General features: G+C 30.0%; 111 protein-coding genes, 1 tRNA gene and 1 pseudogene (2 of these 113 cut by a window edge). 76 read left to right on the forward strand and 37 right to left on the reverse strand.

All coding sequences use genetic code 11. The annotated features are described in order from the left end of the window. Positions 1-795, reverse strand: the 5' portion of a protein-coding gene (locus L8U98_RS00940) for an SGNH/GDSL hydrolase family protein (protein ID WP_263724634.1). Its footprint begins 714 nt before the window's first position; the window shows 795 of its 1,509 coding nt (coding positions 1-795); it begins with the start codon at positions 793-795; its stop codon lies beyond the left edge, outside the window. A gap of 164 nt (positions 796-959) precedes the next feature. Here L8U98_RS00940 and L8U98_RS00945 point away from each other — a divergent pair, with 164 nt between their 5' ends. From L8U98_RS00945 to L8U98_RS00955, 3 genes are read left to right on the forward strand one after another with little or no spacing between them, the layout of a single operon-like run. Continuing rightward, positions 960-2,090: a DUF829 domain-containing protein gene (locus tag L8U98_RS00945; protein ID WP_263724633.1), complete on the forward strand. Its 1,131-nt coding sequence runs from the start codon at positions 960-962 to the stop codon at positions 2,088-2,090. A 9-nt stretch (positions 2,091-2,099) separates the two neighbouring features. Further along, positions 2,100-3,473, forward strand: a complete 1,374-nt coding sequence (locus tag L8U98_RS00950) for a cytochrome P450 (RefSeq protein WP_263724632.1) — start codon at positions 2,100-2,102, stop codon at positions 3,471-3,473. Then, on the forward strand, positions 3,470-3,823 hold the full coding sequence (locus L8U98_RS00955; RefSeq protein ID WP_039625388.1) for a membrane protein: 354 nt from the start codon (positions 3,470-3,472) through the stop codon (positions 3,821-3,823). Before L8U98_RS00950 ends, L8U98_RS00955 begins: the two co-directional genes overlap by 4 nt. On the opposite strand, the gene nusA is transcribed toward L8U98_RS00955, so the two are convergent. Beyond that, positions 3,820-4,911 carry a transcription termination factor NusA gene (gene nusA / locus L8U98_RS00960; protein ID WP_039617565.1) on the reverse strand — a complete coding sequence of 364 codons (1,092 nt, stop codon included), beginning with the start codon at positions 4,909-4,911 and terminating at the stop codon, positions 3,820-3,822. The genes L8U98_RS00955 and nusA overlap by 4 nt on opposite strands. A gap of 123 nt (positions 4,912-5,034) precedes the next feature. Between nusA and L8U98_RS00965 the strand changes: the two genes are divergently transcribed. Genes L8U98_RS00965 through L8U98_RS00990 form a run of 6 tightly spaced genes read left to right on the forward strand, consistent with a single transcriptional unit; the run spans position 5,035 to position 9,224 of the window. Further along, entirely contained in the window at positions 5,035-5,277 is a 243-nt protein-coding gene (locus tag L8U98_RS00965; protein ID WP_039617566.1) for an HP0268 family nuclease, read from the forward strand. Beyond that, positions 5,274-6,572, forward strand: a complete 1,299-nt coding sequence (gene miaB / locus L8U98_RS00970; RefSeq protein ID WP_263724631.1) for a tRNA (N6-isopentenyl adenosine(37)-C2)-methylthiotransferase MiaB — start codon at positions 5,274-5,276, stop codon at positions 6,570-6,572. Before L8U98_RS00965 ends, miaB begins: the two co-directional genes overlap by 4 nt. Next, positions 6,556-7,179 (forward strand): lysophospholipid acyltransferase family protein, encoded by a 624-nt coding sequence (locus tag L8U98_RS00975; RefSeq protein WP_257928654.1) that lies wholly within the window; start codon positions 6,556-6,558, stop codon positions 7,177-7,179. The genes miaB and L8U98_RS00975 overlap by 17 nt, the downstream gene beginning before the upstream one ends. Positions 7,180-7,184: 5 nt before the next feature. Then, positions 7,185-8,150, forward strand: a complete 966-nt coding sequence (locus L8U98_RS00980; RefSeq protein ID WP_263724630.1) for a hypothetical protein — start codon at positions 7,185-7,187, stop codon at positions 8,148-8,150. Beyond that, complete coding sequence (locus tag L8U98_RS00985) at positions 8,147-8,701, forward strand: hypothetical protein (RefSeq protein ID WP_039627963.1); 555 nt, start codon at positions 8,147-8,149, stop codon at positions 8,699-8,701. The genes L8U98_RS00980 and L8U98_RS00985 overlap by 4 nt, the downstream gene beginning before the upstream one ends. Next, entirely contained in the window at positions 8,685-9,224 is a 540-nt protein-coding gene (locus L8U98_RS00990; RefSeq protein ID WP_263724629.1) for a hypothetical protein, read from the forward strand. Before L8U98_RS00985 ends, L8U98_RS00990 begins: the two co-directional genes overlap by 17 nt. Here L8U98_RS00990 and L8U98_RS00995 read toward each other — a convergent pair. Beyond that, positions 9,211-10,008: a membrane lipoprotein lipid attachment site-containing protein gene (locus L8U98_RS00995; RefSeq protein ID WP_263724628.1), complete on the reverse strand. Its 798-nt coding sequence runs from the start codon at positions 10,006-10,008 to the stop codon at positions 9,211-9,213. The genes L8U98_RS00990 and L8U98_RS00995 overlap by 14 nt on opposite strands. A 72-nt stretch (positions 10,009-10,080) precedes the next feature. On the opposite strand from L8U98_RS00995, the gene lgt reads away from it, so the two are divergent. The 6 genes from lgt to L8U98_RS01025 all read left to right on the forward strand — a co-directional run bounded on the left by lgt (position 10,081) and on the right by L8U98_RS01025 (position 18,456). Continuing rightward, positions 10,081-10,896 (forward strand): prolipoprotein diacylglyceryl transferase, encoded by an 816-nt coding sequence (lgt, locus tag L8U98_RS01000; protein WP_257928651.1) that lies wholly within the window; start codon positions 10,081-10,083, stop codon positions 10,894-10,896. A gap of 77 nt (positions 10,897-10,973) precedes the next feature. Next, positions 10,974-11,753 (forward strand): fumarate reductase cytochrome b subunit, encoded by a 780-nt coding sequence (locus L8U98_RS01005; RefSeq protein WP_263724627.1) that lies wholly within the window; start codon positions 10,974-10,976, stop codon positions 11,751-11,753. Beyond that, positions 11,737-13,728, forward strand: a complete 1,992-nt coding sequence (locus tag L8U98_RS01010; protein WP_066007209.1) for a fumarate reductase flavoprotein subunit — start codon at positions 11,737-11,739, stop codon at positions 13,726-13,728. Before L8U98_RS01005 ends, L8U98_RS01010 begins: the two co-directional genes overlap by 17 nt. Then, positions 13,721-14,446, forward strand: a complete 726-nt coding sequence (locus L8U98_RS01015) for a fumarate reductase iron-sulfur subunit (RefSeq protein ID WP_012661078.1) — start codon at positions 13,721-13,723, stop codon at positions 14,444-14,446. Before L8U98_RS01010 ends, L8U98_RS01015 begins: the two co-directional genes overlap by 8 nt. Beyond that, the gene (locus L8U98_RS01020) at positions 14,424-16,649 is read left to right on the forward strand and encodes a dynamin family protein (protein ID WP_263724626.1); all 2,226 of its coding nucleotides are present in this window, start codon (positions 14,424-14,426) and stop codon (positions 16,647-16,649) included. The genes L8U98_RS01015 and L8U98_RS01020 overlap by 23 nt, the downstream gene beginning before the upstream one ends. Next, complete coding sequence (locus L8U98_RS01025; protein ID WP_263724625.1) at positions 16,639-18,456, forward strand: dynamin family protein; 1,818 nt, start codon at positions 16,639-16,641, stop codon at positions 18,454-18,456. The genes L8U98_RS01020 and L8U98_RS01025 overlap by 11 nt, the downstream gene beginning before the upstream one ends. Here L8U98_RS01025 and L8U98_RS01030 read toward each other — a convergent pair. Next, complete coding sequence (locus L8U98_RS01030) at positions 18,446-19,030, reverse strand: NAD(P)H-dependent oxidoreductase (RefSeq protein ID WP_263724624.1); 585 nt, start codon at positions 19,028-19,030, stop codon at positions 18,446-18,448. The genes L8U98_RS01025 and L8U98_RS01030 overlap by 11 nt on opposite strands. A gap of 235 nt (positions 19,031-19,265) precedes the next feature. On the opposite strand from L8U98_RS01030, the gene L8U98_RS01035 reads away from it, so the two are divergent. From L8U98_RS01035 to L8U98_RS01050, 4 genes are all read left to right on the forward strand, one after another. Next, positions 19,266-19,994, forward strand: a complete 729-nt coding sequence (locus L8U98_RS01035) for a gluconate 2-dehydrogenase subunit 3 family protein (RefSeq protein WP_263724623.1) — start codon at positions 19,266-19,268, stop codon at positions 19,992-19,994. 3 nt (positions 19,995-19,997) lie between these two features. Next, positions 19,998-21,719, forward strand: a complete 1,722-nt coding sequence (locus L8U98_RS01040) for a GMC family oxidoreductase (RefSeq protein ID WP_263724622.1) — start codon at positions 19,998-20,000, stop codon at positions 21,717-21,719. Between the two features lie 226 nt (positions 21,720-21,945). Next, positions 21,946-22,275, forward strand: coding sequence for a MarR family transcription factor RrpA (gene rrpA / locus L8U98_RS01045; protein WP_039617585.1), 330 nt, complete (start codon positions 21,946-21,948; stop codon positions 22,273-22,275). After that, a complete protein-coding gene (locus tag L8U98_RS01050) occupies positions 22,272-22,724 on the forward strand; it encodes a lipocalin family protein (RefSeq protein WP_263724621.1) in 453 nt (150 codons plus the stop codon). The genes rrpA and L8U98_RS01050 overlap by 4 nt, the downstream gene beginning before the upstream one ends. On the opposite strand, the gene L8U98_RS01055 is transcribed toward L8U98_RS01050, so the two are convergent. Further along, a complete protein-coding gene (locus L8U98_RS01055) occupies positions 22,721-23,803 on the reverse strand; it encodes an NAD(P)-dependent alcohol dehydrogenase (RefSeq protein WP_263724620.1) in 1,083 nt (360 codons plus the stop codon). The two genes, L8U98_RS01050 and L8U98_RS01055, sit on opposite strands and share 4 nt — an antisense overlap. A 153-nt stretch (positions 23,804-23,956) precedes the next feature. On the opposite strand from L8U98_RS01055, the gene hsdR reads away from it, so the two are divergent. The 7 genes from hsdR to L8U98_RS01090 all read left to right on the forward strand — a co-directional run bounded on the left by hsdR (position 23,957) and on the right by L8U98_RS01090 (position 33,050). Next, a complete protein-coding gene (gene hsdR, locus L8U98_RS01060) occupies positions 23,957-26,269 on the forward strand; it encodes an EcoAI/FtnUII family type I restriction enzme subunit R (protein WP_263724619.1) in 2,313 nt (770 codons plus the stop codon). Further along, complete coding sequence (locus L8U98_RS01065) at positions 26,259-27,983, forward strand: ATP-binding protein (protein ID WP_263724618.1); 1,725 nt, start codon at positions 26,259-26,261, stop codon at positions 27,981-27,983. The genes hsdR and L8U98_RS01065 overlap by 11 nt, the downstream gene beginning before the upstream one ends. Beyond that, entirely contained in the window at positions 27,983-29,212 is a 1,230-nt protein-coding gene (locus L8U98_RS01070; RefSeq protein WP_263724617.1) for a restriction endonuclease subunit S, read from the forward strand. Before L8U98_RS01065 ends, L8U98_RS01070 begins: the two co-directional genes overlap by 1 nt. Positions 29,213-29,332: 120 nt before the next feature. Further along, complete coding sequence (locus L8U98_RS01075; protein WP_263724616.1) at positions 29,333-30,403, forward strand: Fic family protein; 1,071 nt, start codon at positions 29,333-29,335, stop codon at positions 30,401-30,403. Then, positions 30,404-31,906 carry a type I restriction-modification system subunit M gene (locus tag L8U98_RS01080; RefSeq protein WP_263724615.1) on the forward strand — a complete coding sequence of 501 codons (1,503 nt, stop codon included), beginning with the start codon at positions 30,404-30,406 and terminating at the stop codon, positions 31,904-31,906. Next, positions 31,903-32,451, forward strand: a complete 549-nt coding sequence (locus L8U98_RS01085) for a hypothetical protein (RefSeq protein WP_263706594.1) — start codon at positions 31,903-31,905, stop codon at positions 32,449-32,451. Before L8U98_RS01080 ends, L8U98_RS01085 begins: the two co-directional genes overlap by 4 nt. Before the next feature lie 398 nt (positions 32,452-32,849). Beyond that, positions 32,850-33,050, forward strand: coding sequence for a hypothetical protein (locus L8U98_RS01090; RefSeq protein ID WP_263706597.1), 201 nt, complete (start codon positions 32,850-32,852; stop codon positions 33,048-33,050). Between the two features lies 1 nt (position 33,051). Here L8U98_RS01090 and L8U98_RS01095 read toward each other — a convergent pair whose 3' ends face one another. Genes L8U98_RS01095 through L8U98_RS01110 form a run of 4 tightly spaced genes read right to left on the reverse strand, consistent with a single transcriptional unit; the run spans position 33,052 to position 36,460 of the window. After that, positions 33,052-34,233, reverse strand: coding sequence for a molybdopterin molybdotransferase MoeA (locus L8U98_RS01095; protein ID WP_263724614.1), 1,182 nt, complete (start codon positions 34,231-34,233; stop codon positions 33,052-33,054). A 1-nt stretch (position 34,234) separates the two neighbouring features. Beyond that, a complete protein-coding gene (locus L8U98_RS01100; RefSeq protein ID WP_263724613.1) occupies positions 34,235-34,681 on the reverse strand; it encodes a molybdopterin synthase catalytic subunit in 447 nt (148 codons plus the stop codon). A 3-nt stretch (positions 34,682-34,684) separates the two neighbouring features. Next, positions 34,685-34,906: a MoaD/ThiS family protein gene (locus L8U98_RS01105; protein WP_263672196.1), complete on the reverse strand. Its 222-nt coding sequence runs from the start codon at positions 34,904-34,906 to the stop codon at positions 34,685-34,687. Positions 34,907-34,915: 9 nt separating this feature from the next. Continuing rightward, entirely contained in the window at positions 34,916-36,460 is a 1,545-nt protein-coding gene (locus tag L8U98_RS01110; protein ID WP_263724612.1) for a multicopper oxidase family protein, read from the reverse strand. Positions 36,461-36,592: 132 nt separating this feature from the next. Here L8U98_RS01110 and nspC point away from each other — a divergent pair, with 132 nt between their 5' ends. From nspC to putP, 11 genes are all read left to right on the forward strand, one after another. Further along, positions 36,593-37,756 (forward strand): carboxynorspermidine decarboxylase, encoded by a 1,164-nt coding sequence (gene nspC / locus L8U98_RS01115; RefSeq protein WP_263724611.1) that lies wholly within the window; start codon positions 36,593-36,595, stop codon positions 37,754-37,756. A gap of 136 nt (positions 37,757-37,892) precedes the next feature. Next, entirely contained in the window at positions 37,893-38,822 is a 930-nt protein-coding gene (locus L8U98_RS01120) for a formate dehydrogenase subunit gamma (RefSeq protein WP_263663798.1), read from the forward strand. Between the two features lie 63 nt (positions 38,823-38,885). Beyond that, the gene (locus tag L8U98_RS01125; RefSeq protein WP_263724610.1) at positions 38,886-39,566 is read left to right on the forward strand and encodes a molecular chaperone; all 681 of its coding nucleotides are present in this window, start codon (positions 38,886-38,888) and stop codon (positions 39,564-39,566) included. Between the two features lie 176 nt (positions 39,567-39,742). Next, a complete protein-coding gene (locus tag L8U98_RS01130) occupies positions 39,743-39,946 on the forward strand; it encodes a twin-arginine translocation signal domain-containing protein (protein WP_012661099.1) in 204 nt (67 codons plus the stop codon). 16 nt (positions 39,947-39,962) lie between these two features. After that, positions 39,963-42,785: a formate dehydrogenase subunit alpha gene (locus tag L8U98_RS01135; RefSeq protein WP_263724609.1), complete on the forward strand. Its 2,823-nt coding sequence runs from the start codon at positions 39,963-39,965 to the stop codon at positions 42,783-42,785. 10 nt (positions 42,786-42,795) lie between these two features. Further along, positions 42,796-43,365, forward strand: coding sequence for a formate dehydrogenase FDH3 subunit beta (gene fdh3B / locus L8U98_RS01140; protein ID WP_039662920.1), 570 nt, complete (start codon positions 42,796-42,798; stop codon positions 43,363-43,365). A gap of 55 nt (positions 43,366-43,420) precedes the next feature. Further along, a complete protein-coding gene (locus L8U98_RS01145; RefSeq protein ID WP_263724608.1) occupies positions 43,421-44,155 on the forward strand; it encodes a winged helix-turn-helix domain-containing protein in 735 nt (244 codons plus the stop codon). Between the two features lie 43 nt (positions 44,156-44,198). After that, positions 44,199-44,777 carry a sulfurtransferase-like selenium metabolism protein YedF gene (gene yedF / locus L8U98_RS01150; RefSeq protein WP_263724607.1) on the forward strand — a complete coding sequence of 193 codons (579 nt, stop codon included), beginning with the start codon at positions 44,199-44,201 and terminating at the stop codon, positions 44,775-44,777. Further along, a complete protein-coding gene (gene selD / locus L8U98_RS01155; RefSeq protein ID WP_263724606.1) occupies positions 44,774-45,805 on the forward strand; it encodes a selenide, water dikinase SelD in 1,032 nt (343 codons plus the stop codon). Before yedF (L8U98_RS01150) ends, selD begins: the two co-directional genes overlap by 4 nt. A 140-nt stretch (positions 45,806-45,945) precedes the next feature. Then, on the forward strand, positions 45,946-49,443 hold the full coding sequence (locus L8U98_RS01160; protein WP_263724605.1) for a bifunctional proline dehydrogenase/L-glutamate gamma-semialdehyde dehydrogenase: 3,498 nt from the start codon (positions 45,946-45,948) through the stop codon (positions 49,441-49,443). A gap of 17 nt (positions 49,444-49,460) precedes the next feature. Continuing rightward, positions 49,461-50,942, forward strand: coding sequence for a sodium/proline symporter PutP (gene putP / locus L8U98_RS01165; RefSeq protein ID WP_263737836.1), 1,482 nt, complete (start codon positions 49,461-49,463; stop codon positions 50,940-50,942). A 17-nt stretch (positions 50,943-50,959) separates the two neighbouring features. On the opposite strand, the gene yedF (L8U98_RS01170) is transcribed toward putP, so the two are convergent. Then, a complete protein-coding gene (gene yedF, locus L8U98_RS01170; RefSeq protein ID WP_012661107.1) occupies positions 50,960-51,187 on the reverse strand; it encodes a sulfurtransferase-like selenium metabolism protein YedF in 228 nt (75 codons plus the stop codon). Then, entirely contained in the window at positions 51,171-52,397 is a 1,227-nt protein-coding gene (gene yedE / locus L8U98_RS01175; RefSeq protein ID WP_263724603.1) for a selenium metabolism membrane protein YedE/FdhT, read from the reverse strand. Before yedE ends, yedF (L8U98_RS01170) begins: the two co-directional genes overlap by 17 nt. A 158-nt stretch (positions 52,398-52,555) precedes the next feature. Here yedE and L8U98_RS01180 point away from each other — a divergent pair. The 27 genes from L8U98_RS01180 (at position 52,556) to L8U98_RS01310 (ending at position 78,351) form a co-directional block, all read left to right on the forward strand. After that, positions 52,556-52,653, forward strand: a tRNA-Sec gene (locus L8U98_RS01180). A gap of 24 nt (positions 52,654-52,677) precedes the next feature. Beyond that, positions 52,678-53,928, forward strand: coding sequence for an adenylosuccinate synthase (locus L8U98_RS01185; protein ID WP_263702511.1), 1,251 nt, complete (start codon positions 52,678-52,680; stop codon positions 53,926-53,928). Next, positions 53,925-54,344, forward strand: a complete 420-nt coding sequence (locus tag L8U98_RS01190; protein ID WP_263678553.1) for a flagellar FliJ family protein — start codon at positions 53,925-53,927, stop codon at positions 54,342-54,344. The genes L8U98_RS01185 and L8U98_RS01190 overlap by 4 nt, the downstream gene beginning before the upstream one ends. Further along, a complete protein-coding gene (locus tag L8U98_RS01195; RefSeq protein ID WP_412175037.1) occupies positions 54,344-54,859 on the forward strand; it encodes a MotE family protein in 516 nt (171 codons plus the stop codon). The genes L8U98_RS01190 and L8U98_RS01195 overlap by 1 nt, the downstream gene beginning before the upstream one ends. Positions 54,860-54,920: 61 nt before the next feature. After that, positions 54,921-55,472: a DUF507 family protein gene (locus L8U98_RS01200; protein ID WP_039617626.1), complete on the forward strand. Its 552-nt coding sequence runs from the start codon at positions 54,921-54,923 to the stop codon at positions 55,470-55,472. After that, positions 55,469-56,587, forward strand: coding sequence for a glutamine-hydrolyzing carbamoyl-phosphate synthase small subunit (carA, locus tag L8U98_RS01205; RefSeq protein ID WP_263708606.1), 1,119 nt, complete (start codon positions 55,469-55,471; stop codon positions 56,585-56,587). Before L8U98_RS01200 ends, carA begins: the two co-directional genes overlap by 4 nt. Next, complete coding sequence (locus tag L8U98_RS01210) at positions 56,584-57,246, forward strand: sulfite exporter TauE/SafE family protein (protein WP_263724602.1); 663 nt, start codon at positions 56,584-56,586, stop codon at positions 57,244-57,246. Before carA ends, L8U98_RS01210 begins: the two co-directional genes overlap by 4 nt. A 123-nt stretch (positions 57,247-57,369) precedes the next feature. After that, the gene (gene ccoN / locus L8U98_RS01215) at positions 57,370-58,836 is read left to right on the forward strand and encodes a cytochrome-c oxidase, cbb3-type subunit I (RefSeq protein ID WP_263663810.1); all 1,467 of its coding nucleotides are present in this window, start codon (positions 57,370-57,372) and stop codon (positions 58,834-58,836) included. Between the two features lie 11 nt (positions 58,837-58,847). Further along, the gene (ccoO, locus tag L8U98_RS01220; RefSeq protein ID WP_149062087.1) at positions 58,848-59,513 is read left to right on the forward strand and encodes a cytochrome-c oxidase, cbb3-type subunit II; all 666 of its coding nucleotides are present in this window, start codon (positions 58,848-58,850) and stop codon (positions 59,511-59,513) included. An 8-nt stretch (positions 59,514-59,521) separates the two neighbouring features. Continuing rightward, a complete protein-coding gene (locus L8U98_RS01225) occupies positions 59,522-59,725 on the forward strand; it encodes a cytochrome c oxidase, cbb3-type, CcoQ subunit (RefSeq protein ID WP_039617636.1) in 204 nt (67 codons plus the stop codon). Beyond that, entirely contained in the window at positions 59,725-60,603 is an 879-nt protein-coding gene (ccoP, locus tag L8U98_RS01230) for a cytochrome-c oxidase, cbb3-type subunit III (protein WP_263724601.1), read from the forward strand. Before L8U98_RS01225 ends, ccoP begins: the two co-directional genes overlap by 1 nt. Beyond that, positions 60,603-60,815 carry a DUF4006 family protein gene (locus L8U98_RS01235; protein WP_039617641.1) on the forward strand — a complete coding sequence of 71 codons (213 nt, stop codon included), beginning with the start codon at positions 60,603-60,605 and terminating at the stop codon, positions 60,813-60,815. Before ccoP ends, L8U98_RS01235 begins: the two co-directional genes overlap by 1 nt. A gap of 2 nt (positions 60,816-60,817) precedes the next feature. Beyond that, on the forward strand, positions 60,818-60,919 hold the full coding sequence (locus L8U98_RS01240; protein ID WP_149062088.1) for a hypothetical protein: 102 nt from the start codon (positions 60,818-60,820) through the stop codon (positions 60,917-60,919). Beyond that, entirely contained in the window at positions 60,916-61,491 is a 576-nt protein-coding gene (locus tag L8U98_RS01245; RefSeq protein WP_149062089.1) for a hypothetical protein, read from the forward strand. Before L8U98_RS01240 ends, L8U98_RS01245 begins: the two co-directional genes overlap by 4 nt. Continuing rightward, positions 61,492-62,004: a FixH family protein gene (locus L8U98_RS01250; protein WP_263724600.1), complete on the forward strand. Its 513-nt coding sequence runs from the start codon at positions 61,492-61,494 to the stop codon at positions 62,002-62,004. It abuts the gene before it with no gap. Further along, positions 62,004-64,394: a PD-(D/E)XK nuclease family protein gene (locus L8U98_RS01255; RefSeq protein WP_263724599.1), complete on the forward strand. Its 2,391-nt coding sequence runs from the start codon at positions 62,004-62,006 to the stop codon at positions 64,392-64,394. The genes L8U98_RS01250 and L8U98_RS01255 overlap by 1 nt, the downstream gene beginning before the upstream one ends. After that, positions 64,391-67,138 (forward strand): RecB-like helicase, encoded by a 2,748-nt coding sequence (locus L8U98_RS01260; RefSeq protein ID WP_263724598.1) that lies wholly within the window; start codon positions 64,391-64,393, stop codon positions 67,136-67,138. Before L8U98_RS01255 ends, L8U98_RS01260 begins: the two co-directional genes overlap by 4 nt. Before the next feature lie 174 nt (positions 67,139-67,312). After that, the gene (rplM, locus tag L8U98_RS01265; protein WP_039617653.1) at positions 67,313-67,738 is read left to right on the forward strand and encodes a 50S ribosomal protein L13; all 426 of its coding nucleotides are present in this window, start codon (positions 67,313-67,315) and stop codon (positions 67,736-67,738) included. Positions 67,739-67,740: 2 nt separating this feature from the next. Continuing rightward, positions 67,741-68,130 carry a 30S ribosomal protein S9 gene (rpsI, locus tag L8U98_RS01270; RefSeq protein WP_039617655.1) on the forward strand — a complete coding sequence of 130 codons (390 nt, stop codon included), beginning with the start codon at positions 67,741-67,743 and terminating at the stop codon, positions 68,128-68,130. A 250-nt stretch (positions 68,131-68,380) separates the two neighbouring features. Next, positions 68,381-69,367, forward strand: coding sequence for an OmpA family protein (locus L8U98_RS01275; RefSeq protein WP_263724597.1), 987 nt, complete (start codon positions 68,381-68,383; stop codon positions 69,365-69,367). Positions 69,368-69,370: 3 nt separating this feature from the next. Next, positions 69,371-70,015, forward strand: a complete 645-nt coding sequence (locus L8U98_RS01280) for an HAD family hydrolase (protein WP_263724596.1) — start codon at positions 69,371-69,373, stop codon at positions 70,013-70,015. Positions 70,016-70,132: 117 nt separating this feature from the next. Continuing rightward, positions 70,133-73,687, forward strand: coding sequence for a pyruvate:ferredoxin (flavodoxin) oxidoreductase (nifJ, locus tag L8U98_RS01285; RefSeq protein ID WP_263724595.1), 3,555 nt, complete (start codon positions 70,133-70,135; stop codon positions 73,685-73,687). A gap of 66 nt (positions 73,688-73,753) precedes the next feature. Then, complete coding sequence (locus L8U98_RS01290) at positions 73,754-74,014, forward strand: hypothetical protein (protein ID WP_263663819.1); 261 nt, start codon at positions 73,754-73,756, stop codon at positions 74,012-74,014. After that, on the forward strand, positions 73,986-75,377 hold the full coding sequence (gene mshL / locus L8U98_RS01295; RefSeq protein WP_263702492.1) for a pilus (MSHA type) biogenesis protein MshL: 1,392 nt from the start codon (positions 73,986-73,988) through the stop codon (positions 75,375-75,377). The genes L8U98_RS01290 and mshL overlap by 29 nt, the downstream gene beginning before the upstream one ends. Next, on the forward strand, positions 75,358-75,687 hold the full coding sequence (locus L8U98_RS01300; RefSeq protein WP_263678566.1) for a hypothetical protein: 330 nt from the start codon (positions 75,358-75,360) through the stop codon (positions 75,685-75,687). The genes mshL and L8U98_RS01300 overlap by 20 nt, the downstream gene beginning before the upstream one ends. Continuing rightward, entirely contained in the window at positions 75,680-77,194 is a 1,515-nt protein-coding gene (locus L8U98_RS01305; RefSeq protein WP_263724593.1) for a GspE/PulE family protein, read from the forward strand. The genes L8U98_RS01300 and L8U98_RS01305 overlap by 8 nt, the downstream gene beginning before the upstream one ends. Then, positions 77,191-78,351 carry a type II secretion system F family protein gene (locus tag L8U98_RS01310; protein WP_263724592.1) on the forward strand — a complete coding sequence of 387 codons (1,161 nt, stop codon included), beginning with the start codon at positions 77,191-77,193 and terminating at the stop codon, positions 78,349-78,351. Before L8U98_RS01305 ends, L8U98_RS01310 begins: the two co-directional genes overlap by 4 nt. Here L8U98_RS01310 and L8U98_RS01315 read toward each other — a convergent pair. From L8U98_RS01315 to L8U98_RS01365, 11 genes are read right to left on the reverse strand one after another with little or no spacing between them, the layout of a single operon-like run. Beyond that, on the reverse strand, positions 78,348-79,100 hold the full coding sequence (locus L8U98_RS01315) for a TSUP family transporter (RefSeq protein WP_263724591.1): 753 nt from the start codon (positions 79,098-79,100) through the stop codon (positions 78,348-78,350). The two genes, L8U98_RS01310 and L8U98_RS01315, sit on opposite strands and share 4 nt — an antisense overlap. Further along, the gene (locus L8U98_RS01320; protein WP_257403646.1) at positions 79,085-79,834 is read right to left on the reverse strand and encodes a TIGR02757 family protein; all 750 of its coding nucleotides are present in this window, start codon (positions 79,832-79,834) and stop codon (positions 79,085-79,087) included. The genes L8U98_RS01315 and L8U98_RS01320 overlap by 16 nt, the downstream gene beginning before the upstream one ends. Then, positions 79,834-81,663 carry a flagellar hook-associated protein FlgK gene (gene flgK, locus L8U98_RS01325; RefSeq protein ID WP_263724590.1) on the reverse strand — a complete coding sequence of 610 codons (1,830 nt, stop codon included), beginning with the start codon at positions 81,661-81,663 and terminating at the stop codon, positions 79,834-79,836. Before flgK ends, L8U98_RS01320 begins: the two co-directional genes overlap by 1 nt. 10 nt (positions 81,664-81,673) lie before the next feature. After that, the gene (locus L8U98_RS01330; protein ID WP_263663826.1) at positions 81,674-82,108 is read right to left on the reverse strand and encodes a flagellar protein FlgN; all 435 of its coding nucleotides are present in this window, start codon (positions 82,106-82,108) and stop codon (positions 81,674-81,676) included. 42 nt (positions 82,109-82,150) lie between these two features. Beyond that, complete coding sequence (locus L8U98_RS01335; protein WP_012661139.1) at positions 82,151-82,357, reverse strand: hypothetical protein; 207 nt, start codon at positions 82,355-82,357, stop codon at positions 82,151-82,153. A 60-nt stretch (positions 82,358-82,417) separates the two neighbouring features. Continuing rightward, a complete protein-coding gene (locus tag L8U98_RS01340) occupies positions 82,418-82,783 on the reverse strand; it encodes a rod-binding protein (RefSeq protein WP_039617679.1) in 366 nt (121 codons plus the stop codon). Further along, the gene (locus L8U98_RS01345; protein WP_039617681.1) at positions 82,783-83,829 is read right to left on the reverse strand and encodes a flagellar basal body P-ring protein FlgI; all 1,047 of its coding nucleotides are present in this window, start codon (positions 83,827-83,829) and stop codon (positions 82,783-82,785) included. Before L8U98_RS01345 ends, L8U98_RS01340 begins: the two co-directional genes overlap by 1 nt. Positions 83,830-83,886: 57 nt before the next feature. After that, a complete protein-coding gene (locus L8U98_RS01350; protein ID WP_263724589.1) occupies positions 83,887-84,543 on the reverse strand; it encodes an RsmD family RNA methyltransferase in 657 nt (218 codons plus the stop codon). Beyond that, positions 84,536-84,931, reverse strand: coding sequence for a hypothetical protein (locus tag L8U98_RS01355; protein WP_263724588.1), 396 nt, complete (start codon positions 84,929-84,931; stop codon positions 84,536-84,538). Before L8U98_RS01355 ends, L8U98_RS01350 begins: the two co-directional genes overlap by 8 nt. Then, positions 84,915-85,619: a hypothetical protein gene (locus L8U98_RS01360; protein WP_263724587.1), complete on the reverse strand. Its 705-nt coding sequence runs from the start codon at positions 85,617-85,619 to the stop codon at positions 84,915-84,917. Before L8U98_RS01360 ends, L8U98_RS01355 begins: the two co-directional genes overlap by 17 nt. A 10-nt stretch (positions 85,620-85,629) precedes the next feature. Continuing rightward, a complete protein-coding gene (locus tag L8U98_RS01365; RefSeq protein WP_263724586.1) occupies positions 85,630-86,268 on the reverse strand; it encodes a DUF5644 domain-containing protein in 639 nt (212 codons plus the stop codon). A 97-nt stretch (positions 86,269-86,365) separates the two neighbouring features. On the opposite strand from L8U98_RS01365, the gene L8U98_RS01370 reads away from it, so the two are divergent. From L8U98_RS01370 to fldA, 5 genes are all read left to right on the forward strand, one after another. Continuing rightward, on the forward strand, positions 86,366-87,187 hold the full coding sequence (locus L8U98_RS01370; RefSeq protein ID WP_263724585.1) for a thiamine-phosphate kinase: 822 nt from the start codon (positions 86,366-86,368) through the stop codon (positions 87,185-87,187). After that, positions 87,156-88,289 (forward strand): tRNA pseudouridine(13) synthase TruD, encoded by a 1,134-nt coding sequence (truD, locus tag L8U98_RS01375; RefSeq protein WP_263724740.1) that lies wholly within the window; start codon positions 87,156-87,158, stop codon positions 88,287-88,289. Before L8U98_RS01370 ends, truD begins: the two co-directional genes overlap by 32 nt. 87 nt (positions 88,290-88,376) lie before the next feature. Beyond that, the gene (locus tag L8U98_RS01380; protein ID WP_012661148.1) at positions 88,377-88,694 is read left to right on the forward strand and encodes a DUF2325 domain-containing protein; all 318 of its coding nucleotides are present in this window, start codon (positions 88,377-88,379) and stop codon (positions 88,692-88,694) included. Positions 88,695-88,697: 3 nt separating this feature from the next. Next, positions 88,698-89,390, forward strand: coding sequence for a hypothetical protein (locus L8U98_RS01385; RefSeq protein ID WP_263724584.1), 693 nt, complete (start codon positions 88,698-88,700; stop codon positions 89,388-89,390). Then, the gene (fldA, locus tag L8U98_RS01390; RefSeq protein WP_240388293.1) at positions 89,391-89,882 is read left to right on the forward strand and encodes a flavodoxin FldA; all 492 of its coding nucleotides are present in this window, start codon (positions 89,391-89,393) and stop codon (positions 89,880-89,882) included. Positions 89,883-89,912: 30 nt separating this feature from the next. On the opposite strand, the gene L8U98_RS08250 is transcribed toward fldA, so the two are convergent. The 10 genes and pseudogenes from L8U98_RS08250 to gap all read right to left on the reverse strand — a co-directional run bounded on the left by L8U98_RS08250 (position 89,913) and on the right by gap (position 99,046). After that, positions 89,913-91,028 (reverse strand): methyl-accepting chemotaxis protein, encoded by a 1,116-nt coding sequence (locus L8U98_RS08250; protein WP_412174993.1) that lies wholly within the window; start codon positions 91,026-91,028, stop codon positions 89,913-89,915. Between the two features lie 231 nt (positions 91,029-91,259). Continuing rightward, positions 91,260-91,910 (reverse strand): annotated as a pseudogene (locus tag L8U98_RS08255) (cache domain-containing protein); the annotation flags it as partial. 134 nt (positions 91,911-92,044) lie between these two features. After that, positions 92,045-92,452: a pyridoxamine 5'-phosphate oxidase family protein gene (locus L8U98_RS01400; RefSeq protein WP_263682774.1), complete on the reverse strand. Its 408-nt coding sequence runs from the start codon at positions 92,450-92,452 to the stop codon at positions 92,045-92,047. Further along, on the reverse strand, positions 92,445-93,155 hold the full coding sequence (locus L8U98_RS01405; protein WP_220524011.1) for an EI24 domain-containing protein: 711 nt from the start codon (positions 93,153-93,155) through the stop codon (positions 92,445-92,447). Before L8U98_RS01405 ends, L8U98_RS01400 begins: the two co-directional genes overlap by 8 nt. Then, positions 93,152-93,844 (reverse strand): dUTP diphosphatase, encoded by a 693-nt coding sequence (locus tag L8U98_RS01410; protein ID WP_263724582.1) that lies wholly within the window; start codon positions 93,842-93,844, stop codon positions 93,152-93,154. Before L8U98_RS01410 ends, L8U98_RS01405 begins: the two co-directional genes overlap by 4 nt. Before the next feature lie 14 nt (positions 93,845-93,858). Beyond that, positions 93,859-94,404: an ATP-binding protein gene (locus L8U98_RS01415; RefSeq protein WP_220517270.1), complete on the reverse strand. Its 546-nt coding sequence runs from the start codon at positions 94,402-94,404 to the stop codon at positions 93,859-93,861. 127 nt (positions 94,405-94,531) lie between these two features. Then, complete coding sequence (locus L8U98_RS01420) at positions 94,532-96,166, reverse strand: hydrogenase small subunit (protein WP_263724581.1); 1,635 nt, start codon at positions 96,164-96,166, stop codon at positions 94,532-94,534. Positions 96,167-96,169: 3 nt separating this feature from the next. Next, complete coding sequence (locus tag L8U98_RS01425) at positions 96,170-96,850, reverse strand: triose-phosphate isomerase (RefSeq protein WP_263724580.1); 681 nt, start codon at positions 96,848-96,850, stop codon at positions 96,170-96,172. Continuing rightward, complete coding sequence (locus L8U98_RS01430; RefSeq protein ID WP_263674809.1) at positions 96,847-98,049, reverse strand: phosphoglycerate kinase; 1,203 nt, start codon at positions 98,047-98,049, stop codon at positions 96,847-96,849. Before L8U98_RS01430 ends, L8U98_RS01425 begins: the two co-directional genes overlap by 4 nt. A gap of 1 nt (position 98,050) precedes the next feature. Then, positions 98,051-99,046 (reverse strand): type I glyceraldehyde-3-phosphate dehydrogenase, encoded by a 996-nt coding sequence (gene gap, locus L8U98_RS01435; RefSeq protein ID WP_039628046.1) that lies wholly within the window; start codon positions 99,044-99,046, stop codon positions 98,051-98,053. Between the two features lie 59 nt (positions 99,047-99,105). On the opposite strand from gap, the gene nadD reads away from it, so the two are divergent. Genes nadD through L8U98_RS01450 form a run of 3 tightly spaced genes read left to right on the forward strand, consistent with a single transcriptional unit; the run spans position 99,106 to position 102,379 of the window. Then, complete coding sequence (nadD, locus tag L8U98_RS01440) at positions 99,106-99,651, forward strand: nicotinate (nicotinamide) nucleotide adenylyltransferase (protein WP_263674810.1); 546 nt, start codon at positions 99,106-99,108, stop codon at positions 99,649-99,651. 13 nt (positions 99,652-99,664) lie between these two features. Beyond that, complete coding sequence (gene rsfS, locus L8U98_RS01445) at positions 99,665-99,994, forward strand: ribosome silencing factor (protein WP_012661160.1); 330 nt, start codon at positions 99,665-99,667, stop codon at positions 99,992-99,994. 9 nt (positions 99,995-100,003) lie between these two features. After that, the gene (locus L8U98_RS01450; RefSeq protein ID WP_263724579.1) at positions 100,004-102,379 is read left to right on the forward strand and encodes a tetratricopeptide repeat protein; all 2,376 of its coding nucleotides are present in this window, start codon (positions 100,004-100,006) and stop codon (positions 102,377-102,379) included. 52 nt (positions 102,380-102,431) lie between these two features. Here L8U98_RS01450 and L8U98_RS01455 read toward each other — a convergent pair whose 3' ends face one another. From L8U98_RS01455 to L8U98_RS01475, 5 genes are all read right to left on the reverse strand, one after another. Continuing rightward, the gene (locus tag L8U98_RS01455; protein WP_263737837.1) at positions 102,432-103,988 is read right to left on the reverse strand and encodes a hypothetical protein; all 1,557 of its coding nucleotides are present in this window, start codon (positions 103,986-103,988) and stop codon (positions 102,432-102,434) included. Then, positions 103,981-104,355: an HIT family protein gene (locus tag L8U98_RS01460; protein WP_263724577.1), complete on the reverse strand. Its 375-nt coding sequence runs from the start codon at positions 104,353-104,355 to the stop codon at positions 103,981-103,983. Before L8U98_RS01460 ends, L8U98_RS01455 begins: the two co-directional genes overlap by 8 nt. Before the next feature lie 43 nt (positions 104,356-104,398). Beyond that, the gene (gene fumC, locus L8U98_RS01465; RefSeq protein WP_263663843.1) at positions 104,399-105,790 is read right to left on the reverse strand and encodes a class II fumarate hydratase; all 1,392 of its coding nucleotides are present in this window, start codon (positions 105,788-105,790) and stop codon (positions 104,399-104,401) included. 128 nt (positions 105,791-105,918) lie between these two features. Beyond that, positions 105,919-107,718: a glutamine--fructose-6-phosphate transaminase (isomerizing) gene (gene glmS, locus L8U98_RS01470; protein ID WP_263724576.1), complete on the reverse strand. Its 1,800-nt coding sequence runs from the start codon at positions 107,716-107,718 to the stop codon at positions 105,919-105,921. 3 nt (positions 107,719-107,721) lie between these two features. Continuing rightward, positions 107,722-110,076 carry a nucleotidyltransferase gene (locus L8U98_RS01475; RefSeq protein WP_263724739.1) on the reverse strand — a complete coding sequence of 785 codons (2,355 nt, stop codon included), beginning with the start codon at positions 110,074-110,076 and terminating at the stop codon, positions 107,722-107,724. A 115-nt stretch (positions 110,077-110,191) separates the two neighbouring features. Here L8U98_RS01475 and mqnE point away from each other — a divergent pair, with 115 nt between their 5' ends. From mqnE to L8U98_RS01495, 4 genes are all read left to right on the forward strand, one after another. Beyond that, a complete protein-coding gene (mqnE, locus tag L8U98_RS01480) occupies positions 110,192-111,256 on the forward strand; it encodes an aminofutalosine synthase MqnE (protein ID WP_263724575.1) in 1,065 nt (354 codons plus the stop codon). Between the two features lie 8 nt (positions 111,257-111,264). Beyond that, entirely contained in the window at positions 111,265-112,581 is a 1,317-nt protein-coding gene (locus tag L8U98_RS01485) for an NCS2 family permease (RefSeq protein ID WP_263724574.1), read from the forward strand. Between the two features lie 9 nt (positions 112,582-112,590). Beyond that, a complete protein-coding gene (locus tag L8U98_RS01490; protein ID WP_263658582.1) occupies positions 112,591-113,031 on the forward strand; it encodes a phosphoribosyltransferase in 441 nt (146 codons plus the stop codon). A gap of 63 nt (positions 113,032-113,094) precedes the next feature. Beyond that, positions 113,095-115,343, forward strand: the 5' portion of a protein-coding gene (locus L8U98_RS01495; RefSeq protein ID WP_263724573.1) for a molybdopterin guanine dinucleotide-containing S/N-oxide reductase. The gene runs 151 nt beyond the window's last position; the window shows 2,249 of its 2,400 coding nt (coding positions 1-2,249); its start codon is at positions 113,095-113,097; its stop codon lies off the right edge, out of view.

Consider the following 115,343-nt stretch of genomic DNA (forward strand, 5'->3'; position numbering starts at 1 on the left):
TATATCTTGAAAAGTATTGATAAGTCCAAAATTTTTTATTAATTTAAAAGATGAGTTTTCAATACTTATAGATGATATAGCATGGGTTGATGAGCTAGTGTGATTCCAAGTATGTATGCCTAAGATTTGATAGTTTTTGAACTCTTTTGGAAAAATGATTTTTTCATTAGCTTTAATTTTTATAGTTTTTTCACAAAAAAATGAGTTTTTATGCTCTATTTTAGTTAAATTTGATGGCGCAAAGATGTGAAATTTTCTTTTTGAGTAAATGATATTTTCTTTGGATTTTTTAAAGCTATGTAAATTTTTAATGATGTTTTTACCAAGCTCTTGCATAGCTAGTGGCATAGGGTGGAATTTATAGTTTCGATCAAAATCATAAAGATTATTTTTTTGGTAGTAAAAGTCTACATCGACTAGATTAAAACCATAATAAGCACAATTTTTCCTATGAGCTTCATTGACAGCTTTTGATTTATCATTACAAGCTGGTATGGGGAGTATAAGCACTACGGTAATTTTGTTTGCTTTGTAAAGTTCTTCGTAAAAATAGTCAATATTTCTAAGTATAATATTTAAACTCATAGGACTTAGATAATCGTTGATATTTGATTCGCTGATGAGAAAATCACTTTTATTTATAGTATCTTTATGGCGTATTAACTCATAAAGATTTTGTAAAGAAGTGCTAAGTCCCAAAGCGTAATTATGTAGTGTAATGTCTTTATTTTCAAGACCTATTCTAAGACCATTTTTAACTACACTATTGCTACCACCTAGTAAGATTACATCCATAAGTTCTTTCTTGATTTTATAATTTTTTATTTATTTTATAAAATATTTTTTAATGAATAATTTCAGAGCAAAAACACCTCATTTTGCCTTTAAATAAGCATTTGACAAAGATAACAACTTTAGCTATATTTTTAAATTTATTTTTGAGTTTATTTGGGATTTTAATGGATAAATTGTGTCAAAAAAGAGATGTTTTTTATATAGCTGGTTATGATCCTAGAGGATATAGGCATTATTATGCTATGTTTAAAAAAAATTTAGCCGAGCAGAATACGCTTTTAAATTATGATTATACTTTATCAAAAGCTCAAGTTAATACATATGCTTTTTGGCAAATTCAAACCCCGTATACAAGCACTACTTACACCTTTTTAAGCTGGAATGATATAGTTAAAAAAAACTGGTCAGAGGGTATAAAAGATGCTCTGAGTGATTGCTATAGTTTTTTTAGAATTTATACCATCACAGGGCTTTTTTTAAAATTTGGTAAAGAATCCCCACACCAACTCATCACAGGTTATTATCCATTTTTTTATGTACTTTTGAGTTTGATTTTTACTTTATTTTGTGCTTTTGGAAGTTTGTTATATTTGCAAAATTTTCATATTGTTTTGGAAATTTTAGCCTTTGTTTTATCATTAGTGTTTTTGCCAAAAATGCTTTATAAATTAGGCAAGAAATTGGCTGTTTTTTGGATAGCTAGAATTTGTTCTTTTTGTGCAAACTGGGAGAAAAATTCTCAAGGTGAGCTTGAGTTAAGAATGGATGATTTTGCTAGAGTTATTTTTGAAAAACTAAAAGAAAATGTAAATGATAAAAACTATGAACTCATCTTAAGCGCACATAGTGTAGGAACAGTACTTTGTATAAATGTTTTATCAAAAGTGCTTAGAAAATGTGAAAAAGAAAATGTTTCTTTTAAAAATTTAAAGGTTTTAACTCTAGGTGAGTGTATACCTTTGGTAAGCTATCAAAAAAGATCTTTTGAGTTTAGAAAAGATTTAGAGTATTTAGGAAGTAAAAATTTAATATGGTATGATTTTACTTCTATTATTGATGGGGCTTGTTTTGCACAAGTTGATTTCATACGCACAAGCGGAGTAAAAGCACAATTTAGCCCAAAATACCTTTCGGCTAAATTTCATACCTTATATAAAAGCAAAGATTATAAAAAAATCAAAAAAGACAAATATAAAGCACATTTTTTATATTTATTTGCCACACAAATTCAAGGGGTATATAACTTTTTTGAATTTATCATAGGTAAAAATAAACTAGAAGAAAAAATCAAATAGGAGAAAAACATGGGTCAGTGTCCTTTTCATCCAAAGCCTTATAAAAATAAAGCTTCTACATTAACCACTTTTTTACTAAAAAGAAGATCGTGGCTTGATGGACTTTATGAGCGAAGTTATAAGATGATGATGGGCAGAGTAAAAATGCCTGGATTTGATCTATATGTAGTAAATGATCCAAAAGAAGTTAGACGCATTATGGTGGATGAGGTTAGAGAATACCCAAAAAGCCAACTTTTGCATGAGCTTTTAGAGCCACTTTTGGGTATAAGCATTTTTACAACTAATGATAGAGTATGGGAAAAGCAAAGAGAACTTTTAAGACCTTCTTTTGAAATGACGAGAATTTCTAAAGTTTTTAATTTGATGAGTGAAGCAGCTTCTGATATGATGGCAAGATTTGCAAAGTATGAAGATAAAGCGATTATAGAAGTAGATGAAGCTATGACTTTTGTGACCGCAGATGTGATTTTTAGAACTATCATGTCATCAAAACTTGATGAGCAAAAAGGCAAACTTGTTTTAGATGCTTTTGTAACTGTGCAAGAAGAAACAGTTAAAACAGCTATGCGAAGAATGTTTCGTTTCCCAACTTGGCTTTCAAATCTTTTAGGTGAGAGAAAAAGACTTAAAGCAGGTGGAATTATACGCAAGGTTTTATCAGATATTATAAAACCAAGATATGATAATGCTCTAAATGATCAAGGAAAATATGAAGATATTTTATCATCATTGCTTATGGTAGTAGATGCAGATACTAATGAGAGATTTTCTTTTAATGAAATTTTAGACCAAGTTGCCATGCTTTTCTTAGCAGGCCATGAAACTACTGCAAGTTCGCTAACTTGGACACTATATATTTTAAGTATTTCTCCAAATGAGCAACAAAAAGCCTATGAAGAAATCATGCAAGTTGCAGGTGATGAGGAGTTTAAAATAGAACATGTTAGAGCGATGAAATATCTTACAAATGTGTTTAAAGAAAGTTTAAGACTTTATCCACCAGTTGGCTTTTTTGCTAGAGAAGCAAGAAATGATAACAAAATGAGAGATAAGCTTATCAAAAAAGGTTCAGGTGTAGTGGTAGCTCCATGGCTTATCCATAGACATGATAGTTTTTGGGAAAATCCGCATGAGTTTGATCCAAGTCGCCATGAAGATAAAAGCAAGATTAAAAAAGACACTTATATGCCTTTTGGTATGGGAGAGCGTGTGTGTATAGGGCAGGGTTTTGCTATGCAAGAGGCTGTTTTGATTTTAGCTAATATTTTAAGGACTTATAAGTTAGAATTAGAAGAAAATTTCGTGCCTGATATAGTAGGAAGACTGACTATAAGATCAGCAAATGGTATGAATATAAGATTTATAAAAAGGCAAAAATGAAAGAAAAATTAGCAGGAACCATACTACTTTGTGCTATCGTTCCTTTAGCGGTGATTAGTTATCTTTTTATTGTTATAGTGGGTACTTTTGGCAATCCTGCTAGGGTTAGACAAGGTGTGAGAGCACTTGATCATTTTGTCAATGCTACTTTGTTTAATGGTTATGCTTGGGAGTCTTTATCATCTCATGCTTGGAGAGAACGTGATAAAAGATGGGCTAAAATAGTTATTAAAATTACAGATTTTTTTGACAAAAATCACTGCCAAAAGGCAAATAAAAGAGAGCAAGAGGTTGTGGATTTGGTTTTAAAGAAAAAACTTACCGAACAAACAGTCGGTAAGCAACTTTAATTTTCTCCAAATAAAGCTTTAAGATTTTTAAATGCTTCTTCTTGATTATTAGTTTTATCTTCATTATTTACTTCATTAAGCTCTATCTCATATCCAAGAAGCATACTAGCTAGGCGTATGTTTATACCACTTTTTCCTATGGCCTTGCTTTTTTGCTCGCTATTTAGCGTTACAATAGCCTTTTTATCTTCGATACTAACTGAGTTTATAATGGCTGGAGCTAGGCTTCTAGTGATTAAAATTGCCATTTCATTAGAATACTCAATGCAGTCAATATTTTCATTTTTTAATTCTTTGCTTACAGCATTGATTCTAACTCCTTTTATACCCACAGTTGCTCCTACTGCATCAACACTTGGGCTATTAGCTTGTAAGATGATTTTTGCTCTTTCACCTGGAATTCTTGCACTTGCATAAATATTTATAAGACCATCTTTGATTTCAGGAACTTCAGCTTTTAATAAAGCTTCTAAAAATTTAGGGCTAGTTCTACTAAGCTCCATTCTCATACCTGATTTATCAATATACACATGTCTAATAACAGCTTTAATCACATCGCCTACTTTAAATTTTTCACCTTTGATACGATTTTTTCTAGGTAAATATGCACGAAACTCATCAATTTCTACATAAGTATTTTCTTCGCTATCCACTCTTACTACACTACCAAAAACCATATGTCCTACCATTTTTTGGTATTTTTCATAGATTTTTTCTTCTAAGAGTTTTTGAATGTTATATTCTAATTCTTTATGTAAGATATTTACAGCAGTACGACCTAAATTTTCTAAAGAACATTCATAAGTTAGCTCATCGCCAATTTCTACGTCTTTAGCTTCAGCCCTTGCTTTACTTAAAGCGATAAAATGCTCATTTTCATTTTCTAATCTTTCATCATTATCAGCTACTACGATGATTTTTTGATAAAGTTGTAAATTTTTACCTGAATCAACAAAAAATTCATACTTATCACCATAAATTTTCTTAGCAGTATTAATAAGTGCTTTTTTAACTCTTTCTCTTACATCTTCTATTTGTAAATTTTTCTCATTAGCAATGGATTCAATTATATCTGTGATTTTTTCCATAATGACAATACAACCTTAATTTTGGATTTTAAAAGTTTGAAGAATAAAATTATATCTTTAATAAGTTTAATTAAAAGTAAAATTTGCTATAATTTCAGATTAAAAAAACTTGAGGATGATGATATGGATTTAAAAATAGCAAGAACCTCTGTTGATGAAAAGCCAAAAAGTATAAGTTTAGAAAGTATTGAAAAGGCTGTAGATAAAGAAGGTCAAAAATTTTTCTATTTTGATAAAGACAATGCACATAAGCAATTAATCGCTTTAGTAGAGCATTTTGAAAAAAAAGGAAAATGTGTTTATCATAGAACAATCAAATATGGTTTAGATGATACAGATTTTATGTATGAGGTACACATTCTTTGAGTAAAAAACTTTTTATACAAACTTTAGGTTGTGCTATGAATGTGCGTGATTCAGAGCATATGATAGCTGAACTTAAAGAAAAAGAAAATTACGAATTAACTCAAGATGCAAAAGAAGCAGATTTGATTTTAATCAATACTTGCTCAGTACGTGAAAAACCTGTGCATAAGCTTTTTTCAGAAGTTGGAAGTTTTGAAAAAATCAAAAAAAATGGTGCTAAAATAGGAGTTTGTGGTTGCACTGCTTCGCATTTGGGAGATGAGATTTTTAAGCGTGCTCCAAATGTGGATTTTGTTTTGGGTGCTAGAAATGTTTCTAAAATTACAAAGGCTGTAAATACGCCAAAATTTTTAGGTAATGATATAGATTTTGATGAGAGTAATTATGCTTTTGCAGATTTTAGAAATAGTCTTTATAAAACTTATATTAATATCTCTATAGGTTGTGATAAGCATTGTACTTATTGTATAGTGCCTCACACAAGAGGAGATGAGATTTCCATACCTTTTGAGATTATTAAAAATGAAGCATTAAAAGCTGTTTCTAAAGGTGCTAAAGAGATTTTTTTACTAGGACAAAATGTTAACAATTACGGCAAAAGATTTTCTAATGCACATGAAAAGATTAATTTTTCAGATCTTTTAGAAAGGCTAAGTGAAATTGAAGGTTTAGAGCGTATCCGTTTTACAAGCCCACACCCATTACATATGGATGATAGATTTTTAGAGGTTTTTTCTAAAAACCCTAAAGTATGTAAGTCTATGCATATGCCTTTACAGAGTGGTTCGAGTGAAATTTTAAAAGCTATGAAACGCGGTTATACTAAAGAGTGGTATTTAGATAGAGCCTTGAAACTTCGTTCTATGTGCAAAGATGTGAGTATTTCTACTGATGTGATTGTAGCTTTTCCAGGCGAGAGTGATAAAGATTTTGAAGATACTATGGATGTACTTGAAAAAGTGCGTTTTGAGCAAATGTTTTCTTTTAAATACTCTAAAAGACCACTAACTAAAGCTGCGACTATGCAAAATCAAATTTCTGATGATATAGCTTCAAAACGCTTGAGTATTTTACAAGCAAGACATACAGAAATTTTAGATGAAATTGTTGCAAAGCAAAAAGATAAAGAATTTGAAGTTTTATTTGAAGAATTAAGAAGTGAAGGCTTTGTGGCAGGTAGAAGTGATAATAACTTTTTGATTCAAGTTAAAGGCAGTGAAGAGTTATTAGGACAAATGAAAAAAGTAAAAATCACCAATCCTAGGCGTATGGTGTTAAATGGCGAAATCCTTTAAGATTAATCTTTTAGCTTTTGGAATTTTTTTATTACAATGGCTGATTTTTTTAACTTGTAGAAAGGTTTATTTAGGGCAAAAGCTTCCAAAAAGATCATGTGTGATACTTTTTTGGCATGGGCGTCTTGCTCTAATGCCTTTTGCCTATCGTAAAATGGGTATTAAAGGAAAAAAGGCTTATGTGATGATTTCACACCATAAAGATGGAGAAATCATTGCTAGAAATATTGCCTTTTTTGGTTTGGATACTTTAAGAGGTAGTACAAGTAAAGGTGCTTTGGCTTTATTAAAACAATCTTTTAAAATTTTAGATCAAGGCGATGATGTGATTATCACTCCAGATGGGCCAAGAGGACCTTATCATAGTGTTTCAGATGGTTCTGTGATGATAGCTTTGAAAAAAAATACTCCACTTTTTTTGCTAAATTATGAAGCAAGTTCTTTTTGGGAATTTAAAAGCTGGGATAAAATGATCTTACCTAAACCTTTTTCTAAGATTACCTATAGACTAAGTGAAGAAATCAAAATACAAAATTTAAATTTAGAAGAAGCTAAAGTATTGATAAAAGAAAAATTTGATATGATAAGTCAAATAGACAAAGGATAAACACTATGTTATCTTTTTTTAGAAAGTACATTTTACAACTTTTAGTTTGTATTTGCTATGATGAAAAACAATACATTATAAGATGTCATACTTGGAAAAAATCCAAAGCTGTGGATACTTTTGAAAAAAGCTTTGAAGATAAAGAAAAAGCTATAGAATATGTAAAAAATTTAACTAAAGATTTTCAAATTTATTATATATGTACTTTTTTTACTCCTATTGCCCAAGGCGTTGTGCCAAGCTCAAATTTTAAAGATCTTTCTAATTTTGGTGTCGATGCAAGTAGTGTTAAGTGCATTTCTTTTAACAATGGCTTATTGTATGCATCTAATCATTCTTTAAGCTTATATGAGCAAGATTATGAGGCTTTTGGCGGTTTAGATCTACTTTATTCGCCTTTTTCTTTGCTTTATCATTGTATGACAAATAGAGGTTTTGAAGAAAAAATAGGCCTTTATGTGTATAGATACCATGATTTTGTTGCGATGTTAATTTGTAAAAATGAAGCTATATTGTTTGGAAGTTATTTTAATATAGCTAGTCAAAATTATGATGAAGATGATTTTTTTGATGATATTAAAGAAGAATTTGATTTACAAATTGATGATGAAAATCAAGAAGAAGAAAATGAGCAAAATTATGATTTAAAAAGTTTAGAAGAAATGAGTCAAGAGCTTGATAAACTTGAGGAATTAGATGAAGAAAAAGAAGAACTTCCTATTGAGTCTTTAGAAAATTTTAGCTCAGATATGAAAATGATAGAATACATCATTTCAAGTGTAAAAGAATTTTATCAAAATCCTTTGTATGATAATAGCTTTTTGGAAGAAATTGTGATTTTTGATGAGGAAAGTTTTAGTCCGACCTCGCTTGATTATTTAGAAAATGAGCTTTTTATAAAACCTAAAGTAGAACTTGTAGATACTTTAAATTTGATGAATGAACTTATGGTGAAGGACTTAAAATTATGAGATATAGTCTAATCAAACCTAAGATAAAACCTGTTTTTAATCTTTTTACTAGAATTTGGATTTATTTTACTAGTATTAGTGTTGCTTTGATTTTTGTAGTATTTATTGTGGTTGTTTTTAAAAGTTATTATGCGTCTGTGCAACTTGATAATAAAAAAGAAGAATTAGCTCAAATTATCGCACAAATTAATGCTAATAAGCTTAAATATCAAGAATTAGTAAGACAAAATGATAAAGCAGAGTTGATTTTGGGAGATTTAGAGCAAGAACAAGAAAATGGTAAAAATAAAGTTTTATTAAAAAGTATTCAAAATCTTTTTACTCTAGTGCCTAAAAACATATCTTTAGATGAGGTTTTAATGGAAGATAGATCACTTATTTTAAGAGGTATTACACCTACTAAAGAAATGTTTGCGTTATTATTAGAGGCTCCATTAAGAAGTATTTTTTCCAATTCTCAAACAAGTTATTATCAATTAGAAAATGGGTGGTATCGCTTTGTAAGTGTAAATATCACTATACCAGAGGAAATGTATGAGCAAAAACGATAAGAGCTTAGAAGAAGCTGATGTATTAAAAATCTTGATTTATTCTTTTTCATTTGTAGCGCTTTGTGCGATTTTGATTTTATTTTTAATCGTGCCTTTTTTGAAAGATTATAAAATCGAGCATTCAAGATTAGCAACCCAGCAAATTCAAAACACTAAAGCAATAAATGAGTTGCAAGCTTTAGAAAAAGTTATTGATGAGTTTCAAAAGGTAAATGCACAAAATTTAGCTCAAATCAATGCAGAATTTTCACAAAAAGAATTATTAGAATTTATGAAAAATTACTTTGATGATGTAAAAATCAATCTCATTCCCATTAAAAAAGAGCAAGAGTATTTAAAATACCAATTTGGAGCTAACGTAAAGATGAAAAATCCTCAAGCTTTTTACTCTTTTTTAAATGATTTGCAAAGATATAAAAATTTAATAGAAGTTAGCACTCCTGTGGAGTTTAAATCCGAAGAAAAACACATCAATCTTAAATTTAAGATCAAAGTGTTTTATGCACAAGCTATTCAAAAATAATTACTTCATTATTTTGATAAGGAGTAGCTTTTTCTTCTTTTTTATCATCTTGTTTTGTATCTTGAACTTCTGAGCTTTCTTGTGTTTTTGGCTCTTCTTTGATTTCTTTTATACTCGTTTTTAAACTAGATGTGATTTCTTTATAAAAAGCAACAAAAACTTTATCAATTTCTAAAGCACTTGCTGCAAGACTTTCATTAACTTGAGTTGGAACAGCACTGTATACCTCTCTAAAACTTTCTATGCTTGCTTGTCCTTTTATAGGATAATTTAAAATAATAGGATCATTTAATTTTGCTGAGCTTGTTGTACTTTGGAAAGTATCTTCTTGGTGTAAATTATTTAAATGACTTTGAGCTTCTAAAATGATCATAAAAGAAGATTCCACACTATCACCTCCAAGACTTGAATTTCTTGTAACCTTATCTTCATATAGACTAGCATTGATAACTATATTAAAAGCATAATCAGGATTTTCATTATCTATAATATATCCCTTACTTTGAAGCAATGCTTTGCTATCTTCTAAAAGTTGTTTTTTGAGTAATTCTAAGCTTTTATTAATTCTTTGATTTAGGGTAGATTGCTCAAAATATGAACTATAAAAAGTATTTTTTATAATTTCTATATCATTGATTTTGACTTTAGGACTATTAGCATTTGTGTTGTTGTGTCCTTCAAAAGTACTTTTAAAATTTGGCATAGAAATATAATAAGTTTTTTGATTACCAGTGCAAGCACTTAAAAATAAAACTATACTAAAAAATAATAATATTTTTTTCATTTTCTCTCCTTTTGATTTTTATAATTATAACAATTTTTTGCTATATTATATGTTTTATAATAAGGGCTTTTTATGGAATTTTGGCAAAATATTTATGCAAATTTTGATGTGGTAGCTTTTGAAATTTTTGGTTTAAAAGTGCATTGGTATGGCATTATGTATGTGCTAGCTTTGCTTGTTGCTTTAATGGTTGCAAAATACTATGCGATTAAAGATAATATGGGAATTTCAAAAGCTATGCTTGATAGCTATTTTATATGGGTAGAAATTGGTGTAATTTTAGGTGCAAGATTGGGTTATATTTTAATTTATGATGCGCATACTTTATGGTATCTTACTCATCCTTGGCAAATTTTCAATCCCTTTTATAATGGAGAATTTGTAGGGATTAGGGGTATGAGTTATCATGGAGCTGTTGTTGGATTTTTAATAGCAACTTATGCTTTTTGTAAAAAAAATAAGCAAAATTTATGGAAATATTTAGATTTAGTTGCTATTAGTGTACCATGTGGATATATTTTTGGTCGTATTGGAAATTTTTTAAACCAAGAGCTATTTGGTAGAGCTACAGAAGTGCCTTGGGGTATTTATGTAGATGGGATATTGCGTCATCCTTCACAACTTTATGAAGCATTTTTAGAAGGTTTTGTAGTTTTTGCTATTTTATTACTAATAAAAAAATATAAAAAATACAATGGAGAATTGATTGCTTATTATACGATTTTGTATGCTCTAGCGCGCTTTGTATGTGAGTTTTTTAGAGAGCCTGATTTTGGCATAGGCTTTGTTGCTTTTGGTATGAGCATGGGTCAGATATTGAGCTTATTAATGTTTTTATTAGGACTATTTTTATCTTTTTATTTAAGAAATATTAAAAAAAATTTATAAATTTTTATTTATTTTAAGAATAAAAGTTCTATAATTGCTCCGATATTAAAACTTATCAACTTTTAAAAGGAGTAAATATGAGCCAACTCATTGAAGGTTTTTTAGGCAAGAGTATTGATGGCAAAAAAAGCAAAATGCCAGCAAAACTTGACTATATTCAAAGTGCGACAGGCTTAATTTTAGGCTTGTTTATGTGGGCACATATGTTGTTCGTTTCTACCATTTTGGTTAGTGATGATTTTTTTGATTCAGTGGTTCACTTTTTAGAACTAAAATTTATCATTAATAGCCCTATGATGAGCTACATCACTTCTTTCTTGGCTGCCTGTGTTTTGGTTATTTTCTTTGTGCATGCGGGTCTTGCAATGAGAAAATTTCCTATTAATTTCAGACAATACCAACTTTGTAGAACACACTTAAAATATATGAATCATGGTGATTCTTCTTTATGGTGGATTCAAGCTGCAACTGGTTTTGTAATGTTTTTCTTGGGTTCTGCGCACTTAATTTTTATCATTACTAATGCAGATAAAATCAGTGCTGATATGTCAGGTGATAGAGTAGTGAGCCATTTTATGTGGTTATTTTACATTGCCTTATTAATCTGTGTTGAGTTGCATGGTAGTATTGGTCTTTATAGATTATGTGTAAAATGGGGTTGGTTTGAAGGTAAAGATGCAAAAGAAAGTCGTAAAAAACTTAAAAAAGCAAAATGGTTTATTAGTATTTTCTTCTTAGTTTTAGGTGTATTAAGCTTAGCTGCTTTTGCAAAAATAGGCTTTAATAATTACCAAAACAACTCTGTAGCGCAAATAGTAAAAACTTATGATGGAGCTAAATATGAACATACAATATAGTGATGCTTTAGTTATCGGTGGTGGTCTTGCAGGTTTAAGAGCTGCTATTGAAGTTGCAAAAAGTGGTCAAAGTGTAACTTTATTAAGTATTTGTCCAGTTAAAAGATCTCACTCAGCTGCTGTACAAGGTGGTATGCAAGCGAGTTTAGGAAATAGCGTTAAAGGTGAGGGAGATAATGAAGATGTGCATTTTGCTGATACAGTAAAAGGATCTGACTGGGGCTGTGATCAAGAAGTTGCAAGAATGTTTGCGCAAACTGCTCCAAAAGCTGTGCGTGAGCTTGCTGCTTGGGGTGTGCCTTGGACTAGGGTTACAAAAGGACCTAGAACTGTAGTTATCAATGCTCAAAAAACTACTATTGAAGAAAAAGAAGAAGCACATGGTCTTATAAATGCAAGGGACTTTGGTGGTACTAAAAAATGGAGAACATGTTATATCGCTGATGCAACAGGACACTGTATGCTATATGGTGTGGCAAATGAAGCGATTAAACATCAAGTTAAAATCATCGATAGAATGGAAGCAGTAAGAATTATCCATGATGGTAAAAAATGTCTAGGGGCTATTGCTAGAGATTTAACTAATGGGGAATTAATCGCTTATGTTGCTAGGGGAACTATGATTGCAACAGGTGGTTATGGTAGAATTTATAAACAAACTACAAATGCTGTTATTTGTGAAGGTACAGGAGCTGCTATTGCTTTAGAAACTGGACTTTGCAGACTTTCAAATATGGAAGCAGTACAATTTCACCCAACTCCAATCGTACCAAGTGGTATCTTACTAACTGAAGGTTGTAGAGGTGATGGTGGTATCTTAAGAGATGTTGATGGTTACCGCTTTATGCCTGATTATGAGCCTGAGAAAAAAGAACTTGCAAGTAGGGATGTTGTAAGTCGTAGAATGATGGAGCACATTAGAAAAGGTAAAGGTGTAAAAAGCCCTTATGGAGATCATTTATGGCTTGATATTTCTATCCTCGGTCGTGCTCATGTTGAAAAAAATCTTCGCGATGTTCAAGATATTTGTAAAACATTTAATGGTATTGATCCTGCTGATGAGGGTCCAAAAGGCTGGGCGCCAGTTTTACCTATGCAACATTACTCAATGGGTGGTATTAGAACTAAACCAACCGGCGAAAGTCAATGGCTAAATGGTCTTTTTGCGTGTGGTGAAGCAGCTTGTTGGGATATGCACGGATTTAACCGCTTGGGTGGAAATTCATGTTCAGAAACTGTTGTTGCAGGTATGATCGTGGGAGATTATTTTGCACAATATTGTAAAGAAAATGGTAATGATATTGATACAAATATCGTTAAATCTTTCCTTTCTAAAGAGTATGATTACTTAAAATCTCTTGTTAGTAAAGAAGGAAAACATGATGTATTTGAAATCAAAAACAGAATGAAAGACATTATGTGGGAAAAAGTAGCTATTTTTAGAACAGGCCAAGGTCTTGAAGAAGCGGTTAAAGAGCTTGAAGAGTTATATCAAAAATCACTTGATTTAAAAGTGCATGATAAAGAATTAAAATGTGCAAATCCAGAGCTTGAAGAAGCTTATAGAGTTCCAAGAATGCTAAAAATTGCTTTATGTGTTGCTTATGGTGCGCTTTTAAGAACAGAAAGCCGTGGGGCTCATTATAGAGAAGATTATCCAAAAAGAGATGACTTAAATTGGATGAAAAGAACAAATACCTACTGGGTAGAAGGTGAAAGTATGCCTAGAGTTGAGTATGAAGATCTTGACATTATGAAAATGGAAATCCCACCTGCATTTAGAGGTTATGGTGCTAAAGGAAATATTATTGAAAACCCATTAAGTGAAAAACGCCAAGCTGAAGTTGATGCGATCCGTGAAAAAATGGAAGCAGAAGGCAAAGGTAGATATGAAATTCAACATGCTTTAATGCCTTATGAATTACAAGCTAAATTTAAAGCACCAAATCAAAGAATAGGAGTTGATTATGAGTAGAAAATTAACAATAAGAGCATTTAAATATAATCCATTAAGTAAAATTTCTAAGCCTCATTTTGTTACTTATGAGCTTGAAGAAACTCCATTTATGACGATTTTTGTGTGCTTAACTCAAATCAGAGAAAAAATGGATGCGGATTTGAGTTTTGACTTTGTATGTAGAGCAGGGATTTGCGGAAGCTGTGCTATGATGATTAATGGTAAGCCAAAACTTGCTTGTAAAACATTAACAAAAGACTATCCAGATGGCGTTATAGAGCTTATGCCTTTACCTGCATTTAGACACATAAAAGACTTAAGTGTTAATACAGGTGAGTGGTTTGATGGTATGTGCAAACGCGTTGAGAGCTGGGTGCATAATGAAAAAGAAACAGATATTTCTAAACTTGAAGAGCGTATTGAGCCAGAAGTTGCTGATGAGACTTTTGAACTTGATCGTTGTATAGAGTGTGGAATTTGTGTTGCTTCTTGTGCGACTAAGCTAATGAGACCTGACTTTATCGCAGCTACTGGACTTTTAAGAACAGCTAGATATTTACAAGATCCACATGATCACAGAACTATAGAAGATTTTTATGAATTAGTGGGTGATGATGATGGTGTGTTTGGATGTATGTCTTTGCTTGCATGTGAAGATAATTGTCCAAAAGAACTACCTTTACAAAGTAAAATCGCTTATATGAGAAGACAGCTTGTCGCTCAAAGAAACAAATAATCCTAGCCCCCAAGAAAAGGGGGCTCTTAAAACCTTACTAAAACAAATTTGGCAAAATCATAGCGTTTATCTTGACACAAATACACTTTTTGATGAAAGTTTAATTGACGCTCAAAAAGCAGCAATTCTTTTAAGTACTAATCTTGATAATTATGAAAGATTTAGCGCTTTAAATGAATTTAAAAGTTTAATGAAAAGTTTAAATTTACGCTTAGATCTTTATGGTATTCAGTATGCACAGGTTTGTTTTATTAATGCTTTAAATTTGGGAATTTTAGACAAAAATGAGCTTTTAAAAGCCTTGGAAAAACTTCAAAAAATCACTGATAATACTTTAATATATGCTTTTGTATCTAGACAAAAAGTTATCCAAAAAGATTACAAGCAAGAAGTTAAAAACTCACATCAAACACTAGATCTCATTAACCAAAACTTACAAGAGCTTTGCGAAGATGAAAAAGCTCAAAAGCTCTTACAAGAAGCTTTGGTTAAATTTAGCAATATTGATTTTTCTATCGCGGTAACAGGTGTGGTAAATGCAGGTAAATCAAGTATGCTAAATGCACTTTTAAAAAAAGATTTTTTAGGTGTATCTAACGTGCCTGAAACTGCAAATTTGAGCGTTTTAAAATACGGCAAAGAGCAAAAAGCTAAGATATATTTTTGGAGTGAAGAAGAATGGCAAGATATTTTAAAAAGCTCCAAAGATAATCAAGATATGCAAGAACTTATAAAACAATTAGAACAAAATTTTAATCTAAATGAATATATCGAAAAAGAAAATAAAAATATAGAAATAAAAATTGAAGAATTAAAAAATTACACTAGTGCAAAAAACAAAATTTCAGCACTTATTAAAAAAATAGAGCTTTTTTCATCGCTTGATTTTTTAAAAGATAATGTTTGTATAGTTGATACTCCAGGACTTGATGATGTGATCATCCAAAGGGAGCTTTTAACAAAAGCTTATATAAGTAAAGCTGACTTTTTAATCCATCTTATGAATGCTTCTCAAAGTCTTAGTCAAAAAGATTGTGATTTTATTATAGAATGTTTGCTAACTTCAAGGGTAAGTAAGCTTTTGATTGTGCTTACTAAGGCTGACTTACTTAGTCAAAAAGACTTGCAAGAAGTAATTAACTATACTAAAAATAAGCTCAAAGAAAATTTAGCACAAAAGCAACTTAGCCAAGAATTATTAGATAATGTAGATTTTGTGTGTATTTCTTCAAAACTAGCTAATGATTTTTATCAAAAAAAAGGTGGAAATTTAGAACAAAGTAATATTTTAACACTAGAAGAACTTATAGCTAAAAGCTTATATGATAAAAACAAAATCGCTCTAAGTGCTTATAAAAAAGAATTATTATTGCATTTAGAAAAAATAGAAGAAAAAATTAAATTTTCTAATAAAATGCTAAATTATGAAAGCTTTGAGTTTGATAAGCAAAATCAAACTATTATCAATGATTTTAAAGCAAAAAAAGAAAAATTAATGCAAGTAAAAGTAGAGCTAAGTGCTATTTTTAGCACAAAAGATGAAAATACTCAAGAAATTTTAACGCTTTTGCATTTGCTAGCTAAGAAATTAAAAGAAAAACTTATAGATGAGCTAAAATATAATCAAAATAATAAAATCAAAAACAACACTCAAAGATTAAACACTATCATTGATACGACTTTAAAAGATGGAATTTTTGATCTTTTAAGAGAGTTAAAACAGCAAAGTGAGTATAAGGTCAATGAGCTTAAAAACACTCTAAGTGTGAAATATGATTTTTTAAAAGCTATTTTAGAGCAAAATTGTGATGATTTTAAAAGTAAGGTTGAAACAAAAATAGAAGGCATTTTCACTAATGATCTTTTTATGACATTGAAAGCGGAACTTTTAAAAAATTTAGAGTCTACTCAAGATATTTATAAACTAGAAAGCTCTTTAGAAAATCAAATTTTAGAAAAATTACAAACATTTAATATAGAAAAAATTGCCTTAGATTTAAAAAATAATCAAGAATTTTTTACTAATTTAGAGCTTAGTTTAAATTTATACGAAAAAGAACAAGAAGAACAAATCAAAGACTTAAAAGACTTGATTTTACAAATAGAGCAAAATGAACAAAACTCCAAAGAGCTTTTAGAAAAAAACAATACAAAATTACAAAGTTTAAAGACTTTAAAAACGGAGCTTTTAAATGCAAAATGATTTGATTAATGATTTTTTAAAAGCCTATGAAAATACTTATTGTAAAAGTTTTGATGATAGTTTTGAGGGAAAAATTTTAGCAATAAAAAATGCATTTTTAGAGCCGAGTTTGCATTTAAATGATGTGTTTTTAAAAGATCTTGAGATGATTATAGCTAGCTATAAAAGAGCCATTAATGTGGCTATCATAGGGCAATTTTCTAGTGGCAAATCCACGCTTTTAAATTTAATTTTACAAAAAGAATGCCTGCCAACAGGCGTGGTGCCGGTGACTTTTAAGCCTACCTTTTTACGCTATGCTAAGGAGTATTTTTTAAGAGTTGAATATGAAGATGGTAGTGATGAGATTGTTGATATAGATGAGCTTTCTAAATTTAGCGATCAAAGAAATGAGCTAAAAGAAACTAAAAGTTTGCACCTTTTTGCGCCTATTGAACTTTTAAAAGATATCACACTTATAGACACCCCAGGTTTAAATGCAAACACTACCGACACGCTAACTACTTTTAAAGAACTTTCTTTTATGCATAGTGTTATTTGGCTTAGTTTGATTGATAATGCAGGCAAAAAAAGTGAAGAAGATGCTATAAAAGCAAATGCCAAGCTTTTAGAGCGTGGCGGGATTTGCGTGCTAAATCAAAAAGATAAGCTAAGTCAAGATGAGCTAGAAAATGTTTTAAATTACGCTCATTTAGTTTTTGATAAGTATTTTGAAAAAATCATCGCAATTTCATGTAAAGAAGCAAAATTTGATTTGCAAAAGTCAAATTTGCCTTTGCTTTATGAGTATTTAAAAGAACTTGATTATGAGCATATTAAAAAAGATTTTATCAAAGAAAAACTTAGTGATCTATGCGAACTTTTGTCAAATCAATATGATTTGTTTCAAAATGCACTAGAGCAATTAGAACTTAAATTTAATACTATTTTACAGACTTTCAAAGTAAGCAAGTTAGAGCAAAAAATCAAAATTTTAAATCATAATTGTTTGGATAAATTAAAACTTGTTGGAGAAAAAATTGCTCAAGAAATCTTAAAATTTATTAAAGAAAAAGATAGTAGTTATTATAAAGAAGCTAAGGGCTTATTTAAGAAAAATCTTTATGAAAAAGTTGCTTATAAAGCGCCATATCTTTCAAGTGATGATGCATTTTTGGCTATGTTTTATAACTCTGAAGCAATGAATAAGGAATTTAAAAGATTAAAAAATGAAATCACTTTAGAATTTAGTCAAATCAAAGATGATTTTTCCTTATTTTTTACTCATTTAGAAGAGCAAATTTTGCTTTTTAAGGCTCAATTTTCAAATTTACAAAAAGAAAATGCCTTAGAAAGTGAAAAAGAATTTGCTAGTTTTAGAAGCTTTGCTAGTGCTAGCGAGGAGCTTTTTTTAAAAGATTTTAAGCAATTATTATTTAAAAGCCAACTTGAACTTGATCTATTTTTAGAAAAGCTTAATCTAAAAGCTTTAGCAAATTATGAAAGTGCTACTAAGCTTACTTTGGGATTTTTTAGCGCTAAAATGAATGCGAGTAAAGAATTTTATGAGCTTGATAGTACCGAGTTTAGCTTATATCATCCAAAAGCAAGTGAAGTGCATCAAAGGGTATTAACTGAGCTTAATGTATATGAATTTGAAGATTTGCTTTTAAATAAGCCTGTAGTTTTAAAAATTTATAAAAACTATATGCAAAGTTTTGTTGATTTTATTGAAGCTAAAAGACAGATTATTTTGAATTTAAAAAGTGAATTTGAGGCTAAAAAATCAATGATTTCTAGCATCAAATCCCAAATTTCTAAGCTTTAAAAATTGTTTCTAAGTGCGCCTTGTAGTTTGTAAAATATTCTTGTACTTGAGGATTTTTGATTACATCATTTGCTATGAAAGTAGGTAAAGCACTCATTCCTAAAAACTCATGTGCTTTGTGAAAGTGTAAATACACTCCATCAACCCCAGCTCCATTAAAGAATTCATTCTCATCATCAAAAGCTTGTATTGGAGCATTCCAAGTGAGTGAAAGCATATATTTTTTATTTTTTAAAAGCCCACCACTTCCGTATTTTTTACTTGCATCATCTCTACTTCTACCATCGTTTTTATAAAATACTCCATGTCCTGCTGTGAAAACATCGTCAATGTATTTTTTTACTATCCAAGGCTCACCCATCCACCAACCAGGCATTTGCCAAATCAAAACATCCGCATTTAGAATTTTTTCCATCTCATCGTTTATATCATAGCCTTGATCTATGTGTGTTTGTTGGGTTTGTAAACCAAGTTCTTGTAAAGTCTTAAGTGCAAGCTCATGCAAGCTTGTGTTTAGTCTTCCTTTAGAGTGTCCAAAGTCTTTTGCACCGTTTAATAATAATACTTTTTGCATATTTTATCCTTTTGCGTTTTTTTGAAATTATAATTTAACTATAATTTCATTTCAATACTGAAATTTATGTAAGATACTATACTATAAGAAAGTGCAAAACAAATATGTTACTTTTTATGATTGATTTTTTAAAAATAATACAAAAATTGTATTATTTTTTTTATTTAAGACTATATTAAAAAAGCAAGGAATAGAATGAATATAAGTTGATATTGTCAACAAAAAGGAGGAAAATATGCAAGATAATGTCATCGATCGTAGAAATTTTTTTAAATTAAGTCTTTTGGGTGGCGGTGTGGTTGCTGCTAGCACTATGAGTGGTGGAGCTATATTGCATGCTGCAGAATTAACTCATGCACACAAGAAAACACAAGGAGGTTCAAATAAAATAAGAGGAAAAATGTTTTTTCAAGTGCAGACTGATTTTGATAATCTAAGTGCAGCATGTGAGAGAATTTATCCAAAAGATGAGCAAGGTGATGGTGCTATAGGCTTAGGCGTGCCTTATTTTATTGATAATCAATTAGCTTCAGCTTATGGTTATAACGATAGAGAATACTTACAAGGGCCATTTATAGAAGGAATTGCTGAGCAAGGTTATCAAACTCCAATGAAACGCAATGAGATTTTCTTAGAGGGTGTTAAAGCTTTGGAAATAATATCTCAAAAGCGTTATAAAAAAACTTTTTCATCTTTAAAAGGAGTTGAGCAAGATAAAATTTTAGTTGATTTAGAAAAAAATAAAATCGATTTCATAGGATTTAAATCTTCTGAATTTTTTACTCTTTTAAGGGATATGACAATAGCTGGAGTTTTATCTGATCCAATTTATGGTGGTAATGATAATAAAAATGGTTGGAGAATGATGCAATATCCTGGTGCTCAAATGAGTTATATTGACAAGATCACAAGTGATGAGTTTTTTGACATAGAGCCTATGAGCTTAGCTGACATGGAAGGATAAATTATGGCAGAAGTATTAAAAAAAGTAGATGTGGTAACAGTAGGGGCTGGTTGGACAGGTGGTATAGTTGCAGCAGAACTTACCAAGGCTGGATTGACTGTCTTGAGCTTAGAGCGTGGTATGATGCAAACTACGGAAAATTTTGCAATGATTCATGATGAGTGGAGATATGGTATTAACTATGGTTTAATGCAAGATTGCTCAAAAGATACAGTAACTTTTCGCCATAATGTTAATGGTTTAGCCTTACCATATAGAAAAATGGGATCTTTTTTACTTGGAAGTAATGTTGGTGGTGCAGGGGTGCATTGGAATGGTTGGACCTTTAGATTTTTACCTTATGATTTTGAGATTAAAACAAAAAGTTTTGAAAGATATGGCAATAAATTAGGTGATGATTATACTTTGCAAGATTGGGGTTTAACCTATAAAGATATGGAACCTTATTATGATAAGTTTGAAAAAACCTGTGGAATTTGTGGAGAAGAAAACCCACTTGCTGAAAAAATGGGTTTGTTTAGATCAAGTCCTTATCCGCAAGAACCTTTAGAAAACACTAAAATGCTTAAACGCTTCGAAAAAGCTGCAAAAGAAATGAAATTACATCCATTTAGATTACCTGCGGCTAATTCAAAAGGCGGTTATACTAATCCAGATGGTCAAGATCTAGCCCCATGTCAATATTGTGCTTATTGTGAGCGTTTTGGTTGTGAGTATGGTGCTAAGGCTAGTCCTATTAATACTGTCATACCTAAAGCTATGAGCACAGGAAAATATACTATAAGAACTCATAGTAATGTTATAGAAATACTAAAAAAAGATGGTAAAGCTACAGGAGTTAGGTTTGTAGATACAAGAACTATGAAAGAGTATATTCAGCCAGCAGATATTGTAGTACTTACAAGTTATATGTTTAACAATGCTAAGCTTTTAATGGTAAGTGATATAGGTGAGCAATACGATCCAAACACAGGCAAAGGAACTTTAGGTAAAAACTATTGTTATCAAATCAATATGGGAACAACAGCGTTTTTTGATGAGCAATTTAATACATATATGGGTTCAGGTGCTTTAGGTACAACTTGCGATGACTATAATGGGGATAATTTTGACCACTCGAAAGAGAAGTTTTTGCACGGAGCCATGATTTATAGTGTGCAACTTGGAAATCGCCCTATCCAATCAGCTCCGCTGCCAAAAGGAACTCCAAGTTGGGGAGCTGAATTTAAAAAAGCTTTAAATTATAATTTTACAAGAGCTATTACAGTAGGAGGACAAGGCGCATCTTTACCACACAAAAGCAATTATTTGAGTTTGGATCCAACTTATAAAGATGCTTTTGGAATGCCACTGGTAAGACTTACTTATAATTTTACAGATCAAGATCGTGCTTTGCATAAATTTATAACAGATAAAACAGCTGAAGTAGCTAAAAAAATGCAAGGAGTGAGATCGATTAAAAAAGGAGCATACTTAAAAGATTATAGTATAGTGCCTTATCAATCTACACATAATACGGGTGGAACTACTATGGGTGCTAATCCTCAAACAAGTGTTGTTAATACTTACTTGCAACATTGGGATATGGATAATCTTTTTGTTGTTGGTGCGGGAAATTTTCAGCACAATAGTGGTTATAATCCTACTGATACAGTTGGAGCTTTGGCTTATCGTTGTGCAGAGGGTATTTTAAAATATCATAAAAATGATAGACAATTAGTATAGATATACGTGAAGCATTTTGCTTCACGTATTATTTTTCGCTACTATTTTTTTCTTTTTTCTTTTTCCATAAATGAAGCGCAGCTCCGCATGCACCACCAACAATAGCAGCAATGATAAGATTTGTGATGAAATCCATCGAAACCCTTTTTAATGTGTATTCATTTTGATAAAAAATGATTTTGGATTATAATATAAAAAAGCATAATACTATATTAAAGGAAAGTATATGGAAGAAAAGTGCGATTTTACAGAATGCGGGTTTAACTATACCTTATCTTTGATTTCAGGCAAATATAAGATGAGTGTTTTGTATTGTTTGTTTCGTTATGAAGTTGTAAGATATAATGAACTTAAAAGATATCTTGGTAATATTTCTTTTAAGACCTTAACACATACTTTAAGAGAGCTTGAAAATGATGATTTAATTACGCGTAAAGAATACCCACAAATCCCTCCAAAAGTAGAATACCGCCTTGCTAAAAAAGGTCAAAGTTTAATTCCTATTTTACAAGCAATGTGTGATTGGGGCGAGGTAAACCAAAAGGAAGAAAAATGATAGAATTATTAGATGGTATAAATTTAGAAAAATACATGGGTACATGGTTAGAAATGGCTAGAAAACCTGCCTTTTTTCAAAAAACTTGCAAAAGTGCTAAGGCAGAATATGAGCTAGAGTATGAAGGCTCTACGCCTATAATTAAAGTTAAAAATATATGCACAAAAGAAAATGGAGAAATCTCTCAAGCAAATGGCAAAGCTAGGGTAAAATCTCCAAGGGCTTTAGCAGTTAAGTTTAGTATTTTTATGAATATTTTTAACAAGCCAAATTATGAGATTATTTACATTGATACAAATTATCAAGTTTCTATTGTAGGTAGTCCTGATAAAAAATATCTTTGGATTTTATCAAGAGAGATTTTAGTAAAAGAGCAAATAACCTCTTTACTTGAAATAGCCAAGCAAAGAGGTTTTGATACTAGCGATGTGATTTTTGATGAGTATTAATTTTCTGCACTCATATCGATTACATAGCGGAATTTGGCTTTTCCTGAAGTGAGATTTTCATAAGCTTTGTCAATCTCACTTGGTTTGATGAGTTCAATTTCAGGATAAATTCCATGTTCTAAAGAAAAATCAAGCATTTCTTGAGTTTCTTTAATGCCCCCAATAAGCGAGCCATATACTTTTTTACCTGCTTTATGTACAAAGTGAATGATGTTAATGCTAGGGCTTACTTCATGTGGAGGTAATCCTACTATAGCCATTTCACCACCAAATTTTAGCAAATCCATATAAGCTAGCGGATCATAAGGGGTCGGTATGGTAGAGATGATGAGGTCAAATCTTTCTTTTACCACGCTTTTGTCTGTACTAGTATAAAGATTACTCACACCCATAGCTAAAGCTTGTGCTTTTTTGTTTTCATTTCTTGCAAAAACACTTACTTTTGCACCCATTTTCACAGCATATTTTACTGCCATCATACCAAGCCCACCAAATCCTGCTACAGCTACGCTTGAGCCTTCTTTGATATTTGAAAATTTAAGCGGTGAATAGGTAGTAATACCCGCACAAAGTAAAGGTGCTACTTTGTCAAGTGGTGCATTTTGTGGCACATTGATAGCAAATTTTTCACTTACTACGATGTTGTTTGAGTAGCCTCCATAGGTGTTTTCATTATCATGAAATACATCTTTGCAGTTATAAGTGTAGATGGTTTTACCATTTTCGCAAAATTGCTCTTGAGATTTTTTGCATGCTTCGCACTCTCCGCATGAGTTTACCATGCACCCAACCCCAGCATAATCACCTACTTTAAATTTACTCACATTTTCACCCACCGCGATAACTTCTCCTGCTATTTCATGGCCAGGTACGCAAGGGTAAGTTGCCTCGCCCCATTCGCTTCTTGCGGTGTGTATGTCACTATGGCAAATTCCTGCGTATTTGATAGCGATTAAGATGTCGTTTTTACCTACTTTATGGCGTGTGAATTCAAAAGGTGTGAATTTAGAATCCTTGCTAAGTATGGCATAACCTTTACTTTTAACACGACCATTTTCTAAAAAGATTTTTGAGTCCATTTTCTCTCCTTTGTGGTTTTTGAAATTATAATAAAGCTAGGTTTTTATTGCAATAGGGAAAATAAAGTAAGATACTATACTCAAGGTGCGTTTGTGGGTTTTGGTTTGATTTTTATGGTATAATTATTTAAATTTTTTACCCATAAGGAAGCCATGGAACTTAAGCATTTTTCAGAAGATGATACTAGAGTTAAACTCATAGATGTAAAACTTCACACTAGCTCTTGGAGTGAAGAAAATATCATAAGAAATTATTATTTTACCGATGGGCGTAAGCTTATAGGAAATAAAAGAGGCGAAAGAAAATTTGCAGATTATTTGCTGAAATTTCAAAACAATAATCTTGCTATCATAGAAGCTAAAAAACAAAGCAAAGATCCTTTAGATGGCTTATCTCAAGGCATAGAATATGCCAAAATTTTAAACGTAGCATTTGTATATAGCACTAATGGCGATAAAATTTATGAATATAACCTAAAAACTTCAAGTGGTGAGTATATAGAAAAATTTCCAACCCCAAATGAGCTTTTTGCTAGGATTTATGGAAATTTAAAAGAATGGCAATACAAGCTTTTATCACAGCGAGAATTATACATACCCCAAAAAGGATTAAGGTATTATCAAAAGATCGCAGTTGATAAAGTCATAGAAGCTTTGATCAATGGTAAAAATAGAATTTTACTCACTCTTGCTACAGGTACAGGTAAAACCACTATAGCCTTTGCTTTGTGTTATCGTTTGCTTGAAGCTAGGTGGAATAAAACAAATCAAGACAAAAAACCTAAGATATTATTTTTATGTGATAGGGTGAGTTTAAGAGATCAAGCTTTAGGAGAGTTTAATCCTATAGAGGGAGATTGCGTGGCAGTGAGTGCGCAAGAGTTGAGAAAAAATAATGGCAGAGTGCCTACAAGTGCAAATGTGTTTTTTGGAATTTATCAAAGTCTAGCTTCAAATTCAAAAGAACAAGAAAATGTTAATGAAGAACAAGAAAGCAAATTCTACTTACAATACCCCAAAGACTTTTTTGATCTTATCATCATCGATGAATGCCACAGAGGTGGAGCGAATGAAGAAGGTAGTTGGGCAGGGGTGCTAGAGTACTTTTCATCGGCTACGCATTTAGGACTTACTGCTACGCCTAAAAAAAGTGATAATGTAGATACTTATAGGTATTTTGGTGAGAGTATATATGAGTATAGTCTTAAAGATGGTATAGAAGATGGCTTTTTAACTCCCTATAAAGTTAAGCGTGTTACGACTACGCTTAGTGAAGGCTATGTGTATAACCCTGATGATATCATAGAAGGTGAGTTAGAAAAAGGCTTTTATAAGATCAATGAATTTGAAAGAAATATTCACTTACCTCAATACAACGATTTTCTAGCTAAAGAAATTTTAAAGCTCATCAACCCTATGGACAAAACCATCATCTTTTGTGCTAACCAAGCCCATGCAAGTGAAGTAAAAAGAGCCATTGATAAATTTAAAAGTGTAAAAAGAGATGACTACTGCGTGAGGGTTACAAGTGATGAGGGTAAAATAGGGCTTGAGTACTTAAAGCAGTTTCAAGATAATGACAAAAGCTACCCTGTGATACTCACTAGTTCTAAAATGCTAACCACAGGAGTAGATGCTAGAAATGTCCGCAACATAGTGCTTTTGGCAAATATAGGTTCTATCATAGAATTTAAGCAAATCATCGGAAGAGGCACTAGGGTATATGAGGGAAAAGACTTTTTTACTATACTAGATTTTACCGGAGTAACAAGACTTTTTTATGATCCTAAATGGGATGGCGAGCAGATCAAAGATGAAGAAAAAACCGAGGTAAAAACTATACAAAACAAAAGAGAGCAAAGCAAGCCTAAAGAAGCAACTAAGCAAAAAGAAGTCACCGTGCATTTAAAAGGCACAAAGCTAAAAGTGCTTGATATAACGACAAGCTACATAGGAGATAGCGACAAGCCACTTAGCACAAAAGAATTTTTGGAATTTTTAGTAGGAAAGCTAGCAGAATTTTATGATGATGAGACAAGGTTACGCGAGATTTGGAGTAGCCAAGCAAGTAGAAAAGAATTTTTACAAAAACTTGAAAAAGACCGCATAAGCGAGCAGGTTTTGGAAGAATTGACAGTGATTTTTGAGCAAAAAGACTGCGATGTGTATGATGTGCTAGCACACTTAAGCTTTAACAGCGAGATAAAAACACGCCATGAACGCGTGCTAAATGTAAAAAATAGTACATTTTTAAAACGCTTCCAAAAAGAAAAAGCCTTAAAGCTTGTGGAATTTTTACTAGATAGGTATCAAGAGTATGGTATAAAAGACTTTGATAGTGGGTTAAAAACACTTATAGATCTTAGCTCTTTAGGTAGCGTAAAAGAGTTAGTGAGTGAATTTGAAGGTATGGAAAATTTAAAACAATGCATTGATGATTTACAAAGGGAGATTTATGCGAGGTGAAAATAATATGGAACTAGAAATAAATAAATATAAAGGTATTGATAAGCAAAGTATAATTTTAAAAGATAATAAAAGTATTTTGTTGGTTGGTGAGAATGGATGCGGTAAATCAAGAATTCTGGAGTCTATTTTTGAAAAATATATTGCTAAGATGAATATAATTTGTTTTTCTTCAGGGCAAAATGAAAAATTTACTAAAATTTTTAAAAAACATAAAAAAGAAAGCATGAAAAATGATTATGAAAATGATTATGCGGTAGTTCATTCTTTTTATTTTGATAAAAATTGGATAATTTTATTAGTATTTTTTTCCATCTCTACAAAGCAAAACTCTTTGGTAAAAAACTTTTTAACGGAAAAAAATATAAATATTGACAATATAAATTTATCTTTTAAATTTAGAATTTTATCTGATTATATTCAAAGGGTTAAAAATGAGTTAGAACAAGAAGAAAAAGGTATTGTAAAAAGAATTATAAGAGATACTATAGATTATAAAATACTAGAGAAGATGGCTGAAAAAATTTTTGATCAATATTATCATAAGGATTTTAATAGCAATCCATATCCAATAATAAAACAAAGTACAAATTTTTCTATAAATAAAGCCAATGATATTTTTGGTAAAGACAGTTCTGAGATTTTTACATTTTTAAGCAATGCAACGAATAATGATAAACATATTGATATCAATACAGTAGAGCTGAGTTTTGGTAATTTTAAATTTGATGATTTAAGTGATGGTGAATATCAACTTCTTGCTATTTATGCTATTTTAGATATTTTCGATAAAGAAAATACTCTTTTTTTGTTTGATGAGGTTGATTCGCATATACATTATAAAAATATTGAAAAATTATGGAGTCGATTGGAAGACATTAAAGGTTATTGTATATCTACATCGCATATTACAGAAAGTATTGTGAGAAAAAATATAGAAGATATTTATTTGGTTGACAATGGAAAATTACAAAGTAAAGATATTTTTAATGAATTATGTAAAAGGCTAGATAATTTCACATCAAATAAAATGTATCAATATCAAATAGCATCAAAATGTGAAAATATTGTTTTGGTAGAACATGTGAATGATTGGGAGATTTTTAAAATGTTATGTGAAATTAAAATTGATAATAAAGAAGATTTGAAAATATTAGACCAAATACAACCTTTTAATTGCAGTTCTGATTATAAAGACGTGAATTATGCTTTAGGAAATTCAAAAACAGCATGGTATGAAAAGTATACAAAAATCATGCATAAACAACCATCTAAAACAAAAAATATTTTTATGATATGTGATAAAGATAATTATCCTATGCAAAATATTAAAGATAATCTCGAACCAAAGGATAACAATTTACCACAATTAAAAAGGAGTGGCAGCACGGAGGCTTTGTTAAAAGTCTGGAAAAGAAGAGAAATAGAAAATTATTTACTCTCATATACTATGCTAGAAAAATACAATGTTTTAAATTTGATAAATAATGATAATCTAGCTAAAAACGATCATATAAAAAAAGATGATAATTTGGATAATATTAATTCTTTAAAAGAATTAGATTGCAAGAATATTATTCAAGGATTGTATAGTGATGATAATGGAGATGACATAAACAAAATGAGACAAGTTATTTTTAGCATTCCAAAAGAAGAAATTTCAGAAGATATAGTAACGATGTTTAATTTTTTGAAAAGCAAGGTAAAAAAATAATGATAAAATTACCGCAGGGTTGGGAAGTTAAAAAGCTTGGTGAGATAGGTTTTTTTATAAGGGGCGTTTCTTACAAAAAAGAGCAACTATTATCCACAAAGAATGAAAACTCTGTTTATTTGTTAAGAGCAAATAATATTCAAAATGAATTGAATTTAGATGAACTACAAATCATTCCCAAAGAATTAGTAGTTGATAAAATTATTCAAAACAATGATATATTATTTGCAATGAGTAGCGGTAGTAAACATATTGTAGGCAAAAATATACTTTTAAACAATTTAAATGATTTTACTTTTGGGGCTTTTTGTGGATTATTTAGAATTATCAATCTAAACATTTGCCATAAATTTATAGCTTATTATTTAAGAAGCGATTCTTATAAAAATTATATTTTCAATATTTCTAAAGGTTCTAACATAAATAATTTAAGGTTTGTAGATTTAGAGAAATTTCAAATTCCGTTGCCGCCGCTCAAAGAGCAAGAAAGGATAGTGGGGATTTTAGATGAGAGTTTTGCAAAGATAGATGAGAGTATAAAAATTTTAGAGCAAGATTTGCTCAATTTAGATGAGTTAATGCAAAGTGCCTTGCAAAAAGCTTTTAACCCTTTAAAGGATAATACTAAGGAAAACTACAAACTCCCACAAGGTTGGGAATGGAAAAGCTTATATGAAATTAGCAACTATGGAAAAACATCACAAATAAAACCTAGTCAATTAAAAAGTAATGATTGGATTTTAGAGCTTGAAGATATAGAAAAAGAAAGCGGTGTTTTGTTGCGAAAAGTTTTGTTTCAAGATAGGCAAAGCAAAAGTAATAAAATTAAATTTAGCAAGGGTGATATTTTATTTGGAACATTACGTCCATATCTTAAAAAAGTAATTATAGCTAACAATGATGGTGTTTGTTCTTCCGAAATAATGCCATTTTCTACAGACAACTTTATAACAAATCATTTTATTTATTATTATTTATTTACTAATTTTTTACATGATAAAATCTCAAATTTAACTTATGGTTCAAGAATGCCTAGACTTGGAACAAAAGATGGTAAATCATTGCAAATCCCACTACCACCTTTACAAGAACAAGAGCAAATCGCTTCGCATTTAGATGAGCTTTCTTCTCATGTAAAAAATTTAAAGCAAAACTATCAAGCACAGATAAAAGACTTACAAGAACTTAAAAAGTCCTTGCTAGATAAAGCTTTTCAAGGAAGGTTATAAATGTTAAAATTTTTATCAAATTTTAACATAAGGACTAGATATGTTAAAAATTTTTGATTTTTTTAACATATTTTTTTATAATGTTAAAAATTTTAAAAAATTTTAACATATGGAAAAATTATGAAAGAATTCATACCACCAAAACTTCCTTTAGATATAGAATTAAATGCAAATATTTATGGTCTTATCATTAGGGCTTCGAGAAAATTAGCGGAGTTAAATGGACTTAGCAAAAGCATGCCTAATCCAAATATATTAATCAATGCTTTGATCTTGCAAGAAGCTAAAGATTCTAGCGAGATAGAAAATATTATTACCACTCACGATGAACTTTTTTTATCTCAAATCGATGAAAGTAAACTTACAAGAGCGGCAAAAGAAGTGAAAGACTATGAAAATGCTTTAAAAAAAGGATATGAGCTTTTAAAAAAAGAGCAATTGTTAAGAAATGCACATATTTTAGAAATTCAAAAAAGACTAGAAAGAAATAATGCAGGTTTTAGAAAACAAAGCGGAATTACACTTATAAATCCTACCACAGGAGAAATCAAACACACACACCCGCAAAATCCTAGTGATATACAAGAACTTATGGGAAATTTGGAGCGATACATCAACGATGATACTTTAGATGAACTTGATTTTTTGGTAAAAATGGCAATCATTCATTATCAGTTTGAAAGCATACATCCATTTTACGATGGTAATGGTAGAACAGGCAGGATTATCAATATACTTTATTTAGTTTATAAAGGCTTGCTTGATTTGCCTATCTTGTATTTAAGCGCTTATATAGTAAATAACAAAGAAGAGTATTACAATCTTTTACAAAAAGTACGTGATGAAGGTGCAATTTTAGAATGGATAGAATACATACTCAAAGGTGTAGAGCAAACTGCTATAAAAACGATAAAAACCATTACTATAATAGAAAAAATGATGTCTGATGTAGGTGAAATTTTGCAAAATAAAACGAATTTTTACAGCAAAGACTTTGTGGAGCTTTTGTTTTCTCATCCTTATACAAAGATAGACTTTTTGATAAATAAATTAGATATTTCTAGGCAAAGTGCCTCAAAATACCTTAAAATTTGTGAAAATTTAGGGGTGCTAGAGTGCATTAAAATGGGTAGAAATAATTATTATATTAATATAGAACTTTTAAGACTTTTTAGAAAGGGAATTTTTTAAATGCAAGGTAAAATCGATAAAATCACAGATATTCTAAGAAGAGATGATGGCATAAGCGGTGCTATGCATTATAGTGAGCAGATTAGTTGGGTGCTTTTTTTGAAATTTTTAGATGATTATGAAGAAGAGTTAAAGCTAGAAGCTGAGTTAGATGAAAAGCCTTATAAGGCTATTTTGCAAGAAAAATTTAGTTGGAGGGCTTGGGCAGCACCTAAAACAAGCGAAGGAAAGCTTGATGTAAAAAATGCTTTAAGTGGAAGTGATTTGCTAAGCTTTGTAAATGATGAGCTTTTTCCATACCTAAAAAGTTTTAAAGATAATGAAAATTTCAAAAGCATAGAGTATAAGATAGGCGGAATTTTTGAATTTATAGACAACCGCATAGCTAATGGCCATACTTTAAGAGAAGTTATAAATTTAGTCGATGAGCTAAGTTTTAGCAAAGAAAGTGATGTATTTGCTTTAGGTGAGGTTTATGAAAAGCTTTTAAAAGACATGGGAAGCGATGGGGGAAATAGCGGGGAGTTTTATACCCCAAGACCTTTGGTTAGAGCTATGGTGGAGGTGCTAGACCCTAAAGCAAAAGAGAGAATTTATGATCCTGCGTGTGGGAGTTGTGGGTTTTTAGTAGAGAGTTTTTTACATATTCTCTATGAAGATAGGGCAAAAAAGAAAAAAGCAAATTTGAGTGTGGAGGAACTTGAATTTTTACAAAATGATGCCTTGTTCGGTAAAGAAAAAACTCCACTAAGTTATGCAATGGGCGTGATGAATATGATTTTACATGAGGTTAAGTCCCCAAATATCATCAAAACCAATACTCTAAATAAAAAAATCACAGACATAACTGAAAATGAAAAATACGAAGTGATTTTGGCAAATCCTCCTTTTGGTGGTAAAGAAAAAGATCAAATTCAAAATAACTTTCCTGTAAAATCAAACGCTACTGAGCTTTTGTTCTTGCAGCATATTTTAAAGTCTTTGAAAAACAACGGAAGGTGTGCCATAGTAGTGCCTGAAGGAGTGCTTTTTCAAAATTCAAATGCCTTTGTGAGTGTAAAAAAAGACTTGCTAGAAAATTTTAATCTTGAATGTGTTTTAAGCTTGCCAAGTGGGGTGTTTTTGCCTTATAGTGCGGTAAAAACTAATGTGCTTTTTTTCTCTAAAGGACAAAGAAGCATTTGTGGTGAAAACGATGAAAGTGTATATTACTATGAGCTTGTACCACCTTTTAAATTGACTAAAAACAAACCTTTAGAATACACGCATTTGCAAGAATTTTTAAAATGTTATAAAGAAAGAAAAATCACGGCTAATTCTTATTTGGTAAGTAAAAAAGAACTTGAAGAAAGAAATTATGATTTAAGTGCTAAAAACCCAAACGTAAAAGAAGAAAAAACTTTGCGTGAAGTAGAGGAAATTTTAAGCGAGTTAGAGCAAAATCAAAAACAAGCAAAAGTGCTTTTTGAAAAAATTCAAGCTAGTTTAAGAGGTAATAAATGATAGATATAAAAAAGAAATCTAAAAATGTGAGGGTTATAGCCCTTTTTTCTTTAACTTTTTATTTATGTTCTTTTATGCCTTATATGGGTTTTTTAAGTGTAATTAGCGCGACATTATATATGATAGTTTTATATCAATTAAAAACTTATACTAGTGCTAAGAATTTGTTCAAGAATTATTTTATAACACTTTTTATTTTATTTTTTTATTTTATTTTACTTTATTTTATGATTTTATTTTTTTATTATGTTTTTTTAAATGAAGAATATTTTTTATTAATGTTTTTTACTCCGTTTTTGTTGGCTATACATATTTTATTTTGTTTGCTATATTTTAAATTCTTAAAAAGAATTTTTTATGAGATAGCTAGAGTAGCTAATCAGTCTTATTTTATAAAAGTTTGTAAAATGTATTTTTATGGTTTTTTAACATTGCCTATTTTAATAGGATTTGTATTTTTTGTTATAGGATTTGTTTATAATGTCTTAGCTTGGTATAATTTTAAAGAATTTAATAAAAGCGAATTTATTAAAAATCAAGATTAAAAAATCTTTTTTAAAATTTAATAAAAGTTAAAAATTTATACTTTGTCATTAGAAATCTTTTTTATATCTTTGTTATAGCTAATATCAAAAGCTCTATAAATACCAAGCGAGCATTTTCTTATAGCATAGTCGAATTTATAAAATGATTATAAACTTCCTTTGCACCCCATGGTTTTTGCTTTAGAAAAATCAAAAATATCAACTTTTTCCATTTTTGGTATATGTTCATCAAAGAAAGTATAAAATTCTTTTCTTAATTTAAAAAAATCATTTAAATTTTTTATCTATTTTATATCCTTGTTAAATTTTGCTTTAAATCATCAATTTTTAAAATAACTAATTGGCTCTTGCGTTTTTTTTGATATTATCGTCCTTCGATTTTAATTAAAGGAGAAAAAATGGCTATTACTTTGGCTAAAGTTAGTGGTTCATGGGTGGAAGTTTATGATGGAAATAGGAGGCTTTATAGTAAGCCAGTAAATACAAACAAAGGTGATGCTTTGATAGGATTTACAGGTTTTAGTGTTAGTATAAAAGAAGGTAGTTGGATTGTAACTTTTGATAAAAAAGGACAACGCATAAGCTCTCATCTAGCATAAATCAAGGCATAAAAATTATATCCACCAAATCATTTTCTTTTATATTATCATGTGCTATCATTAATGCGGCTTTGTGGTTAAGGTTGTTGATGATGGCACTTGAGCCTTGTTTTTTGCCTTTTAAATTTGCATAAATTTTTCCATCTTTAAATTCTACATTACAAGCTACAAATTCTAAATGCGAACTTTTTTTCTTATAGTCAGTATTTGCAAATGCCTTAAATACATAGTCTTTTTCTTGTAAAAGCCAAGCATTTAAAAGCTCTCTTACATATAAATTAAACATCACCATAGCCGAGTATGGAAAACCCGGTAGCGCAAAGATGAATTTATCTTCAAATTTGGCTATTTTGATGTGTTTGCCAGGCTTTACATCGACTTTATCTATGATGATTTCATACTCTTTAACAGCTTGCTTTAAAAAGTCAAAATCCCCCATGGAAACTCCACCAGTGGTAACTAAAATATCACACGCATTAAGTGCTTGTTTTAAAACACTTGGAGTTTTTTGCATATCATCCTTTAAAAGTGGGAAAATTCTAGCTTCAGCACCAAGTTTTTTTGCCATATTAGCTATGGCTACATGGTTTGATGAGCGAATTTGTGCAGGGTGCTCTAAGCTTTCGCCTAAGTCTTTGATCTCACTTCCACTACTTAGCACGCCTATGATAGGTTTAGTAAAAACGCTAATATGAAAGTGTCCAAGCTCGGCTAAAAGTGCTATCTCGCTATAGCCTAGCTTTGTGCCTTTGGTGAGTAAAATTTCACCTTCGGTGTAGCTCTCGCCCACCTTTCTTACAGCAAAGCCTTGTGGAACTTTTTCTTTTATATAAACCATGTTATTTTTAACTTCTACTTTTTCAACAGGTACTAAGGTATCACAACCCTCACTCATTAAAGAGCCTGTAAAGGTTTTAACACATTCTTTGCTTTGTATTTTAAAGCTTGGGAAAATTCCAGCAGGTACTTCGCCTATAAGAGACAAAGGCTCATCTTGCTCGCTAAATTTGATCGCATAGCCATCCATAGAGGCTGTGGGAAATTGAGGGTTGTTAGTAGAAGCTTTGATGTCTATAGCTAAAATTCTATCTAAGCACTGTGTTAAAGCGATGTTTTCTATCTTTTCATATGTTTGTATGTGTGAATGAAGTATATTTAAACTTTGGTTATAAGAAGTTGGCATTTTAGTCCTTGGTGCTTAAAATTCCTGCTCCTTGAAGTTTCAAAGAGCGTTCTTTGGCATAAATTTTTTCACCATTAATGATATCATATTTCCATATAGGCGCACTTGCTTTAAAATCTTCTACAAAATCATTAATCAGCTTAAGTCCTAATTTTCTTTGCTTACTTAAAACCCCAGTAAAATAAGAACTCTCATGCACTTTAACCTCGCCGATAGAGTGAGCAAACATCAAGCTTACATTTTCATTTGCAAGTTTTTGGCACCACTTTTCAAACCAAGTTTTTAATAAAGGCTCATATATATCAAAACTCAAAGCCTCAATCTCATCTTCAGCTCTGACTATACCGCAAAATGTGATCAAAGCTCCGCAGTTTTTGTCTTTAGCATATTCATACCATCTAGCATAAATGCTAGGAATTTCTAAGGCTCCTTGGTGTAATTCAAACATAACTTATCCTCCACAAACCGGTGGTAATAAGCATATTTTATCCCCATCTTTTAAGGTAGTTTCATCATTAAAAACCATTTCATCATTTAAAGCAACCGCACAAAGCTCAAGCCATTCTTTTAAGCTTTCATCTTGTCCTAAAATCGCTTTTAATTCTTTAAGATTACTTACATTTAGTTCTAAGCTTTCTTTGTTAATTGGCCCTAGAAATTCAACTTTTACCATTTTTTACCTTTATTCTTTGATTTCTAAAATTCCCATCATTCCAAGATCTTCATGCTCTAAAATATGGCAGTGAAACATTCTAATACCGGTAAATTTTTGACTCATTCTAAGTCTTAATTCTTCCCTAGGTCTTACATTAATCGTATCTTGCAATGCTCTGAATTTTGCTTTTGTTATTTTACCCTTAAATTTAGAAGATATGAATTCAAATTGTGTTCCGTGTATATGGAAAGGATGATCCATATGTGATTTGTTTTTTATTATCCATTCTTCTACCTCATTTAATTTTGAGGTTAAATCCGTTCTATTCATATCAAATGTTTTACCATTGATTAAAAACATAGAGGCAAGGCTTTTTTTGATTTCTTCTTTACTTTTTTTACTAATACCATGCATTTGCATGTGATCTTCACTCATAATCACTTCTTTAAAGCTTGTAGCTTCTTTTAAAGGTGGAAATTCGCGTAATTTTTCAGGTATGTTTTCTATAGTTTTTTCTACTTTAAGATCAGCTAACATAAGAGTGTAAGGTTCTTCTTTAACAAGCATTTTATCGCGGTCATAATAAGTACTTTCAAGTTTAAAATCACCCTTACTTGCTTTGATTAATACTTCTACTCTTGAAGCAGGACTTAAAAATAACTCATCTAATTCAACACCTTTTTCTATAAGCCCTCCATCAGTTCCTACTAAAATAAATTTAGCACCTTTAATGCGTAAATTTAAATATCTTGCCGCACAAAAATTATAAATACGAATTCTTTGAGCTTTGTCAAGTGTTATTTTTGGCTTTAATTGTCCATTGATAAGAACTAAATTTCCTTCTCTACCATTTAGCCAATCAAATAAATTGTTATCAGGAATTTGTGCATTTTCATCTAAACGCAAATCACTAATCACCCAATCTTGCTCTTGTAAATGCGACAACGCATCTTTTTTAGCTTTAACTACAAATACCCCTGCTAAGCCTTTATAAACTTGCTTTGCTGTGGTGTAGTGAGGGTGTGGATGATACCAGTAAGTTCCCGCTGAATTTTCTCCAAGTTTAAAGCGATAAATTCTTTCTCTACCAGGCATGATAGGATCATGTGGATTACCATCTTGCTCAGGTGGTATGTCAAGTCCATGCCAGTGGATTGTAGTTGGCTCTTTTAAACTATTTTTTACCAAAATTTCTACAGTGTCACCTTCATAAACTTCTATTTTAGGTCCAGGTATAGAGCCATTGTAAGTAAAGCATTTTGTTTTTTTACCTTTAACAAGTTCTATTTGACTTTCTTTGATTTCTATACTTGATCTAAAGAAATTTTTCTTTGTATTTGTATTTTTTAGAAGTTTTAAATTTGCTAATGTTTGTCCGCTAGGAAAGTCTTTTTCATCTAGTAATTTAATGTTTGGATTTTCTAGTTTGATAAAAGAAGTATCGATTTCTTTTACTTCTTTTTGTGTATGTTTTGAGTGCATATTATGATGAGAATGATCTCCCATTGCATAAGCACTGCTAATACTTGCTAAACCTAAAGCATTAAATTTTAAAAATAACCTTCTGTTCATCAAATTTTTACTCCTAAATTAATTTTGATTATAACTATTATTTGATTAATGATTGTAAATTATAAAAACAAGATATAATTTTAATATGATTTGTTATACAAGTGGTTTTAAATCAAAAATTAAGGATAAATAATGCTAATTAAAAATCATTTAGATAAAGACTTTCAAACCCCTGCTTATATTTTAGAAGAAGATAAACTTAGAAAAAATTGTGAACTTTTGGCTAAAGTGAGCGAGCAAAGTGGAGCAAAAGTTTTACTTGCTCTAAAGGGTTTTGCTTTTTCAGGTGCTATGGATATAGTGGGTGAGTATTTATCAGGTTGTACTTGCAGTGGGCTTTGGGAAGCTAAATTTGCAAAAGAATATATGGATAAAGAAATTCATACTTTTTCACCTGCTTTTAAAGAGGATGAAATAGATGAAATCATCGATCTTTCACATCATATAGTATTTAATTCTTTTAATCAGTTTAAAAAATTTAAAGACAAAGTAAGTAAAAAGTCTCTTGGTTTGCGCTGTAATCCAGAGCTTTCAGTGGCTCCAAAAGAACTTTATAATCCTTGTGGTAGATTTTCAAGATTAGGAATTCGTGCGATTGATTTTGAAAATGAAGATTTAAATGCTTTAAGTGGGCTTCATTTTCATGCTTTATGTGAAGAAAGTGCGCATTCTTTAGAGCTTGTGTTAAATGCTTTTGAAGCTAAATTTTCAAAATTTATTAAAAATATGAAATGGATTAATTTTGGCGGGGGCCATCACATTACAAAAGAAGGCTATGACACGCAAAAACTAATTGATCTTTGTAAAAAATTTAGCGATAAATACGGGGTGCAAGTGTATCTTGAGCCAGGTGAGGCTGTGGGTTGGCAGTGTGGAACTTTAGTTGCAAGTGTGATAGACATAGTAGAAAATGAGAAAAAAATAGCTATTTTAGATACTTCAAGCGAAGCTCATATGCCAGATACTATCATCATGCCTTATACAAGCGAGGTTTTAAATGCTAGAATTTTATCAAGTCGTGATGGGGAAAAATATAGCGAGTTAAAAGAAAATGAATTTGCTTATTTACTTGGTGGCAATACTTGCCTAGCAGGGGATATCATGGGAGAGTATGCTTTTAATCAAGAGTTAAAAATAGGACAAAAAATAGTATTTTTAGATCAAATTCATTATTCCATAGTTAAAAACACCACTTTTAATGGAGTAAGACTTCCAAATTTAATGTTCTTAGATAAGAATGAAAATTTATCTATGGTAAGAGAATTTGGCTATGAAAATTATTCAAAAAGAAACTAAAAATTGAGTTTTTTTGTAGTTTTTTGCAAATTTATGTTTTTTAAATAAAACTTTTTTTAAAATAAAAATGGAAACTGAAAATTAACAAAACTACAACGCTAAGCTTTGGCTAGTGTGTAATGTTTAGGAGTAATTTATGCATAGGGTTATACTAGCTCTTTTAGCCTGTTTTAACTTTCTATTTGCTCAAGAAAATTTTGAAGTTAAAAATACTCAAATTTGGGATGTGCAAAGAGTGATGAATATAGAAAGTTATCAAAATTTTGGTGCTTTGTGGACTAAACTACAAGGTGAGTATATTGCAAGTGCTGTTTTGATTATACTTATAGTGGTAATTTCAGCTTTTGCATTGCATTATATGGTCATAGGTCCAAAGAAATTTTCTCATGATGGTAAGAAAATTTATGCCTTTTCGGTATTTGAAAGATTGTTTCATTTTGTAGCGGCAATTTCTTGGATTATCCTTGTGCCAACCGGTCTTATTATGATTTTTGGATCATATTTTGGTGGTGGATTTTTTGTAAGAATGTGTAAAAACTTACATGGTATTGCTACTATTTTATTTATCATTTCTATCATTCCTATGCTTTTATGTTGGATTAAAAGAATGCTTCCTGCAAGTTATGATTTAAGATGGATGATGATGGTTGGTGGATATTTAAGTAAAGAGAAAAAACCTGTGCCTGCTGGCAAGTTTAATTTTGGTCAAAAATCTTGGTATTATATAGCTGTTTTTGGTGGCTTTTTGATGATAATCACCGGTGCGTTTATGTTTTTCCTTGATTTTAATTCTACTTCTTTACAATCTATTTTTGGAATTTCTCATATAGATATTTTAAGAGCTTCAGCTATCATCCATAATATTTTGGGTATTTTATGTGCGGTATTTTTTGCTATTCATATTTATATGGCTGTATTTGCTATTAAAGGAAGTATCCATTCTATGATTAGTGGTTATAAAGAAGAAGAGGAAGTTTATATTTTACATTCTTATTGGTATAAAGAATTAAGCGATAAAAAACAAATCAATCCATCATTTACTTACGATTCTAAAACAAAATTTTAAAATCTCACTTGATTTTTTTAAATTTTCCTTGTTATAATCAAATAAAAATAACAAGGAAAATTAATGATACAAGATATTGATCTTTCGCGCAAATATTTTTATGAATTTTTTTCAAAAGCTTTTAATTTTATCGATGAAAAAGAGTTTAAAATTTGGCATGAACAAGTTTTAGTTTTAGCTCAAAGTCCTTTAGATGATAGTTTAAAGTCTGATTTTGAAAAACTTAGCGCATGCGATTTTGCAAGTTTTAAAGAAGAACAAAATGCGGTGTTTTTTGATTTTTCTTACGTGAATGTGCCTATTAGCGCTTCTTTTTATGATGAGGGCAGAGATGATGGCAAAATGAAGCTTCAAGCCTGTGAAATCATTAGAAAAACCAAATTTAGAAAAAAAGAAGATTGCAGACAAAGTGAAGATGAATTTGGCTTTTTGTTTGCTTTTATGGCAAGCATTATTGAGCATGATTTGAAAGTTGCACAGCAATTATTTCGCTTTGTGATAAATCCTGTAATAGATGAGTTTATAGAAAAATTACAAATCCATAAAAACTCAAATTTTTACATTGCTATTGCCAATATTATGAAAGTCTTTTTTACAAACGAAAGAGCTTATTTAGAAGTACAAGCACCTGTAAAAAAAGAAGGTAAAAGTATAGCAGATGAGGCTTTACAAAGACTTCCTTACGAACCAAGACTTCCTACTAAATTTAGTAAAACAAATATAGAAGAACTTAGCAAATTATAAAAATAAATATGTATTTTGTTACCAAAATACATATTATCAAAATCATCTTTTTATGAAAATAGAAATTAAATAAAATCTTAAGTGAAAATATGCAAAAGTTATAATGTTTAAGTGTGTAAATACTTTAAAATTAAGTATTTATAGTTATTCTTTACTTTTATTTCAAAGGAGAGAACATGGAGGCCAATCAAAGAAGGGATTTTTTAAAAAAATCTTTGAAAATTGGTGCTTTAGGGGTAGTAGCTGGAGCGAGCGTTAATGCTTTAGCTAAAGATGATTACCAAGAGCAAAATACCGTAGTTTTAGGAAAAAGTACTAAAAAAGAAGTGCTTTATAAAAAAACTATGCATTGGGAAAAATACTACAAAATAGCTTACTAATTAAGAAAGGAAGAATATGGCATTAGCAAGAAGAAATTTTCTTAAGCTTGCTGGTATTGCTGGTCTTGGAAGTGCGGCTTTTGGTAGTGAAAACAAAGCTATTAGAGCTGCAAGTGAACAAGAAGTAGCAAATCCTTATCCAGATTCTAAGATTGTTAGAACAATCTGTAGTATCTGTAGTGCAGGCTGTGGAATTAAAGCAGAAGTACAAGATGGAGTTTGGGTGCGTCAAGAAAACGCTATAGAACATCCTATTTCTCAAGGATCACACTGCTGTAAAGGGATAGATCAAATTGATCTTACTAAATCAAAACAGCGTATTAAATATCCTATGAAAAAAGAAAACGGTAAATGGGTGCGTTTAACTTGGGAGCAAGCTATCAATGAAATTGGTGATAAAATGCTTGAAATCCGTAAAGAAAATGGACCTGATAGCGTTATGTTTTTAGGTTCGGCTAAATTTAATAACCAACAAGCTTATTATTTTAGAAAATTTGCAGCATTTTGGGGTACTAACAATATAGACCACGTTGCTAGAATTTGACACAGCGCAACAGTCGCCGGTGTGGCGAATACATGGGGTTATGGCGCTATGACAAATCATTTTGGTGATGTAACTAAACACTCAAAAATGATGATTATTTTTGGTGCAAATACTGCTGTGGCTAATCCTATTGGATTTAAACACTTATTGCAAGCAAAAGATCGTAATAATGCTAAATTAGTAGTTGTAGATCCTGTATTTACAAAAACTGCAGTACATGCTGATGAATACGTAAGAATTCGTCCAGGTACAGATATAGCTTTAGTTTATGGTATGCTTCATTTGATCTTCAAAAACGGTTGGGAAGATAAAGAATTAATAAAAACCAGAACTTATGGGGTTGAAGAAATAAAAGCAGAAGCTGCTAAATGGACTCCTGAAGTTGTAGAAGATGTAACAGGTGTTCCGGCTGCTCAACTTGAAAAAATCACAAGAATGCTAGCTACAATCAAACCTGCTACGCTATTTTGGGCTTTAGGTATTACTCAACACTCAGTAGGTAGCTCTAACACAAGAATTCTAGCTATCTTGCAACTTGTTCTTGGTAATATAGGTAAACCAGGCGCAGGAACAAATATCATCAGAGGTCATGATAATGTTCAAGGTGCTACTGATATGGGTTGTTTGGCAGATACTTTACCAGCTTATTATGGACTTGATGATAATGCTTGGAATCACTTCTCTAATGTATGGAATGTCGAAAGAGAGTATTTAAATTCAAGATTTTATTCTAAAGAATGGATGCATGAAAAAGGCTTTTCGCTAGCAAAATGGTGGCAAGGCGTTTTACATGAAGAGAAAACTTATTCTAACTCACCTATCCGTGTACTTTGGGTGCAAGGAACAGGTATTACTTCTATGGCACATACGGTAAAAATTCAAGAAGCACTTAAAAAACTTGATATGATCGTAATTGCTGAGCCTTTTGTAAATGAAGTAGCAGTTTTAGCAGATCGTCCAGATGGTATTTATATCATCCCAGCTTGTACTCAATTTGAAACAGAAGGTTATGTAACAGCGACTAACCGTGCTATGCAATGGCGTTCTCAAGTAGTAAAACCAATTTATGAAAGTAAAGAAGACCAAGAGATTATGTTTGCTTTTGCTAAAAAATTTGGTTTTTATAAAGAATACACTCGTGGTATGAAAATGGAATTAAAAGATCATAAACTTGTACAAACAAGAGATGATAGTGATGATAATTTCATATGGCCTGATGATGCTACAAGAGAAATGAGTAATGGTCTTTTAAGTATAGGCTTAAGAGGTATTTCAGCTGAACGTCTAAGAAAACACCAACAAAATTGGGAACATTTTGATCCTGATACTCAAAGAGGTATTGGCGGTGAAGTTAAAGGTGAATATTATGGCTTACCTTGGCCTTGTTGGGATAAACAACACCCAGGTACTTCTATCATGTGGAACACGGATATTCCTTATGAAGAAGGTGGTATGGGCTTTAGAAATCGCTTTGGTTTAGAGCATGATGGGCATTCTCAATTAGCAGATGAAGCCTTTACTCCAAAAGGATGTAAAGTTAAAGGTGGCTACCCGCAAATCACTAAAGAAAATATCGAAAAAGTGTTTAATATCAAACTAAGTGATAAAGAAAAAGAATTAATGGGTGCTAGCTGGAGTACTGATATTTCAGGTATAATCTTAGAAAAATGTAGAGAAAAAAGTGCTTGTTGTTTAGGCAATGCAAGAGCGAGAATGAAAGTTTGGGAATTTGCTGATCCTATTCCACTACATAGAGAGCCTATTCACTCACCTCGTTGGGATTTGGTTAAAAAATATCCTACTTGGGGCGATCAAGAGAAAAACTTTAGGGTTGAGAGTAAATTTATTGGCGAGCAACAAAAAACAGATTGGAGTAAAGAGTTTCCAACTATTATTTCAAGTATGCGCTTAGTAAATTTAAGTGGTGCAGGTATGCTTGAGAGAACTAGTAAATATCTTGCTGCAATCACACCTGAGATGTTTGCTAATGTACACCCTGAACTTGCTTTAAAATATGGTATAAATGATGGTGATATGATGTGGATTCACTCGCCACAAGGTACTAAGATTAAAGTAAAATGTGTACATAATCATTCAGTTACACCAGATAGAATTTGCTTGCCTTATAATTTTGCAGGTATTATGCAAGGAGTGGATTTAAGTTACAATTATCCTGAAGGTACTAAACCTTATACTATAGGGGAAAGTTCTAACACGGTTACTAACTATGGTTTTGATATAAATACGCAAATTTCTGAGTTTAACGCAGGACTTTGCAGACTTGAAAAGGCTTAAGGGGTAAGTTATGGCTAGAATGAAATTTTATGTAGATAATAATCGCTGTATTTCTTGCTTTGCTTGTCAAGTAGCTTGTTCAAGTGCGCATGAAGTACCAGTGGGAATTAATAGAAGAAAAGTAATCACTCTAAATGAAGGTATAGAAGGCAAAGAGTTTTCAACAACTCTTGCTTGCCAACACTGTACAGATGCTCCGTGTGAGCAAGTTTGTCCTGTAAAATGCTTTTATATTAGAGCTGATGGTATTGTTTTACATGATAAAAAAACTTGTATAGGTTGTGGATATTGTCTTTATGCATGTCCTTTTGGTGCTCCACAATTTCCAAGAGATGGTGCTTTTGGTATTAAGGGTGAAATGGATAAATGTACTATGTGTGCAGGTGGTCCTGAGCCTACTAACTCTCATGAAGAAAGAGAGCTTTATGGACAAAATCGTATTGCAGAAGGTAAAGTACCTATGTGCGCTGCGGTTTGTTCTACAAATGCACTTTTGGTTGGTGATGCAGCTGAAGTTAGTGCAATGTATAGAAAAAGAGTTTTACTCAAGGGTCAAAACTTAGGACTTGATGCAAAATAACTCAAAGGGTGTTTACAAACACCCTTTTTTACTACTTATAATCCAAGGTTAATTCATGGAAGAGCTAATTTTACAAATTCAAAAAAATCTTGATGAAAATAATAAACTTACTTGTAAAAAAGCACTAGAACTTTTAAAACAATACTCTAAAGAAGATTTTCAAGCCATTATAAAAGAATTAGGCGTAAAAATTTCAGATTGTGAGCTAGGTCAATTTGGCAAGTTAAATAAAAATATAGCAAAAAGTGAAATTTTGGAAAAATTAGAAACAAAATTAGATTCTAAGCGTCGCATATCATGCAAAGATGCTTTAGAATGTGCTAAAGACTTTAACATGGCTGATATGAGAGCTACGCTTAAAACTTATAAGATTGATGTTAAATACTGTGAACTTGGTTGTTTTGAAGAAAAAAAGGGTAAAAAATTTCATGTAAAAAGTAAAATTTGGGTAGAAAATTCTGATGGAGAATTGCTTTTTGGTAAAGGTAAAACAGATATTTTAGAATTAGTAGGAGAATGTGGAAGTATTTCTCAAGCAGCTAAACAACTAGGGATTAATTATAAAAAAGCATGGCTTTATATACAAGATCTAGAAAAAAATATGAAAGAAGAATTACTTATTGCTAAAAAAGGAAGAGGAAGTGAGTCAGGTAGCAAACTTACTCCAAGAGCTTATGAGTTAATTCAAAATTTTAAAATTTTACAACAAGATGTAGAAGAATACACCAATAAACGCTTTAAAGAATTATTTTTTAAGAAAAATCAAGAAAAAGATAAAAACTTAATTTGAATACAAGTTATAACAATATATCATTAAATAAAAAAGGTAAAAGATGAAAATTGATTGTAGAGATTTAGCTTGTCCACGTCCTGTGATAGAAACAAAAAAAGCTTTAGAAGAGTTAAAAGAAAATGAAAATTTAGAAATTCTTTTAAATTCTCAAGCTTCTAAAGAAAATGTAATGAGATTTTTAAAATCTTTAAATTTGGAATTTAATGTTAAAGATTTAGATGATGAGAGTATTATTAGCATTGTAAAAGATAGCAATATAGCTCAAACTCAAGAAAAAAATTTACAAGAATACAATGTGTTATTTTTAAAAAGCGATAGGGTAGGCGAGGGAAAACTTGGAAAAAATTTAATGCTAGGCTTTTTAAAAACTTTAAAAGATTTACCTAATAAACCTGCAAAAATCCTTTGTGTTAATGATAGTGTTTTGATGAATACTGATTGCTCTCATATGGCATTTGAAGCCATGAAAGAACTTGAAAATTTAGGAGTTGAAATTTATAGTTGCGGGGCGTGTTTGGAATTTTTTGGCAAAAGCAAAGAGCTTAAAATAGGTAAAATAGGTAATGCTTATGAAATTTTAAATGAACTTTTTGGAAAGGCAAAGATTATCTCTTTATGATATATAAAGATCAAAAACTAACCCAATATGTAAAAGCTGCGGGTTGAGCTGCCAAATTAGACTCGGTGGGTCTTGACAAAATTCTTGGCATTTTAAAACCGCATGAAAACATTTTAAGTGGTATTGATAATAATGAAGATGCAAGTGTTTATAAGCTAAATGAAGATTTAGCTTTAGTGCAAACTCTTGATTTTATCACACCTGTGGTTGATAGCGCGTATCATTTTGGCGCTATAGCTGCTGCAAATGCCTTAAGTGATGTATTTGCTATGGGTGCTGAGGTGATTAATGCTTTAAATATTGTAGGCTTTGATACTTGTCATTTTAATAATGAAATTTTACTTGAAGTGTTAGAAGGTGCTAGAGTTAAGGTTGAAGAAGCTGGTGCTGTGCTAGTAGGTGGGCATACTATAGAAAATGATGAATTTATTTTTGGTCTTAGTGTAACAGGTGTAGTTCATCCTAAAAAATTTATAGCTAATAATAGCGCAAAAGATGGTGATGTGATTTTACTTACCAAGCCTATAGGTAGTGGTATTATTAGTACTGCTATCAAGGCTGGTTTGTTAGAAAAAGCAAAGATTTTAAAAGCAGTAGAACAAATGAGTTTTTTAAATCTTTATGCAAGTCGTATTTTGAGGGAATTTAAAAGTCTTAGTGCTTTAAGCGATGTTACCGGTTTTGGCCTTTTGGGACATTTAAAAGAAATGTTAAATAAAGAGCTTATGATAGAAGTATATAAAAATGAAATTCCTTTAATGGATGGAGTTTTGTCAATGGCTAATATAGGGATTATCCCAGCCGGAGCTTATAAAAATAAAGATAGTCTAAAAATTTGGGTTGAAAATTTAAATGAAAAAGATGAGGATATAGTGTATTTTGATCCTCAAACTTCAGGTGGACTTTTAGCTAGTGTGAGTGAAAATGAAGCAATTGAAGCTTTAAAAATCTTAAAGGATCATAATATTGAAGCAAAGATTATTGCTAGATGTGTAAGAAATACTCATAATTATTTATTATTGTGCTAATATTTTATTTACAATCAAAAATATATGTTTATATTTGTTACTTTTTTACATAAAAAAATAAATTACAAATAAATATATGTTGATTTTCGTTGCAATTTTTGTATCATAAATACATATTAACTATTAAAGTGGAGGAAAAAATGATACAAAAAGCTTTGCAATTAGCTGAAGAATTACAAAGAAAGATAGAAAGTAATATCTCTCAAAGCGAAAAAGAATTTCATGCCAAAATGCAAAAACTTTTAAACAATCCTAAAAATAAAGTAATGTTAATTGAGCTTTTAGATCGCTCTTTTAGATGTAAAGATAAAAGCGCGAGTTTTGAGCTTATAGAACATACTTTAAACAAATATGGTATAGCTGATTTTTTTAGTGCTTTTGAAAAATTTTTACTTTTTTCATTTTTAAATTTTGGAAAATTTGCACCAACTCTTAGTGTGCCATTTTTCATTAAGCATTTAAGAGAAGATACTAAAGCTATGGTTTTAGATGCAAATCCTAGTGTTTTAGAGCCTCATATGCGTAAAAGAAAAGATGAAGATAAAATTACTTTAAATGTAAATTTAATTGGTGAAGAGGTTTTGGGCGAAGCTGAGAGTGCTTATAGGATGAAAAAATACGAAGAAGCATTAAAAACAAGCTATATTACTTATATTTCTATTAAAATTACTACCATTTTTTCCCAAATCAATATCATTGATTTTGAATACTCTAAAGATGAGGTGGTAAAAAGATTGGATAAATTATATGCTCTTGCTTTAGAGGAAGAAAAAAAGCAAGGTGTGTCTAAATTTATCAATCTTGACATGGAAGAATTTAGAGATTTAGAATTAACCGTTGAAGCTTTTATGGAGAGTGTTGCAAAATACGATATTAAAGCAGGTATTGTTTTGCAAGCTTATTTGCCTGATTCTTATGAGTATTTGAAAAAACTTTTTGCTTTTTCTAAAGAAAGAGTTTTAAAAGGTATGAAGCCTATAAAAATTCGCTTTGTTAAAGGAGCGAATATGGAAAGTGAAGAAACTATAGCTTCACAAAGAGGTTGGGCTCTACCTACTTTTTATAAAAAAATTGACACCGATAGCAATTATAAAAAAATGCTTGATTTTGTCTTAGAGGGAGATAATCATAAATATATTAATATAGGTATTGCAAGTCATAATTTATTTGAAATTGCTTATGCTTATACTAGAATTTCACAAGCTGGAGCTTTATCATCTTTTACTTTTGAAATGCTTGAGGGTATGAGTTTACAATGCTCTTATGAGCTTTCTAAAATGCATGATCTTATACTTTATGCACCAGTTTGTGATGAAGCACATTTTAACAATGCTATTGCATACTTAGTAAGAAGACTTGATGAAAATACTAGTGAAGATAATTTCATGAGATATTTTTTCAATCTTAAAATTAATGATAAAAATTGGCAAATACAAAAAGAATTATTTCTAAAATCTTTAGAAGGTGTTGCTAGTTTGGATAATTCTACTCATAGAACTCAAGATAGAAATAATGAAACAAAGGCTATTAGTTCTTATGAGAGTAAAGAATTTAAAAACGAACCTGACACAGATTTTATCTTAAAAGCAAATAGAGAATGGGCTAAGGGTATAAGAGCTAAGTATGAAAATTTAGAAAATTATGATGTCTATCCAGTTGCAAAAGAAGAAATTAAAAACGAAAATTTACAAGTAGTAGAAGTTAAAGATAAAATCAAAAATCGCACTATAGGTAAAGCACACTTAGCAGGCCAAGCAGAGATCAAATACGCTTTAGATGTAGCTAAGAGCTCAAATTTTAGTGATTTAAGTCATGATGAAATTTATAAAATTTTAGCAAAAACTGCTCAACTTGTTAGAGAGCGTAGAGGAGATTTAATAGGTATAGCAGCCTTAGAAGTAGGAAAAACTTTCTTAGAAATTGATCCTGAAGTTAGTGAGGCTATAGACTTTTTAGAATTTTACCCACATTCTTTAGAAAAATTAAAAGAGCAAAATCCAAATACTACTTTTAAAGCAAAAGGCATAGGCGTGGTGATTGCACCATGGAATTTCCCAGTAGGTATTTCAGTAGGAACCATAGCAGCACCTTTGGCCGCAGGAAATAAAGTGATATATAAACCATCATCTTTATCGATGTTAACAGGTTATATGCTTTGTAAATGCTTTTGGGATGCAGGAATTCCTAAGGATGCTTTGATTTTCTTACCTGCTAAAGGTAGTGATATATCAAAATACTTACTTGTTGATCAAAGTGTGAAATTTTCAGTATTAACTGGTGGAGAAGAAACTGCTTATGCAATGCTCAAAGCTAATCCAACCTTGCTTTTAAGTGCCGAAACAGGCGGTAAAAATGCAACCATTGTTTCTAAATTTGCTGATCGTGATAGTGCGATTAAAAATATCATTCATTCAGCTTTTTCAAATTCAGGTCAAAAATGCTCTGCTACTTCTTTACTAGTTTTAGAAGAAGAAGTTTATAATGATGAAGAGTTCAAAAAGACTTTGGTAGATGCTGCTAGTTCTATGGCGGTTGGAAATCCATTTGTGTTTAAAAATAAACTTGGAGCTTTAGCAGATAAACCAGATGTGAAATTACAAAAAGCTTTAGATGAATTAGCTCCGTATGAAAGTTGGGCTTTAAAACCTAAATTTATAGATGATAATCCTTATCTTTTAACTCCAGGGATTAAATATGGTACTAAAAAAGGTGATTTTACGCATATGAATGAGCTTTTTGCGCCAATCTTAACTGTAATGAAAGCAAAAGATTTAAAAGAAGCTATTGATATAGTAAATTCTACAGGTTATGGACTTACAGCAGGATTTGAAAGTTTAGATGAGAGAGAATGGGAGTATTTTCATACTCACATAGAGGCAGGAAATATTTATATTAATAAACCAACAACGGGAGCTATAGTTCTAAGACAACCTTTTGGTGGTATTAAAAAATCAGCCATTGGTTTTGGTAGAAAAGTTGGAATTTATAATTACATTACCCAATTTTTAGATATAGAGCAAAGTCAAGCTGATCAAAATGTTTTAGACAATGAATTAGTATCAAATTTAAATGCTTTAAGCTTGGATTTAAATGAAAAAGATAAAGCCGATTTTGAAGTCATTAAAGCTATGGCAAGAAGCTATGCTTATCATGCAAAACATGAATTCGCAAGCGCGAAAGATTATGTCAATATAAGAGGTGAGGATAATTTTTTCTCTTATACAAAGGTTAAAAATATCGCATATAGAGTGCATAAAGATGATAGCTTAAAAGATATTTTAGGAGTTATTTTAGCAGCTAGTGTGCTAAATATTGATCTTATTTTAAGTTATGATGAGCATGAAAAAATAGATCTTGTGCAAAAGATTAATCAAAAAATTAGTTCAAAAACTTTATTCCTTAAAGAAAGTAAAGAAAATTTCATTAGCAAAATAGCTGATTATGAAAGAATTCGTTATTTTGCTCCATTAGATGTTAATGATGAAATTTTCATAAAGGCAGCAAGTTGCGCAAAAATCATCGCTAATGCTAAGCCTTTAATGAATGGACGTTTTGAGTTGCTTTTATATCACAATGAAAAAGCTTTAAGTATATCTTTCCATCGTTATGGAAATCTAGGCATTCGTGCTTTAAAATAATATAAAAAGGAGATAAAATGGAGGTTGTTCAAATTAATACTCAAATTGCGATAATGTTTGTCGCATATTCAGCATTAATGCTTTTTATCGGATTTTATTTTTATAAACAAAATAAAAATTCAGAGGACTATTTTTTAGGTGGTCGTTCTATGGGGCCGGTAGTTTCAGCACTTAGTGCTGGAGCTTCTGATATGAGTGGATGGCTTTTAATGGGTTTGCCAGGAGCTTTATATGTAAGTGGCTTAGCTGAAAGTTATATTGCAATAGGTCTTAGTATAGGAGCGTTTTTAAACTGGGCTTTTATAGCAAAAAGACTTAGAATTTATACTAGCGTGATTGCAAATTCTATTACCATTCCAGATTATTTTGAAACAAGATTTGATGATGATAAGCATATATTAAGAGTGGTTTGTGCTATTGTTATTTTAATTTTCTTTACTTTTTATGTTTCTTCAGGACTTGTAGGTGGAGCAAAACTTTTTGAAGCAACTTTTGGAATTCAATATGATTATGCTTTAACTACAGGAACTGTTATTATAGTTGCTTATACATTTTTAGGTGGATATAAGGCAGTTTGTTGGACGGATTTGATTCAGGGTTTATTAATGATGAGTGCTTTGATTGTTGTGCCTATAGTGATGATTTATCATTTGGGTGGCTTTAGTGAAGCTGTTAATATAGTCAAAGAAATTAAGCCAAATACTTTTTCTATGGGAGAAGGATTAAGCTTTTTAGGTATAGTTTCAGCACTTTCTTGGGGGCTTGGGTATTTTGGTCAGCCACATATTCTGGTGCGTTTTATGTCTATACGCTCAACTAAAGACATCCCAACTGCTACTTTTGTAGGAATTTCTTGGATGGTTATATCTTTAATTGGTGCTTGTTTGATAGGTGTTTTAGGTATAGCTTATGTGAGTAAATTTGAACTTAGTTTACAAGATCCTGAAAAGATTTTTATCGTAATGTCACAATTACTTTTCAATCCTTGGATAGCAGGTATTTTATTAAGCGCTATTTTGGCAGCTATTATGAGTACAGCAAGTTCACAATTGCTTGTTTCAAGTTCGACTATAGCAGAAGATTTTTATAAAAGAATTTTCAATAAAGAAGCGTCTAATAAAATGGTAATGACTTTAGGTAGATTTGGTGTTTTAGCAGTGGCTGTGATAGCTTTTGTTATTTCTACTGATAAAAACTCAAGCGTATTAAGCATAGTAGCTTATGCTTGGGCAGGGTTTGGAGCAAGTTTTGGTTCTGTAATGCTCTTTTCATTATTTTGGTCAAAAATGACTAGATATGCTGCTATTGCAGGTATGATTACAGGTGTAGTTGTGGTTGTAGCATATAAAAATTTCTTGGCTGAGTGGCTTAATTTTCCTATTTATGAAATCATTCCAGGATTTTTAGCTGCATCTATTGTGATTGTTTTAGTGAGCTTGGTTACAAAAGTGCGTCCAGGAACTAAAGCAGCTTATGAAACAATGTTAAAACATCTTTAATATATATTCAAAAGCCTTTAAGGCTTTTGAATTAAAAATCTAAGCGTTGGACCATCTTGATTTATTTCTAGAATTTCAAAACCACGATTTTTAGCATCTTGAGGTATAGAATTGATACTTTGCGGACAATCACATAAAATTTCTAAAACTTCACCTGATTTTAGTTCTTTTAAGGCATCAATAGTAGCTATAGCAGGGTATGGACAAGCCTCACCTTCTAAATTTAAACTATAATGAATAATCATATTTTTCCTTTTTATTTTGTTTGAAAAAGAATGATTTTTTAAACTTTAATATAAATAAAAATAAAATTGTAAATAAAATTAAATTGATTACTAAACCATTAAAATAACCAAATTCATTTAAAAGATGAATCTTTACTCCATCTGTTAAGAAATTTGGAAAATGATCGTAGCTTAAAGCTAATATCATAGTGCCAATAATATTTGCAATACCCACTATAATAAAATGACTTTGTCCTTCACAAGCTCGATACATCCAGCCACACTCGCATCCTCCGGCAAAAACTATCCCAAAGCCAAATAAAAAAGCACCTAAAGCAATATTTGGTGATATTTCTATTATTTTGCTAGTGTGCCCTTGTAAGATAAAAGCAAAAGCTATTAAACAAGCTATAATCATACCTATTAAAGCACCCTTTATGGCATTATCCCTACCAAATAAAAATAAATCTCTAAAGCAAGAAGTAAAGCAAATTTGAGCTCTAGATATGATAAAACCAAAAACAAAGCCAAATATTAACGCTAAAGGAAGAATACTTTCTTTATTTTTAATATTTAAAGGTTGTCTTTGTAGTATAAATATAACATAAGTTATAAAAATTATAAATACACCAAGTCCTATATAAAAATATATCTTTGCAGTTTTATCTTGTGTTTTTAATGATTGGTTTTCTTTGCATACACGTTGTAATTTAGCTTTTGGTTTAAAAGGTGCTAGATTGCAAACTTTAACAGCTAAATAAATCCCTAAAATCATAAATAAGGTAAAAACCCAAGTATGCAAAGAAAAATAAGGTAAACCTGTAAAAAAATTTGCCAAATTGCAACCAAAGGCAAGTCTTGCACCAAAACCGGATAAAATTCCACCTATAATAGCTTGAAAAATTCGAATTTTGCTAGCAGGTAAGCGCCATTTGAATTTATTTGCTAAAAATGCAGCACTTAAACACCCTATAAACATACCTATAAGCATAATACCATCAATTCTTGTTAAGGGACTGCCACTTAAATTTTGCTTTTGATAATAAGAATAAGAGCTTAAGTCCATACCAAAAAATTCTAAAAACTCTCCGCCCCAGCGCGTCATTTCGCCAGTGACTGCCCAAACGCTACCAAAAATTCCAAAATAAATAGCACTTAAAATTCCAAGTATAATCATGCCTTTGGAATTATCCCAAAAATTTATAAAAAAAGATTGTTTGAAAGAATGCATTGTCGTATCCAAAAATTGTGATTGTCAAAACTTGACACTAATAAAGTTAGTATTATAGCTAATAAATTTATACAAAATAAAATATTATTAAAAATAGTTTCAATTTTACGTATTTGGTTTTTGTTTTAATTAAAAATATTAAGATATAATATCTTTTTGGAAGGTTAGCTTATCTGGTGATGGCCACTGACTTCAAATCAGATGAAAGGGTAGTTGACTACTTTTTGGGGAGTTCGATTCTCTCACCTTCTCGCCAAATTTAAGTCAAAATGGAGTTTTCATGAGTAAAGCAGATATTGTCGTTGGTATCCAATGGGGTGATGAGGGTAAAGGTAAGATAGTTGATAAACTATGTGAAAATTATGATTATGTTTGCAGGAGTGCAGGCGGACATAATGCAGGTCACACTATATGGGTTGATGGTATAAGATATGCTTTACATTTAATGCCATCAGGTGTTTTGAATAAGCAATGTGTTAATGTTATAGGAAATGGAGTTGTAGTTAATCCCGATGTATTAATTAGCGAAATGGCTCAATTTGAAAATTTAGAAGGAAGATTATTTATAAGTGATAGAGCTCATTTAAATTTAAACCACCATGCTTTGATTGATCAAGCAAGAGAAAGACTTAAAGGCGATAAAGCTATAGGAACAACAGGCAAAGGCATAGGGCCAAGCTATGAAGATAAAATAAGTCGTAATGGACATAGAGTAGGGGAATTGCTAGAGCCTGAAAAACTTTGTGAAAATTTAATGAAAGATTTTGAACTTAAAAAAACTTATTTTGATGTTTTAGGTATTGCAATGCCTAGTTATGATGAAATTTTAAAAGATTTAAAACGCTTTAAAGAAGTGCTAGCGCCATATATTACAGATACCACGAGAATGCTTTGGAAAGCTTTGGATGAGGATAAAAAAGTATTGTTAGAAGGTGCACAAGGATCAATGCTTGATATTGATCATGGAACTTATCCTTATGTTACTAGTTCAACGACTATTTCAGCTGGGGCTTTAAGTGGTTTGGGATTAAATCCAAAAGAAATTGGAAAAGTTATAGGTATAGTAAAAGCTTATACAACAAGAGTGGGAAATGGAGCTTTTCCAAGTGAAGATTTAGGTGAAGATGGTGAAAAAATAGGACTTATTGGTAAAGAAATCGGTGTAAGTACAGGTAGAAAAAGAAGATGTGGTTGGTTTGATGCGGTTGCGGTAAGATATACTGCAAGATTAAATGGCTTAGATACTTTATCATTGATGAAGCTTGATGTGTTGGATGGTTTTGAAAGTGTTAAAATTTGTAAAGCTTATGAGTATAAGGGGCAAGAAATAGACTATGTGCCTTGTGATTTAGAAAATGCTAAACCTATTTATGAAGTAATGGAAGGTTGGGATAAAGTTGCAGGGATTAGGGATTATGATTTGTTACCTGAAAATGCTAAAAAATACATTAAACGTTTAGAAGAATTAAGTGGTGTTAAAGTAGGTTATATCTCTACAAGCCCTGAAAGAGAAGATACTATCATTTTATGAAAAGCAAATATTCTTCTGTGATTAAGCTTAGAAAACAACAGCTTGATAAAGCAGAAGCAAATTTAACCAAAACAAGACAAAAGCTTTTGCAGTGTGAAGAAGAGCTTAAAGAAGCTTCAAAAACTTGCGAAAGCTTAACTTTAGCCGATAAGGGTTCAATAGCTTTGTTAAGATCGTCTTTAAAATTGCAAGAAATTGCAAGAGAAGGCAAGCAAAGGGTTAAACAAAAATTGGATTTAACCAAAAAAGAATTAGCGCATCATCAGCATTTATATAAAAAAGCTCATTTGGAATTTGAAAAAATCAAAGTTTTAGAAAATGAAGAATTAAAAAAGATTCAAAAAGCCTTACAAAAAGAAGAAGAAAAATTTATAGACGAACTTGCTATAACAAGGCATTTTAATAAGGATAAATAATGAAAAAAATAATATTTTTATTAATTTTTTTAAATTTTGTAAATGCGCAACAAAATTGTGAGCAATATTTTGAAGCAAGAAAAGAACAAATGCAAGAACAAATTAGAGAATATGATGAGGCAAGACAAAGTTTAGAAGCATATAGGGCATCTTTTGAAGCTTTACAAAAAGAAAAAATGCAAGCTTTGGTACAAAAAGAAGCTGATATTAATGCAAGTTTAGAACAAATCAAAAGCTTAAAAGAACAAAATGAACGTATATTGAAAGCAACTAGAGAAAATCTCCAAGCGATTAATGATAAAACTATGGGGCGTATTACAGAAATCTATGCAAAAATGAAAGATGTGGCTGTTGCAGGTATATTAAGTGAAATGGAACCTGATGAAGCTTCAAAAATTCTACTTTCGCTTGATCCTAGAAAAATTTCATCCATTATGGTAAAAATGGAACCTAAGAAAGCTTCAGATTTAACATTACTTTTAAAAAATTTAGATCAAAATGCAAGTTCGCAGTAAGTTTTAAGCAGTTTTTACCTTTTTTTTAGTATTATTTCAATAAAAATAAAAAGGTGAATAAATGCGTATCAAACCAGCTCACATACCTTATATAGCAAATAAAATAATACTTGATTTAATGCATTCTTCTTTTGTTAAAATTAAAGATGATAGTCAAAAACTTTTAAAAATAGCAAAAGAGATTATAGAAATAGATGTTTTAAACGAGCGTAAGCTTGATGAAAAAGCAAAAGAGCTTTTAGAAAGCCAGGAAGATGAAATCGAGTTTATGCAAATAGATAGAAAAAGTATGTTTTGGATGATTAAGAAAAAATTAGCAAATGAGTTTAAATTTATGCTTGATAGTGAAGATAGATACAATAACCTTTCTCATAAAATTTTAGAAAATTTAGTAGAAGAGGATTTGATAAATTATAATGTATCAGAAAATCGTGTGAAAAATCTCATTTTCTCAAGTATTATGTCTTATTTAAAAGAGTATGAAAATTTAGAAGATTTGGTTTATGAAAAAATTTCAAATTATAAAAGAAAGCTTATCCCAGGTTCTGAAGAATATGAATTGGTGTTTGAAAAGCTTTACCAAGAAGAGCTTAGAAAAAAGGGACTTTTATGAAAGCATATATTTATATAGAAAATGATGTTTTTTTAAGTGCAAAGGCTTTTGGAGAAAGTGGAACTTTTTTTGGTGAGCTTGTTTTTAATACTTCTTTAACGGGCTATCAAGAGATTATTTCTGATCCTTCATATGCGGGCCAATTTGTGGTTTTCTCAATGCCAGAAATTGGTATAGTTGGCGTTAATGATGAAGATAATGAAAGCAAAGAAGTTTTTGCTAGCGGTATGATCATAAGGGAATTAAATGAAGATTATTCTAATTTTAGAGCCAATGATTCTTTGAGTGCTTATTTGAAAAACCATGGCAAAATAGGACTTTGTGAAATTGATACAAGATTTTTGGTTAAAATGATTAGAGATCAAGGAAATTTAAGAGCTATAATATCTACTGAAATTAAAGACAAAGAAGAGCTTAAGAAAATGCTTCTTTCTAGTGCTAAAATCGATGAGGTAAATTATGTAGCACAAGTTAGCACTAAAAGCTCTTATAAGCATAATAAAGGTGCTTGGAATCATAGCAACAAAACTTATGAGAATGTAAAAGCAAATGGTAAAAAAGTAGCTGTGATTGATTATGGTGTAAAAGAAAATATTTTAAATGAACTTGTGAGTGTAGGACTTGAAGTAGAGGTTTTTCCTTATAATACCAAGGCAAAAGATTTGATTGATTTATACCAAAAAGGTGCAATTCATGGGGTATTTTTATCCAATGGACCAGGTGAGCCAAAAATTTTAAAAGATGAAATTACAGAGATTAAAAAATTAGCAGAAGCAAAAATTCCTATGCTAGGTATTTGTTTAGGGCACCAGCTTTTAAGTAATGCATTTGGTTATGAAACTTATAAGATGAAATTTGGTCAACATGGAGCAAATCATCCAGTAATTAATCTTACAAATAATACAGTAGAAATCACAGCGCAAAATCACAACTATAATGTTCCTGAAGAAATAGCAGAGGTTGCAACAATTACTCATAGAAATTTATTTGGTGATAATGTAGAGGGTGTAAAATACAAAAATTATCCTATCATTTCAGTACAACATCACCCAGAAAGCTCCTCAGGACCACATGAGAGCAAATACATCTTTAAAGAATTTTTAGAGCTTTTGTGAATTTAGATTTTATTGCTTTAGCGAGTATAGCTTTTCTTTCTAGCTTTGGACATTGTTATGGAATGTGCGGAGGTTTTGTTTTAGCTTATACTCAGCTTTCAAAGCAGATCAAACTCCCTTTTTCTCTTTTGATTTTCTCTTATCATTTATCTAGAATTTTTGCCTATGTTTGTTTGGGCGTATTTTTTGGATTTTTTGGAAATTTATTTTCTTTTAGCGAATTTGCAAAAGGTATAATGCTTTTTACTATCGGGATTTTTATGGTGGTTTTAGCTTTTGCTTTAATTTTTAAAGGAAAATTGTTAGCTTTTTTTGAAAGCTCTTTAATTTTTGACTGTGTCATTAAAAAAAACATTTCAAGATTAATTCAAAATAAGTCTTTAAAAAGTACTATTTTTTTAGGCTTTTTAAATGGTTTTGTACCTTGTGGCTTGGTGTATTTTTATATAGCTTTTGGAATGAGTGTACAAAATGTATACTTATCAGCGTTAATTATGCTTGTTTTTGGACTTTCAACACTGCCTGCTTTGGTATTTTTTGCTTATTTTTCTAAAACACTGAGTGAAAAATTTCAAAAAACAGCTAGTTTGATTTCTTATATTTTAATATTTTTTTATGGCTTGTATTTTTCTTATATAGGTTTTTCTTTAACTCGATAAAATTTATTATTTACTTATAATTCTTAATAGATGATTAATCATTGTGATTTTAAGCTAAAAAAGATGATAATTATCATATAATATAGTGATTGCATATTGCAGAAAAAAACTTAAGGAGAGGAAATGCACCCAGGAAATGCATTAAACTATGACTATACGGTTGCTAAATATTTTATGTTTGCTACCTTATTGTTTGGTGTTATTGGTATGGCTATTGGAACGCTTATCGCCTTTCAAATGGCTTATCCGGATTTAAACTATTTAGCTGGTGAATATGGCACTTTTTCAAGACTTAGACCATTGCACACTTCAGGTGTAATTTTTGGTTTTATGCTCTCAGGAATTTGGGCTACTTGGTATTATATTGGTCAGCGTGTACTAAAAGTTAGTATGGCAGAATCAAGCTTTTTAATGTTTGTTGGCAAACTACATTTTTGGCTTTATATGATCACTATGATTATAGCTGTTATTACTTTGTTTGCAGGTATTAGTACTTCAAAAGAATACGCAGAGCTTGAATGGCCACTTGATATATTGGTAGTTTTAGTTTGGGTTTTATGGGGTGTAAGTATTTTTGGGCTTATTGGAATTCGCCGTGAAAAAACTTTATACGTTTCACTTTGGTATTATATAGCTACCTTCTTAGGTATAGCAATGCTTTATTTGTTTAATAATATGGCAGTTCCAACTTATTTTGTAAGTGGAATGGGCGATTGGTGGCATAGTGTTTCTATGTATGCAGGAACTAATGATGCGTTAGTTCAATGGTGGTATGGACACAATGCTGTTGCATTTGTATTTACTGTTGGTATTATTGCTCAAATTTATTATTTCTTACCAAAAGAAAGTGGTCAGCCAATTTTCTCATATAAGTTATCTTTATTTGCGTTTTGGGGCTTAATGTTTGTTTATCTATGGGCAGGTGGACACCACTTGATTTATTCTACTGTGCCTGATTGGATGCAAACTATGGGTTCAGTTTTTTCAATTGTACTTATTTTACCTTCTTGGGGTTCAGCAATTAATATCTTGCTTACTATGAAAGGTGAGTGGAGTCAATTAAGAGAAAGTCCGTTGATTAAATTTATGATTTTAGCTTCAACTTTCTATATGTTCTCAACTTTAGAAGGCCCTATTCTTTCTATTAAATCAGTTAATGCATTAGCACACTTTACAGATTGGATTCCAGGACATGTTCATGATGGTACTTTAGGTTGGGTTGGCTTTATGACTATGGCTGCACTTTATCACATGGTGCCTAGAATGTTTAAAAGAGAACTATATAGCAAATCATTAATGGAAGCTCAATTTTGGATTCAAACTACAGGTATAGTATTGTACTTTAGTTCTATGTGGATAGCAGGTATTACTCAAGGTATGATGTGGAGAGCTACTGATGAGTATGGTAACTTACTTTATACTTTCATTGATACTGTTGAAGCTATTGTTCCTTATTATTGGATTAGAGCTGTGGGTGGCTTGTTATACTTAGTAGGATTTTTCATGTTTGTTTATAATATTTATAAATCAATTTCAGTGGGTAGAGTGCTTGATAAAGAGCCAAAAAGTGCTTCACCTATGGCAGCATAAGGAGGAAAAATATGTTTAGTTGGTTAGAAAAAAATCCATTCTTTTTTGCTGTGGCAGTATTTATAGTGATTGCATATGCAGGTATTGTAGAAGTTTTACCTGATTTTGCTCAGAATGCAAGACCAATTGAAGGTAAAAAACCTTATACAGTTTTACAACTTGCAGGACGTCATGCTTATATTAAAGAAAGTTGTAATGCATGTCATTCGCAACTTATTCGTCCTTTTAAATCAGAAACAGATCGTTATGGTATGTACTCAGTTAGTGGTGAATATGCTTATGATAGACCATTTTTATGGGGTTCAAAAAGAACAGGGCCTGATTTATTGCGTATAGGTAATTTTAGAACAACAGATTGGCATGAAAATCACATGTGGGATCCAGTTTCAGTTGTCCCTGGTTCTATTATGCCAGCTTATAAACATATGTTTAGCAATAATGCAAATATAGAAACAGCTTATGCAGAAGCACTAACTGTAAAAAAAGTTTTCAATGTGCCTTATGATACTGAAAATGGTACAAAACTAGGTACTTGGGAAGAGGCTCAAGCAGAAGTTAAAGCAGAAGCTCAAGCTATAGTAGATCAAATGAAAAATCAAGATGTTAAAGATGCGTTTGCTAGAGGTGAAATTAGAGAGATTGTAGCTTTGATTGCGTATCTTAACAGCTTAAAATAGGAAAAACTATGGATTTAGAACTAATAAGAGAGCTACAAGCTTATGGTTTTTTTGCTCTTGTAGTATTTTTAGTGGTAGTTTTATATTCTTATTGGTTTCATTTGTATAGATCTGAAAAAACAGGTAGAAGAAACTATGAAAAATACGCTGATTTGGCATTGCATGATGAAATCAGCGATCGTGTTTTAGAGCAAAATAAAAGGAGTGCTTAATGCAATGGTTGAATTTACAAGATAATGTTAATTTATTATCTTTTATCGGAGCAATTCTTATCATACTAATTACGCTTGTTGTGGTAGGAAAATTGTTTAAAAGTATGAAAGAAGAAAAGAGCCAAGGTGAACTAAGCGAGCATAGTTGGGATGGTATAGGTGAGTTTAAAAATCCTATACCACTTGGTTGGGCTGTAGTGTTTTTCTTAGCTATAGTATGGTGTATATGGTATTTTCTTTGGGGATATCCTTTAAATAGTTATTCTCAAATTGGTGAGTATAATAAAGAAGTGCAAGCACATAATGAAAAATTTGCACAAAAATTTGCAAATTTAAGTGCACAAGATAAACAAGAAATGGGTAAGAATATTTTCTTGGTTCAATGTTCTTCTTGTCATGGTATTACAGGTGATGGTATTAATGGAAAAGCACAAAATCTTAACATTTGGGGTTCAGAAGAAGGGCTTATAGAGGTAATTACTAAAGGTTCTAAGGGTATGAATTATCCTATGGGTGAAATGTTAAGTGCAGCTGATAATGGCATAGATGAGACTGATATCCCTGCAATTGCTGCCTATGTTGCTTCTGAAATTTCAGCAATTAAAAAAACTGAAAATCCTCAACTTGTAGCAAAAGGAAAAGAACTTTTTGCAACTTGTACAGTGTGTCATGGTGAAGATGGAAAAGGAACGATTGATGGACAATTGGTTGCTCCAGATCTTACAAAATATGGTAGTGCTGAGTTTGTAGTAGATGTTTTAAATCGTGGTAAAGCAGGTAGCATAGGTGTGATGCCTCATTTTAATAATGGTTTATTAAATGAGCTTCAAAAAGAAGCAGTTAGCGAATATGCAATTTCTCTTTCAAGGGGTGAATAATGGAAAATTCAAATAGATGTGTATTTTCACTTTCGGGTGTTAGTGGAATGTTAATAGCAACTGTTTTATTGCTATCGATTCTAGCTGGACTTACTGTTTGGGGTCTTAAAACACAGCAAGATGTTATGCAAAAACCTTATAAAATAGAAAATGCAGAGCAAATTAAAATGTTTGACTCTAAAAGAGAAGAACATATCATCATAAAGGAATGATTATGGCAAAAGTTCTTGAATACTTAATCATAGCTGGCTTAGTTGTAGCAGCAGGAGTTACTGCTTGGTCAGTTTTAACTGTAAATCACCTTTTTATAGGATGAAAAATATATTTAAAGGCGGTTTTTTAACCGCCGTTTTTATTTGCTTTGCTAATTTCTTACATGCTGAAATACTATTAAATGACAATATCTTAAATACTGCAATAGAACAAAATATTACTTCAAGCTCTAAGCAAATTCGTGAGTTAACCGGAGTAAATATCGCTTTGGCATTAAGTGATAAAAAAGATTTTGAAAGTTTAAAGAGCTATGAAGCTAATTTAAGTAAACCATATATTTTACTTGTATTTTCTAAAGCTTCACATAAGGTAGATATACTTGCAAGTGATGATGCTTTAGCTTTTTTTGATAAAGAAGGTGTTTTGAGTCCTTACCCTGAAAAAGGAACGATTTTGCCTATACTTGCAAATCCTAAACAAAAAGACATTTATAATGCTGCTATTTTAAATGGTTATGCAGATATTGCTGATCAAGTGGCAAATCATTTTAATATAAAACCTTTTTATGGAAATTCAAATCGTGATACTTTAAATATCATGAGAATTTTAATTTATGGCTTTTTATGTGTTGCGATTTTGATGTTAGTGCAAAGAAAAATCAAAAGGAGAAGATAAATGCAAAATCAGAAAACATTTTGGCCTTATGGTATTTTGATTTCTTTAGGGCTTATTGTTATAGCTTGTATTGTAACGATTTTTATCGCAAGCAAAGCACCTGTATATGAAGATAATTTTTATTTTGATTCTTATCAAAATGTAGAGTTAAATTATAATGAAATTCAAAACAGACAAAAGACTTTTGATGAAAATTTTAAATTAAGCATTAAAGATAAAGAAAGCTTTATACATAAGAAAAATCAAGTTTATTATATTAATGAAGGGCAAAATGAACTTAGGATTGCGATTGAAAATTTAAAAGATTACGACTTAAGTAAGCTTCAAATCCAAACCTTACTTTCGCGTCCACATACAAATGTAAATGATGAGAATTTACAAGCAAGATTAGAAGGAAGTGATTTGGTGTTTGATTTTAATATTAAAGAAAAAGGCGCATGGCAAATACTTTTAAAAATCACTCAAGATGAAAATAGCGTAGGATTTTTTAAATTCTTTTTACAGACTAAATAATGAAGCTTTTTGTTTTTAGCTCACTAAGAGCTTTAAGAAAATATTATGAGAAAAAACTACAAATAGACACTTTAGTAGATCCGGCTATGAGTATAGCTGAATTTATGCAAAAATTAGTTTTTTCTCCGCATTTTCAAGCAACTCATTATGAGTGTTTGCTTTTGATGAAAAAGGCTTGTGAACAAACCAAAAATTTAGAACAAAGTTTGAAAATACCGAGTAATTTTTTTGCATTTTTAAAAAACAATGCTTATTTATTTAGTTTTTTTAAAGAACTTAGCTTGGAGAAAAAGGATATTAGTGCTTTAAAAAATTATGACGCTTATGCTCAGTATGATGAACATTTACAAATTTTAGAAGAGCTTTTTAAAAATTATCTTACCCTATTACATGAACAAAATTTATATGATGATATTTCTTTAGTATTAGATTATGAAATTAATAATGATTTTTTAAAAAATTATGATGAGATTATTTTTGATTTTCAAGGTTTTTTGAATGCTTTTGAAGTAGAGCTTTTGTTAAAAGTTAAGGAAATACTTCCTCTTAAAGTGCAATTTAATTGTACTAAATTTAATAAAGATTTTTTAAGTTCTCTTGGCTTTTTACAAGGGCTTTCTCTTAAGGAAAATCATGCGTATTTATATGATGTAAACCAAGAACAAATATTACAAGAGTGTCCTTTTGTACAAGAAAATAAAATCACTTATAAAAGTTTTAATTTACGGTCTTTGCAAGCTGCTTTTGTTTTTGAAAAAATTAACAGCTTTTTAAAAGCTGGTATTAGTGCAAAAGATATTGTAGTGATTACTCCTGATGAGAACTTTGTAGATATTTTAAGACTTTATGATAAAAACAATGTATTAAACTATGCCAATGGGGAAAGTATCAAACATACGCTTTTTTATCATAGATTAAAGACTTTATATGAAAGTGCTAAAGATGATGAGTTTGAGTATGAGCTTAGTGAAGATTTTTTTGATAGGCAAAAGTTAAACAAGCACCTATGTAATTTGCATTTTTATCCTTCTGGTATTGATTTTATAGAGTTTAGAAAGCTTTTTGATGAAAATATCTCTTTTGATTTTTTTGAAAACTTCATCCATAATTTGCTAGAAGATATTAACAATCAAGAATTGCAAGATTATATCTATCAAGAGCTTGCATTCATTAAAGAACTTATAAAAACACATACTTTAAGTTTTAAGCAAATTTTAGAGTTATTTTTCATGCAAATTGACAATAAAAAACTAAGCAGTGTTGGCGGTGGTGAAGTTACTGTAATGGGGCTTTTAGAAAGTAGGGGGCTCAGCTTTGATGGGGTGATTATAGTTGATTTTAATGATGAGTTTATCCCTAAAAGAGTTTCAAGTGAGTTATTTTTAAATAATGAAATTCGAAAAAAAGCAGGACTTATTACTCATGCTCAAAGAGAAAATTTACAAAGACATTATTATTATACCCTAATAGCCAAGGCAAAATTAGTAGGAATTTCTTATGTAGAGAATGAAGAAAAAATCAAGTCAAGATTTTTAAGTGAGCTTGATTTTTTACTCATAGAGGATAAAACATACAGTGACAATGCCTATATCAAATACTTTCAAACACACAAGTGCGATTTTAACCTTGAGCCAATTACACATATAATGGCTAAGCATGATTATTTTAGTAAAGAGCTTACTTTTACGAGATTCCACCTTTTGATAAATTATGGCTTAGATTATTATTATAAATATGTCTTAGGACTAAAAGAACCAAAAGAATTAGAAGATACTCTTAGGGCGAATGAGCTAGGAAGTTTTATTCATAAAGCTTTAGAAAAATACTATAAACAAAACAAAAAAGCAAAATATTTTGACTATGAAAAATTTATGGATATTGTAAAAAATTTGAAAGATTACAAAATCGATGCTTTAAATTTAGCTTTAATACAAGCAATGTTTAAAGAATTTCAAGTGCTTGAAAATGAGCATTTTAAACAAGGTTTTATGGTAAGAGATTGTGAATTTTCACAAAAAAAAGATTTTATCGCTCAAAATGGAGTTAAAATTACTATTTTTGGTCGTTTAGATAGATTAGATGAAAATGAAAATGAAAAATTAGTCATAGATTATAAAACTGGGAAAATAGATGAAAAAACTTACCAGCTTGCTTTTTATAAGTTTTTATTAGAGGGTGTATACCCTTTAGAAAATATAAATGCTTGTTTTTATGATTTAAAAAATATGAAAATCGTTTATAAAAATACTGAAAGTGAAAAGGTGCAAGAGCTTAAAGACATGCTTAATGAGCTTGCAAAAGATCCTTTAGAAAAAGAATTTACTAATCAAAGAAATGATAATACCTATAGTCCTTATACCATGCTTTATAAAAAGGAGTTTAAGCTTTGAGTTGTAATTTTGAGCCTTTTTTGGCCTTAGAAGCTAGTGCAGGAAGTGGAAAAACTTTTGCATTAAGCGTGCGTTTTGTAGCTTTGGTGTTAATGGGAGCTAAGATTAATGAAATTTTAGCTCTTACTTTTACCAATAAAACCACAAGCGAGATGAAAGAAAGGATTTTTAAAACCTTTTTAGAATTTGATGTGCTTGAAAATGGAGAAAATAAAGCAGAATGCAATGAGCTTATGAGAATGCTAGGCAAAAGCAAAGAAGAGCTTGTAGATTTAAGACAAAAGCGTAAAAACGAATTTTTAAGATCTAAACTCAATATCTATACCTTTGATAGTTTTTTTTCGCAAATCATTCGTTCTTTTGCTTTAAATTTAGGTTTTATGAGTGATTTTGAGATCATAGAAAGTCAAGATAGTTATAAAAATTTCATTGCTAAATTAAACGAAGAAGAGCTAAAAAGTCTAGCGTATTACATTATCCAAACAAAAAGCAAAAGTGATTTTTTAAAAAACCTTGAAAATTTATATACCAAACATTGTGATGTTAAGCCAAATCCAAAAGCTTACCTTCCAAGCAAGGCTGCTTTAGAAAAAAATATTGATGAGTTTATAGCTTATGCAAAAAATTTAAGCACAAATAAAAATTATCTTTCAAATTTTAATTTTGAAAGAATGGAAGATTTTTTCGCTAAGCCTATTATTAGTAATTTAGATAAAAATTATTTTACTAAAGTCATTGATAATGAATTTTTACAAAAAAGAGCAGAGCTTATACAAAATGCAAAAGAATATTTTAATCAAATAGAAAATTACCGCATAAGTATGCTTGCAAAGCTTTTGAAGCATTTTAAAGAAGCAAGAAATGAAAACAATACCAAGCAAAATGCATTAACTTTTTCAGATATAGCCTTAAAAACTTATGAATTAATTAGTGATGAGGCTAATAAAGAATTGATTTATTTTAGACTTGATGGATATATTTCTCATTTATTAATCGATGAATTTCAAGATACTAATGTCTTGCAATATCAAATTTTAAAGCCTATTATCGCTGAGCTTGTTTCAGGTGAGGGTGTGAAAAAAAACAGAAGTTTTTTTTATGTAGGCGATAAAAAGCAGAGTATATATGGTTTTAGAGGGGGTAAAAAAGAACTTTTTGATAAGCTTTTAAAAGACTTTCCACAAATTAAACTAGAGCATTTAGATACTAATTATCGTAGTAAAAAAATCATTGTTGATTATGTCAATGACACTTTTAAAGATAAATTTTTTGATAGCTTTTTAAATCCTAGCTTTACTTTGCAAAAAAGCGTTAAAGAAGGCGGGTATGTAGAAATTTTGCAAAATCACATCCCTAGTAAAGATGGTTCTGTTTATGAAGCAAGTGCTAAAGAAGCTTTAAAAATCATCCATAGACTTTTAGAAAAAGGCATTAAGCTTGATGATATTTGCATTTTAGTATGGGTCAATAAAGACGCCACTTTGATTCAAGAATTTCTTGAAGAAAATGGCGTTAAAGCTTATACGCAAAGCAATGTTCCTTTGTTAGATTGTGTTAGCGTAAGAGTGCTTTTTGAGTATGCAAAGGCTTGTGTGCTTAAAGATGAGTTTAGTTTGTATTTTGTAAATGATATTTTAAAAAAAGAACTTAGCTATCTTGAGCTTGATCTAAACCGCAGTGTAGGTGAAATTTTAAAATACTTGATTGATTATTTAAAGCTTGATCTAAGTGATGTTAATCTTATCGCTTATTTAGAACATGCAAGTACTTTTGATAATTTTTTTGATTTTTTATTTAGTCCTTGTAAATTAAGTTCTTTACAAGCGCAAAATGATGGAGTTAGCATTATGACCGTGCATAAGTCTAAGGGGCTTGAATTTGAAAATTTAATCGTGCTTGATAGACTTAGTAAAAAAGCTCCAGATACTGATACTTTAATGTTTGAGTATGATTTAGAGCAGGGCTGGGAAATAAAATACAGACATAGTGCTAGAGAATACCTTGAAGATGATAGCTATAATGCCTTTTTAGACAAAAGAAAAAAACTCCAAACAGAAGATGAGATAAATTGTCTATATGTAGCACTTACTAGAGCTAAAAATTCTCTTTTTGTTATAAAAAATGATGAAAATTATAAGGGTTTTAAAGGATATTTTAAAGATTATGAAGAAAAGCAAATAGGTATTTTAGAAGAACAACTTTCAAAAACAAATGAGCCTTTGGAAAATTTAGAGCAAATAGAAAGCTTTGAAGAATTTCAAAAGGTAAATTTACAAGAAGTTAAAGTTAAAAACTATTTTACAAGCGAGCAAATACATTTTGGCTTGGCTTTGCATGAATTTTTACAATATTTTGATTTTAACACTAAAAATAATTTTGAATTTTGTAAGCAAATGGTGTATAAAAAATATCGTTTTTACTTAGATGATGAAGCTTTTAGTGAGCTTTTTAAAAGACTTACTATGCTTTTAAAAGATGAGAGTTTTAACGCACTTTTAGTGGGTAAAAAGTTACTTAAAGAGCAAATCATCACTTATAAAGGCGAGCAAAAACAGCTTGATATGCTTACATTTGATGATAATGAAGCTATCATTATAGATTATAAAACAGGTTTAAATTTAAACGAGCATAAAAAGCAAGTTTTACTTTACAAAGAAGCCATAGAAAAAATCTTAACCAAGACTTCCACTAAGGCTTTTTTGGTGTATATTCTAAAAGATAAAGTGGATGTAATAGAGGTTTAACATTATATAAGATATCTATATCGTTTTATTTTTTAAGTTGTGTATTTTTTCATACTCAATATTTTTCATATAGTGGTAAGAATATTTAAGCTTTAAATATTCTTAAATTAAGTATTAATTAAGCTAAAATAATTATAATCTCATTTTTAAAAAATTTTTGGCAAAGGTAAGATGATGACAAAGATAACAAAGCCAAACGAAGTAAAACGCGAATGGATCGTTTTAGACGCTGAAGGAAAGCGTTTTGGTCGTCTTTTAACAGAAGTAGCGACTATTTTAAGAGGTAAAAATAAACCTTGCTATACTCCAAATGTTGATTGTGGAGATTATGTAATCATTATCAATGCTTCTAAAGCAGTTTTCACAGGTGCAAATAAAGCAGAAGATAAATTATACCACAGACATTCAGGGTATTTTGGAAGTGTAAAAAGTGAGAAATTTGGTGATTTATTAGAAAAAAATCCAGTTAAATTATATAAATTAGCAGTTCGTGGTATGCTACCTAAAACAAACCTAGGTAGAGCTATGCTAAAAAAATTAAAAATTTATGCAGGTAGCGAACATCCTCATACTGCTCAAATTGCTAATAAAGGAAAATAATCATGGCAACAACATACGCAACAGGTAAAAGAAAAACCGCTGTAGCTAAAGTTTGGGTAAAAGCTGGTAGTGGTAAAATCATCGTTAACGGTATGGATTTAAACACTTGGCTTGGCGGACATGAAGCTATAAAATTAAAAGTAGTTCAGCCTTTATTAGTAACTAAGCAAGAAACTTCTATGGATATTAAAGCAACAACTTTAGGCGGTGGATACAGCGCTCAAGCTGAAGCTTTAAGACATGGTATTTCAAGAGCTTTAGCTGCTATGGATGCAGATTTTAGAGCATTATTAAAACCAAAAGGACTTCTTACTAGAGATAGTAGAACTGTTGAGCGTAAAAAATACGGTCGCAGAAAAGCAAGAAGAAGCCCACAATTCTCTAAACGTTAATCTTTTTTGGATCCATTTTTGGATCCATTTTTTCTTTCATTTTTTAAAAAAAACATATTTTTTCATATATTTTAGTTTTGTTTAAAATTATAGGATTTTTTATTTATAATAAACTTTTATAATTTCAAAGTCCGATCAGGGAAACCTCCTTTTTGTAGTAAATTTAAGCCCCTTACCCAAAAGGGGCTTATTTTATTTTAATCTTCATTTTATATAATACCCCATTTATTTTCATTTTTAAGGATAGACGATGAAAAAAATCATAGGACTGGTTAGTTTAGTTAGTGCTTTGTTTGCTTTTGATACTAGCAAAATAGAAATCACTCCAACCTTTAACTACACAACTCCAGAAGGAAATTTAGATCTTAAAAATTATGGTGGAGTGGGATTGAGATTTGGTTATCATTATGATGATTTATGGCTAGATCAGGCTGAACTTGGCTTAGAGTATTATGACAATGCAAAATATAATAATCCAAACGATAATACACATACAGATACTAGTGTTTCAAGATTTTATGTAAATGCTATTAAGGGAATTGATCTGGCTAATCATGTATATTTATATGGTTTGTTGGGAACAGGTTATGAGTATTTGAGTCATGGAGCTTATGAAAATAAAAGTGGTATGTTTGCTCAATATGGTGCAGGTTTTAAATTTGCACTTGGCGAAGACTTAGCTTTAAGACTTGAAGCAAGAGATCAAATTAAATTCAATAATGGTGAACATAATTTGATTTCTAGTGTTGGCTTGAGTTTTTATTTTGGTAATAAAGCTCCAAAAACTCCTCAAACTGCAACTAAACAAATCGAAGAAAAACCGCAAACAAAACAAATTGATAAATCATGTCCAGAACCAAGAAAAGGTGCTTTACTTGATCATATAGGTTGTGAAAAAACAATAGCGCTTGAAGGACATTTTGGTTTTGATCAAATCACTATAAACCCTGAATTTGCACAAAAAATCCAAGAAGTAGGTAAGGTTTTAGAAGAAAACCCACAATATTATACTATTTTAGAAGGTCACACAGATAGTACAGGAACTAAAGCTTATAATCAAAAATTATCATTAGAGCGTGCTAAGGCAGTTGCGAAAGAACTTGAAAAATCAGGTGTTGCTAAAGAAAAAATTGCAACTAAGGGCTATGGTTTTGAAAAGCCAAAAGTAAGCAATGATACTAAAGAAGGCCGTGCGCAAAATAGACGCGTGGAAGCAAAATTTTTCATTAAAGAATAAACTTTGTTAAAAAAGACAATTTTGTTTGACTTAGATGGTACTTTGATAGACTCTACAAGTGCCATTTTAGATGGTTTTGATGCTGCTTTTAAAGCTTTTAGTGAGCCTTTAAGAGATCATGAGGCCATTAAAGCTTTAATAGGTTTTCCTTTAGATGTAGCTTTTGAAAAACTTGGAGTGCCAAAAGAAAAAACAAGTGAGTATATTAATGCTTATAGAAGCGTATATCAAAAAATCTATATAGAGCAAACTTCTTTGCTTTCTTTGGCAAAAGAAAGTGTATATGAGGCTAGTTTGTTTGCTGATTTAGCTGTTGTAACGACTAAAAGTTCTAAATTTTCCAAACCTTTGCTAGATCATTTAGGGATAGGAAAATACTTTAAAGTCATTATAGGTAGAGATGATGTAACTCACCCAAAACCAAATGCTGAACCTATTTTATTAGCTTTAGAAAAATTATCTAAAGGTAAAGAAGATGCATTTATGATTGGAGATACTCATTTAGATATCCAAGCAGCTTGTAATGCGGGTATTAAACCCATAGCAGTAAGTAGTGGTTATGAAAGCAAAGAAAGTTTAGCTAAATTTAAAATTCCACTTTTTAAAAATACTTATGAGGCAATAGAGCACATAAAAAATATCCGATAATTTCACACTCAAACCCCATACTCATAAATAATAAAAATTTTTTATCATTGTTTAAGACAATTCAAGATAAAGTAGCTATTGATTTTAAGTAATTATTTTAATTATAAGGATAATTAGATGAGTAAAATAATGAAAACAATGGATGGTAATGAAGCAGCAGCTTATGCAGCTTATGCATTTACAGAAGTTGCCGGAATTTATCCTATTACCCCAAGTTCACCAATGGCAGATTATACTGATATATGGGCTTCTCAAGGTAAAAAAAACCTTTTTGGAGTGCCGGTTAAAGTTGTAGAGATGCAAAGTGAAGCAGGAGCGGCAGGGACGGTTCATGGTTCTTTGCAAGCTGGCGCTTTAACTACTACTTATACTGCCTCTCAAGGGCTTTTACTAAAAATACCAAATATGTATAAAATCGCAGGTCAGCTTTTACCTGGGGTTATCCATGTGGCAGCTAGGGCTTTAGCTTCTCAAGCATTATCTATTTTTGGAGATCATCAAGATGTTTATGCTGCAAGACAAACAGGCTTTGCTATGCTTTGCTCACATTCTGTGCAAGAAAGTATGGATTTAGCAGGTGTTGCACACTTAGCAGCTATTAAAGGTAGAGTACCTTTTATGCATTTTTTTGATGGTTTTAGAACAAGCCATGAAATCCAAAAAATTGAAGTAATGGATTATGCGCATTTTGATCGTTTGCTTGACCGTGAAGCTTTGATGGAGTTTAGAAATTCCTGTCTAAATCCAGAAAATCCAAAAACAAGAGGTACAGCTCAAAATGATGATATTTATTTTCAAACAAGAGAGTTGGCAAATAAATATTATGAAGCTATTCCTGACATTGTTAATGAATATATGCAAGAAATTTCAAAAATTACAGGAAGAGAATACAAGCCTTTTGTATATTATGGGGATAAAAATGCAACACGCATTGTAGTAGCAATGGGTTCAGTGACTGAAGCTTTAAAAGAAGTTGTAGATCATCTAAACAGTAAAGGCGAAAAAGTAGGGGTTTTAAAAGTTCATTTATATAGACCATTTAGTTTAAAATATTTATTTGATGTAATGCCTCAAAGTGTTGAAAAAATTGCTGTATTAGATAGAACTAAAGAGCCAGGTAGTTTAGGTGAGCCACTTTATTTAGATTTGAAAAGCGCATATTATGGAAAAGAAAAAGCACCTTTAATCGTTGGTGGTAGATATGGACTTTCTTCAAAAGATGTTGATCCTGCTCAACTTCTAGCGGTTTTTGAAAACTTAAATCAAGCAAACCCAAAAGATGGTTTTACCATAGGAATTAATGATGATGTGACCTTTACTTCATTGCCTGTGGGAGAAAAAATTTCTTTGGGTGATGAGAGTACTATAGAGTGCCTATTCTATGGACTTGGTGCTGATGGTACTGTAGGGGCGAATAAAAACTCTATTAAAATTATAGGGGATAAAACAGACTTTTATGCACAAGCTTATTTTGCTTATGATTCTAAAAAATCGGGTGGTTATACAAGAAGCCATTTAAGATTTTCTAAAAAACCTATCACTTCAACTTATCTAGTTTCTACACCGCATTTTGTAGCGTGTTCAGTGGCTGCTTATTTAGAAATTTATGATGTTTTAGCAGGCATTAGAAAAGGTGGAACTTTCCTTTTAAATAGTATTTGGAGTGCGCAAGAGACTATTAAGAAGATTCCAAATGCAGTAAAAAGGGTTTTAGCGCAAAAAGAAATTAATTTTTATATTATTAATGCTACAAAACTTGCTAGAGAAATAGGACTAGGTAGTAGAACAAATACAATTATGCAATCAGCGTTTTTCAAGCTTGCTAATATCATTCCTTTTGAAGATGCGCAAAAATATATGAAAGAATTAGCTTATAAATCATATAGCAAAAAAGGTGATGCTATAGTTGAGATGAATTACAAAGCTATTGATGTGGGTGCAGATGGACTTGTAAAAGTTGATATTGATCCTTCTTGGGCAAATTTAGCTGATGAAGTTAAAGAAGAAACTATAGCCTATAAAGGCACTGAATTTGTTGAAAAAATCGCAAAACCTATGAATGCAGCCAAGGGAGATGATTTACCAGTTTCAGCATTTTTGGGTTATGAAGATGGTAGTTTTGAGCATGGTACTACTGAGTATGAAAAAAGAGGCGTTGGTGTTATGGTGCCAAGATGGATAGAAACTAATTGTATTCAGTGTAATCAATGTGCTTCAGTGTGTCCGCATGCGGTTATTAGACCTTTCTTGATTGATGAAGAAGAATTAAACAATGCTCCAGCAGGTGTAAAAGAACATAGTTTAAATGCAAAAGGCGTAAAAGAGCAAAAATTAAATTTCAAAATTCAAGTTTCGCCACTTGATTGTACAGGTTGTGAGCTTTGTGTGCATGAGTGTCCAACTAAAGAAAAATCTTTAGTAATGGTTCCACTAGGTGAAGAGCTTGATCATGGTGAGCAGGAAAATGCAGATTATTTATTCAAAAAAGTAAGCTATAAAGATAATATCTTAAATAGAGAAAATGCAAAAGGTATTCAATTTGCTCAACCTTTATTTGAATTCCATGGAGCATGCCCAGGGTGTGGAGAAACTCCTTATATCACTTTAATCACTAGATTGTTTGGTGAAAGAATGATTATCGCTAATGCGACAGGTTGTAGTTCTATTTATGGTGGTTCAGCTCCTTCAACTCCATATAGAAAAAGTAATAAAAATGGTCATGGACCAGCTTGGGGTAATTCTTTATTTGAAGATAATGCTGAATTTGGTCTTGGTATGAAAATAGCAACTGAAACAACAAGACATAAAATTGAGCAAATCATGAATGAAAGTATGCAAGAAGTTCCTAATGCGCTTTCTGCATTATATAAAGAATGGATTGCAAATAAAGAAGATTCTAAAGCTTCTTTAGAGCTAAGAGATAAGTTAGTGCCATTGCTAGAAGAAAATAAACAGATTAAAACTGTAAATGATATTTTAGAACTGAAAAGCTATTTAAGTAAAAAATCACATTGGATTTTTGGTGGTGATGGTTGGGCTTATGATATAGGTTATGGTGGGCTTGATCATGTTTTAGCAAGTGGTGAAAATGTAAATATTTTAGTGCTTGATACTGAAGTATATTCTAATACTGGAGGTCAAAGCTCAAAATCTTCAAGAACAGGTTCAGTAGCTCAATTTGCTGCAGCAGGTAAGCCAGTGCAGAAAAAAGATCTAGGTCAAATTGCTATGACTTATGGTTATATTTTTGTAGCTCAAGTAAATTCTAATGCAAATTATGCGCAATTGTTAAAAGCAATAATAGCAGCAGAAGCTTATGATGGACCTTCTTTGATTATTGCTTATTCTCCTTGTATAGCTCATGGTATTAAAGGTGGGCTTGGAAATTCAGGAAATCAAGCAGAACTTGCCACAAAATGTGGATATTGGCCAACTTATATTTATGATCCACGTTTAGAAGCAGAAGGTAAAAATCCTTTAACAATTTCTTCTAAAGAGCCTGATTGGGATTTGTATGAAAGCTTTTTAATGAATGAAGTGCGTTATAATTCTTTGAAAAAATCAAATCCTGAGCAAGCAAAAGAATTATTTGAAAAAAATAAAGCAGAAGCACAACGCCGTTATAGACAACTTAAACGTCTAGCAAGTGCTGATTTTAGTAATGAAAATTAAAATTTGCTTCGATTTTTACTTGTGAGTTTATGGGTGCTTAGCGCTTTTGGTACTAAGTACCCATTTTTGAATCAAGATTGCAGTAATATTGATTTTTCTTTGATTCAAGATCCTTTTTTTCAAAAGACTACAAATATAAAATCTGATTTTTCTTTGCAAGCTATCATTTCTAATAAAGTTAAGATTAATGATAAATGGTATGCTTTAAATGATGATATTGAAGGTTTTAAGATTGTTGAGATTAAAAATTCTCAAGTTGTATTGATAAAGGAAGAAAAAATCATGGTTTTAAAATTGTATGAAAAAAATAATATTTTTATTTATTAGCATCTTAACTTTTACAAATGTTTTTGCTTCACAGTGTCATCAACGCTTTTTTGATATAAGTGTAGAAAATAAAACTTCTTTGATTGAAATTTTAAATGAACTTGGTAGAGAATGTGGTTTTAGTATTATAATAAAAGATTCATTAGCTAGAGAAAAGTTAAATCATACTCAAAATTATTTGCACATAAGAAAAATGTCTTTAAGAGAAATTTTTAAACTTTTATTGATGGAAAATAATCTTGCTTATGAGTATGAAAAAAATATTTTAAAAATTTATGGAAGACAAGTTAAAACTTTTAAAGTGCATTATATAAGCTCTATTAGAGAAGGGCAAAGTATTACCAAAGCTTCAGTGGATTCAAGACCTAAACAGGGCGATTATGATAGTGCTAAAGAAGCAGATAATTTGGTCATTAGCACGGATAAATTTGATTTTTGGGAAAAAATTTCAGAAGAAATACAAGCTTTATTAGATGAAAATACAACTAAGCCTATTATTAATACTAATGCAGGGATTATCACTTTAAATGCTACTTTGTATGAGCTTACAAGGGTTGAAAAATATTTAAAAGATTTAAATAAAAGACTTAAAAAACAAGTTTTAATTGATGTAAGTATAGTTGCAGTACATTTAAATAAAAGTCATTCAAGCGGGATTAATTGGCAAGAGCTTGCTTTTAAACTTAATGGAGATGATAATGATTTTATAATCAATAAAGGCGGTGTTAAAAATATTAATCTTAAAGCTAATGTTGAAACTAAGGCTATTTTAAATTTATTACAAGAAAATGGCAAAACTACTGTACTTTCTAACCCAAAACTTATGGCACTTAATAATCAGCAAGCTATTATTTCCATAGGTGATACGATTAATTATCAAGTAAAAGAAAGCTCTAAGGGTACTGAAAATGGTACAACTATTAGTGAAACTTATAATAATTATTCTATTTTTGTAGGAATTTTACTAAATATTTTGCCAGAAATTTCAGATGATCATAAAATCATGCTTAGGATTAATCCTAGTTTGAGTGATTTTAAATATAGTGTTGATAATCATAGACAAAATAAACCAAGAAATATAGCACCAGATACTATACAAAAAAAGCTTTCTACTGTAGTTGAAGTTGATGATGGACAAACTTTAATTTTGGGTGGATTGATTAGTAAAAATACGATTAGTAACCATAATGAAGTAAGTGCTTTATCTAAAATACCACTTTTTGGTGCTTTATTTCAAGGAAAGCAAAATTTAGAAGATATTAGTGAAATAGTTTTTATCATCAAGCCAAGTTTAATAAGAGCTGATAAAAAAGTATTAAGTTTGAAAGAATTAGGTTTTGAACATGAAGATGATATGTTTTAATTTTTTAATTTGTTTGTCTTTTTTAAATGCAATGAATATTCAAAATGAAAGTTTTGAGCAAAATGTATTCTATGAAAAATTTATTAATCATCCAAGTTATGAAAATGCTTTAAATTTGGCTAAATATTTTTATCAAATAAAAGATTATCAAAAGGCTGTTTTTTGGGCTATTGAGGCAAATGAATTTGAGTTGTTGGAAAAAGAAGCATGGCTAGTTTTTATCAATGCTAAATTAAAACTTGGAAAGCATGAAGATGCTTTAAGAGCTAAAGAAGAGTATGAAAAACTTTTAGGAAATTATTTTGAATGATGCAAAAACAATAAAAGCTTTAAATGAACTTTCTTTGCAAGAATTGGCTTTAGAGTATAAATTAGAAATTTTAGACTTAAATCAAACTCTTAAAATAGAAAAATATCTCCATGTTCTGCCTTTTTCTTTAATAGAACAATATAATATTTTTTGTTTTTATGAAGATGATGAAAATATTCATATAGCTTCTTTAAAACCTTTAGATGAGAGTATTTTAGAAAAAATACAAAATTTATACCGCTTAAAGGTTATTAAAATTTTTCTTTGTGATTTTACACAATTTAAATTCTTACTAGAAAGGATTAAATTTTTAATTTGCTTTCAAAACTATCTTGATAAATTAGAGCTTAATTTAAAAAGTGATGAAAATAAAGATGAGTTTTTATTAGAGCAGTTTTTGAATTTAATTTTAACTTATGCTTGTTTTTTAAGAGCAAGTGATATTCACTTGGAGCCTTTGGAAAATGAAGTTTTGATAAGATTTAGAATAGATGGAGAATTAAAATATATCCATAGTCTTGATGTGGATTCTTATCAGGCTTTATTAATGCATATAAAAATCATTGCCTTGCTTAATGTAGCCGAACAAAGACAAGCTCAAGATGGGAGTTTTTCTAAGATAATTTTAGAGCAAAAGTATGACTTTAGAATTTCAATTATGCCTTTGTTATTTGGGCAAAGTGTGGTGGTTAGGATTTTAAAACAAGATGAGCATGTTTTAAAACTTGATAGACTTTTTATTAAAGAAGAAAATTTAATCTATTTGAAAAAATACATGAACGCACCTTATGGTTTGATTTTATTTTGCGGGCCAACGGGGAGTGGTAAAAGCACTTTTATGCATGCTATTTTAAACGAGCTTGATCAAAATAAAAAAATCATTACTCTAGAAGATCCTATAGAATATAAACTTAAACATGCTCAGCAAATTTTGTTAAATTCTAAAACTGGTTTTGATTTTCACAAAGCTTTAAGAGCGGTTTTAAGGCAAGATCCTGATGTGATTATGGTGGGTGAAATCAGAGATGAGGAGAGTTTGGATATAGTTTTAAAAGCTTCTTTAAGTGGACATTTAGTTTTAAGCACCTTGCATACTAATGGTGCTATAGAAGCTATTTTTAGAATGAAACACATGGGTGCAAAAGAGTATTTAATAGCCTATGCGCTTAATTTGATCATAGCCCAACGTTTGGTAAGAAAATTATGTGAATGTAAAGTAGCTAACGATGAAAAATTTCATTTTCAAAATCAAGTTTTTGAAGGAAAATTTTATAAAGCAAAGGGTTGTGCTAAGTGTATGTATAGTGGATATAAAGGGCGTTTAATGGTGGCTGAGTTTTTATTTTTAGACCATAATTTAAAAAGTATGATAGAAAATAATGCAAATTATGAAAATATTTTAACATATGCTTTAAAAAAAGGCTTTTTAACTTTAGGTATGGATGCTTTGGAAAAAGTTAAGCTTGGTTTAACAAGTGTAGATGAGCTAAGAAAGATTGGTTTTTGAAAAAATTTATTATTTTTTATGCTTTAAACAAAGAGCAAAAGCAAAGTATAATTAAAGCCAAAAATCTATATGAAGCCAGAAATCTTGCACAAAAATCATTTGAAAATATAATTAGTGTTGAAGAATACTTTGGGACAACAAAACATAAAATTAAAGAAGAAGAGCTTATTTTTATCCTTAAAGATTTAAGTATGATTTTAAAAGCAGGATTAAGCTTACAAGAAGCTATTTTAGAATTTGCAAGATCAAATCATGATGCGCATATAGCTAAAACATTTAGTGTGATTTATAATAAACTCAAAAATGGAAGCTCTTATAATGAAGCTTTTAGAGGTGTTTTAAATTCTAGAGAATGTGCTGTTTTAAAAATTTGTGACGGTAAGGAGGATTTATATAGGGCTTTTGAGATTATCATTAATCTAAAAGAGAAAAACCTTCATAGTTTTAAGCAGTTTAAAAAGTCTATAACTTATCCACTTTTTGTTTTTACATGTATTATTTTAGCTTTTTTTGTACTGATGATTTTGGTTTTGCCTGAATTTAAAACTTTATTTTTGCAACTTGAACTAGATTTGCCAAAAATCACTCAAATTCTTTTTGTTTTAGGAGATTTTTTTAAACATTTTTATGTATTTATTTTATTAGGTATGGGATTTTTTATAATGCTTGCTTACTCTTTTAGAAAGTATTTGTTTTTTCATAAAATTCTTTTTTATTCTCCCATTTTTGGAAAGATAATATTTTATCAAGATAAATTTTGTTTTTTCTTGATTTTTTCTTATTTATTGAAAGCAGGGGTGGATATAAAAAGAGCTTTTGAGCTTGCTTGTGAAGGTATAGAAAATCAATTTTTTAAAAACAAAATGTTTATTATAAAGACCTCATTTGAATCAGGACTTGATTTAGGTCAAGCTTTTTTCAAAATAAAGCTTTTTGAATCTTTTGCGATAAGAATGTTAAATTTAGCTTTAAAAAGTTCTAAACTAGATGAGAGTACTTATGAGCTTGCTTTATTTTATGAACATAAAAAAGAAAATTACACTCAAAGACTTTTAAGTGTTTTAGAGCCTTTGATGACAATTTTTATGGCGAGTTTGATTTTAGTTTTAGCTTTGGGTGTATTTTTACCTATGTGGCAAATTAGTCAAGGAATTTAAGCAAGATAATCATAAGCAACCTTAGCTATAGTTAAAGCAACCATAGTTAAAAAGAGTTTTTTGATAAAAGTTCCTTGTGTTTTTAAGACTAGTTTTGAGCCTACAAAGGCACCTAAGACTTGGCCTATACCCATTAAAATACCAACTTTCCAAAGTACTTCATAAGAGTATAAAAACACCCCTAAAGCCACTACATTGCTAGTGAAATTTAAGATTTTAGTATTAATGCTTGCATTTTTCATACTAAAACCAAGAAATATTACACAAGCAAAAATCCAAAAAGACCCAGTTCCAGGCCCTAAAAAGCCATCATAAAAGCCAAGCAATAAACCAAAAGTGACTTGAAAGCTTGTGGTACTCATTTTTGCTTCATTATGAACATTTCCTAAATTAGGCTTAAAAATAGTATAAAGAAAAACTAAAGCTAGGCATATTAGCACAATGATTTTAACAGCGTTTTGATCTATTAGTAAAACTGCATAAGTACCAATAACAGCTCCAATTGCGGTAAATAAAATACCTAAAGCAATTTTTTCTATATTCATATGTTTTCTATAAGATAAAACCGCAGTAAGTGAGCCAAAAGTGCTTTGAAGTTTATTGGTAGCTAGGGCTAAATGAGGAGGGATCCCGCAAGCAAATAAAGCAGGTATAGTAATAAGTCCACCACCACCTACAATCGCATCAACACAGCCTGCAAAAGCAGCAACAAAAAATAAAATCACATAATAAGTTAATTCAAGCTCCATAAGCTTTCCTTGTTTTGTCCGATTCTATATAGAGCAAAATCATATTTTATAGGATCTTGTGGATCAAATTTTTTAAGACTTTGAGTAAGCTCTAAAACACTTTTGAAATCATAAATCTTACGCTTTAAAAGCTTAAGTTTTAATGAAACTTTATGAGTATGGGTGTCTAAGGGTATAAGTAAATCTTTTTTATCGATATTTTTAAACAAACCCAAATCAAGCTCATCTTTTCTTACCATCCACCTAAGATACATATTGTATCTTTTTAAAGGACCTTTTGGAGTTTTAAATTCTTTTGAAAAGAAAAACTCATAACCATAGCTTTTATAAGGATTAAGTTTATAAATTGTTTCTATAAAAGCTTTTATTGCATGTGTGATGTTTTGCTCTTTTTGATAAGTTTTAGTGAAAATATTTTCTATACTATCTTCATTTTTTAAGCGTTTAAGTGTGATAAAAATTTGAGCTATATCTTGAGAGTTTTGAAAGCGGTATTTTAGATCTTTGCATTCTTTTTTAATAATCTCATCATTTCTTTCAAGCAAGGAAAAATCAAGTTTTTTTAAAAAATTTACAATATTTTTAGCATTTCCATAAGCAAATAAAGCGCAAAGCAAAGCTATGGTTTCATCTTTATAAACACTTGCAATTTGTAAAGGATCAGGATGAGAGAAAAGCTCTTTTTGAGTATTTTTACTTAAAATAGCCTCATCTAAAAGAGCTTTAATTTGCATTAAGATTTTAAACCAAGTAAGGTTTCAAGCATTTGATCAACAGTAGTTACGATTTTAGCTGCAGCACCATAACTTGCTTGATATTGTATAAGCGCTGCTAATTCTTCGTTAGTATTTACGCCACTTTTTGATTGATATTCTGCATAGGCTGTATTAAATACCGTCATATTAGTTGCATGCGCAAAACCATTGCTTTCAGCATCTGAAGCAATTTGACCTGTAAATTTTCTATAATATCCATCTAAAGACATAGTATCAACTGTACCATCTTTATTATAAAAATTTACTTTTTGATTTTGAAGTTGCAACATAGCATTGGCTACATCATTGTTTCCATCAACTCCATTTGAGCTTGCTTTTAAGCTATTTGGATCATTTCTAATGCTTGAATTTACATTGATATTGCTTGCATCTTGACCATTAAAAAACGAAGATACATTTAAAGCACCTGGGAAATTTGTACCATTGTCTTTAAAAGCTATTTTATAACCCTTTTTTAAGCCATTGATTTGGAAATTTCCGCTATCACTTTGTCCATCATAATGATAAAAGGCTTGAAAATAATCATTTAAATCATTACCAGGTTTTCCATCATGGTTGTCATCTATATCCGCATTGATTTGCTTAACAACATCTTCTATGGTGGTATTAACATCAATTTTTATAGTTCTAGTAGCTACTGCATTGCCTTCTTCATCATAAATTGTGATGTCAAAGCTTCCTGCTTGGATATTTTTATCATAACTCATTAAAGAAGTATCAGGTTTTAAGCTTTTTAAATCATCCGAATTTACTTTATCAGTTGCCGCTTGAGCATAGACATTATTAGTTTGAGTTATAAGTGTTTTTGTAAAGGTATTGAGCATATCTTTATACTCTTGCAATTTTCCATCGCTGTAAGTATCGTGATTGCCATCATAGTTTCTACCTCTAAGGTCAAGCTGAGCTCCAAGTTGTCCACCTGAAATTTTACTAGTTAAATCATAGCGGTTTTCATCATTTACTTCATAATAAATTTGATAAAATCCATTAGGATTATTATCATCTAATTTTAAAGGATGAAAGCTAGAGCCATTGACTATGCTAAAACCTTGAATACTTAAATCATAATATCTTCCAGAATCAGTCATAGTAGATTCTAGGGTGCTATCTTGAGAGCTTTTCCCTTTCCAAGCTACTGCATCAACTAATTTTGAAAGTCTAAGTTCAAGTTCATCTCTTCTATCTCTTAATTGATTAGCATTATCAGTAGGTAAAACTTCTTCGTTTTCAAGTTGTTTGTTGATATTTGCAATTTCTTGACCAATATTATTGATCTCATCTACAGTTTGTCTGATTTGCTCGTTGATAGTTTGTTGCATTTTGCTAAGATCTTGTAGGGTTTTTTGTATGTTTTGAGTTAATGTATTTGCACTATTAACAAGATCTATTTTACTTGCTCCATCACTTGGATTAGAAGCAAAATTATTCCATGCATCATAATAATTTTTATAATCTTGTAAAATACCAGTTCCTTGCATATCAGGAAATCTTTGGCTTGCTTCTTGTAAAATTTGTCCTAAATAATTTGTATAATTTTGTTGAGTAGTGGCATTTTTTAACTCATAATAAGAGTGCTCATCGTGCAATCGTTTTATGGTATCAATTTGTGTACCTGTTCCTAAGTGTAAACCACCTCTATCAAGAGACATACCCGAGCTTTGTACAGCTCTTTGTCTAGTGTAAAATACCGCGTCTGCATTGGCAATATTATTGCCTGTTGTGTTAATTTGAAGCTCAGCAGCTCTTATGCCACTAACTCCGGTATATAAGCTATCAAAAATTCCCATGACTTAGCCTTTAAACATTAATCTTAAATAATGAATCTGGAATTGTTTTATTGTCTCCATAAGCATTATTTGTTCCATTTTGTTCAAACATTGCATTTAAAAGATTGTCGTAAAAATTTTTAATAATAAGAGCTAGTTTGGCATATTCTTTATTTTTTTGGTGTAAGGTATTTAAATTTTGCTTTAAAAGAGCAAGTTTTTCTTTATCTTCATCATCTAAAAGCTCATCTAAGCCTTTGTTGTTTCCTTGGTTACTAAGTTCTACCAAAGCCTTGTCAAGATTTTTTTTAGCAATTTGGAAGTCATTTACAAGTTTAGTTTTATCTTCAACACTTTTACTTACATGTTTATGATTAGCAGCTTGAATTTGTGCTATATCTTCTAAAGTAAGATTGATGAGTTTTTCTAAAATAGAATTTGTTTCATCTAAATATTGTTTAACCATTTTTTATCCTTTCTTAGGCACCAACCCAAAAAAGGATAAAAATTATAATAAAGAATCTGCTATTGCTTTAGAAGTGGCTTGTAGATTGATTTTGTACTCGCCATTTTTAATTTGAGAAGCAATTAAAGATGCTTTACTTTCTTCTGCCTTTTGAGTTTCTTTTGCCTTGTTGTTTTCTTTGTTTTCTGTTTTATTTATATCATTAGTAGCAACCTGAGCTACATAACTTTGATGTATAGGGTTTATCATTTTAAGCCTCCAGTTCTATTGAAAAACTCTAAAAACTATATCGACACTTAAAAAAATAACTTAACCCCTTTCTTTTAAATAATCAAATAATAATTTTGAAAAACCTAACCCCCCGCTTAATGCTTTACTCATAGTATCATTGTACATAGATGAATAAATTTCATCACTTGCATCTTTTCCAAATAAAGAATTTTCTTGTTTTAAAGAAATATCTAAAACACTTTTGATTAAAAAAGCTTCAAAAGCATCAGTTTGTTCTTTTAAAGCTTTATCTTCATCATTTAATGCTTGTATATGAGTTAAATCATTTTTAAAAGCACTATCTGCATAGTTTTTAGCAGCCTTGTAGCTATTGTTGTGTTTAGTAATACTTTCATAAAGTTCGCTACTATAGTTTTTGCTCGCTAAATAATTATCAACTCTCATCATATCACCTCTAATTCAGCACTAATTGCACCAGCTCTTTTTAGATTTTGCATAATAGCTATGATATCATTTGGCGCTGCTCCAAGTTTATTTAGCATTCTAGCTATGTTTGCTACTGTTGTTTTATTGTTTGTGATTTTTAAAGTATTAGATACTGGATCTAAAATACCACCATCTTTCATATCGATTTCATTTTGTCCTAAAGCTACGGTATTATTTGGATCAATTTTTATCGTGATATCTTTATGGGTAATTAATATAGGTTCAACTTCTATATTTACTCCCGCTACTATAGTTCCTGTTCTTTCATCGATGATCACTTTACTTTCTGGAGTGTAAGCTATATCTTGTTCTAATACTCTTGCCATAAATTCAACATGAGAAAATTCTTCAGGTTTTGTTAATTTTATAGTTCTAGAATCTAAAGCTTTTGCTATATCTGTATCAAAAATAGTATTTAAAACTCTTTCTATATTATTAGCCGTTTTAAAATCCGCTTCTTTTAAACTTAAAATCAAATCTTCACTTTGGCTAAAGTTTTGTGGAATTTCTCTTTCTACGACTGCACCATTAATAACATTTGCTGAGGTTGAGTGTGTTCCTGCTGCACCTGGTCTTGGGCTAAGTCCACCTATAGCTAATGAACCTTGAGCCACTGCATAAATTTCTCCATCAACCCCTTTTAGAGCTGTCATAAGCAAGGTTCCACCTTGTAAAGATTTAGCATCACCTAAAGAAGCCACGCTTACATCAAGCTTATCTCCACTTCTTGCAAAAGCAGGAAGTTTTGCTGTAACCATTACTGCTGCTGTATTTTTTGATTTTATATCACCTGGGCTAACTTTTACATTCATACCCTGAAGCATATTTGAAATAGATTGTAGAGTAAATTCGCTACTTGTACCATCTCCACTTCCATTTAAACCAACAACCAAACCATATCCTATAAGTTGGTTATCTCTAACACCTACTACATTGGTAAGTTCTTTAATAGTAGCTGCAAAAACGCTTAGACTTAGCACCAAGCTTAAAAATAATATTCTCATCGATTCTTCCTTTAATCTATGCTATTTTCATAAATTAAAGCAAAAAAAGTTCCAAATTTATGCAAAGGAGTAAAAACTTAGAGTGGTTGAACCAAATTTTTTTTCTTTTGTTTTTTCGTAATTTTGTATTTTCGCTGGAGTTTTAAAAGTACTGTGATGTTCTATGATGATGATTTTAACATTTGAATTTTTTATATTTTCTATCAATTTTAAAGTTTTTTCATAAATATCAAAAAAACCTTCTCTAATATCAAAGGGCGGATCAAGATATAAAATAACATCTTCTTTAGAATTTTGAATAATTTGAGGGGTTTTTTTAAAGGTATCATCATTGAAGCAAATGGTGTTTTGATCAATGTTAGAAGCATTTTTTAAAGCGATTTCATAAGCATTTTTATCTTTTTCTATAGCATAACTTTTTAAGCAGCCATTACTTCTTGCCTCTAATGCCATTAAAGCACTTCCTCCAAAGGCCTCTATGAAAACCTTATCTTGTAAAGAGAAACGCAAAACATTAAAAACACAAGATTTTACTATGCTTTTGGTGCTTCTTGTGGTATCTAGACTAGGAAGTAAAATTTTTTTACCTTTATAGATTCCACTTTCTATGGTGGTGTAAATTTTTTGAGTTTGTTTTTTTGAGTTTGTTTTTTTATCTTCTTTGTAATTTTTTAAAAAATCTTTTACGCTTTGATATTCTTGTATTTTATGCATTATTATTTTCTTCTTTGATAAGATTTTTTAACTCTGTTTTGTAAAGATCAAATATCGCATCGATTTTTTCATGACTTTCTTGACGTAATTGCTCTAAAATGGCTTCACATTTTTGATTCATAAGTTTTTTTTCATGCATGGCTATTTTATAAGCAATACTTTGCAAACTTGCATTGAAATCATTTAAAGCATTAAGTAATTCCTCTATATTAAAAGGATGAGATAAAAAATTTGATTTTTTATTGATGATAAATTGTGGTTTTTGCGTGTTAACTTTTTCATCACAGACTAAAAAATCACAATCTTTTTTTAAAACTAAAAAATCCCTCAAAGCGATTTCTAAAGTTTTTTCTAAAATTAAATCCTTACATTCAAGAGCGATTTTCATTGATTAAACTCACTTTTAATTTGTGTTTTTTTAAAGTGTATGGTACTATACCTAGAGCTAAATTTGCAAGCTCTGCAAAAGTTAAAATATAAAAATCTTCAAAATTTCTATTTGAAATAGCTTGTAATTCTTTATAACATTTATCAAACATATAAAAAGAATAAAAATCCTCAACTACTAAAAAATCACAACCATTATCATAAGCATCTAATACAACAGAAGCTGCACATTTGTATGCTAATTGGGTGTTTAAATTTAAAAAACTATAGCCACAACTTTTGTATTTTCTTTCAAAATCTATTACATTCGCTTTAAGCGCTTTGGCAAGCTCTAAAGAGCAGCTTGCGTCTGAAAATCCTTGATATACACCTATATTAAATTGTTCAAAAAAATGCTTAATGTGTTCTTGTTTAAGATGATCTAAAAAAATCTTTGGAGCATATTGGATTTTTTCAATTTTACTCATAATTTCATAAGAGCTATATTCGCAAGCTAAAATATTATCCTCATCCATCATTCTAGAATATTCATCTAAGATATCTTTTGGATCATAATCAATAATAAAATAATTTTTACCCAAAGGCTTTTCGCATAATGTGCTTTGAACTCCAACTTTATCTAAAGCATCTTTGATAATATCAAAATAACAAAATAAATCATTATTGCTATTGGTGTAGATTTTGTACATTACTCATTCCTTAAAAAATACTTCTTGCAAGGCCTGATTTTACAAGCATAACTTTTAATTCTTTAATATAAGATTCATAATCAAGCTCATTTGAAGAAATAAAATTTTTAAATTTTGTGTGATAATAAATTCCTTTTTCTTCATCTGCGACTAATTTTAAAAATTGAGGTGCTTTTTCTGGGTATTTAAGTAGCATTTTATAAGCAAATACAAAAAAGCTATCGCCAAGATATTCAGGTAAAAATTCCCTAACTTCACTTGTATAATATAAAAAATCATATTGTTTATAAAGTTCTATATCGTGTATATCAATAAGTCCTTTAAAAAGCTCTAACTTTTCTAAAAAATCACTTTTGTCCATGATTAAATCTTTGGTTGCTCTTTTGATATCAAGTGGTTCTATGGTAAGTTCTTTGCCAAATCTTTCTATGATATTATTTAAATCTCTTCTTTGTCTGATTGTAACTTGATTGACTTTAATGCAACTTTCTGGATTTTCTTCAAAATCAAAATATATGTCATCTTTTTTAATTTGACTTAAAACATCATAAACACTTTTAAAATTTTTACTATCATAAACATAAGGTTTATAATAAGCTAAATAATCACTATCTTTATCAAAACGAAAAATTCTTAAAGTTATTTGCATATTTTATCCTTGGTATTATTTTTCATTATATACATTTTAAACTTATAAAAATTTGATTATTATATAAAATTAAAAGCTTTTTGTATAAAATATTCACATGGATAAAGAAAAATTTATTATCAACGCCTTTGCTAATTCTATCAATGGAGACGATGGGGCAATAATCGATGGATATTGTTATTCTAAAGATTTATTTTGTGAAGACGTGCATTTTAAGCGCTCTTGGATGAGTTTAGAACAAATTGGAGCAAAGGCTATGCTTGTTAATATTTCTGATGCAATTGCTATGAATGCTACACCAAAATACGCTCTTTTAGGACTTTCTTTGCCAAAATGTTTAGATATGAAACAAGTTAAAGCCTTGCAAAAAGGCTTGCTAGATAGTGCAAAAGAATTTGGAGTACAAATTATAGGCGGAGATACCATAGCGGATAATAAAATCAATATTAGTATAACTATTATTTCTAAGGTAAATAAAAGGGCTATTTTTAGAAAAGGTTTGAAAAAAGGAGATTTGCTTGCTTTTAGTGGGAAATTAGGTGAGAGTTTAAAAGGTTTAAATATATTATTTCGCGGTGGAAAATTGCATTCTAAACATCGTTTTATAAAACCTAGTTTGAGACAAAAATTTTTTTATGATATAGCAAAAAAAGTTAGAGTAAGTATGGATATTTCAGATGGTTTAAATAAAGACTTATCAAGAATATTGTTTCAAAATCAACTTAATATAAAATTTTTTAAAAAATTAGATAAATTTAGCTTAAATAGTGCAGAAGAATATGAAATTTTATTTGCTTTTGATAAAAAACATAAAGCATTTATACAAAATATGGCAAAAAAGCATAGAATTAAACTAAATATTTTTGCAAAAACAACAACAGGAAGGTATAAATTTTATGGAAGAGAACATCATTTTTAAGCCCTTATATACTTTAAAACACAGCCCGATAAATGTGTATTTTTCAAAAAATAGTAATGATTTTGTAGTAAGAGAAAAGCCTTTGTATGAATTTAGTGGTAAAGGTGAACATTTAATTTTACATATACAAAAAAAAGATCTAAGCACTAGCGAGGCTTTGAGAATTTTAAGTGAGCAAAGCGGTGTTAAAATGAGAGATTTTGGTTATAGTGGTTTAAAAGATAAACAAGGCTTAACTTTTCAATATATTTCTATGCCTAAAAAATTTGAAGAGAGTCTAAAAAAATTTAAACATGATAAGATGAAAATTTTAGAAAGTTTTTATCATGATAATAAACTTAGAATAGGGCATTTAAAAGGAAATTCATTTTTTATAAGATTAAAAAAAGTTTCAAAAGTAGATGCTTTAAAAATAGAACAAGCTTTTAAAAATATCCAAGAACAAGGCTTTGCTAATTATTTTGGATATCAGCGTTTTGGCAAATTTCAAGATAATTTTTCACAAGGACTAGAAATTTTAAAAGGCAAAAAAATCAAAAATAAAAAAATGCAAGAATTTTTAATTTCTGCTTTTCAAAGCGAGCTTTTTAATAGATATTTGAGCAAAAGGGTGGAATTATCACATTTTATTAATGACTTTAGTGAAAAAGAAATAAAACAAATTTATGGTTTAGAAAAAGAAGAAATCAAAAGTTTAAAAAATCAAAAGCAGTTTTTTAAACTTTTAAAGGGTGAAGTTTTAGGACATTATCCTTTTGGTAAATGTTTTATATGTGAAGATTTATCAAGTGAAGTAGAAAGATTTAATCAAAAAGATATTAGCGCGATGGGTCTTTTAATAGGCTCTAAAGCTTATGAAGCAAACGAAGGTTTAGCTAAAAAATTAGAAGATGAGATTTTTTCTTTTGCATATGAGTTTAAAAATAAAATGCAAGGTTCAAGGCGCTTTATGTGGTCTTATTTGCAAGATTGCAAAGGTTATTATGATGAAGAAAAAGCTCATTTTACTTTGGAGTTTTTCTTGCAAAAAGGCTCGTATGCCACAGTGATTTTAGAAGAAATTTTACACACAGATATCTTTGAACAAACTCATAATATATAATTTAAAAAATTGATATTGAGTATCAGTAAAAATTTATCTTTTATAAATTATAATAACAATTATCATTTTTATAAAAAGGAAAACTCAATGTCAGTTTTGGTTATCGGAGCGGATGAAATAACCCCAATAAAAGCAGTTTTGACAAACCTAGGTGCAAAAAGCATAGAGCATTGGGATGCTAGAAATGAAAATAGGGTAAATAGAAAACCCATTCCACAAAATACTGAATGTATAGTTATGCTTACTAGTTTTTTAAATCATAATACTATGAAAAAAATCAAAACAGAGGCAAAAAAACGCAATATACCTTTAGTTTGTGCTAAACGCAGTGTAAGTTGCGTGTATTGTGAATATTGTAAGGTTTTTGGACTTGATCAAACCTATGAGTGTGCAAAGAAGGCTTAGTGTATGTTTGGATTTAATGAAAAAGAGGATTTTATACCTAAAATATTTAGAGATTTAGAACAAAAAAGTATTAATCATATTTTTTTAAATTTATATAATTCTTTAGTTGAAGATGATCTAAAAATACCTTATATCTATGCAAAAAAAGCTGACTGTTTAAGAAATATTTTTGAGTTAAAAATTCAAAATATGAGCATAGAAAGGACTTTGAGATTTAGCAAAATAAAACAATTTTGTTCATATTCTCATAAAATCATCAAAGCTTATAAAGAAGGAAATTTAAATCAAATACAACTTGAAGCAAAGATGCCAAAATATACTTTAGCTAAATTAATACAAAATGTGTTCTTATCACCTAGTTTTACTTTGCCTTTACAAGTTGCTTTTGAGGTTTTTGTATATGATAAAATTTGCAAAAGCAATACTAAATCCAAAGTAAAGATTTATAAAAATATCATTATCATTAATGAAAAAATGGCAGTCATGCCTTTATTTTGTAAAGATAGTGATAAAGATATAGAGCTTGCTTTGCAATTTATAAAAGAAAATTCTTTTGAAAGATTTTATATTGTGTATCCAAGAAATAAAAATTTCACTCAACATGAAGAAATAAGACATTTTTTATGCGAAAATAATAAAACTTTGCTAAAATTAGTTCCCTATACTATTAATAATCAAATTTTAAGGAGATGTTAAATGTCAATAGCAGTAATTTATGGTAGTTCAATGGGTAATACCGAAGGTGCGGCAAACATGATTGCTCAAAAATTAGGAATTTCAGATGTATTAAATATCGCAGATATTGATGCAGAGAAAATTAATTCTTATGATAAATTAATTTGCGGAACTTCTACTTGGGGAAGTGGTGATTTTCAAGATGATTGGGATGGTTTTGATTTTTCAGCTTTAAATCTTAGTGGTAAAACTGTTGCAGTTTTTGGTATGGGAGATAGTGAAAGCTATTCAGATACATATTGCAGTGCTATGGGAAAACTTGCTCAGGCTTTAAAAGCAGCGGGTGCAAATTTGGTAGGTGCTGTTTCTACGGGTGGTTATACTTTTGAATCAAGTGAAGCCGTAGAAGGTGATAAGTTTGTAGGACTAGCATTAGATAATGATAATCATGAGGATTTAACAGAAAGTAGAATTGATGCTTGGTTAGAGCAAATTAAACCTTCTTTTTCTTAAAAATTAGATGCCTTTTAGGCATCTTTATGTTTAAAATTTTCTTTTTTTAGTTTCACTTAGCATATCTTGTGCTAAAGAATCTACTTCATTTGCAATAGCATTAGTCTGCATAGCTGTTTGAGAGTTTTGTTGTGTGAGTTTTTCTATAGTAGCTACTGATTCATTGATTTGACTAATATCATCTGCTTCTTCTTTTATGGCTTCACCCATATCATTTATTGACTGGGCTAAGATATTAGTATTAGCTTCTATTTCACCTAAAGACTTTTGAGTTCTTTCTGCTAGATTTCTAACTTCATCAGCAACAACAGCAAAGCCACGTCCATGTTCACCAGCACGTGCTGCTTCAATAGCTGCATTTAATGCAAGTAGGTTAATTTGATCTGCAATATCTGAAATTACTGTAGTTACATTTTTGATATCATTGCTTTGTTTTACTACATCTTGTGTTTTAATGGAAATTTCACTCATAGCTGAGTTCATTTGCTCTAAAGCTCTTGCGCTTTCTTGCAGTGATGAGGTTTGATGTGTAGCATCATTTGTAAGTTCTTGCATGCTTTGTTTGAGTGCTTCGGCCTTTTGGTTGAGTAATTCTCCTTGGTGAAGTGATTGTGTAAGCATGTTTTTTATTTCATCTCCAAGAGAATTTATAGCCTTTTCAATATCGCCTTTTGGTGCATTAATGGTTGCTGTGAAATCTAAGCGTTTGTAGCTATCAAATACAGCTAAAATTTCGTTTAAATTACTACCAATTTTTCTTTGTAAAGTTGTAAGCATACTATTTAACACTTTCATTAATTCTTGAATTTGAGGGTTGTTAGCATGAGAGCTAATATGCAAATCAAGCTCACCTGTTTCTATTTTTTTAGCAATATTGACAGATTCTTCAATGGCTTTTGCATCTTTGTTTAGAGCTTCTTTAATGATCTCAATGTTTTCATTAATTTCTTCTGCCATTTTTCCAAATTCATCTTGAGTTTTAAGCTTAATAGGATGAGAGTGAGAATCTTTGTGATTTAAATAATTAAAGAAATTATGTAATCCTGATGAAATGATCGCAATTGGTTTAAGATTGTAAGAAATAATCATTCTAATAAAAATTAAAGTGAAAAAAATAGCAATCAAGGAAATAATAATTTGTTCCATTAGTGTTTGTTTAGCTGCATCATTGTAAAAATCATAATCAGCTATAGAGCAGATAACATATTTTGGATTAATTCCGCCATTGCAAATTAAAGCTCTGGTTTCATTTTCTTTTGTTTGAATTTTAAAAATATCTTTTGAAAGACTTCTATTTGTACCTTCTGGTGTTTTAAGATAATATGCAACAATATCTTTACTTGTATTGGTTGAGGTTAAAATTTTAGAAGGATCAGTGTGAAAAAGATAGGTTCCATCATGGGCTAAAACAGCAGCATGCGAATAAGGTGTTTTACCTATAGCTAAAACTTCTTCTGAGAATTTTTTTAAATCATAATCAGCAGCAACTACACCTATAACTTCACCATTTTCCATAATAGGATTGGCATAAGAAATAGTAGGTTTTTTCATGCTAGAAGATATGTATGGTTCTGTGACAATTAACTCTTTTTTTTCTTTGGCTTCTTTATACCATCCTCTAGTTCTAGGATCATATCCACTTTCTGGAGTTTGGTTGTTGCCATTTGATCTAAACATAGAGCCATCTTCAAATCCTACATAAGTTAAGTCAAAACCTAAAGAATCTCCTATAGATTTTAACAAGCTAGTGTATTGTTTTGAATTTAGATTATGCTTATTTTCTTTGATATATTTTGTTAAAGAATTAATTATATTACGTCTATCACTTGCATATAAATCAAATCTTTTGCTTACATCAAAAGCAACTTTTTGTTGAAATTGAACTAATAAAGTATGGCTATTAGATTTTGATTTAATATAATTAAAAACACCTAAAACACATAATAAAACTATAACAAAAATACAAACCAAAAAGGCAATTTTGTTGGAAAAATTACCTAGTAAATATTTTTTGGTAGATGAGAACATTTTTTTCTCCTTGAAAAGTTAAAAATTTAAAGTTTTACTACTATGGTAAATTATATGATTTTATTAAAAAAATATTTAAAAATTTATAAATAATATTAGGTTTTATTAAAAATACAATATATTTTAAAAGTATTTTAAAGAGAAAATTCTAATTTTTTGGAAAGTAAAATTTTATTATCAGTGTATTTTACCCATTGTATATTTAAAGCGAAAATACAAGCTTGTGCAAGTTTTGCAAAGGGAAATTTTTTATAGTATATTCTTTCTTGCTCTTTGGTGGCTTTTTGAAAAAGAGCTTTGATTTGCACTCCTTTAATAAGATTAATAATATCTGTATCTAGCGCTATATTAACTGCTACTTTAGGGGATTTATAGGCAAGTTGAATATGTTTAGTATGTTCTTCACTAGCAAAAATTAAAGCTAAATTTTTATCATCAAAAGCATAATAACAGCTTGCGCAATATACTCCACCATCCTCATCAAGCATACTTAAATTTAAAAGTTTTTGTGAATGGATAAATTTTTTAATTCTTTCATCCATTGTTATTGGCTTTAAGTTTTAAAATTTTTTGATAACTTAAGTGAGTTAAGAAGATTACATAAAATACTTGTAAAAATAAACCAAGCAAAGGTATGCTTGATAAAGCAAAAAAGACTAAAGTGATAATTTTAAAGTATAATGGTGATGAATTTTTATAAAAATCATCAAAATTGTTTTTATCTAAGACATTGCTTAATACATCTAGCAATAAAAGTTTGTGAAATAAATAATAAAATACTCCATAATAAATCACAATGCTAACAAAAGGTATAATTAACAAGAAAGTAGCTACTACAAATAATACGCATGAGATGAGTAAAAATTTGAATGTTTTAAGTAAAATTTCTAAAGAATTTACTTCTCTTTGTATGAAATGGTTATAGTATTTTTGGTTGATTTTTTTGACTATATAAGGAGTTAAAAAGGAAATTATAAACATAGTAAAAAATACAGAGGCAAATACTACTATAAAAAATCCTCCTATAGCGCTTAAAAATGCAAGTGAAAATTGCACTATAGAAAAACTAAAAAACCAAGCCATAAAAGAGCCACTGACTACATCTTCAATATAAGAAAAAAATATATCATAACTATAATACACTAGCAGGGCAAAAATAACCAAGCTGATTAAAAAAGGCAAAGTTGAGAATTTTAAAAAAGGCTTGCTAAGAAAATCTTGCAAGCTTAGATATAGTATATTCATTTAATTTGCTTATAAGCATCTTGAAGTTTTTGATAGATTTCTTTATAATCTAGTGTTTCTTTTAAAATTTGATTTAAAACTTCGTTATCTTCTGTGCCATTCCAAGTTTTTTTATAAGTGCCTTCTTTGTAGCCGTTTTCTTGTCTGAATTGATTTAATATATTTTTTCCAATATAGGTTTTATAAAGCTCAAAGAAATTTAAACCACATTTTCTAGCTAAAACAAAATATACACTCAAGAGTTCACCTAAATCATAATCAAAACCACTACATTTGTGGATAATAAGCTCAATATCATTTAAAATTCCATAGATATCTGCTTCATTTGGATTAGAAGTTTCTTTGCAAAAGTCATCAAAAAAAGTTACAGAAGAAACTTCCTCTGCTATGAAATTTTTATCATCTATTTGTTTTTCTTTGTATTCTTCTAAAATCAAACTTAAAATAAAATGCCATATATCCACTATTTCAATGCGCACATTGTCCCAGTTTGCAGGAGTGTGTATGCTTTTCCAATGTTTCCAAGCAAAAGAATCAATAAGCTCAGCACACTCCATATAAATACATCTTCTAAAACTAATCAATTTACCTTCTTTCGTATAGCCATTTTCCCATCCTATACCATTGGTATCATCATTTAGTTTTTGCTGGAGTTTTAGCATGCTTTTTAAAATATCTTTTACTTCCATGTTATTTCCTTTTTTTAAGCATAAAATCCAAATTCTTTATTGTCTTCTTCTTTTTGTTCTTTTTGTTTGTTGTATTGTTCCCAAATTTCTTCTAGTAATTTAGTGCTATCTTGGAAAATTTGTTTTTTAATATCTTCAAGATCAGTTTTATTCATTTCTTTGTTTAAACTCTTATCCATGGTGTTAAATAACTCATGTAAAGTAGCCTTTTTATGTTCTTCATTTTTTGGTTCAGGTAAGGCATCGCCAATTTTCATTGCAGTGGTAATGAGCTCTTTTGGCTTTAAGGTTCCAACTCTTGAGTTTTTCATAAATTCATCGATTTGAGGTTGTACTTTGGCTACTGCTTCTTTTATTTCTTCAATTTCTTCTTGTGAAAGTTTAGTTCCACTATATGAAAATGAAAAACCAAATTGATTTCTTAAACTCAAAGATGCTGAATTTCCATCTTTATCTAATTTTGCTTCTTTTTTATCATACATAGAAAAAGAAAGATGATTGCCATTTTTTGTTTTAATATCCATAGAAAAATTTTGAGAATTGTAGCTAGAAATTTGCATAGCTTTTCCTTTCAAGTAAAGATAAGGTTATATCGTCAAAATAACCAAATCTTGAATAAATTTGCAAAGTTTTCGTACTTTGCAAATTTCAAATATTTAGGGAGATAAATATTTTAGCATTAAGTCTTTAAATGCTCGTTAAATCCCAAAATAATTTTAATAATTTTTCGTTTTTTGCACATATTAAAATTTGCTCTTTGTTATGTGTCTTTTTGCATGCTTTTAGAGCTTGTTTTAAATGTTCTTTTAAAGAAAAAATCAATCCAAAAGCAATACCTTCTTTATCTAAGCCGCCTAGAATATAAATTAAAGGCATGCGCATTGATTTAGAAACATCAAGTTTTGCTTGTTCATTAATTGTGATTTTAAAATCAAATTTGCTAGGATGTTTAAACTTATAAGCTAAAGCAAGATCTAAAAACTCATCTAAATGGTTTAATTTTTTTCCACTAATAAATGGATATATAAAATAAAATAAATCTAAGATATTATTACTAATTTTGCTTTCATCATCGTAATTTTCTTGTATAAAATCATAATATGTTTTAAATTGCTCTTGATAATTTTGCACTAAAGTCATAGCCATTTTGGTTTTTGCGAAATTATTTAAAAAAACTTTAGGATTGGCTTCAAAACTAAAATCTAAAAAATTAATCTTTGTATCATTTTGATAAAAAATCCCACTAGTATCACTTTCTAAATCTAGTAAAATATTATTTGAATTAAGCTCATTGATAGAACTATTATGGACTATTTTATCATCTAATATAATAGAAAAATCATTATAAGCAAATTCATTACTCATAGGTTTTTCATAAAAACCAAAATCATCCCAAAAATTTTCTTCACTACAAGCAATGCATCCATGTCCTGCAGCTACCGGCCAAGAGGTTTTGGAGTTAAATTTAACCTTAGGACAATTATTATAAGCATAAGGTCCTTTGCAACCTACTTTAAAAAGACAATAACCTTGTTTTATATTTTCATCATCAAAACTTTGAGCAAAATTTCCTGCTTCAAATTTAGCTTTTCTTTCGCATAAATCATGTAAGCATTTACCATAAAAGGCTAAAGGTCTATTTTGCTCATCTAAGGCCATATCTTGCTCAAATAATATGTAAAAACAAAGTGCTGCGATGATATTTACATCACTTGGGGGACAACCTGGTATATTGATTACTTTTTCTTCTAAGACTTTAGAAATTCCTATGCTTTTGGTAGGATTTGGATGTGCAGCTTGAATTCCTCCATAGCTTGAGCAAGTTCCCATAGCAAAGATTGTTTTAGCATTTTTAGCACATTTTTGTAAAATTTCATATCCATTTTCACCATGTGCTCCTATGGTTAGATAAAAAGGATCTATAGCACAAACTCCACCTTCAACAGCTAAAAGAAAATCTTTTTTTTCTAAAACTTTCTCTAAATGTGATTCTGCTTGATGTCCGCTAGCACTCATAAAGGTTTCATGATACTCTAAGGAAATAAAATCAAAAATTAAATCCAAAAAATCTGGCAATGAAGTTCTAAGTAAGCTCTCGCTACACCCTGTGCATTCACTTAAATGAAGCCATATGAGACTAGGTGGGGTGTGAAGTTGAAAATATCTATGCGCCAAAGGGCTAAATTCATTTGGTAAGCCTAAAATTTTAATGATAGAATTTACAGCCTCTAATGAGATATTTTTTTCTTCTTTGCGAGAGTTTTCTAATAGAGCGATTTTATGCTCTAATATGCTTTTTAATTCTTCATTGTCCAAAGACATTTTTTAACCTTTAGCTATTTGTATCATATTTAAAAAATCATTTGCATTTAATGCAGCTGAACCTATCAATACTCCATCGCAATTTTTTAAAGCACAAATTTCTTTAATATTGCTTTGATTAACACTTCCGCCATATAAAAGCTTAGCATTAGTAAATTCTCTTAAAAAATTAAGTATGGTGTTGATATCATCAAGATTAGCACTAACTCCTGTGCCTATAGAATAAATAGGCTCATAAGCTATGATAAGTTTTTTATAAGATAAATCAATATTTTCAATTTGTTTTTTTAAAAAATCCAAGCTTTTGCTGGCATTTTTAGTTTCTAAACTTTCGCCTATGCAATAAATGATATTAAAATCAAGATTTTTTGCAAAGTCAAATTTAGCCTTTAAAAAGCTTTCATCTTCCTTTAAAGCTCTTCTTTCAGAATGGCCTATTAAAACGCTTTTGATATTAAATTCTTCTAAGTGAATTTTACCTATTTCTCCAGTATATGCTCCATTTTCGCAAGGGTAGAAATTCTGCGCGCCTTGTTGAAATGAAAAATTGTCTTTTAAGAAAGCTATGCTAGGAGGGAAGATGAAAATTTCATCTTCTTTGTTTAAGTTTTGGTTTAATTTTTGAGCGTAAAGTTCAAAGCTTGATCTTGTATGATTACACTTTAAATTTGCTGCAAAAATCATTCATTATCCTTTATGGTTAAAGGTTTTACACCAGGAAGTTCTTTTCCTTCTATAAGCTCTAATGATGCTCCACCACCGGTTGAAATGAAAGTCATCTCATCAGCATCACCTGCTCTTGCTACAACATCAGCAGTATCACCACCACCTATTACAGTTGTTGCATGAGATTCGCTAATATAATGACTCATTTTAATACTGCCTTTTGAGAATTTATCGATTTCAAAAACCCCCATAGGTCCATTCCACCATATAGTTTGAGCATCAGAAAGTGCTTCTTTAAACAACCTTACACTAGCAGGACCTATATCAAGCCCCATCCAACCCGCAGGAATTTCTTGCACAGGAGTGTATTTCATCACCGCTTCTTGAGAGCAAGTTTGTGCTGCTGTAACATCCACAGGAAGATAAATTTTTACCCCTAGATTTTTACCTTTGAGCAAGATTTTATTTGCTTCTTCAATTAAATCTTCTTCTAAGAGAGAATTTCCTATATCATAACCTTGAGCTTTTAAGAAAGTAAAGGCCATACCACCACCTATGATGAGCTTATCTACTTTTGGAAGTAAGTTAGTTAAAGCTTGCAATTTCCCACTTACTTTAGAACCACCTACTACTGCCACAAAAGGTCGTGCAGGGTGTTTGATGAGATTGCTTGCAAATTCGATTTCTTTTTGGAGTAAAAATCCTGCACCCTTGTTTGCATTATCAAAGTATTTTGTAATAGCTTCAACGCTAGCATGAGCTCTATGGCAAACCCCAAAAGCATCATTAATATAAACATCAGCCATAGAAGCAAGTTCTTTAGCTAAGTTTTCATCATTCTTGGTTTCACCCTTTTCAAAGCGTAAATTTTCTAAAAGCAAAATTTCACTTGATTTTAATTCGCTAGCTTTTTTCTTTGCATCTTCACCTATAACATCTTTAGCCATGATGACTTCTTTAGCCATTAAACGCGCAAGTCTTTTTGCAACTGGCTCTAAAGAGTATTTTGAAGCTATTTCTTTTGGACGCCCTAAATGTGAAGCTAAAATAACTGCACAGCCATTGTCTAAACAATATCTTATAGTAGGGATAGCCGAGCGAATACGACGATCATCAGTGATATTTAAAAACTCATCTTGAGGAACATTAAAATCACATCTAATAAATACTTTTTTCTTTGCAAGATCAATATCTTTAATCGATAAAATACTACTCATCTTAAGCCTTTGCTACAAATACTGCCATATCTACTAAACGAGAAGAATATCCCCATTCATTATCATACCAAGCAACCACTTTAACAAAATCATCACAAATAACTTGAGTTAAATCACTTGCTACAATCGCACCATAAGAGCAAGTTATAAAATCACTTGAAACTCTTTCTTCATCATCAACCAATAATATACCTTTTAAATTGCTAGCAGCTGCTTTTCTAAAGGCTTCATTGATTTCTTCTTTACTTACTTTTTTCTTTAAAGTTGCAGTTAAATCCACAGTTGATACATCAGCCACAGGCACACGCATGCTTTGACCATGTAATTTTCCATCAAGCTCAGGCATAACAAGCTTCATAGCTTTTGCTGCACCAGTTGAAGTAGGGATGATATTTTGTGCAGCAGCGCGTGATCTTCTTTTATCTCTTGCTTTTGCATCAATAATGCTTTGTCCGTTTGTATAAGCGTGAATAGTGGTCATTAAGCCTTTTTCTATGCCAAAATTATCTTGCAAAACTCTACAAATTGGCCCTAAGCAGTTTGTGGTGCAACTTGCATTTGAGATGATGTTTTCGCCTTTATATTCGTGAGCATTTACTCCTAAAACATAAGTTGGAGTTTTATCTTTTGCAGGTGCACTCATGATAACTTTTTGCACCCCATGATCTAAAAATCCTTGACATTTTTCCATAGTTAAGTGTGCACCAGTACACTCTAAAACAATTTGTGCACCATATTTTGCAAAGTCTAAATCCGCTACATTTCTGCTTTTTAAAACTTTTATTTTTTTATTATCAATTATTAAATCATCACCATCATTTTCAACACTACCATCGTATACCCCATGAACAGTGTCATATTTAAAAAGATATTTAGTAAGCTCTATATCAGTAGTATCATTAATCGCTACAAGTTCGATATCATCGCGCTTCATAATAATTCTTGCAACACATCTTCCAATGCGTCCAAAACCATTTATTGCAACTTTTACAGCCATTTTCATTTCCTTTTTATGATTAAGTAGGTAAAATTCTACTAAAAAAAGGTTAAATTTTAATGAAAATCGCACTTTTTGGTGGCAGTTTTGATCCACCCCATTTAGGGCATAATGCTATAGTCTTTAATGCACTAGCAAATTTAGAGCTTGATAAACTCATTATTATGCCAACTTTTATTAGCCCCTTTAAGCAAGAATTTACCGCAAATGAGCAAAGACGCTTAAAATGGTGTGAAATGATTTGGGGAGGTTTGGAAAAAGTTGAAATTTGTGATTTTGAAATAAAAAAACAAAGGCCTGTGCCTAGTATAGAAAGTGTTGATTTTTTGTATAAGCAATATGAAATTTCTAAATTTTATCTTATTTTAGGAGCTGATCATTTACAAAGTCTTGAAAAATGGCATGAATTTGAAAGATTGCAAAATTTGGTAGAATTTGTTGTAGCTAAAAGAGATGGTATTTTTATACCAAAACATTTTAAAACTTTAGATACTAAAGTAAATATCTCTTCTTCTTTTATAAGAGAAACCTTGCAAACATCGCAAGTTTGTGAGCAAATCAAAGAAGAAGTTAAGCTTTATTATTCTAAATTTAAAAATATTTAACAAAAGGAAAATAATGCAAGAAAGAATTAATAATATAGTACAGATTTTAGATGATAAAAAAGCAGATTTAATAGAAACTTTTGATATGCAAGATAAAGATTATTTTGTTAAATTTGTAGTGATTGCTACTACTATGGGGGAAAGACATGCGCTTTCTTTGATTGATGATTTAAAAACCAATCTTAAAAGTAAGGGTGAAGAGTTTTTAAATATAGAAAGTAGCGAAGAATGGACTGTGCTTGATTTAGGTGATATTTTAATTCATTTAATGAGTGAAACTTATAGAGCAAAATATAATATAGAAGAATTTTTAAAAAGTCTAAATAAAGAAAATCAAAACTAGGGTTAAGATTTGGATAATCTAATCACTGAATTATCAGATTTAGCTAAAGAATATTTTGAAAATTCAGAATTTGAAAAATGCGATGAGGTTTTAAGTGAACTTATAGCTTTTTGTAAAGGCGAGGTTACGCTTGCTCAAGATGGTAAAATGATTTTTATAGATGATGAAGACAAACATCGTTTGCTTTTAGAAGCTTACCATAATAGAGCGCTTTGTAGATTTAATTGTTTGAAATTTCAAGAAGCACTTAAAGATGTAACCATAGCTGTAGAATTTGATCCTAGTAATGTATTTTTATTTAATCTTTTGGGTCTATGTAATTTTAAATTAGATTTATTACAAGAAGCACTTTTGGCTTTTAATAAAACTATAGCGCTAGATAATGCATATTATTTAGCATATTTTAATAGGGCTAGAGTTTATATACTTTTAGATGAGCACACAAAAGCTTTAAAAGATTTGCAAACTTGTATTGATTTGGCTCCAGAATATTATATGGCTTATTATACTAGAGCTATTACTTTGCTTAGTGTTGATCCAAAACAAGCTTTGATTGATTTTAAAAAGTCTCAAGATTTAGGATTTGAATCCTCGCAGATTTTTTATTATCAAGGTGTAGCTTGTGAGAATTTGGAAGATTATCAAAAAGCTATAGAATTTTTTACTAAGATGATTGAGCAAGATGAGAGTTTTGCTGATGCGTATTATAAAAGGGCTAATAATAAACGCAAGGTTGATGATTTAGAAGGAGCTTTGCAAGATTGCTTAAAATCCATTGAACTAGACAATGAAAATGCAATGGCATATTTGATTTTGGGACATATTTATAAAGATTTAGAAAAGATAGAATTATCAATAGATGCTTTTAAAAAATCAATCGATTTAGATGAAAATTTACAATATCCATGTTTTGCATTAGCTAGAGTTTTATATGATTTAAAAGATTATGAACAAGCTTTGAAGTATTATGATAAAACAATTGAGCTTTATGAAGAATACGCTCAAGCATATATTAATAGAGGTAATACTAAAATTAATCTAAAAATGATTGAAGAGGCTAAAGAGGATTTTGACTTAGCAGCTAAATATTATCAAGAAAGAGCAAGAAAGCATGATTTTACTCCATCAGAATTAGCAGAGCTTGAACACGCAGTCCCTTATGGTTTTTATCATTTGGGTAATAGCTTATATAAAATAGACAAATATGATGAAGCTTTGATAAGTTATGAAAAAGCTTTAAAATATCAAAAAGAATACCCTGATGTGTTTTTTAATAGGGCTTATTTAAAATCTGATCTTGAAAAATATGAGGAAGCTTTAGAAGATAGCGAATTAGCTGTTAAATATTATAAAAAGCAAAATAATACTCAAGATTATGTTAATTCTCTTTCTCAAAGAGCTTGGATTAAAAGTAAACTTGAAAGATTTCAAGAAGCTATGGATGAATACAATGAGCTTATAAAAACATATAAAGATTATATTGATTTAAAAGATGTATTATTTGAAAGAGCATATTGTGCAAAAGAGCTTGAATCTTATGAAGAATTAATAGCTTATTGTAATGCAGCGCATAAGGTGGATAAAAATAATTTTAAACTTTATTTTTGGCGAGGAATTGCTAAATATAATTTAAGCTTAGAAGAAGAAGCTATAGAAGATTTAAATAAGGCTTTAAAAATCGATAAAAACCATAATGGAGCAAAGTATTATAAGGGGCTTTGTTATGAAGATCTTTATATGTTTGAAGAAGCTATAAAATGTTACGATATTGTGATTTTAAGCAACGAAGAAGATGATGAGTCGTATTTTCATAGAGCAAAATGTAAAAGAAATCTTGAAAAATACAATGAAGCTTTAAAAGATATCAATGAATGCTTAAAAATAATTGATGATATTGGGGAGTATTGGATAGAAAAAGCACAAATTTTAAGCTTTTTAGGAAAATATGATGAAAGCTTTGAAGCGGCAAAAAAAGCAAGTGAGCTTGAACCAAAATCATATGAGTGTTATCATTTTATGGGTGCGGTTAAAGTATATTTGCAAGATTTTAAAGAGGCTATAAAATATCTTAATATGGCTTTAAATTTAGATGATAGTCAAAATTGGACACATTATTATAAGGCAGAGTGTTTAAGAAATTTAGGTGATTTTCATGATGCATTGCAATGTTATGAAAATTGCTTAAAGATAACAAAAGAAAATACTGATGCTTTGGTGGGAAAAATTCAGTGTTTAGAAGAGCTAAAAGAATACGAGCAAGCTTTAGAGTGTACTAAAGAATTATTAAAGCTTGATGAAGAAAATGAATTTGCATTAAAAAATCAAAATATTTTAATGCAAAAATTAAAACAGCAAAATAAAAAATGGTGGCAAATTTGGAATTAAGCTTTGTGTGATTTATTATTTGTGCAGATTTGAAAATTTGCATAAATAAAGTCTATTTGGTATTTTTAATGAAAATATGAGTTTTGAAAAAAGTTATTTGACCTTTTATATTAATGTCAAATTCCAAAGGGATAAAAATCAAAGACGAGTTATTTCTAAGTTTGTAGCTTAATTGTGAATTTTTCTGATAATTTTTTAAGATTTTGTCAAAATTTTCAAGCTTTAAAAGTTCTTTTTCCTGAAGTAAAAAATATAAGGTATTATTATCAATCTTCATAAAATATTTAAAGTCGCTTGAATTAGCAACAAAATCAAATAATACTTCATCGTAATTTTCTTTTAATTTAGAGTATTTTGGATGAAATTTTTTGGACATATTGTGAAATTCTATCTTTTGTGGTTTTAAATGAGTTAAATTATAAGTTTTTAAAAAATCATCAAAACTATAATTGTTGTTATAATTTTTATTAAGATTATGCAAGGTGTTTTTGATGCTTTTAATTTGATTATAATATTGCCTGCTTTGAATATAGTCAAGATTTAAAGAATGTATAGAGATTTCTAATTTTTGCAATTGATATTTTTGTGAAGAAAAGCTTATGTAATTTGCAAAAAATCCTAAAAATAGCGCCATAAATGCAAGTAGATAAAAAGAAAATTTTAATGCTATTTTTTGTTTAAACACGCTTAGATAATTTGCAATCAAAAGCCATAAATTTAAAGCTAATACTGCTAAGCGTTCTGGTGTAAAGCCATATTGTGTAATTCTAATTATAATAGCATAAAATACGAAAATATTTAATAATAGTACTATAACAAAAAAGACATAGAGTAATGATTTTTTGATTTTATAAAAAGATAAATTTATCCAAAGATTAATTAATAAAAAACTACCAAACCAAAGACATAAATGAACTATACTAAGATTTTCTAAAAGATTAAATAATGCTCCTAAACCATAGGTAAAAAGCATGATTATATATAAAATACTAAAAGTATTTAGTATAAAAACAAAAATTTTATGAAAATTGTATGAAGTAAAATTGCCAAGTAAAAATAAAGAAAAAATTCCAGCACTACAAAGCCATAATGATAAAACACAAGAATCTAACATGCTTGAAGAAATATCAAATAAAAAATCAAATGAACCATAAAATATAGCCAAAAATATACCAAAAATGAACCAAAAACTTATACTAAAAGAAATGGCAGCTAAAAAATGATGAAAATAATTAAAATCATATAATTTTCTTGCACATACTAAAGCTATAAGAGCTGTTGTTAAGGAAATATACAAAGAATTATTAGTAAAAAATATTAAATAATTTTCTATACCATCTTTAAAAATAAAATTTAAAAATATATAAAAAATTAGCCCAAAAAATCCAACCCATAAATTTTTCAAACTTTTATAATTTTGTATTAAATTGCTTTTTGATTCAGTGAATGTTTCACAAAAAATTATAAATAGGGTTAAAAGTAAAAAAATACTAGTTTGGTATGAATCATAAAAAAATGCTACAAAAAACCAAAAACATAAATAAAAAATAACTCCAAGTGGATGATTCAATAAAGCTAGATAGCTAGAATTAATAAATTTTTTAAACATGAATATTTTTTATTTTGTTAAGCAAAATTGATACAAATCCTTCAAAGTCAGGTAAATTTAAATCCTTAATTTCTCTTTGCTGTTTTCCCCACATGCATTCAGGAAAAAACCCATCTTCTTTAAAACGTGCCATAACATGAAAATGCACTCTTGGTACATAGTTTGCAAAGGAAGCTATGTTGATTTTTTCTGGGTTATAGTATTCTCTAAGGCTTAATTCACAAGCTAAAACATATTGAAAAAGCATATTTTGCAAAAAGGCTGGGCAATCACTTAATTCTCTGTAATTTTCTTTAGTAAAAATTTTCACCCAAGGAATTTGAGAATTTTCTTTTTCTATAAATAAATAATCATTTTCATAAATCATACTAACCCTTAAGAAAAGACTAGGATTATTCCTAGTCTTTTGATTATTTTTTTGGTCCTATCATTTTTGTAGGATCTACAAATTTAGCAAAGTCTTCTTCACTTACCAAGCCAAGCTCCATAGCACTTTCTTTTAAAGAAATACCTTTTTTATGAGCATTTTTTGCTACTTTAGCTGCATTTTCATAGCCAATGTGTGGGTTTAATGCAGTCACTAGCATTAAAGAATTATGTAAATTATGATCTATTTTTTCTTTATTTGGTTCTATACCAACAGCACAGTGGATATTAAATGAATGCATAGCATCAGCTAATAAATCAAGGCTTTGCAAGAAGTTATAAATAATCACAGGTTTAAAAACATTAAGCTCGAAATTTCCTTGGCTTGCTGCAAAACCAATAGCTGCATCATTTCCCATAACTTGCACTGCAACCATAGTTAAAGCTTCGCATTGAGTAGGATTAACCTTACCTGGCATGATAGAACTTCCTGGTTCATTCTCAGGTATGTTTAACTCTCCAAGACCACATCTAGGGCCACTTGCTAGCCATCTAATATCATTTGCTATTTTCATTAAATTTGCAGCTAAGCCTTTCATAGCTCCATGGGTAAAATTAATTGCATCATGGCTTGTTAGTGCATGGAATTTATTTGGACTTGAAACAAATTTAGTACCTAAAAGCTTGCTTAATTCTTCACTTACTTTTTCACTAAGTTCTGGATGAGCATTTAATCCTGTGCCAACAGCTGTTCCACCTATTGCAAGTTCTCTTAATGTAGGTAAAGAAGCGATGATTTGCTCTTTTGAGTGAAGTAACATAGAAAGATATCCACTAAATTCTTGAGCTAGGGTAAGTGGTGTAGCATCTTGAAGGTGAGTTCTTCCTATTTTAATAATCCCTTCAAATTCTTTTACTTTCTTTTCAAAAGTCGCAATAAGCTCATCTAAAGCAGGGATAAGTTTTTTTTCTACTTGTTCTACTGAAACTATGCTCATAGCAGTTGGAAAGGTATCGTTTGAGCTTTGGCTCATATTTACATGATCATTTGGATGAACAAGTTTTTCTTTTCTAAAATCACCACCCATAATTTCAGTAGCACGATTTGCTATAACTTCGTTCATATTCATATTACTTTGAGTGCCTGAACCTGTTTGCCATATTGCTAGTGGGAAATTATCGTCAAATTTTCCTGCTACAATTTCATCGCAAGCTTGCACAATAGCATTTTTTTTAGCATCATCTAATTTGCCAAGTTTGTTATTTACTAAAGCCAAAGATTTTTTAAGATTTGCAAAAGCATAAATTAAAACTTTTGGCATTTTTTCACAACCAATTTTAAAATTTTCAAAACTTCTTTCAGTTTGTGCACCCCAATATTTATCATTAGGAACTTTAATCTCTCCCATAGTATCGTGTTCGATTCTATATTCCATGGCTTTTCCTTGTAATAAAATAAGATATGATATTTAAACCAAATAAACCCTAAAGTTTGCTTATAATTTAAGAAGTATTTATAAAATTTTTTAAAAAAGTGTAGTTTTTTCAAAACTACACAAAATATTTATTCTACGGTAACACTTTTTGCTAAATTTCTTGGCATATCTACATCATTACCAAGTCTTATAGAAACTTCTAAGGCAAGAAGCTGTAAGATCACCATCATTTCAAAAAATTCACACATATAGTGTTCTTGTTTTGAAGTTCTTATAAAATCATCGCTTAAATCAAAATCAAGTGGAGAAATAGCAAGTAGGGTAGAATCCCTTGCAGCTAATTCTTCTACATTTGATTTGGTTTTTTCATAAAGGCAATTTTGCGGCATTAGTGCAACGGTAAAAAGCTCGCTATCTGCTAGAGCAATAGGCCCATGTTTCATTTCACCTGCTGGATATCCTTCAGCATGCAAGTATGAAATTTCTTTTAATTTTAAAGCCCCTTCTAATGCTAGTGGATAAAATACATCTCTTCCTATAAAGAAGAAGCCATGGCCATGTAGGTATCTTTTTGAAATTCTATGCACTTTTTCATGCAAGTTTTGTTCAACTTTAACTATACTTGGCAAGCTTCTTAGGGCTTTGATTTCTTTACTCATATCTAAATTTGCTTTTTGTGCAAGATAGATTGCAAGCATCCATAAAGTTGCTACTTGAGTGGCAAAAGCTTTAGTTGAAGCCACACCTTTTTCAATGCCCGCTCTAGTAAGTAATGATATATCAGCCAAACGCACGATATTTGAATTATCCACATTGCATATTGCTAAAGTTTTAACTCCTTGTGCTTTTGCTATTTTTAAAGCTTCAAGTGTATCAGCCGTTTCACCGCTTTGAGAGATTACTATAAAAAGAGTATTTTTGCCTATAATGGCTTCTCTGTATCTAAATTCACTTGCTACTTCAACTTTAGTTTTAATCTTTGCAAGTCTTTCAAGCAAATAAGCCCCGCTTAATGCTGCATGATAGCTTGTGCCACAAGCACAAAGTGTGATTTCATCTATGTTTTGTAAAAGAGTTTCATCTATATCTTCAAAAACAATCTGCTCACCTTGTAAGCGTCCCATTAAAACTTCACCTAAAACTCTACTTTGCTCATAAATTTCTTTTTCCATAAAAAATCTATAACCATCTTTTTGAGCATAACTTTTATCTTGGCTTAAAGCCACAAAAGTAGGTTGTATGCAAGCTTGATCATGACAAATTTTGCATTCGTTTAAATTCACATATCCATAATCTCCATCTTCAAGATAAGCTACTTTATCCACTAAAGAAACTAAAGGTGCATCACTTGATGCAAAATAATATTCATTTTCATCGTCATTTTTTCCGATGATGAGTGGCACTGCATTTTTAGCAAAATAAATTGTATTCGGATCTTTTTTACTTACAAGCAAGATTGCAAAAGCACCTTTTAATTCAGCTATAGTCTTTTTGAAAGCTTCAAATGGTTCTAAATTACTTGCATAGTATTCAAATAAATGTACAATAACTTCAGTGTCAGTTTGACTTAGAAAATTAACACCTTCTTGTGTGAGTTTTGTTTTTAATTCTTGGTAATTTTCTATGATTCCATTATGTATTACGCAAGAGTATTGTCCTAAATGTGGATGAGCATTTATTTCAGTTGGTTTTCCATGAGTTGCCCAACGCGTATGACCTATAGCAAGCCCAAATCCATCACTATTAAAATTAGCAGTTTTATTGGCTAAATTTTCTAATTTTCCAACCGCTTTAAAAAAGTCTAACTCCCCATCTTTCATTACTGCTATACCGGCACTATCATAACCTCTATACTCAAGCTCTTTTAAGCCTTCTAATATGATTTTTTTCTTTTCTTTGGTTCCTATATATCCTACTATTCCACACATCTTTTACTCGCTTATTAGTGATTTAAGAATTTGATCTTTATGATCTTGCAAGCTTTCATTTTTATGCAAAATCAAAACATTTCGCGTTCTTTCTTTTATGGTTTGAATTTTTGCTGCGCTTAAGATAATATCATATCTTGCAAGCACATCCATCACATAAGCCATTAAACCTTTTTGATCTTTTGTATTTAAGGTTATTTTGGCATAGCTTTTGGAATAATTCATATCTAATTTTAATTCATCTTTTTTAATGTTTGGTTTTTTTGCCTTTTTTTGTACTTTTAAATGTAATTTAGAATTTAGTAAATTTTCTAAACTTTGTTTTTGAGTATCGCTTACTATATCTGAATATTCAAATTTCAAATAAACTTTTTCATCAAATAATTCAAAGAAGCTCATAAAGATTAAATTCAAAGAACTTAAAGTATTGAGTATATTTTCAAGATTGTTTTTTCTATTCATTATAAGCTCTAGGGTAAAATTATCTTGATTATCAAGCCAAAAAGTAAAATTTTCTTTTTGTGTAATTTGCGTTATTTTAATGATTTTTTCAAAACTATTTTTTATAAAAAATAAATTGGATTTAATATGAGTAATATTATTTTGAGTTTGTTCATCAAGATCTAAAAAAGCCTTACTTCTTTTTAGGGTTTGTTCTTTTTTTACTCTTCTTTGGCTCTCATCAATTAAATTCTCATCCTCAAAGCCTTCTAGTGCATTTTGAAATAATCTTTCTAAACTTTTATAATAAAAATGATTTTCTATACCCAAAGCTTTAGCATTGCAAAAAGATAAAAGATGTAAGGTTTTTAAGGTATTTATATCATTTAATTTGGAAATAAAATTTAAAACAATAGTAGAATTATAAATATCTTCTTTTTCTATAATGTCTTTAAAAGCATTAAAATTTTTATATAATCTTAAGCCAAAATCTAAAAGCTCATTATCAACTTGGAATTTTCCTACATAAGCTCTGTAAATATTTGCTAAAGAAATTTCATTTTCTTCATGAATAGCACTTAAAAGTATGGTGAGTTTTATTATTAAAAGTGTATTTTCATCAAAGCTATAATCTTTTTCTTCAAAGTATTTTAAGCAAAGTAATGCTCTATCTAATGCACTATAAACACCTTCTTCTTCAAGCAAGAATTTGCTTTGAGTAAGAGGTTTGCAAAAATCTTTTAAAATATTAGCATCAGCAAGAAGTTTTAAAAGAGCAAAAGAATGTTTTCTTTCTAAAATTTTCTTGAATAATTCTAAATTTTCATCTTTGTTTTCTGCTCTTTTTAATGCAAAAATGAGTTTGATATCAAAATTATAATCTTTATCATCTAATTTTAAAAGTTGATTTAATATCAAGTTTAGGTTTTCACTTTTGTTAGAATAAGTAAAAAAGCTATCTTGTGTTTCATAAAGTTCATTATCTTTATAGTGTTTTTCTTGGATGCGCCTTGCTAAAAATTGTGTATAAATTCCACAAGTTTGCATACATTGCATAGCTTTTTGAATAAGTATGGATTTAAGATCTAAATTTTTCTTTTCTTTTTTTTGCATTAAGTTAGCAAGTTCTTGTGAATTTTGTATTAAAAATAAATTAGTGTTTTTACCTTCTAAAAGATTCATTGCACATTTAAGTGAAAATAAAAAATCACTTGCAAGTTTAAATTCGCTTAATTCTTTTTCGTTGATAAAATTAAGCATATAGTTTTTAGGAGAATCTTTAAATAATATACTTAAATTTTCTATATCAAGTTGCTCATCTAAACCACCAAAATTTTTATTAATGTCAAATTCTTGCTTGATTAAAGGTTGATGATAAGGGTTAAATTCTTGTAAGATTTTTAAAGCAAATTCTTCTTTTAATTCATCTTGAGCTTGAGAAATTTTTTCTTTGATTTGTTTGAATAAAATTTTAGATCCGCAAATATAACGATATTGTAAAATATTTTGTTTTAACTCGTTTTTAGCTATATTATAAAGTCCATTTATTTCACAAATTTGATAATTGATATTTAAATTAATATCATTTAATGAAGTAATAAATGCTTTCATTAAAGGCTTGATATTATAAGCTTTTATATCTTTATAAATAAGTAATAAATCAACATTTTCTTTTATACTTAAATTCATTTTAGCATATTGTTTAATAGCGATAATACAAAAAGGGAATTTATCATTATGCGGAAAATAATCATCAAAAAAATCATTCAAAACAAGCTCGTAAACATCTTCTATAAAACGATCAATTTCTTTAGAATGGTAAAAACTAAACGAGCCTTGTTTTAAAAAAAGTCTAGAGCAATAAGCTTCATAATCTTTTAAAGAATTTTTTAATTTTTGAATTTTTTGTATATCCATAACTTGATAATAATCCTTATTTAATTTTACTAGTATCATACCAAAAATACTTTGTATTAAATTTTAAGTAAGTTAAAATTATAATTGTAATTTAAATTTAAAAAATGGTAAGAACATGCAAACAATTATAGAAAAACTAGAAAATCAAGAAAGATTAAATGAAGAAGAAGCTAACAAGCTTTGGGATTTAGAGCTTTTTACTTTAGGCAAATACGCACAAAGAATTCGAACTAATTTGCATGGTAAAAAGGTTTATTTTAATATCAATCGCCATATTAATCCTACAAATATATGTGCAGATACTTGTAAATTTTGTGCTTTTTCAGCACACAGGAAAAATCCTAATCCTTATACTATGTCGCACGAAGAGATAATGAAAATAGTCGATGAAACAGTTTTAAGAGATACAAAAGAAATTCATATCGTTTCAGCACATAATAAAAACACTTCATGGCAGTGGTATTTGGAAATTTTTAAAATGATTAAAGAAAAATATCCATTTTTACATATTAAAGCCTTAACTGCTGCTGAGATTGATTTTTTAAGCAGGGCTTTTAATATGAGCTATGAAGAAGTGATAGAAAAAATGCTTGAATATGGCGTTGATTCTATGCCAGGTGGTGGGGCTGAAATTTTTGATGAGGAAGTTAGAAAAAAAATTTGTCATGGTAAAGTAAGTAGTGAAAATTGGTTAAAAATTCATAAACTTTGGCATGAAAAAGGCAGACAAAGTAACGCCACAATGCTTTTTGGGCATATAGAAAATAGAGAAAATAGAATTAATCATATGATAAGATTGAGAAATCTTCAAGATCAAACTGGTGGTTTTAATGCTTTTATTCCTTTGGTTTGGCAACAAGATAATAGTTTTATTACAGGTAAAAAACCGCTTGGCTCGGTAGAAATTTTAAAAACCTTAGCTATAGCAAGGATAGTGCTTGATAATATTAAAAATATTAAAGCTTATTGGGCAACTATGGGTATAAATTTAGCTATGGTAGCTCAAGATTTTGGTGCAAATGATTTAGATGGTACTATAGAAAAAGAAAGCATACAAAGTGCAGGTGGGGCAAAAAGTTCAAATGGCTTGAGTTTAAAAACTTTTATAGAAATGATTCAAAGCTCAGGCTATATAGCAATAGAACGAGATAGTTTGTATAATGAATTAAAAACTTATTAAGGATAAAAATGGATTTTTTTAAACTTAAAGAACATAATAGTGATGTAAAAACTGAAATTTATGCAGGTATTGCTACTTTTTTAGCAATGATTTATATTATACCAGTTAATGCAAATATTATGAGTAATTCAGGTATGCCACTAGAAGCTTTAATTGTTGCAACTGCTTTAGTAACTATTATAGCTACTACTTTTAGTGCTTTTTTCTCTAATACTCCTGTGGCTATGAGTGTGGGTATGGGGCTAAATGCGTATTTTACTTTTAGCGTGTGTAATACCTATCAAATTCCTTGGCAAAGTGCTTTGGGAGCTGTATTTTTATCGGGTATTGTTTTTACTTTATTATCTTTTACTAATTTTAGAATTTGGGTGATAAAAAGCATACCAAATGATTTAAGAAAAGCCATATCAGCAGGTATTGGAACCTTTATAGCTTTTATGGGACTTGTGCAAATGGGGATTATCACCAAAAGCGAAGCAACTTTAGTGGGTTTGGGCGATTTTTCAAGCACTAAAGTGCTTTTTGGATTGTTTGGCTTGTTTTTGGTTTTTGTTTTTTGGGCTTGGAGGATTAAAGCCGCGTTTATTTTAGCTGTTTTTGTAAGTGCTTTGTGTGCTTGGATTTTTGGTATTGATGGAGCTAAATTTCCTGAGCAACTTTTATCTTTACCAGTTATTAGTGGAGATAATGGTTTAAGTACTATATTTGGTAAGCTTGATATTAAAGGAGCTTTAGAGCTTAGTATGATTCCTATAGTACTTACTTTTTTTGTTACTCAGCTTTTTGATAGTGTGGGCACAATCACAGGTGTAGGCTCAAGAGGAAAAATATTTGATGATCCAAAGCAAGGTGAAAAAAAATTAGGTAAAACCTTGGGCGCTGATGCAGCAAGTTCAGCCATGGGGGCAGTTGTTGGAACTTCTACTGTAACTGCTTTTGTGGAAAGCTCAGCAGGGGTAGAAGCAGGAGGTAGGACAGGACTTACAGCTTTAGTTACTGCTATATGTTTTGTTTTTACTTTATTTTTACTGCCAGTATTTAAAGCCATTCCTGCAAATTCTATTTATCCTATTTTGGTGCTTGTTGGTGTTTTAATGTTTATGGAAGTTGCAAATATTAATTTTAAAGATAAAGCTATAGCAGTAAGTGCGTTTTTTATTATCATCATGATGCCACTAACTTACTCTATTACTACAGGTTTTGCTTTTGGATTTATTGTGTATTTATTTATGCGTATCATGCAAAAAGAATTTGATAAAATTAATCTTGGTATTATTGTATTAAGTGCGATTTCATTGCTAGTATTTTTATTACAATTTTTATAGGAAGTGATTATGTATTATTATGCTTATGAAGAATTTCAAAAAGAAATTATCCCTTTTACCCGCAAAATTAAGGAAGAATTTAATCCTGATGTGTTACTTGCCATTGCAAGAGGTGGTATGACTTTGGGTCATTTTTTAGCAGAAGGTATGGGTAATAGAAATTTATTTTCTTTAAATTCCATTCATTATGAAGACACTCAAAAACTAGATACGATTAAAATTTTTAATATCCCTGATCTTAGTTCATATAAAAAAGTTCTTTTGATAGATGATATTATAGATAGTGGTGAAACTATGATAGAAATCAAAAGAGTTTTAATGAAAAAATATCCTCATTTAGAACTCAAAGTAGCAAGTGTTTTTTATAAACCTTCAGCATTGTTAATCCCTGAGTTTTATATAAAAGAAGCTAAAGAGTGGATTGACTTTTTTTGGAGTATTAAAATTTAGCTTTAAATCAAATACAAATGCTATAATATATATTGACTTTATTTTGTTAAGAAAGGATGTCTTATGAGTTTAACAAGAAGAAAATTTCTAAAAGGAATTGCTGCTACTTCAGCGATTGCTTCGGTTAATCCTTTAATAGCCGCAAGTGAGGGAACTAAATTTTATGATACTAAAAAAATTCCTCACGCTACTCACTTTGGTGCTTTTTGGGCTGAAGTAAATTCAGAAGGAAAACTTGTAAAAGTTACACCACAACAATCTGACAAACATCCTTCTATTATCACTGATGCTATCATTGATAGAACTTATTCAGATACTAGGGTAAAGTATCCTTGTGTTAGAAAAAGTTTCTTAGAAGGTAAAAAAAGACCTAAATTAAGAGGTAAAGAACCTTTTGTAAGAGTAAGCTGGGAAAAAGCTTTAGAGCTTGTATTGCAAAAATTAAAAGAAACTCCTATTGAAAATTTATTTAATGCAAGTTATGGTGCTTGGGGGCATGTAGGTTTATTGCACAATTGTAACTCAGTAGCAGGAAGATTTTTTAATACAGCTTTAGGTGGTCACATCGGCACTGATGGAGAGTATAGTAATGGAGCTGCTGGTAAGGTTAATGCTAGTATAGTAGGGGATTTAGAAGTTTATTCTTTACAAACTTCTCATGAGGTGATTTTAGAAAATACCCAAGTTTATGTTTTATGGGGAGCTGATCTTTATAAATGTAATCAAATTGACTTTAAAGTTGCAAATCGTGGTAATGATGAGTATTATAAAAAATACAGCAAATCAAATATCAAATTTATTAGTATTGATCCTCAATATACTCAAACAGCAGAGATTTTAAATGCCCAGTGGATTAAAATTCGTCCAAATACTGATGTGGCTTTAATGCTTGGTATGATGAATTATTTATATAAAAGTGGAAAATACGATAAAAAATTCATTGAAAAATATACTGATGGTTTTGACAAATTCTTACCTTATTTACTTGGAAAAACTGATGGTATTGATAAAACTCCAGCTTGGGCTGCAAATATTACCGGTGTTGAAGAAAAAGTTATTACCGCATTAGCAGATACTTTTGTGAAAAATAGAACCTTTTTAGCAGGTAACTGGGCTATGCAAAGAGCACACCATGGCGAACAAGCTGATTGGACTTTAATGGTTTTAGCTTCAATGATAGGTCAAGTGGGTTTACCTGGTGGTGGATTTGGTTTTTCAATGCACTATTCAGGTGGTGGACAAGCATTTTCAGGTGTAAGATTGCCAGTAGGTTTACCGCAAGGTAAAAATAATCTTGATACTAATATCCCTGCAAGTAGAATTTCAGAAGCAATATTAAATCCAGGCAAAACAGTTAAGTTTAAAGGTAAAGAGATTACCTATCCAAAAATCAAACTTATGTATGTAGTAGGTGCTTCTGTATTGGGTCATCATCCAGATACAAATGAGCTTATCAAAGCTTTAAGAACTCTTGATACGCTAATCGTACATGAGCCTTGGTGGACTCCTATGGCAAAAATGGCTGATATTGTATTGCCTTCAACTACAACTTTAGAAAGAGATGATATTAGTTTTGGTGGTTCTTATTCTCAAGATTATGTTTATGCTATGAAAAAAGTAATTGAGCCTTATTTTGAAAGTAGAAATGATTATGATATTTTTGAAGAATTAGCAAAAAGAATAGGTGAAAGAGAGCATAAAAAATTCACCGGAAATAAAACAAAAGAGCAGTGGCTTGAAGGTTTTTATGGCAGAAGTGATTGTCCTTATTATATGGAATTTGCTGATTTTTGGAAACAAGGATTTATTCATTTTGAAGCTCCAAAAGAAGCTTATAATTTCGTAAGACACTCTGAATTTAGAGCTGATCCTGTGGCAAATAAACTTGCAACAGAAAGTGGAAAAATTCAAATTTATTCACCAAAATTTGAAAAATATAATTTAGAAGATTTTAAAGCACATCCAACTTGGTTTGAACCAGCTGAGTGGTTAGGTAATGAAAAATTAGTTAAAAAATATCCTTTCCATTTGTTAAGCCCGCATCCAAGATATAGAGTGCATTCTCAGCTTGATAATACTTGGGTAAGAGATTTGTATAAAATTCAAGGTAGAGAGCCTGTGGTGATTAATACAAATGATGCTAAAAAACTTGGTATTACTCATGGGGAAGTTGTAGAAGTATATAATGATCGTGGTTCACTTTTAGCAGGTGCTTTTGTAACAGATAATATTATGGAAGGGGTTATTAGTATTCAAGAGGGTGCTTGGTATGATCCTGAAGATGTAAGCGATAGCAAGCCAAGATGCAATGC

Source organism: Campylobacter sp. RKI_CA19_01128 (assembly GCF_025771175.1).
Taxonomy (GTDB): Bacteria; Campylobacterota; Campylobacteria; order Campylobacterales; family Campylobacteraceae; genus Campylobacter_D.

Coding starts and splice junctions, on each gene's coding strand:
- L8U98_RS01365 (WP_263724586.1), bottom strand. CDS start 86,268: ATGCAAATAACTTTAAGAATTTTTCGTTTTGATAAAGATAGTGATTAT.
- L8U98_RS01380 (WP_012661148.1), top strand. CDS start 88,377: ATGTCAGTTTTGGTTATCGGAGCGGATGAAATAACCCCAATAAAAGCA.
- L8U98_RS00950 (WP_263724632.1), top strand. CDS start 2,100: ATGGGTCAGTGTCCTTTTCATCCAAAGCCTTATAAAAATAAAGCTTCT.
- L8U98_RS01090 (WP_263706597.1), top strand. CDS start 32,850: ATGGCTATTACTTTGGCTAAAGTTAGTGGTTCATGGGTGGAAGTTTAT.
- L8U98_RS08250 (WP_412174993.1), bottom strand. CDS start 91,028: ATGGAACAAATTATTATTTCCTTGATTGCTATTTTTTTCACTTTAATT.
- L8U98_RS01185 (WP_263702511.1), top strand. CDS start 52,678: ATGAGTAAAGCAGATATTGTCGTTGGTATCCAATGGGGTGATGAGGGT.
- L8U98_RS01095 (WP_263724614.1), bottom strand. CDS start 34,233: ATGCCAACTTCTTATAACCAAAGTTTAAATATACTTCATTCACACATA.
- fdh3B (WP_039662920.1), top strand. CDS start 42,796: ATGGCTAGAATGAAATTTTATGTAGATAATAATCGCTGTATTTCTTGC.
- L8U98_RS01300 (WP_263678566.1), top strand. CDS start 75,358: ATGAAGATGATATGTTTTAATTTTTTAATTTGTTTGTCTTTTTTAAAT.
- L8U98_RS01345 (WP_039617681.1), bottom strand. CDS start 83,829: ATGAGAATATTATTTTTAAGCTTGGTGCTAAGTCTAAGCGTTTTTGCA.
- L8U98_RS00975 (WP_257928654.1), top strand. CDS start 6,556: ATGGCGAAATCCTTTAAGATTAATCTTTTAGCTTTTGGAATTTTTTTA.
- lgt (WP_257928651.1), top strand. CDS start 10,081: ATGGAATTTTGGCAAAATATTTATGCAAATTTTGATGTGGTAGCTTTT.
- L8U98_RS01035 (WP_263724623.1), top strand. CDS start 19,266: ATGCAAGATAATGTCATCGATCGTAGAAATTTTTTTAAATTAAGTCTT.
- L8U98_RS01405 (WP_220524011.1), bottom strand. CDS start 93,155: ATGAATATACTATATCTAAGCTTGCAAGATTTTCTTAGCAAGCCTTTT.
- L8U98_RS01130 (WP_012661099.1), top strand. CDS start 39,743: ATGGAGGCCAATCAAAGAAGGGATTTTTTAAAAAAATCTTTGAAAATT.
- L8U98_RS01245 (WP_149062089.1), top strand. CDS start 60,916: ATGAAAAATATATTTAAAGGCGGTTTTTTAACCGCCGTTTTTATTTGC.
- rplM (WP_039617653.1), top strand. CDS start 67,313: ATGACAAAGATAACAAAGCCAAACGAAGTAAAACGCGAATGGATCGTT.
- L8U98_RS00955 (WP_039625388.1), top strand. CDS start 3,470: ATGAAAGAAAAATTAGCAGGAACCATACTACTTTGTGCTATCGTTCCT.
- L8U98_RS01460 (WP_263724577.1), bottom strand. CDS start 104,355: ATGATTTATGAAAATGATTATTTATTTATAGAAAAAGAAAATTCTCAA.
- L8U98_RS01350 (WP_263724589.1), bottom strand. CDS start 84,543: ATGCATAAAATACAAGAATATCAAAGCGTAAAAGATTTTTTAAAAAAT.
- L8U98_RS01335 (WP_012661139.1), bottom strand. CDS start 82,357: ATGATAAACCCTATACATCAAAGTTATGTAGCTCAGGTTGCTACTAAT.
- gap (WP_039628046.1), bottom strand. CDS start 99,046: ATGGCTGTAAAAGTTGCAATAAATGGTTTTGGACGCATTGGAAGATGT.
- L8U98_RS01425 (WP_263724580.1), bottom strand. CDS start 96,850: ATGATTTTTGCAGCAAATTTAAAGTGTAATCATACAAGATCAAGCTTT.
- L8U98_RS01475 (WP_263724739.1), bottom strand. CDS start 110,076: ATGGATATACAAAAAATTCAAAAATTAAAAAATTCTTTAAAAGATTAT.
- fldA (WP_240388293.1), top strand. CDS start 89,391: ATGTCAATAGCAGTAATTTATGGTAGTTCAATGGGTAATACCGAAGGT.
- L8U98_RS01255 (WP_263724599.1), top strand. CDS start 62,004: ATGAAGCTTTTTGTTTTTAGCTCACTAAGAGCTTTAAGAAAATATTAT.
- L8U98_RS01355 (WP_263724588.1), bottom strand. CDS start 84,931: ATGAAAATCGCTCTTGAATGTAAGGATTTAATTTTAGAAAAAACTTTA.
- L8U98_RS01010 (WP_066007209.1), top strand. CDS start 11,737: ATGAACATACAATATAGTGATGCTTTAGTTATCGGTGGTGGTCTTGCA.
- L8U98_RS01200 (WP_039617626.1), top strand. CDS start 54,921: ATGCGTATCAAACCAGCTCACATACCTTATATAGCAAATAAAATAATA.
- L8U98_RS01415 (WP_220517270.1), bottom strand. CDS start 94,404: ATGCAAATTTCTAGCTACAATTCTCAAAATTTTTCTATGGATATTAAA.
- L8U98_RS01100 (WP_263724613.1), bottom strand. CDS start 34,681: ATGTTTGAATTACACCAAGGAGCCTTAGAAATTCCTAGCATTTATGCT.
- L8U98_RS01430 (WP_263674809.1), bottom strand. CDS start 98,049: ATGAGTAGTATTTTATCGATTAAAGATATTGATCTTGCAAAGAAAAAA.
- L8U98_RS01275 (WP_263724597.1), top strand. CDS start 68,381: ATGAAAAAAATCATAGGACTGGTTAGTTTAGTTAGTGCTTTGTTTGCT.
- L8U98_RS01040 (WP_263724622.1), top strand. CDS start 19,998: ATGGCAGAAGTATTAAAAAAAGTAGATGTGGTAACAGTAGGGGCTGGT.
- L8U98_RS01490 (WP_263658582.1), top strand. CDS start 112,591: ATGTATTATTATGCTTATGAAGAATTTCAAAAAGAAATTATCCCTTTT.
- nusA (WP_039617565.1), bottom strand. CDS start 4,911: ATGGAAAAAATCACAGATATAATTGAATCCATTGCTAATGAGAAAAAT.
- L8U98_RS01050 (WP_263724621.1), top strand. CDS start 22,272: ATGATAGAATTATTAGATGGTATAAATTTAGAAAAATACATGGGTACA.
- yedE (WP_263724603.1), bottom strand. CDS start 52,397: ATGCATTCTTTCAAACAATCTTTTTTTATAAATTTTTGGGATAATTCC.
- L8U98_RS00995 (WP_263724628.1), bottom strand. CDS start 10,008: ATGAAAAAAATATTATTATTTTTTAGTATAGTTTTATTTTTAAGTGCT.
- L8U98_RS00985 (WP_039627963.1), top strand. CDS start 8,147: ATGAGATATAGTCTAATCAAACCTAAGATAAAACCTGTTTTTAATCTT.
- L8U98_RS01385 (WP_263724584.1), top strand. CDS start 88,698: ATGTTTGGATTTAATGAAAAAGAGGATTTTATACCTAAAATATTTAGA.
- L8U98_RS01085 (WP_263706594.1), top strand. CDS start 31,903: ATGATAGATATAAAAAAGAAATCTAAAAATGTGAGGGTTATAGCCCTT.
- L8U98_RS01420 (WP_263724581.1), bottom strand. CDS start 96,166: ATGTCTTTGGACAATGAAGAATTAAAAAGCATATTAGAGCATAAAATC.
- hsdR (WP_263724619.1), top strand. CDS start 23,957: ATGGAACTTAAGCATTTTTCAGAAGATGATACTAGAGTTAAACTCATA.
- putP (WP_263737836.1), top strand. CDS start 49,461: ATGGAGGTTGTTCAAATTAATACTCAAATTGCGATAATGTTTGTCGCA.
- ccoP (WP_263724601.1), top strand. CDS start 59,725: ATGCAATGGTTGAATTTACAAGATAATGTTAATTTATTATCTTTTATC.
- L8U98_RS01055 (WP_263724620.1), bottom strand. CDS start 23,803: ATGGACTCAAAAATCTTTTTAGAAAATGGTCGTGTTAAAAGTAAAGGT.
- ccoN (WP_263663810.1), top strand. CDS start 57,370: ATGCACCCAGGAAATGCATTAAACTATGACTATACGGTTGCTAAATAT.
- carA (WP_263708606.1), top strand. CDS start 55,469: ATGAAAGCATATATTTATATAGAAAATGATGTTTTTTTAAGTGCAAAG.
- L8U98_RS01235 (WP_039617641.1), top strand. CDS start 60,603: ATGGAAAATTCAAATAGATGTGTATTTTCACTTTCGGGTGTTAGTGGA.
- L8U98_RS01370 (WP_263724585.1), top strand. CDS start 86,366: ATGGATAAAGAAAAATTTATTATCAACGCCTTTGCTAATTCTATCAAT.
- L8U98_RS01125 (WP_263724610.1), top strand. CDS start 38,886: ATGATACAAGATATTGATCTTTCGCGCAAATATTTTTATGAATTTTTT.
- L8U98_RS01340 (WP_039617679.1), bottom strand. CDS start 82,783: ATGAGAGTTGATAATTATTTAGCGAGCAAAAACTATAGTAGCGAACTT.
- ccoO (WP_149062087.1), top strand. CDS start 58,848: ATGTTTAGTTGGTTAGAAAAAAATCCATTCTTTTTTGCTGTGGCAGTA.
- nadD (WP_263674810.1), top strand. CDS start 99,106: ATGAAAATCGCACTTTTTGGTGGCAGTTTTGATCCACCCCATTTAGGG.
- L8U98_RS01070 (WP_263724617.1), top strand. CDS start 27,983: ATGATAAAATTACCGCAGGGTTGGGAAGTTAAAAAGCTTGGTGAGATA.
- L8U98_RS01145 (WP_263724608.1), top strand. CDS start 43,421: ATGGAAGAGCTAATTTTACAAATTCAAAAAAATCTTGATGAAAATAAT.
- L8U98_RS01105 (WP_263672196.1), bottom strand. CDS start 34,906: ATGGTAAAAGTTGAATTTCTAGGGCCAATTAACAAAGAAAGCTTAGAA.
- L8U98_RS01080 (WP_263724615.1), top strand. CDS start 30,404: ATGCAAGGTAAAATCGATAAAATCACAGATATTCTAAGAAGAGATGAT.
- L8U98_RS01410 (WP_263724582.1), bottom strand. CDS start 93,844: ATGGAAGTAAAAGATATTTTAAAAAGCATGCTAAAACTCCAGCAAAAA.
- fumC (WP_263663843.1), bottom strand. CDS start 105,790: ATGGAATATAGAATCGAACACGATACTATGGGAGAGATTAAAGTTCCT.
- L8U98_RS01025 (WP_263724625.1), top strand. CDS start 16,639: ATGCAAAATGATTTGATTAATGATTTTTTAAAAGCCTATGAAAATACT.
- mqnE (WP_263724575.1), top strand. CDS start 110,192: ATGCAAACAATTATAGAAAAACTAGAAAATCAAGAAAGATTAAATGAA.
- L8U98_RS01330 (WP_263663826.1), bottom strand. CDS start 82,108: ATGGTTAAACAATATTTAGATGAAACAAATTCTATTTTAGAAAAACTC.
- L8U98_RS01195 (WP_412175037.1), top strand. CDS start 54,344: ATGAAAAAAATAATATTTTTATTAATTTTTTTAAATTTTGTAAATGCG.
- L8U98_RS01075 (WP_263724616.1), top strand. CDS start 29,333: ATGAAAGAATTCATACCACCAAAACTTCCTTTAGATATAGAATTAAAT.
- L8U98_RS01015 (WP_012661078.1), top strand. CDS start 13,721: ATGAGTAGAAAATTAACAATAAGAGCATTTAAATATAATCCATTAAGT.
- L8U98_RS01065 (WP_263724618.1), top strand. CDS start 26,259: ATGCGAGGTGAAAATAATATGGAACTAGAAATAAATAAATATAAAGGT.
- L8U98_RS01030 (WP_263724624.1), bottom strand. CDS start 19,030: ATGCAAAAAGTATTATTATTAAACGGTGCAAAAGACTTTGGACACTCT.
- mshL (WP_263702492.1), top strand. CDS start 73,986: ATGAAAAAAATAATATTTTTATTTATTAGCATCTTAACTTTTACAAAT.
- L8U98_RS01315 (WP_263724591.1), bottom strand. CDS start 79,100: ATGGAGCTTGAATTAACTTATTATGTGATTTTATTTTTTGTTGCTGCT.
- L8U98_RS01455 (WP_263737837.1), bottom strand. CDS start 103,988: ATGTTTAAAAAATTTATTAATTCTAGCTATCTAGCTTTATTGAATCAT.
- L8U98_RS01110 (WP_263724612.1), bottom strand. CDS start 36,460: ATGAACAGAAGGTTATTTTTAAAATTTAATGCTTTAGGTTTAGCAAGT.
- rpsI (WP_039617655.1), top strand. CDS start 67,741: ATGGCAACAACATACGCAACAGGTAAAAGAAAAACCGCTGTAGCTAAA.
- L8U98_RS01005 (WP_263724627.1), top strand. CDS start 10,974: ATGAGCCAACTCATTGAAGGTTTTTTAGGCAAGAGTATTGATGGCAAA.
- yedF (WP_012661107.1), bottom strand. CDS start 51,187: ATGATTATTCATTATAGTTTAAATTTAGAAGGTGAGGCTTGTCCATAC.
- L8U98_RS00980 (WP_263724630.1), top strand. CDS start 7,185: ATGTTATCTTTTTTTAGAAAGTACATTTTACAACTTTTAGTTTGTATT.
- rrpA (WP_039617585.1), top strand. CDS start 21,946: ATGGAAGAAAAGTGCGATTTTACAGAATGCGGGTTTAACTATACCTTA.
- L8U98_RS01240 (WP_149062088.1), top strand. CDS start 60,818: ATGGCAAAAGTTCTTGAATACTTAATCATAGCTGGCTTAGTTGTAGCA.
- L8U98_RS01400 (WP_263682774.1), bottom strand. CDS start 92,452: ATGGATGAAAGAATTAAAAAATTTATCCATTCACAAAAACTTTTAAAT.
- L8U98_RS01160 (WP_263724605.1), top strand. CDS start 45,946: ATGATACAAAAAGCTTTGCAATTAGCTGAAGAATTACAAAGAAAGATA.
- yedF (WP_263724607.1), top strand. CDS start 44,199: ATGAAAATTGATTGTAGAGATTTAGCTTGTCCACGTCCTGTGATAGAA.
- L8U98_RS00965 (WP_039617566.1), top strand. CDS start 5,035: ATGGATTTAAAAATAGCAAGAACCTCTGTTGATGAAAAGCCAAAAAGT.
- L8U98_RS01120 (WP_263663798.1), top strand. CDS start 37,893: ATGCATAGGGTTATACTAGCTCTTTTAGCCTGTTTTAACTTTCTATTT.
- L8U98_RS01190 (WP_263678553.1), top strand. CDS start 53,925: ATGAAAAGCAAATATTCTTCTGTGATTAAGCTTAGAAAACAACAGCTT.
- L8U98_RS00945 (WP_263724633.1), top strand. CDS start 960: ATGGATAAATTGTGTCAAAAAAGAGATGTTTTTTATATAGCTGGTTAT.
- nifJ (WP_263724595.1), top strand. CDS start 70,133: ATGAGTAAAATAATGAAAACAATGGATGGTAATGAAGCAGCAGCTTAT.
- L8U98_RS01250 (WP_263724600.1), top strand. CDS start 61,492: ATGCAAAATCAGAAAACATTTTGGCCTTATGGTATTTTGATTTCTTTA.
- L8U98_RS00990 (WP_263724629.1), top strand. CDS start 8,685: ATGAGCAAAAACGATAAGAGCTTAGAAGAAGCTGATGTATTAAAAATC.
- L8U98_RS01360 (WP_263724587.1), bottom strand. CDS start 85,619: ATGTACAAAATCTACACCAATAGCAATAATGATTTATTTTGTTATTTT.
- rsfS (WP_012661160.1), top strand. CDS start 99,665: ATGCAAGAAAGAATTAATAATATAGTACAGATTTTAGATGATAAAAAA.
- L8U98_RS01485 (WP_263724574.1), top strand. CDS start 111,265: ATGGATTTTTTTAAACTTAAAGAACATAATAGTGATGTAAAAACTGAA.
- flgK (WP_263724590.1), bottom strand. CDS start 81,663: ATGGGAATTTTTGATAGCTTATATACCGGAGTTAGTGGCATAAGAGCT.
- L8U98_RS01320 (WP_257403646.1), bottom strand. CDS start 79,834: ATGCAAATTAAAGCTCTTTTAGATGAGGCTATTTTAAGTAAAAATACT.
- nspC (WP_263724611.1), top strand. CDS start 36,593: ATGCTAATTAAAAATCATTTAGATAAAGACTTTCAAACCCCTGCTTAT.
- L8U98_RS01225 (WP_039617636.1), top strand. CDS start 59,522: ATGGATTTAGAACTAATAAGAGAGCTACAAGCTTATGGTTTTTTTGCT.
- glmS (WP_263724576.1), bottom strand. CDS start 107,718: ATGTGTGGAATAGTAGGATATATAGGAACCAAAGAAAAGAAAAAAATC.